General features: G+C 61.4%; 104 protein-coding genes and 3 pseudogenes (2 of these 107 only partly in view). 61 read left to right on the top strand and 46 right to left on the bottom strand.

What is annotated here, in order from left to right; genetic code table 11:
- Both V2B23_RS14500 and V2B23_RS14495 read left to right on the top strand, forming a co-directional pair.
- On the top strand, positions 1-245 hold the final stretch of the coding sequence (locus V2B23_RS14500) for an aldehyde dehydrogenase family protein (RefSeq protein ID WP_430950980.1). The gene continues 1,246 nt to the left of window position 1, outside the view; 245 of the gene's 1,491 nt are visible here — the last part of the coding sequence; its start codon lies off the left edge, out of view; its stop codon occupies positions 243-245.
- The gene (locus V2B23_RS14495; protein ID WP_430950979.1) at positions 242-1,447 is read left to right on the top strand and encodes a CaiB/BaiF CoA transferase family protein; all 1,206 of its coding nucleotides are present in this window, start codon (positions 242-244) and stop codon (positions 1,445-1,447) included. Before V2B23_RS14500 ends, V2B23_RS14495 begins: the two co-directional genes overlap by 4 nt.
- A gap of 68 nt (positions 1,448-1,515) precedes the next feature.
- On the opposite strand, the gene V2B23_RS14490 is transcribed toward V2B23_RS14495, so the two are convergent.
- Positions 1,516-1,875 carry a hypothetical protein gene (locus V2B23_RS14490; RefSeq protein ID WP_430950978.1) on the bottom strand — a complete coding sequence of 120 codons (360 nt, stop codon included), beginning with the start codon at positions 1,873-1,875 and terminating at the stop codon, positions 1,516-1,518.
- A 2-nt stretch (positions 1,876-1,877) separates the two neighbouring features.
- The gene (locus V2B23_RS14485; RefSeq protein WP_430950977.1) at positions 1,878-3,029 is read right to left on the bottom strand and encodes a Rieske 2Fe-2S domain-containing protein; all 1,152 of its coding nucleotides are present in this window, start codon (positions 3,027-3,029) and stop codon (positions 1,878-1,880) included.
- A 195-nt stretch (positions 3,030-3,224) separates the two neighbouring features.
- Here V2B23_RS14485 and hsaA point away from each other — a divergent pair, with 195 nt between their 5' ends.
- The 4 genes from hsaA to hsaB are packed head-to-tail and all read left to right on the top strand — an operon-like array spanning position 3,225 to position 6,749.
- Positions 3,225-4,400, top strand: a complete 1,176-nt coding sequence (gene hsaA / locus V2B23_RS14480; RefSeq protein ID WP_033232672.1) for a 3-hydroxy-9,10-secoandrosta-1,3,5(10)-triene-9,17-dione monooxygenase oxygenase subunit — start codon at positions 3,225-3,227, stop codon at positions 4,398-4,400.
- Between the two features lie 11 nt (positions 4,401-4,411).
- Positions 4,412-5,290, top strand: coding sequence for a 4,5:9,10-diseco-3-hydroxy-5,9,17-trioxoandrosta-1(10),2-diene-4-oate hydrolase (gene hsaD / locus V2B23_RS14475; RefSeq protein WP_430950976.1), 879 nt, complete (start codon positions 4,412-4,414; stop codon positions 5,288-5,290).
- Positions 5,290-6,192, top strand: coding sequence for an iron-dependent extradiol dioxygenase HsaC (gene hsaC / locus V2B23_RS14470; protein ID WP_430950975.1), 903 nt, complete (start codon positions 5,290-5,292; stop codon positions 6,190-6,192). Before hsaD ends, hsaC begins: the two co-directional genes overlap by 1 nt.
- On the top strand, positions 6,189-6,749 hold the full coding sequence (gene hsaB / locus V2B23_RS14465) for a 3-hydroxy-9,10-secoandrosta-1,3,5(10)-triene-9,17-dione monooxygenase reductase subunit (RefSeq protein WP_033232457.1): 561 nt from the start codon (positions 6,189-6,191) through the stop codon (positions 6,747-6,749). The genes hsaC and hsaB overlap by 4 nt, the downstream gene beginning before the upstream one ends.
- A 14-nt stretch (positions 6,750-6,763) precedes the next feature.
- On the opposite strand, the gene V2B23_RS14460 is transcribed toward hsaB, so the two are convergent.
- Positions 6,764-7,570 (bottom strand): Abi-alpha family protein, encoded by an 807-nt coding sequence (locus V2B23_RS14460; protein WP_430950974.1) that lies wholly within the window; start codon positions 7,568-7,570, stop codon positions 6,764-6,766.
- Positions 7,571-7,572: 2 nt separating this feature from the next.
- Positions 7,573-8,847 carry a DUF445 domain-containing protein gene (locus tag V2B23_RS14455; RefSeq protein WP_430950973.1) on the bottom strand — a complete coding sequence of 425 codons (1,275 nt, stop codon included), beginning with the start codon at positions 8,845-8,847 and terminating at the stop codon, positions 7,573-7,575.
- A gap of 330 nt (positions 8,848-9,177) precedes the next feature.
- Between V2B23_RS14455 and thrS the strand changes: the two genes are divergently transcribed.
- On the top strand, positions 9,178-10,398 hold the full coding sequence (gene thrS, locus V2B23_RS14450; RefSeq protein ID WP_430950972.1) for a threonine--tRNA ligase: 1,221 nt from the start codon (positions 9,178-9,180) through the stop codon (positions 10,396-10,398).
- Here thrS and V2B23_RS14445 read toward each other — a convergent pair.
- Complete coding sequence (locus V2B23_RS14445) at positions 10,395-10,841, bottom strand: MarR family winged helix-turn-helix transcriptional regulator (RefSeq protein WP_003945852.1); 447 nt, start codon at positions 10,839-10,841, stop codon at positions 10,395-10,397. The genes thrS and V2B23_RS14445 overlap by 4 nt on opposite strands.
- 144 nt (positions 10,842-10,985) lie before the next feature.
- Between V2B23_RS14445 and V2B23_RS14440 the strand changes: the two genes are divergently transcribed.
- Complete coding sequence (locus V2B23_RS14440; protein ID WP_430950971.1) at positions 10,986-12,167, top strand: MFS transporter; 1,182 nt, start codon at positions 10,986-10,988, stop codon at positions 12,165-12,167.
- 112 nt (positions 12,168-12,279) lie between these two features.
- Here V2B23_RS14440 and V2B23_RS14435 read toward each other — a convergent pair whose 3' ends face one another.
- From V2B23_RS14435 to V2B23_RS14425, 3 genes are all read right to left on the bottom strand, one after another.
- Positions 12,280-13,326, bottom strand: coding sequence for a transglycosylase family protein (locus tag V2B23_RS14435; RefSeq protein WP_430950970.1), 1,047 nt, complete (start codon positions 13,324-13,326; stop codon positions 12,280-12,282).
- A 1,020-nt stretch (positions 13,327-14,346) separates the two neighbouring features.
- Positions 14,347-15,075: an acetoacetate decarboxylase family protein gene (locus V2B23_RS14430; RefSeq protein WP_430950969.1), complete on the bottom strand. Its 729-nt coding sequence runs from the start codon at positions 15,073-15,075 to the stop codon at positions 14,347-14,349.
- Positions 15,072-15,911 (bottom strand): SDR family oxidoreductase, encoded by an 840-nt coding sequence (locus tag V2B23_RS14425; RefSeq protein WP_084702952.1) that lies wholly within the window; start codon positions 15,909-15,911, stop codon positions 15,072-15,074. The genes V2B23_RS14430 and V2B23_RS14425 overlap by 4 nt, the downstream gene beginning before the upstream one ends.
- A gap of 136 nt (positions 15,912-16,047) precedes the next feature.
- On the opposite strand from V2B23_RS14425, the gene V2B23_RS14420 reads away from it, so the two are divergent.
- Positions 16,048-17,253 (top strand): cytochrome P450, encoded by a 1,206-nt coding sequence (locus V2B23_RS14420; RefSeq protein WP_430950968.1) that lies wholly within the window; start codon positions 16,048-16,050, stop codon positions 17,251-17,253.
- Here V2B23_RS14420 and V2B23_RS14415 read toward each other — a convergent pair.
- Together V2B23_RS14415 and V2B23_RS14410 are read right to left on the bottom strand one after the other, a co-directional pair.
- Positions 17,242-17,676, bottom strand: coding sequence for a cupin (locus tag V2B23_RS14415; RefSeq protein ID WP_430950967.1), 435 nt, complete (start codon positions 17,674-17,676; stop codon positions 17,242-17,244). The two genes, V2B23_RS14420 and V2B23_RS14415, sit on opposite strands and share 12 nt — an antisense overlap.
- A gap of 292 nt (positions 17,677-17,968) precedes the next feature.
- On the bottom strand, positions 17,969-18,334 hold the full coding sequence (locus V2B23_RS14410) for a hypothetical protein (RefSeq protein WP_430950966.1): 366 nt from the start codon (positions 18,332-18,334) through the stop codon (positions 17,969-17,971).
- Between the two features lie 471 nt (positions 18,335-18,805).
- Here V2B23_RS14410 and V2B23_RS14405 point away from each other — a divergent pair, with 471 nt between their 5' ends.
- The gene (locus V2B23_RS14405) at positions 18,806-19,432 is read left to right on the top strand and encodes a hypothetical protein (RefSeq protein WP_430950965.1); all 627 of its coding nucleotides are present in this window, start codon (positions 18,806-18,808) and stop codon (positions 19,430-19,432) included.
- A gap of 16 nt (positions 19,433-19,448) precedes the next feature.
- Here the strand turns inward: V2B23_RS14405 and V2B23_RS14400 are convergent.
- A pseudogene (locus V2B23_RS14400) lies at positions 19,449-19,633 on the bottom strand (glutathione-dependent formaldehyde dehydrogenase); the annotation flags it as partial.
- Positions 19,634-19,815: 182 nt separating this feature from the next.
- Between V2B23_RS14400 and V2B23_RS14395 the strand changes: the two are divergent.
- Positions 19,816-20,085: a DUF4235 domain-containing protein gene (locus V2B23_RS14395; RefSeq protein ID WP_430950964.1), complete on the top strand. Its 270-nt coding sequence runs from the start codon at positions 19,816-19,818 to the stop codon at positions 20,083-20,085.
- Between the two features lie 45 nt (positions 20,086-20,130).
- Positions 20,131-20,634 (top strand): TspO/MBR family protein, encoded by a 504-nt coding sequence (locus tag V2B23_RS14390; RefSeq protein WP_430950963.1) that lies wholly within the window; start codon positions 20,131-20,133, stop codon positions 20,632-20,634.
- Positions 20,635-20,967: 333 nt separating this feature from the next.
- Here V2B23_RS14390 and V2B23_RS14385 read toward each other — a convergent pair whose 3' ends face one another.
- The 4 genes and pseudogenes from V2B23_RS14385 to V2B23_RS14370 form a co-directional block, all read right to left on the bottom strand.
- Positions 20,968-22,068 carry a PQQ-dependent sugar dehydrogenase gene (locus V2B23_RS14385; protein WP_430950962.1) on the bottom strand — a complete coding sequence of 367 codons (1,101 nt, stop codon included), beginning with the start codon at positions 22,066-22,068 and terminating at the stop codon, positions 20,968-20,970.
- Positions 22,069-22,274: 206 nt separating this feature from the next.
- Entirely contained in the window at positions 22,275-22,787 is a 513-nt protein-coding gene (locus V2B23_RS14380; protein WP_430950961.1) for a cyclophilin-like fold protein, read from the bottom strand.
- Between the two features lie 108 nt (positions 22,788-22,895).
- A pseudogene (locus tag V2B23_RS14375) lies at positions 22,896-23,938 on the bottom strand (NAD(P)-dependent alcohol dehydrogenase).
- A gap of 46 nt (positions 23,939-23,984) precedes the next feature.
- Positions 23,985-25,169 (bottom strand): MFS transporter, encoded by a 1,185-nt coding sequence (locus V2B23_RS14370; RefSeq protein WP_430950960.1) that lies wholly within the window; start codon positions 25,167-25,169, stop codon positions 23,985-23,987.
- A gap of 250 nt (positions 25,170-25,419) precedes the next feature.
- Between V2B23_RS14370 and V2B23_RS14365 the strand changes: the two genes are divergently transcribed.
- Both V2B23_RS14365 and V2B23_RS14360 read left to right on the top strand, forming a co-directional pair.
- Positions 25,420-26,313 carry a helix-turn-helix transcriptional regulator gene (locus tag V2B23_RS14365; protein ID WP_430950959.1) on the top strand — a complete coding sequence of 298 codons (894 nt, stop codon included), beginning with the start codon at positions 25,420-25,422 and terminating at the stop codon, positions 26,311-26,313.
- A gap of 137 nt (positions 26,314-26,450) precedes the next feature.
- Positions 26,451-26,807 (top strand): hypothetical protein, encoded by a 357-nt coding sequence (locus tag V2B23_RS14360; RefSeq protein ID WP_430950958.1) that lies wholly within the window; start codon positions 26,451-26,453, stop codon positions 26,805-26,807.
- Between the two features lie 2 nt (positions 26,808-26,809).
- Here V2B23_RS14360 and V2B23_RS14355 read toward each other — a convergent pair whose 3' ends face one another.
- From V2B23_RS14355 to V2B23_RS14340, 4 genes are all read right to left on the bottom strand, one after another.
- Entirely contained in the window at positions 26,810-27,892 is a 1,083-nt protein-coding gene (locus V2B23_RS14355) for an ABC transporter substrate-binding protein (protein WP_430950957.1), read from the bottom strand.
- Positions 27,893-27,970: 78 nt separating this feature from the next.
- Positions 27,971-28,768, bottom strand: coding sequence for an ABC transporter permease (locus tag V2B23_RS14350; protein ID WP_430950956.1), 798 nt, complete (start codon positions 28,766-28,768; stop codon positions 27,971-27,973).
- A complete protein-coding gene (locus V2B23_RS14345; protein WP_430950955.1) occupies positions 28,765-29,595 on the bottom strand; it encodes an ABC transporter permease in 831 nt (276 codons plus the stop codon). Before V2B23_RS14345 ends, V2B23_RS14350 begins: the two co-directional genes overlap by 4 nt.
- On the bottom strand, positions 29,592-30,425 hold the full coding sequence (locus V2B23_RS14340; protein ID WP_080711649.1) for an ABC transporter ATP-binding protein: 834 nt from the start codon (positions 30,423-30,425) through the stop codon (positions 29,592-29,594). The genes V2B23_RS14345 and V2B23_RS14340 overlap by 4 nt, the downstream gene beginning before the upstream one ends.
- Before the next feature lie 122 nt (positions 30,426-30,547).
- Here V2B23_RS14340 and recC point away from each other — a divergent pair, with 122 nt between their 5' ends.
- The 4 genes from recC to V2B23_RS14320 all read left to right on the top strand — a co-directional run bounded on the left by recC (position 30,548) and on the right by V2B23_RS14320 (position 40,427).
- Positions 30,548-33,826 carry an exodeoxyribonuclease V subunit gamma gene (recC, locus tag V2B23_RS14335; protein ID WP_430950954.1) on the top strand — a complete coding sequence of 1,093 codons (3,279 nt, stop codon included), beginning with the start codon at positions 30,548-30,550 and terminating at the stop codon, positions 33,824-33,826.
- Positions 33,827-33,828: 2 nt separating this feature from the next.
- Positions 33,829-37,137 carry a UvrD-helicase domain-containing protein gene (locus V2B23_RS14330; RefSeq protein ID WP_430950953.1) on the top strand — a complete coding sequence of 1,103 codons (3,309 nt, stop codon included), beginning with the start codon at positions 33,829-33,831 and terminating at the stop codon, positions 37,135-37,137.
- A complete protein-coding gene (gene recD / locus V2B23_RS14325) occupies positions 37,134-38,999 on the top strand; it encodes an exodeoxyribonuclease V subunit alpha (protein ID WP_430950952.1) in 1,866 nt (621 codons plus the stop codon). Before V2B23_RS14330 ends, recD begins: the two co-directional genes overlap by 4 nt.
- A gap of 123 nt (positions 39,000-39,122) precedes the next feature.
- Complete coding sequence (locus V2B23_RS14320; protein WP_430950951.1) at positions 39,123-40,427, top strand: hypothetical protein; 1,305 nt, start codon at positions 39,123-39,125, stop codon at positions 40,425-40,427.
- Between the two features lie 68 nt (positions 40,428-40,495).
- Here the strand turns inward: V2B23_RS14320 and V2B23_RS14315 are convergent, their stop codons facing one another.
- Positions 40,496-41,797, bottom strand: coding sequence for a TrpB-like pyridoxal phosphate-dependent enzyme (locus tag V2B23_RS14315; RefSeq protein WP_430950950.1), 1,302 nt, complete (start codon positions 41,795-41,797; stop codon positions 40,496-40,498).
- 368 nt (positions 41,798-42,165) lie between these two features.
- Between V2B23_RS14315 and V2B23_RS14310 the strand changes: the two genes are divergently transcribed.
- Complete coding sequence (locus tag V2B23_RS14310) at positions 42,166-42,744, top strand: TetR/AcrR family transcriptional regulator (RefSeq protein ID WP_430950949.1); 579 nt, start codon at positions 42,166-42,168, stop codon at positions 42,742-42,744.
- On the opposite strand, the gene V2B23_RS14305 is transcribed toward V2B23_RS14310, so the two are convergent.
- Complete coding sequence (locus tag V2B23_RS14305; RefSeq protein WP_430950948.1) at positions 42,722-43,597, bottom strand: aldo/keto reductase; 876 nt, start codon at positions 43,595-43,597, stop codon at positions 42,722-42,724. The genes V2B23_RS14310 and V2B23_RS14305 overlap by 23 nt on opposite strands.
- Positions 43,598-43,648: 51 nt before the next feature.
- Here V2B23_RS14305 and V2B23_RS14300 point away from each other — a divergent pair, with 51 nt between their 5' ends.
- A complete protein-coding gene (locus tag V2B23_RS14300; RefSeq protein ID WP_430950947.1) occupies positions 43,649-44,473 on the top strand; it encodes an HAD family hydrolase in 825 nt (274 codons plus the stop codon).
- Here the strand turns inward: V2B23_RS14300 and V2B23_RS14295 are convergent.
- The 9 genes from V2B23_RS14295 to V2B23_RS14255 form a co-directional block, all read right to left on the bottom strand.
- A complete protein-coding gene (locus V2B23_RS14295; RefSeq protein WP_430950946.1) occupies positions 44,470-44,991 on the bottom strand; it encodes a CinA family protein in 522 nt (173 codons plus the stop codon). The two genes, V2B23_RS14300 and V2B23_RS14295, sit on opposite strands and share 4 nt — an antisense overlap.
- A gap of 233 nt (positions 44,992-45,224) precedes the next feature.
- Entirely contained in the window at positions 45,225-46,106 is an 882-nt protein-coding gene (locus V2B23_RS14290) for an alpha/beta fold hydrolase (protein ID WP_430950945.1), read from the bottom strand.
- Between the two features lie 215 nt (positions 46,107-46,321).
- On the bottom strand, positions 46,322-46,987 hold the full coding sequence (locus V2B23_RS14285; protein ID WP_430950944.1) for a hypothetical protein: 666 nt from the start codon (positions 46,985-46,987) through the stop codon (positions 46,322-46,324).
- A 123-nt stretch (positions 46,988-47,110) separates the two neighbouring features.
- A complete protein-coding gene (locus V2B23_RS14280) occupies positions 47,111-47,875 on the bottom strand; it encodes an SDR family NAD(P)-dependent oxidoreductase (RefSeq protein ID WP_430950943.1) in 765 nt (254 codons plus the stop codon).
- A gap of 396 nt (positions 47,876-48,271) precedes the next feature.
- Positions 48,272-49,324: an acyl-CoA dehydrogenase family protein gene (locus V2B23_RS14275; protein ID WP_430950942.1), complete on the bottom strand. Its 1,053-nt coding sequence runs from the start codon at positions 49,322-49,324 to the stop codon at positions 48,272-48,274.
- Positions 49,321-50,286, bottom strand: coding sequence for an acyl-CoA dehydrogenase family protein (locus V2B23_RS14270; RefSeq protein ID WP_430950941.1), 966 nt, complete (start codon positions 50,284-50,286; stop codon positions 49,321-49,323). Before V2B23_RS14270 ends, V2B23_RS14275 begins: the two co-directional genes overlap by 4 nt.
- Positions 50,283-51,443 (bottom strand): acyl-CoA dehydrogenase family protein, encoded by a 1,161-nt coding sequence (locus V2B23_RS14265; RefSeq protein ID WP_430950940.1) that lies wholly within the window; start codon positions 51,441-51,443, stop codon positions 50,283-50,285. Before V2B23_RS14265 ends, V2B23_RS14270 begins: the two co-directional genes overlap by 4 nt.
- Positions 51,443-52,315: an enoyl-CoA hydratase gene (locus V2B23_RS14260; protein WP_430950939.1), complete on the bottom strand. Its 873-nt coding sequence runs from the start codon at positions 52,313-52,315 to the stop codon at positions 51,443-51,445. Before V2B23_RS14260 ends, V2B23_RS14265 begins: the two co-directional genes overlap by 1 nt.
- Positions 52,312-53,853: a FadD3 family acyl-CoA ligase gene (locus V2B23_RS14255; protein ID WP_430950938.1), complete on the bottom strand. Its 1,542-nt coding sequence runs from the start codon at positions 53,851-53,853 to the stop codon at positions 52,312-52,314. Before V2B23_RS14255 ends, V2B23_RS14260 begins: the two co-directional genes overlap by 4 nt.
- Before the next feature lie 55 nt (positions 53,854-53,908).
- On the opposite strand from V2B23_RS14255, the gene V2B23_RS14250 reads away from it, so the two are divergent.
- The 4 genes from V2B23_RS14250 (at position 53,909) to V2B23_RS14235 (ending at position 57,840) form a co-directional block, all read left to right on the top strand.
- Positions 53,909-55,138, top strand: coding sequence for an acyl-CoA dehydrogenase family protein (locus tag V2B23_RS14250; protein ID WP_033232403.1), 1,230 nt, complete (start codon positions 53,909-53,911; stop codon positions 55,136-55,138).
- Entirely contained in the window at positions 55,139-55,951 is an 813-nt protein-coding gene (locus V2B23_RS14245) for an SDR family oxidoreductase (protein WP_430950937.1), read from the top strand.
- Between the two features lie 72 nt (positions 55,952-56,023).
- On the top strand, positions 56,024-56,680 hold the full coding sequence (locus V2B23_RS14240; RefSeq protein ID WP_430950936.1) for a TetR/AcrR family transcriptional regulator: 657 nt from the start codon (positions 56,024-56,026) through the stop codon (positions 56,678-56,680).
- 11 nt (positions 56,681-56,691) lie between these two features.
- Complete coding sequence (locus V2B23_RS14235) at positions 56,692-57,840, top strand: acetyl-CoA C-acetyltransferase (RefSeq protein ID WP_430950935.1); 1,149 nt, start codon at positions 56,692-56,694, stop codon at positions 57,838-57,840.
- 55 nt (positions 57,841-57,895) lie between these two features.
- Here V2B23_RS14235 and V2B23_RS14230 read toward each other — a convergent pair whose 3' ends face one another.
- Both V2B23_RS14230 and V2B23_RS14225 read right to left on the bottom strand, forming a co-directional pair.
- Entirely contained in the window at positions 57,896-58,216 is a 321-nt protein-coding gene (locus tag V2B23_RS14230) for a DUF4333 domain-containing protein (protein WP_430950934.1), read from the bottom strand.
- 98 nt (positions 58,217-58,314) lie between these two features.
- Complete coding sequence (locus V2B23_RS14225; protein ID WP_430950933.1) at positions 58,315-59,712, bottom strand: cytochrome P450; 1,398 nt, start codon at positions 59,710-59,712, stop codon at positions 58,315-58,317.
- Positions 59,713-59,807: 95 nt separating this feature from the next.
- Between V2B23_RS14225 and V2B23_RS14220 the strand changes: the two genes are divergently transcribed.
- Positions 59,808-60,407, top strand: coding sequence for a TetR/AcrR family transcriptional regulator (locus V2B23_RS14220; protein WP_430950932.1), 600 nt, complete (start codon positions 59,808-59,810; stop codon positions 60,405-60,407).
- Positions 60,408-60,423: 16 nt separating this feature from the next.
- On the opposite strand, the gene V2B23_RS14215 is transcribed toward V2B23_RS14220, so the two are convergent.
- On the bottom strand, positions 60,424-61,302 hold the full coding sequence (locus V2B23_RS14215) for a bile acid:sodium symporter family protein (protein ID WP_430950931.1): 879 nt from the start codon (positions 61,300-61,302) through the stop codon (positions 60,424-60,426).
- A 128-nt stretch (positions 61,303-61,430) separates the two neighbouring features.
- On the opposite strand from V2B23_RS14215, the gene V2B23_RS14210 reads away from it, so the two are divergent.
- The 6 genes from V2B23_RS14210 to V2B23_RS14185 all read left to right on the top strand — a co-directional run bounded on the left by V2B23_RS14210 (position 61,431) and on the right by V2B23_RS14185 (position 66,345).
- On the top strand, positions 61,431-61,703 hold the full coding sequence (locus V2B23_RS14210) for a DUF2277 domain-containing protein (protein ID WP_033232393.1): 273 nt from the start codon (positions 61,431-61,433) through the stop codon (positions 61,701-61,703).
- 5 nt (positions 61,704-61,708) lie between these two features.
- Complete coding sequence (locus tag V2B23_RS14205; RefSeq protein WP_430950930.1) at positions 61,709-63,130, top strand: alpha/beta hydrolase; 1,422 nt, start codon at positions 61,709-61,711, stop codon at positions 63,128-63,130.
- 67 nt (positions 63,131-63,197) lie between these two features.
- Complete coding sequence (locus V2B23_RS14200; protein ID WP_430950929.1) at positions 63,198-64,193, top strand: aldo/keto reductase; 996 nt, start codon at positions 63,198-63,200, stop codon at positions 64,191-64,193.
- A 44-nt stretch (positions 64,194-64,237) separates the two neighbouring features.
- On the top strand, positions 64,238-65,512 hold the full coding sequence (locus tag V2B23_RS14195) for an MFS transporter (protein WP_430950928.1): 1,275 nt from the start codon (positions 64,238-64,240) through the stop codon (positions 65,510-65,512).
- A 53-nt stretch (positions 65,513-65,565) separates the two neighbouring features.
- Positions 65,566-65,991: a DUF6325 family protein gene (locus V2B23_RS14190; protein WP_033232388.1), complete on the top strand. Its 426-nt coding sequence runs from the start codon at positions 65,566-65,568 to the stop codon at positions 65,989-65,991.
- Between the two features lie 36 nt (positions 65,992-66,027).
- Entirely contained in the window at positions 66,028-66,345 is a 318-nt protein-coding gene (locus V2B23_RS14185) for an SHOCT domain-containing protein (RefSeq protein WP_430950927.1), read from the top strand.
- Positions 66,346-66,348: 3 nt separating this feature from the next.
- Here V2B23_RS14185 and V2B23_RS14180 read toward each other — a convergent pair whose 3' ends face one another.
- Both V2B23_RS14180 and V2B23_RS14175 read right to left on the bottom strand, forming a co-directional pair.
- A complete protein-coding gene (locus V2B23_RS14180) occupies positions 66,349-67,329 on the bottom strand; it encodes an endonuclease/exonuclease/phosphatase family protein (protein WP_430950926.1) in 981 nt (326 codons plus the stop codon).
- A gap of 250 nt (positions 67,330-67,579) precedes the next feature.
- On the bottom strand, positions 67,580-68,995 hold the full coding sequence (locus tag V2B23_RS14175; RefSeq protein ID WP_430950925.1) for a WS/DGAT/MGAT family O-acyltransferase: 1,416 nt from the start codon (positions 68,993-68,995) through the stop codon (positions 67,580-67,582).
- 428 nt (positions 68,996-69,423) lie between these two features.
- Between V2B23_RS14175 and V2B23_RS14170 the strand changes: the two genes are divergently transcribed.
- The 6 genes from V2B23_RS14170 (at position 69,424) to V2B23_RS14145 (ending at position 78,978) form a co-directional block, all read left to right on the top strand.
- Complete coding sequence (locus tag V2B23_RS14170) at positions 69,424-72,702, top strand: protein kinase domain-containing protein (RefSeq protein ID WP_430950924.1); 3,279 nt, start codon at positions 69,424-69,426, stop codon at positions 72,700-72,702.
- A 127-nt stretch (positions 72,703-72,829) separates the two neighbouring features.
- Positions 72,830-74,758 carry a molecular chaperone HtpG gene (gene htpG, locus V2B23_RS14165; protein WP_430950923.1) on the top strand — a complete coding sequence of 643 codons (1,929 nt, stop codon included), beginning with the start codon at positions 72,830-72,832 and terminating at the stop codon, positions 74,756-74,758.
- A 155-nt stretch (positions 74,759-74,913) separates the two neighbouring features.
- On the top strand, positions 74,914-75,453 hold the full coding sequence (locus V2B23_RS14160) for a DinB family protein (RefSeq protein WP_430950922.1): 540 nt from the start codon (positions 74,914-74,916) through the stop codon (positions 75,451-75,453).
- A gap of 49 nt (positions 75,454-75,502) precedes the next feature.
- Positions 75,503-77,116, top strand: a complete 1,614-nt coding sequence (locus tag V2B23_RS14155; RefSeq protein WP_430950921.1) for an FAD-binding oxidoreductase — start codon at positions 75,503-75,505, stop codon at positions 77,114-77,116.
- Complete coding sequence (locus tag V2B23_RS14150) at positions 77,113-78,030, top strand: diacylglycerol kinase (RefSeq protein WP_430950920.1); 918 nt, start codon at positions 77,113-77,115, stop codon at positions 78,028-78,030. Before V2B23_RS14155 ends, V2B23_RS14150 begins: the two co-directional genes overlap by 4 nt.
- 261 nt (positions 78,031-78,291) lie before the next feature.
- Positions 78,292-78,978, top strand: coding sequence for a TetR family transcriptional regulator (locus V2B23_RS14145; RefSeq protein WP_430950919.1), 687 nt, complete (start codon positions 78,292-78,294; stop codon positions 78,976-78,978).
- 8 nt (positions 78,979-78,986) lie between these two features.
- Here the strand turns inward: V2B23_RS14145 and V2B23_RS14140 are convergent, their stop codons facing one another.
- Positions 78,987-80,171 carry a metallophosphoesterase gene (locus V2B23_RS14140; RefSeq protein WP_430950918.1) on the bottom strand — a complete coding sequence of 395 codons (1,185 nt, stop codon included), beginning with the start codon at positions 80,169-80,171 and terminating at the stop codon, positions 78,987-78,989.
- A gap of 122 nt (positions 80,172-80,293) precedes the next feature.
- Here V2B23_RS14140 and V2B23_RS14135 point away from each other — a divergent pair, with 122 nt between their 5' ends.
- Positions 80,294-80,911 carry a GyrI-like domain-containing protein gene (locus V2B23_RS14135; protein WP_430950917.1) on the top strand — a complete coding sequence of 206 codons (618 nt, stop codon included), beginning with the start codon at positions 80,294-80,296 and terminating at the stop codon, positions 80,909-80,911.
- Here V2B23_RS14135 and V2B23_RS14130 read toward each other — a convergent pair.
- The 3 genes from V2B23_RS14130 to V2B23_RS14120 form a co-directional block, all read right to left on the bottom strand.
- Positions 80,890-81,786, bottom strand: a complete 897-nt coding sequence (locus tag V2B23_RS14130; protein WP_430950916.1) for an oxygenase MpaB family protein — start codon at positions 81,784-81,786, stop codon at positions 80,890-80,892. The two genes, V2B23_RS14135 and V2B23_RS14130, sit on opposite strands and share 22 nt — an antisense overlap.
- A gap of 124 nt (positions 81,787-81,910) precedes the next feature.
- Complete coding sequence (locus V2B23_RS14125; protein WP_378657062.1) at positions 81,911-82,300, bottom strand: RNA-binding S4 domain-containing protein; 390 nt, start codon at positions 82,298-82,300, stop codon at positions 81,911-81,913.
- Positions 82,301-82,337: 37 nt separating this feature from the next.
- Positions 82,338-83,933, bottom strand: a complete 1,596-nt coding sequence (locus tag V2B23_RS14120; protein WP_430950915.1) for an MFS transporter — start codon at positions 83,931-83,933, stop codon at positions 82,338-82,340.
- A 109-nt stretch (positions 83,934-84,042) separates the two neighbouring features.
- On the opposite strand from V2B23_RS14120, the gene V2B23_RS14115 reads away from it, so the two are divergent.
- Entirely contained in the window at positions 84,043-84,492 is a 450-nt protein-coding gene (locus V2B23_RS14115) for a MarR family winged helix-turn-helix transcriptional regulator (protein WP_430950914.1), read from the top strand.
- A gap of 71 nt (positions 84,493-84,563) precedes the next feature.
- Here V2B23_RS14115 and V2B23_RS14110 read toward each other — a convergent pair whose 3' ends face one another.
- From V2B23_RS14110 to V2B23_RS14095, 4 genes are all read right to left on the bottom strand, one after another.
- The gene (locus V2B23_RS14110) at positions 84,564-85,412 is read right to left on the bottom strand and encodes a 3-hydroxybutyryl-CoA dehydrogenase (RefSeq protein WP_430950913.1); all 849 of its coding nucleotides are present in this window, start codon (positions 85,410-85,412) and stop codon (positions 84,564-84,566) included.
- An 86-nt stretch (positions 85,413-85,498) separates the two neighbouring features.
- Complete coding sequence (locus V2B23_RS14105) at positions 85,499-86,656, bottom strand: acyl-CoA dehydrogenase (RefSeq protein WP_430950912.1); 1,158 nt, start codon at positions 86,654-86,656, stop codon at positions 85,499-85,501.
- 149 nt (positions 86,657-86,805) lie between these two features.
- Positions 86,806-87,498 carry a TetR family transcriptional regulator gene (locus tag V2B23_RS14100; RefSeq protein WP_430950911.1) on the bottom strand — a complete coding sequence of 231 codons (693 nt, stop codon included), beginning with the start codon at positions 87,496-87,498 and terminating at the stop codon, positions 86,806-86,808.
- 67 nt (positions 87,499-87,565) lie between these two features.
- Positions 87,566-88,186 carry a TetR/AcrR family transcriptional regulator gene (locus V2B23_RS14095; protein WP_430950910.1) on the bottom strand — a complete coding sequence of 207 codons (621 nt, stop codon included), beginning with the start codon at positions 88,184-88,186 and terminating at the stop codon, positions 87,566-87,568.
- A 90-nt stretch (positions 88,187-88,276) separates the two neighbouring features.
- Between V2B23_RS14095 and V2B23_RS14090 the strand changes: the two genes are divergently transcribed.
- Positions 88,277-89,644: a cytochrome P450 gene (locus V2B23_RS14090; protein WP_430950909.1), complete on the top strand. Its 1,368-nt coding sequence runs from the start codon at positions 88,277-88,279 to the stop codon at positions 89,642-89,644.
- Between the two features lie 15 nt (positions 89,645-89,659).
- On the opposite strand, the gene V2B23_RS14085 is transcribed toward V2B23_RS14090, so the two are convergent.
- Positions 89,660-91,264: an acyl--CoA ligase family protein gene (locus V2B23_RS14085; RefSeq protein WP_430950908.1), complete on the bottom strand. Its 1,605-nt coding sequence runs from the start codon at positions 91,262-91,264 to the stop codon at positions 89,660-89,662.
- A gap of 157 nt (positions 91,265-91,421) precedes the next feature.
- On the opposite strand from V2B23_RS14085, the gene V2B23_RS14080 reads away from it, so the two are divergent.
- The 11 genes and pseudogenes from V2B23_RS14080 (at position 91,422) to V2B23_RS14030 (ending at position 104,571) form a co-directional block, all read left to right on the top strand.
- A complete protein-coding gene (locus V2B23_RS14080; protein WP_430950907.1) occupies positions 91,422-92,273 on the top strand; it encodes a LuxR C-terminal-related transcriptional regulator in 852 nt (283 codons plus the stop codon).
- A 101-nt stretch (positions 92,274-92,374) separates the two neighbouring features.
- Positions 92,375-93,802 (top strand): amidase, encoded by a 1,428-nt coding sequence (locus tag V2B23_RS14075; protein WP_430950906.1) that lies wholly within the window; start codon positions 92,375-92,377, stop codon positions 93,800-93,802.
- Positions 93,803-94,060: 258 nt separating this feature from the next.
- Positions 94,061-95,695: pseudogene (locus V2B23_RS14070) on the top strand (class I adenylate-forming enzyme family protein); the annotation flags it as partial.
- A 15-nt stretch (positions 95,696-95,710) separates the two neighbouring features.
- A complete protein-coding gene (locus V2B23_RS14065; protein WP_430951157.1) occupies positions 95,711-97,231 on the top strand; it encodes an acyl-CoA carboxylase subunit beta in 1,521 nt (506 codons plus the stop codon).
- A complete protein-coding gene (locus V2B23_RS14060; protein WP_430950905.1) occupies positions 97,231-98,238 on the top strand; it encodes an NAD(P)H-dependent flavin oxidoreductase in 1,008 nt (335 codons plus the stop codon). Before V2B23_RS14065 ends, V2B23_RS14060 begins: the two co-directional genes overlap by 1 nt.
- A 196-nt stretch (positions 98,239-98,434) precedes the next feature.
- A complete protein-coding gene (locus tag V2B23_RS14055; RefSeq protein WP_430950904.1) occupies positions 98,435-100,015 on the top strand; it encodes an ABC transporter substrate-binding protein in 1,581 nt (526 codons plus the stop codon).
- 134 nt (positions 100,016-100,149) lie between these two features.
- A complete protein-coding gene (locus tag V2B23_RS14050) occupies positions 100,150-101,091 on the top strand; it encodes an ABC transporter permease (protein ID WP_430950903.1) in 942 nt (313 codons plus the stop codon).
- Positions 101,088-101,981 carry an ABC transporter permease gene (locus V2B23_RS14045; RefSeq protein WP_430950902.1) on the top strand — a complete coding sequence of 298 codons (894 nt, stop codon included), beginning with the start codon at positions 101,088-101,090 and terminating at the stop codon, positions 101,979-101,981. Before V2B23_RS14050 ends, V2B23_RS14045 begins: the two co-directional genes overlap by 4 nt.
- Entirely contained in the window at positions 101,965-103,014 is a 1,050-nt protein-coding gene (locus tag V2B23_RS14040) for an ABC transporter ATP-binding protein (protein ID WP_430950901.1), read from the top strand. Before V2B23_RS14045 ends, V2B23_RS14040 begins: the two co-directional genes overlap by 17 nt.
- Positions 103,011-103,850, top strand: a complete 840-nt coding sequence (locus V2B23_RS14035) for an ATP-binding cassette domain-containing protein (RefSeq protein WP_430950900.1) — start codon at positions 103,011-103,013, stop codon at positions 103,848-103,850. Before V2B23_RS14040 ends, V2B23_RS14035 begins: the two co-directional genes overlap by 4 nt.
- A gap of 10 nt (positions 103,851-103,860) precedes the next feature.
- A complete protein-coding gene (locus V2B23_RS14030; protein ID WP_430950899.1) occupies positions 103,861-104,571 on the top strand; it encodes a hypothetical protein in 711 nt (236 codons plus the stop codon).
- A 6-nt stretch (positions 104,572-104,577) separates the two neighbouring features.
- On the opposite strand, the gene V2B23_RS14025 is transcribed toward V2B23_RS14030, so the two are convergent.
- Entirely contained in the window at positions 104,578-105,306 is a 729-nt protein-coding gene (locus tag V2B23_RS14025) for an IclR family transcriptional regulator (protein ID WP_430950898.1), read from the bottom strand.
- Positions 105,307-105,429: 123 nt separating this feature from the next.
- On the opposite strand from V2B23_RS14025, the gene V2B23_RS14020 reads away from it, so the two are divergent.
- From V2B23_RS14020 to V2B23_RS13980, 9 genes are read left to right on the top strand one after another with little or no spacing between them, the layout of a single operon-like run.
- Positions 105,430-106,185, top strand: a complete 756-nt coding sequence (locus V2B23_RS14020) for a class II aldolase/adducin family protein (RefSeq protein ID WP_430950897.1) — start codon at positions 105,430-105,432, stop codon at positions 106,183-106,185.
- A 45-nt stretch (positions 106,186-106,230) separates the two neighbouring features.
- Complete coding sequence (locus V2B23_RS14015; protein WP_430950896.1) at positions 106,231-107,409, top strand: acyl-CoA dehydrogenase family protein; 1,179 nt, start codon at positions 106,231-106,233, stop codon at positions 107,407-107,409.
- A gap of 38 nt (positions 107,410-107,447) precedes the next feature.
- Positions 107,448-108,587: an acyl-CoA dehydrogenase family protein gene (locus tag V2B23_RS14010; RefSeq protein ID WP_430950895.1), complete on the top strand. Its 1,140-nt coding sequence runs from the start codon at positions 107,448-107,450 to the stop codon at positions 108,585-108,587.
- Positions 108,580-109,791, top strand: a complete 1,212-nt coding sequence (locus V2B23_RS14005; RefSeq protein ID WP_430950894.1) for a CaiB/BaiF CoA transferase family protein — start codon at positions 108,580-108,582, stop codon at positions 109,789-109,791. The genes V2B23_RS14010 and V2B23_RS14005 overlap by 8 nt, the downstream gene beginning before the upstream one ends.
- Entirely contained in the window at positions 109,788-111,059 is a 1,272-nt protein-coding gene (locus tag V2B23_RS14000; RefSeq protein WP_430950893.1) for a CaiB/BaiF CoA transferase family protein, read from the top strand. Before V2B23_RS14005 ends, V2B23_RS14000 begins: the two co-directional genes overlap by 4 nt.
- A 12-nt stretch (positions 111,060-111,071) precedes the next feature.
- On the top strand, positions 111,072-111,596 hold the full coding sequence (locus V2B23_RS13995) for an FAS1-like dehydratase domain-containing protein (protein WP_430950892.1): 525 nt from the start codon (positions 111,072-111,074) through the stop codon (positions 111,594-111,596).
- A gap of 18 nt (positions 111,597-111,614) precedes the next feature.
- Positions 111,615-112,070 (top strand): MaoC/PaaZ C-terminal domain-containing protein, encoded by a 456-nt coding sequence (locus V2B23_RS13990; protein WP_430950891.1) that lies wholly within the window; start codon positions 111,615-111,617, stop codon positions 112,068-112,070.
- Positions 112,070-113,272: a thiolase family protein gene (locus V2B23_RS13985; protein ID WP_430950890.1), complete on the top strand. Its 1,203-nt coding sequence runs from the start codon at positions 112,070-112,072 to the stop codon at positions 113,270-113,272. Before V2B23_RS13990 ends, V2B23_RS13985 begins: the two co-directional genes overlap by 1 nt.
- A gap of 2 nt (positions 113,273-113,274) precedes the next feature.
- Positions 113,275-113,688, top strand: a complete 414-nt coding sequence (locus V2B23_RS13980; protein WP_430950889.1) for a Zn-ribbon domain-containing OB-fold protein — start codon at positions 113,275-113,277, stop codon at positions 113,686-113,688.
- Between the two features lie 28 nt (positions 113,689-113,716).
- Here V2B23_RS13980 and V2B23_RS13975 read toward each other — a convergent pair whose 3' ends face one another.
- Positions 113,717-114,370 carry a PadR family transcriptional regulator gene (locus V2B23_RS13975; RefSeq protein ID WP_430950888.1) on the bottom strand — a complete coding sequence of 218 codons (654 nt, stop codon included), beginning with the start codon at positions 114,368-114,370 and terminating at the stop codon, positions 113,717-113,719.
- 157 nt (positions 114,371-114,527) lie between these two features.
- Between V2B23_RS13975 and V2B23_RS13970 the strand changes: the two genes are divergently transcribed.
- A protein-coding gene (locus tag V2B23_RS13970) for a class I adenylate-forming enzyme family protein (RefSeq protein ID WP_430950887.1) crosses the window boundary here: on the top strand, positions 114,528-115,343 show its 5' portion. Its footprint extends 657 nt past the window's final position; the window shows 816 of its 1,473 coding nt (coding positions 1-816); the start codon lies at positions 114,528-114,530; its stop codon lies off the right edge, out of view.

The following is a 115,343-nucleotide window of genomic DNA, read 5'->3' as shown; positions in this document are numbered from 1 at the left end:
CTGTGGAGATCGCCAACAACTCGAAGTACGGACTCTCCGGTGGCGTGCTCGGCGCCGACGACGATCGTGCGATTGCCATCGGCCGTCGTATCCGCACCGGAACCTTCAGCATCAACGGCGGCAACTACTTCACCCCCGATGTTCCGTTCGGTGGGTACAAGCAGTCGGGCATCGGCCGTGAGATGGGTACCGCCGGACTGGAGGAGTTCCTGCAGACGAAGGCTTTTGCGACGGTGGTCAAGTGAAGCCTCTCGAGGGAATCCGCGTTCTCGAGGTCGCGATGTACGGCTTCGTTCCGTCGGCGGGCGCAGTGCTCGCCGACTGGGGCGCCGAGGTCATCAAGGTGGAACACGCCGTCACCGGTGACCCGCAGCGTGGCCTTCGTCAGGTCGGTGCGATGAAGGTCGAGGGTGACCCGAACCCCAACGTCGAGCACGCCAACCGCGGCAAGCGCAGTATCGGCCTCGACATGGGAACCACCGAGGGCAAAGAGGTGTTGGACGCACTGATCCGTAAAGCGGACGTGTTTCTCACGAGCTTCCTGCCTCAGGCCCGGACCAAGTTCGGAATCGACGTGGACGACGTTCGCGCCGTGAACCCGAAAATCGTCTATGCCCGCGGCAGTGCGCTCGGACCGCGCGGTGTCGAGTCGGACAAGGGTGGGTACGACATGACGGCTTTCTGGGCCAGGGCCGGAATCGCCGCTACCCTCACGCCTCCAGGGGTCGACGGAATGATCACCCCGCCGGGGCCTGCGTTCGGTGACACGATCTCCGGTACGAACCTTGCCGGCGGTGTTGCGGCAGCACTGCTCAAGCGGGAACGTACTGGCGAGCCTTCGGTTGTCGACGTCTCCCTCCTGGGTAGCGGTGTGTGGTCCATGGGACACGGGATTGCGTTGTCGGCGCATCTGAGTCAAGCGATGGCGGCGCCGGTGCCGGGTGGTCATGGCGCACTGACCAATCCGCTGTCAGGGTTGTACAAAACGGCTGACGGGCGCTTCCTGTCCTTCGTGATGCTTCAGCCTGGCAAGTACTGGGCTGATGTGTGTCGCCACATCGATCGCCTCGACCTCATCGACGACCCTCGTTTTGCCGATTCCCAGCAGATTGCCGCCAATACCGAAGCAGCAGTGGCAATTCTGCGTGAGGTACTGGGCAGCCGCACGCTCGCGGAATGGTCGGAGAAGTTTGCCACGCTGGCCGGACCATGGGCGCCTGTGCAGGACTCGTTGCAAGTGTCCAGCGACGCGCAGGTTCTGGCCAACGAATATCTGCTCAAGGCAGGCGAACTCGAACTGGCCGCAAACCCGGTGCAGTTCGACGTCACCGCACCCGAACTGCGCGCCGGACCGGAATTCGCCGCTCACACAGACGAAATCCTCACCGAATTGGGCTTCGACTGGGAACGCGTCATCGCTTTCAAGATCGCGGGAGCAGTTACCTAGGAGGTTGGACCGCACCTGACAAATGAGGGCCGACCCGTTGGGGTCGGCCCTCATTCAGCTTTCGGTGCTCAGCTTTTCTCGGCGTCGCGAACCGTAATCGTGCCGTCCCTGACGGCGTCGGCGATGCTGTCATGAAGCATCGGGCAGCCGTCCTTCAGCGCAGATTTCTGCCCCGACGCGATGGCGTCCTTGAACGTGTGACACCGACGAGTCGGGTCGGACGTCCACTGAATACTGGTGTGCTTGTACGTGTTCTTGCGAACCAGTACGCACGCGCCACATGCCTTGCAATCGACTTCCTGCATCCCCGAGTCGAGGTATTCCTGCTTGTCCTCGACGGTCTGGGCTTCGATTGCGCCCCGCCGTTCCGGTTGCCCGGCAAAGTCCGGAGCCTTGGCCCAACGGAGGTCACGGGTCGAGGCGCTCACGACTAGACCTCTGCTTCCTTCTGTGCAGCGGCTTCCTTCTCGGCCTTCTGGCGGGCGAGGTTTTCCTCGACCTCGAGGTGCCAGGCTTCGTTGGCCTTTGTGGTGTCCACTTCGAATTCGAAGCGCTGCGTCATCTTCTCGGTGACGTCGGCCTTGTCGACGTAGAACTGTTCGTACCAGCGTCGTAGCTGGTAGACGGGGCCGTCCTCCTCGCAGAGGAGTGGATTTTCGATCTTGGTCTTGTTCTTCCAGATCGCGACGTCCTGAAGGAATCCTTCGCTGATGCCCTCGGTGAACTTGCCGGCCAACTTGTCGGCCATTTCGTCGGAGACACCGGTCGGCTTCTTGACCGTCACGCCCCACTGCAGCACAAATGAATCCGGGCTGATCGGGTAGTGGCAGTTGATCAGGACGCTTTCGACCTCGTAGCCGCTGTAGCTGTTCCACAGAGGATTGACCATGTACGACGGTCCGTAATACGCGGCTTCGGAGCGAAGCAGTGTGTCGCCGCCGTACTGGGAGGCCATTCCGATGTCGGGACGTCCGGTGGTGTTGAGGTACTGAGTGGCGATCTCACCTTCGAAGACGTTCTTGAAGTACGTCGGGAAGGCGTAGTGGATGTAGTAGAAATGCGCCATGTCCACGACGTTGTCGATGATCTCGCGGCAGTTGGAACCCTCGATGACCATGGAGTTCCAGGTCCAGTCTGTCCACTCGTCGCTGTACGCGCCCTCGATGCGAGGGATCACGATTTCCTCGGGCGGGGGATTGCCCTCCGGGTCGTTCCAGACGAAGAGCTGAGCGTTCTGCTCGAGTGTGTGCCAGGCCCGGGTGCGGGCGAGCGGGGGCACGCGGCGGGCGTAGGGAATACCGGTGCACTTTCCGTTTCCGCCCCAGCGCCAGTCGTGGAACGGGCACGCGATGGAATCGCCTTTGACCTCGCCTTGGGTGAGGTCACCGCCCATATGTCGGCAGTACCCGTCGAGAACTTTGATATCGCCCTTGCTGTCGGCGAACACGACGAGTTTGGTGCCGAAAGCCTCGATCGCGTGCGGTTTGCCGTCCTTGAAGGTCTTCAGAAGACCAAGGCAATGCCATCCACGCGCGAACCGTGTCTGCACCGTTCCCACGTCGATCTCGCGAATCTGCGCCATAGTGACCTCACATCCCTTCTAGCTGTTAATAGAACACGTTATAGAATGAACTCTGGTTTCGCTAGATTTCAGAAGCACTTGTTACAGCATTGCGGCCGTCAATGACGCGGTTTACGACATCTCGACAGAAAAGAGAACGTGTTCTAGTCTCAAAGGTAAGTGAACTATCCGAGCGAGACAGACGGGAGCGTCGAAGTGGGTAACCATGACAGCCACGAGGTGATGCAGAAGCTCGACGCATTGTTGCCGGCACTACGTGAGCGGGCGCAGGAGACCGAGGATCTTCGTCGTATCCCTGACGAGTCCGTCAAGGCATTGCAGGAGACCGGTTTCTTCCGTCTGCTGCAGCCCAAGCAGTGGGGCGGATACGAAGCCGATCCGGTCCTGTTCTACTCGGCGGTCAAGAAGATCGCGAGCGCCTGCGGATCGACGGGGTGGGTCTCCTCGATCATCGGTGTTCACAACTGGCACCTGGCTCTGTTCTCGCAGCAGGCCCAGGAAGACGTGTGGGGCAAGGACTCTGACGTTCGCATCTCGTCCTCCTACGCGCCCATGGGTATGGGTGAGGTAGTCGAGGGCGGCTACAAGGTGAACGGCGCGTGGGCGTGGTCGTCGGGTTGCGACCATGCAACGTGGGCAGTTCTCGGTGGGCCGGTCTTCAAGGACGGTCGCGCAGTCGATTTCGTCAGCTATCTGATTCCCCGCGAGGACTACCAGATCGACGACGTCTGGAATGTGGTCGGCCTGCGCGGAACGGGCTCCAATACCGTTGTGGTCAAGGATGTATTTGTTCCGTCGCACCGCGTGCTGAGCTTCCGGGCGATGAGTGAACTGACTGCTCCCGGACTCGAGAACAACACTGCTCCGGTCTACCGGATGCCGTGGGGCACCATTCATCCCACTACGATTTCGGCCCCGATCGTCGGAATGGCTTACGGTGCTTACGAAGCGCACGTCGAGCATCAGGGCAAGCGTGTTCGCGCAGCCTTTGCCGGCGAGAAGTCCAAGGACGATCCGTTTGCGAAGGTTCGTATCGCCGAGGCGTCCAGCGACATCGACGCAGCCTGGCGTCAGCTGTCCGGCAATGTCGCCGACGAGTACGCGTTGATCCTTGCGGGCGAAGAGGTTCCGATGGAGCTGCGTCTGCGAGCGCGACGCGATCAGGTCCGGGCAACCGGCCGCGCGATCGCGTCCATCGACAAACTCTTCGAGAATTCCGGAGCAACCGCACTGCAGAACGGCACGCCGATTCAGCGATTCTGGCGTGACGCTCATGCCGGACGCGTCCATGCGGCCAACGATCCAGAGCGCGCATACGTCATGTTCGGAACAGGCGAGTTCGGTCTGCCGATCACCGACACGATGGTCTAGGGGAGACGTCCGTGACAACCACCGAAGAAGTGTTCACCTACGAATCGACGTCACGGTTCGCGCAGGTGCGCCCCGACTTGAAACTGCACTTCCACGAAGCCGGGGTAGGGAACGATCGCACCATCGTGCTGCTGCACGGCGGCGGTCCGGGAGCCTCGTCGTGGTCGAACTTCGCCCGCAACATTCCGGTGCTGGCCCAGAACTTTCACGTCATCGCGGTTGATCAGCCCGGCTACGGACAATCGGACAAGCCGACCGAGCATCCGCAGTACTTCGTGCACAGTGCATCGGCGCTCCACGATCTGCTCGACACGTTGGAGATCTCGGGACGTGTTGACCTTCTGGGCAATTCCCTCGGCGGCGGTGCCGCAGTGCGCTTTGCGCTCGACTACCCGGACCGCGCCGGTCGCCTCGTTCTGATGGGCCCCGGCGGTCTGAGTGTCAACTTGTTTGCACCGGACCCCACCGAGGGCGTCAAGAACCTCGGGAAGTTCAGCTACCAGCCCACCCGCGAGAACCTCGAAGCATTCCTGCGGATCATGGTCTTCGATCAGAAGCTGATCACGCCGGAACTCGTAGACGAACGCTTTGCTGCGGCCAGTACTCCCGAGTCGCTGGCTGCGGCCAAGGCGATGGGTAAGTCCTTCTCCAGCGGCGACTTCGAGCTCGGCATGCTCTGGCGCGAGGCATACAAGCTTCGTCAGCGTGTGTTGCTGATCTGGGGCCGTGAAGACCGTGTCAACCCGCTCGACGGCGCTCTCGTGGCACTCAAGATGATTCCGCGCGCGCAGCTCCATGTCTTCGGCGGTTGCGGGCACTGGGCACAGCTCGAGAAGTTCGACGAATTCAACCGGCTCGCAACCGACTTCTTGCTCGACGGAGGTAAGTGATGGGTATTCGATCTCTGGCGTACATGCGTATCGGAGCCACCGATATGGGCGCGTGGCGCGAGTACGGGCTCAAGGTTCTCGGCATGAGCGAAGGCAAGGGCGTCGACCCCGATTCGCTGTACCTTCGCATGGACGATTTCCCGGCACGTCTGGTCATCGTTCCGAACGAGTCGGATCGTCTGCTCGTCTCCGGGTGGGAGACCGCGAATGCGGCTGAGCTGCAAGATATCCGCGACAGGTTGTCGGCAGCCGGTGTTCCTTTCAAGGAGGGCACGTCGGAGCAGTTGAAGGACCGTCGCGTCGTCGAACTGATCGCGTTCGAGGACACTTCGGGGAACTCGCTCGAGGTGTTCCATGGTGTAGCGCTCGAACATCGACGCGTCGTGAGCCCGTACGGACACAAGTTCGTCACGGGGGAGCAGGGTCTCGGCCACGTCGTGCTCACTACCGATGACGACGACGCGTCGTTGCGTTTCTACCGCGACGTCCTCGGCTTCAAACTGCGGGACTCGATGCGTATGCCACCGCAGATGGTCGGCCGGCCCGCAGACGGCGATCCGGCGTGGCTGAGGTTCCTCGGCTGCAACCCGCGGCACCACAGCCTGGCATTCCTGCCGTTCCCCAACCCGACGGGCATCGTGCACCTGATGCTCGAAGTGGAGAACTCCGACGACGTCGGACTGTGCCTTGACCGTGCGCTGCGTAAGAAGGTCAAGATGTCGGCGACGCTCGGGCGTCACGTCAACGACGAAATGCTCTCGTTCTACATGAAGACACCCGGCGGCTTCGACATCGAATTCGGTTGTGAGGGACGCGAGGTCGAAGACGAAAGTTGGATCGCGCGGGAGAGTACGGCAGTGAGTCTGTGGGGTCACGACTTCACGGTCGGAATGAAGCCGTGAGTGCCCCCGCACTCGACCCGCGGCAGTTCCGTACGGTCCTGGGTCAGTTCTGTACCGGCGTCACCATCATCACGACCGTCGACGACGGTGTTCCGGTGGGCTTTGCATGTCAGTCGTTTGCCGCGCTCTCCCTCGACCCGCCCCTGGTGTTGTTCTGCCCCACCAAGGGTTCTCGGTCCTGGGCGGCAATCGAGAAGACCGGAAAGTTTGCCGTCAACGTGTTGGCGGAGGAACAGCAGTCGGTATGCGCGCGCTTCGGTTCGCGTGAGCCGGACAAGTTTGCCGGTATCGACTGGACACCTTCGCCGTTGGGTTCACCGATCATCGACAAGTCACTCGCGCACATAGATTGCACCGTGGAGACCGTCCACGACGGCGGCGATCACTTCGTGGTCTTCGGGCGGGTCTCGTCGATGAGTGAGGTCAAGACCGAGCGTCCACTGCTGTTCTATCGCGGCCAGTACACCGGAATCGAACCGGACAAGACCGTACCCGCACATTGGCGGGACGATCTCGAGGCGTTCCTGACAACGACGACGGAAGACACCTGGCTGTAAGGGCCTGCTTGCCCCTACAGGGAAAAACACGTCTGGCAGAAGTCCTCACCGAACGGCGTCAGCAGGATGCTACGACGCACTATCTTGTTGGACCGGCCCGCGCGGCGCACAGCGTCGATCACCGCGGGCTGGACTTCGATGACCTGATATCGCTCCGCTTCGACGGGTTCACGCGAGAACGACACCAGCCCGAGTCGGTGCAGGTTGTTGAGGTAGGCATTGGTGCGATCCAGGTGCCGGCACCCGGCGAGATCGCCGATCATCGACAGGCCTTCGTCGATCATTTCCGACCCGACGCCAAAGGGCCGGGCTGTCCGGACGTCGACGGCCGGCTGCGCGCCCGACAATGCGAGCAGGCGGAGGATGCGTGCTTCGTCAGGCGCAATCTCGTCGAGGATTCGGTCGTAGGCGGGGTGGAGATCGTCGCGGTCGGTGACGTCGGCGGAACGGTCGAGCAGATTGTCGCCGCGCTGGCGCAGGGCCGCAAGCAAGGCCTCGGTGCTCTGTTTACCCGTGGGGCGAGAGCGCATGGCCGATCGCAGGTTCTCGGATCGGGAGGGCCCAGCACTTGCCGGTCGCTTTGTCGAAGGTTGAACGTTGGCGGCTTCGGCGGCCTCTGCTGCCGCTTCGGCGGCGGCTGCAACGATCTGCCGCGTCGCCTCGCGCGCCGTGCCCAACGCCCACCCCGTTATCTTCAGGGACGTAAGTGTGGTGGTGGCGGTCAAGCCGACCAGGCTACGAATCAACCGCTTTTCGACGGATTCTTCGGTACCCGTGTCGATATCCCAGTCGTACGTGGGTTCTTCGCGCTGCTCACTCATTCTCATACTCCGAATATCGCGAGGTGCAGGAAACCGGCTAATGAGCCGAGCACCGCTCCGTGGACGAACAACAACCATTCATCTTGTTTGACGGCAGATCTCAGCAGTTCGCTGAAGTCTTCCGGTGACAGTTTGTTCATTTGCGCCGTGACGAATATCCGGATCTTCTCGGACTGACTTTCGGCAAAAGCCGCGTCCTCGAATACTCGTGGAACGAGGTCGAGCACTTCGGTTGTCGCGAGGCTCGGCAGGCGCTCGTAGCTCTGTGAGCCGACCGTCATCTTCACGACGGATCGTGCCCACCCGACGGCGTCGTCGACGGATTCACCCAGTACCTGATCGAGCATCCGACGGGTTCGGTCCGAGCGCGGCCCTTCGAGAAGTTCTGTGCCGATGTTCTCGAGAGTGATGACGCTGTCGGCGAGTGTTTTTGCGTAGCCCTCGATGATCTCGGTGCGTCGTTTGAGGAAAAGACCTTGCCGCCACGGTACCCATCGGCTGGGTGCGATGGGCTCGAAGATCATCGTGATTCCGAGGTAGTTGACGACGTAGCCGATGATGACTCCGCCGATCGGCAGGATCCACCAGAAAGGTAGGAAATGCAGTACGGCTACCAGGACGAACCCCATCGGAAACCCGAAGTAGAAACCGAAGTTCTGCATGAATCGCAGCTCTTTGTTTCCCATGGTCCGGAAAATGTCGTTGAGTAGTTTCGGGTGCGACGACAGGTATCGGATCACCATGAGTTTGGCGTCGATGAATTCGTCGATGTTCTCTTCGATGCGGTCCGTGATGGTGCGGACGCTGGCCGGCAGATCTTCCTCGACCTTCCGGAAAACGGCTTCTTTCACCGGGTTCGGAAGGTTGTGCCAGAGCTGAGGATTCTCTGCGGTCATGATTCTGGTGACAACTCCGCGGACTTCGCTTCGCGAGATGGTGACCAGATGTTCGGCGATGCTGTCCGGGTCGAGTTCACGGTAGAAGTCGGCAATGCTGCCCACTTTTGCCAACGATTTGTCCACTGCGATGGACGCCATCTTCTCGGCGCGGGAGGGCACAATTCCTTGCCAACCGAACCGGCCGTCGCTGGTGATGGCCGGGATTACCTGGACCCGGCGCGGGAGCAGTGGGTACAGGATCTTGAGGCCCGGAATTCTGATTCCGTGGAATTCGAGTGGGGCGAAGAGCATCAGAACGCCAGACCAATTGGTGATGTACCCGATGATTCCCGTGAACAAAGGAATGGTGATCAGCTGTTCGAGCAAGTGGTCCGGCACCGTCGCCCATCCTCCTCATATCCGAGAACCTCACGTTCGGACATGATTGCCGAAACTTCGCTCTTCGTGGGTGTTTCCTTCGTTACTACTGCGCCTTCCCAGTTGCGTCAGCATAGAGGCCCGACAATCCGGGCCGTCGGTGGGTCGGAAGTTGATGTAACCTCGAGTACATGGTCAGTATTGCGCACAACACGACGACGCCGGTTTCCTTCCGGCGCATCGTTTAGCAACAGCTGACCGAACCCTTTCCGCCCCGGGAGTTATCGCCCCGGGGTTTTTCTGTTTCTTCGCTCCGTGCGCGACTCCCCTTGAACGATTTGGAGAGCTCTCATGAGCGTTGACCACCGCGAACTCGGACGCGAGCTGGACTTTTTCACCACCACCCCCATCGTCGGCGCGGGCCTTCCGCTCTGGTTGCCGGACGGCGCGATCATCAGATCGGAGCTCGAGAAGTTTGCGGCCGAGCACGCTGCTCGGTCCGGATGCCGCGGTGTCTACACCCCGGCTATAGCGAAGAAGGAGTTGTACGAGAGATCTGGGCATTGGTCCAAGTTCTCGGACGACATGTTCCCCGAAATGAAGATCGGTGGGGAATCGTTTCTTCTTCGTCCCGCTAACTGTCCTCACCATGCACAGGTATTCGCCGCTCGCGGTCGTAGTTATCGTGAGCTACCTTTCCGCGTTCGTGAACTCGGCTCGATGTTCCGTAGCGAACTCTCCGGAGTTCTCAGCGGATTGAGTCGAGTCAGACAGATCAATCTCGACGACGCACATGTCTTCTGTAGTCGTGAACAAGTGCAAACGGAAGTGATCGTCGCGCTCGACGCGATCGAGCGCTGCTACTCGACTCTCGGGATTACCGAACGGGAATATCGGCTCTCGATCAGAGGGGCAGAGGGGCAGTACCTCGGCACCGACGAGCAGTGGGCTGACGCCGAAGATCAACTTCGCAGCGCGCTGAATGCGCGCTCGATCGAGTACGTGGACGCGAAGGGGGAGGCGGCGTTCTACGGTCCCAAGATCGACGTCCAGGTGCGAGACGCGCACGGCCGCGAAGAAACACTCTCGACCGTCCAACTCGACTTCAATCAACCGGAGCGATTCGGGCTCGAGTACACCGCAGAAGACGGTTCGAAGGCTCGCCCCGTCATGATCCACCGAGGCTTGCTCGGGTCGATGGAACGCATGACCGCGCTCTTGATCGAAAGGTTCGAAGGGCGGATGCCGCCGTGGCTGGCACCCAACCAAGTCTCGATCCTGCCCGTCGGCGACCGGCACCAGGATGAGGCCGAGCGTCTGCGGGCCGATCTCGAGGCTCGCGACGTTCGTGTGGCAGTTACACCTGACGGATCGTTGGGACGTCGCATCCGCGAGGCTCGCACTCATCGGGATTCGTACGTCGCGGTGATCGGGGACAATGAGGTGCAGGGCGGGACTGTCGACGTTTTGGTCCCCGCGCGAGGTGGTCGGGCGGTCGTCGACGCGAGTGTGTTTGTCGCTCAGGTGGTCGCGGACATCAACGAGCGTGCCCTGCTTCCGGCTGGGTTCTAGCCGACAGGCAGTTCGTGGAGCGCCCGTACCAGTGGCGCGAGTTCGGGTGTCTTGCATGCCTCGTCGAGTGCGGCTTCGAGGGTGGCGTCGTGCGTCGGCCGTGCGCTTTCGAGAAGCTCGCGGCCGGCGGGCGTCAGCTCGGTGTAGATGCCTCGACGGTCGTCGGCGCACAGGATTCGGGTCAGTAGTCCACGATCTTCGAGGCGGTTGACCAATCGCGTCGTGGCACTGCTGCTCAGTGCGGCAGCGCGGGCAAGTTGTGCCATCCGCATGTGCCACCCGTCCTGGCGGCTCAGCGCGTCGAGCACGGTGTATTCGACGACGGACAGTTTGTGCTCACGCTGGAGAGCGCGTTCCAGTTCGGTGTCGAGGGCGCCGTGCAGTGCTGCGAGCGTGCGCCATCCTTGCGAACGGATTTCGACGGCGTCGTCGGCGATCCCCATGTGATTCTCCTTGTCCGATTGCTGCCGCTCCAGGTTACCAGCTTGCGCATGTAGCGCGCGCGTGCAACTATTTATAGCGCGCCTGCAACTACTGCACACGCCCGCTAACGGCTTACGCGTAAATCTGTGAAAGGAACTGTCGAGATGCCATTGGGTCTCATTGCCCTCGCTATGGGCGGGTTCGGGATCGGCCTCACCGAATTTGTCATCATGGGCCTGCTGCCCGAGGTCTCCGCCGATTTCGAGGTCACCGAAGCTGTCGCCGGTTACCTGATCTCCGGCTACGCACTCTCCGTCGCGATCGGTGCAATTCTGGTGACCGCGGCCGTCATCCGTTTCGAGCGCAAGACGGTCTTACTCTCGCTGATGGTGCTGTTCATCATCGGCAACCTGATGTCTGCGCTGGCCCCCACGTACGAAGTGATGATGGGTGGGCGCATAGTTGCGGCCCTGTGCCACGGCGCGTTCTTCGGCATCGGATCGGTGGTCGCGGCGGGAATGGTTGCACCGGACAAGCGTGCAGGCGCAATCGCAATGATGTTCTCCGGGTTGACCATTGCCAATGTTCTGGGAGTTCCGTTCGGCACGATGTTGGGCCAACAGTTCGGATGGCGCTCGACCTTCTGGGCGATCACCGTTATCGGTATTGTTGCACTGATCGGGATCGCGGCTCTGGTTCCTACGACGCCGGCACCAACCGCGGGCGGCGGCCTGCGCGGCGAACTCGGAGCCTTCCGCAACAAGCAGGTGTGGCTCTCGATCGCGATCACGATTCTCGGGTACGGCGGAATGTTCGGAGCGTTCACGTACATCGCGTTCACCCTCACCGAGGTGAGTGGCTTTGCGGCGTCCAGTGTTCCGTGGTTGCTGATCCTTTTTGGTTCCGGTCTGTTCGTCGGCAACGTCCTCGGTGGGAAGGCTGCCGACCGATCGCTGACCAAGTCGTTGGTGTGGATTCTGGCAATTCTGACAGTAGTGCTGATCGTGTTCGCCGCGAGCGCCGAGAGCAAGATCATGACCGTGATCTCACTGTTCTTCATGGGCGCCTTCGGTTTTGCGACGGTACCGGGGCTGCAGATGCGGATCATGAACTACGCGTCGGAGGCCCCGACCATGGCTTCGGGCGCTAACATCGCCGCGTTCAATGTCGGAAACGCACTGGGCGCGTGGCTCGGTGGTCTCACCATTGCAGCCGGACTCGGCTTCACGTCGCCGATCTGGATGGGAGCCGTTGTCACTGTGGTCGGTTTGGTGGTGCTGCTCCTCGCGTCGTCGATGGACAGGTCGGAGAAGGCTCCCGAGCGGGACGGCGTACTGGTGGGGTAGTGCCGGTATTGTCTGGGTCTGTACCCCACTTCGGCTGAGCGAACGTACCTTTCGGCGCATCCAAGGCGACGAAAGGTACGTTCGCTCAGTCTGGCAGCAACCGCCTTCCCGCTCAGAACCTGATCAGATCGCCCACGAAGATCTGGTCGGGATCGGTGATCCACGCGTTCACAGCCCACACCTCTTGCCAACTCTTCCCTCTCGTGGAAGCAAGCTCGAACAGCGTGTCGCCTTCGGACACGGTCACCGTGTCGCCGACTGCCGATGTGGCAGGCTCTGGTGTCGGAGCATTCAACGCGGGGGTGAACGTCGATGTGGGAGTGACACTCGCCCCGGTATCGCACGCGCCTGTCGACTTCAGGAATGCGACGGGATCGACGGCGCCGCCGCTGTGAATGCGGAGATGCAGATGCGGGCCGGTCGAGCTACCGGTATTGCCCGTGGCACCGATTTCGTCGCCGACCTCGACGTGAGTGCCTTCGCCGACCCATGTCTCGGAGAGGTGACCCATCTGAATCTGCTCGCCGGTATCGGCTTCGAGCTGGATATAGGTTCCGTATCCGCCAGGATCAAAAGGTCCGGCAACCGAGATCGTGCCCGAGGTCGGGGCATGGAGAACCGTTCCGACGTTGACCGCGAAGTCCGCTCCATCGTGTCCGGCGTGGAAGCCCTGCGAGAGCACCCCATCGACGGGCCATTCCCAGCTGCAGCTGCTACCAGCATGAAGAGGGGCTACGTGGATGGCTTCTTCGGCAGAAGGCAGGAGCGATGAAACCACGTTGGCCGAACCAGGGGTGACTCCACCCCAGCCGAGGTGTGTGCCACACACTGGCCACGCGCCGATTCCCTGAGCGTCGAGTGTTGCCTCTGCTGCTGCAACTTGATCCGCGATCGATGCCATGTCAGCACGGGCCGGTGCACCGGCTGGCTTGTAGGCATACCACGTCGACTGCGTGAACTGCAGTCCGCCGTAGAAGCCGTTGCCCGTGTTGATACTCCAGTTTCCGGAACTCTCACACATGGCCACTTGTGACCAGTCGTGTGCGTTGGCTACACCCGTGTTCGCGAAGGTGCCGATGGCTGTCAGAGCGCCTGCACCCGCAGCGAGTGTGATCAATCGCGTGGCGCGAGAACGATGGTGTTTCTTGTGTTTTCCCATGATCTTTCCTTGATTGGGGTCGGCAATCTCGCCGCAGACAGCAGTGATTGACTGCTGAGCAGCGTGGTGTGCGAGATCGCCCATGCTGGAGAGCGATTCAAGATGAGTTGACAACAAGTGCGCCAACAGTTCTCGCTATCCGTGGACAGTTATTTTGCGATTGGCCGAATCGATCTGGCCAATTTCTTTGTTACAGGGCGCATCTCGTGTGAAGAGAGCGCGTGCTGATAGTTCCTTCCGGTTTCGTGGTCGCGATTTGCGAGTCCCGACAAGGTTGTTGCCTGGCTCACATGCCTACAACGGCCCAATTACCCGGTGGCATACCTATTTTGCCGATCATGCCAATCTCTGGCAGACCGAACCAAGTCGACCGGTACCACGCTTTTTGGGGCAACGGGTCGATGTACTCCATGCCGGCCGAACGAGCGGCGTTTCTGGCAGCGTCAGGTAACACGCTGTACCAGAAGAACTCTGGTTGGAAACTCATGTCCTGGGAAAGTTGACAGCGGGGTTGGCGTCATCGACTCCTGAGAAAACGGACTGACCGAGTTGCCGCTGGTTGATGGCGCAGAAACTATTGATCTCGCACGCGCCACTATTGTCTTCGGACCGGTTCAGGGCAGGTGAGAGATTTCTTTCGTGGTGCGAGCGGCATCGCTTGACAGGTAGATCTACGGCAAAGCCACACGTCAAATGGGTTGGAACTTCGCGAGTGGTTGCGATGGTAGTGATGCGCGACGACCCGAAAACAGGTACTCGAATGGGTCATTCGACCCGTGTGCGCAGAAACGCCGGATGCCAGAGTGGAGCACACGGATTCACCCGAAGCTGTTGTCCACAATAGAAACTTGCGACACGCCTTGCGCTCCCATTGATCGATTGGCGCACCCTTATGAGGGAAATGTGTCGCACCCTGAAGGGGCGCAATCTGCCCCCGGGGATCAGCCCTCCTGCGGAGTCTCGGCAACTGGCGCCGCAGGAGGGCATTCAAATACGTTCACGCAAATGGGGCAGACACCGTCAGATCGATGTCGCCTCTCCGAACGTCATGGCGAGGTTGGTGATCGTGGTTGTCATCAATGCTCGTTTCGGCAGGCCGAGGCGTCGTAGTTCGGCGGCCATCGGGTGGGTGCCAAGCTGGAGTTCTGCACCACCCGGACGAGATTTGACGCCGGTGGGAGCCATATCCCACGACGTACAGCGGGTGACGCCGTCGAGATGTGAGTATGCGGCAAGTGACATGTTTGCTCCCGAGCCGGGAACACTCACGCCCGTTTTCACGCTCAACTGCGCGATGAGCTTGCCGTCGTGAGATACCGAACCCCGCTTGACGGAACCGACATGCTCGGTATCGAACTCCGCCAACACCTTCGGGAATCCCCAGATCTCGCGGCCGGCGGCCTTGGTGAACTCGCCGTCGACGGGCAGCTGATGGATGAGGGCGCCCGCTGAGCCTGACGTGAGCGCACGAAGGTCACCCAGCACCGAAATCTCAGGGGGAGCGGTATGGCTTCGCACCATGTATGTCACGCCGAATTCGTTGTACGGTCCCAGATCTCCATCCACGTAGTCGACGAACACCAGTCCGCACAGTGCGCGTCCCGGGCGAAATTGCAGAACGGTCAGCCCGGTGTGGTTGATGATCGACTGGGCAGTGACACTCGGAACGGAGAACATCGCCATGAACGCGGAGGCGGTACGAACTTCTACGGGCATCTCGACGGTCTTGCCCAGGATGGTGTAGCTCATGCCACCACCCCGCGGAGTCCGTCGGCGCCGTATACGGATTCGAGCATCGAGCGGAAATCCGGTCCGCGACGCAGCATTTGACCGCCGTCGACGTTGATGATCTGTCCGGTGATCCACGTGGAGTCCGGTCCGAGGAGGAATGTTGCGAGTGCTGCAATGTCCTCCACTTCGCCGACACGTGCGAGGGGAGTGTTGGCCATGTAATCGTCGAGAATCGGTCCACCATCGGTGATGAGCGCGACCAGATCGGTCCGGGTGAGGCCGGGGCGAATCGCATTGACTCGGATATTGCTGGCACCCAGTTCATCTGCCGCCAACTGTACGAGATGGTCGACGCCGGATTTCGACACGCCGTACGCTCCGAACCATCGATGTGTGTTGCTGCTCGCGATCGACGAGATCGCCACGATGGAACCACCGCCTCCGGAGACGAGGGCGCGTGCGCCGTGCTTGATCGTCAGCATCGTGCCGGTCACGTTGAGGTCTACCGTGCGGCGCCAAGCATCGACGTCGAGTTGGGTCACCGGGGCGATGGTTTCGTTGCCGCCGGCGCAGGCGACAACGCCGTCCAGTGTTCCCGTCGCCTCCACCGCGGATGCGACCGCGGCGATGACCTCGGCTTCGACGGTTATGTCGGTGGGTACGGCAGTGACGGAGCCGGACCCGTTGCGGGCACGAATCGAGTTGGCCGCAACATCGAGTTTGTCCTTGTTTCGTCCGCAGATCGTGACGTGGGCACCGGCTCCGGCGAGCGCACCGGCAATGCCGAATCCGATGCCGCTTCCGCCGCCGGTCACAAGTACCGATCTGCCTGCAAAGGCGGTGTTGTCGCCCATGTCCATCTCCCGGTTGTCGTATGCGCGGTGATACACGGATCGAGGTGCACCGATGAACTTCGGCAATAACGCCCCGAGGTCTATAGGAACAGGTTCTACTTGTTGAGGCAAGGGTTTCTCGAGAGAGGACGGCGAGATGGCGAATCGACCGAACTTCGACCTGATCGACGGGCGCTTCTATTCCGGTGACCTCGGCGATGTGCGCGACGCATACGCGTGGATGCGTGAGCACGAACCCGTGTATCGAGACGGTGCGAACGGAATCACCGCCGCTGCAAGCTACGCCGCCGTCATCGAGGCAGAGCGAGACCCGAAGTTGTTCTCCAATGCCGGCGGCATCAGACCCGAAACCGGTCCGCTTCCGCAGATGATCGACATGGATGATCCCGAGCACCTCACGCGTCGACGCCTCGTCAATGCCGGTTTCACTCGCCGGAAGGTCGAAGCGAAACGTGATCGGATTCGACAGATCTGTGACCAGTTGATCGACGCTGTTTGTGAGTGCGGGGACGCGGACTTCGTGGCCGATCTTGCAGCGCCTTTGCCGATGGCGGTCATCGGCGACATGCTCGGCGTGCGTCCGGAAGAACGTGAGGTCTTCCTGCGATGGTCGGACGATTTGGTGAAAGCGCTGGGTAGTAACGCTTCCCCGGAGCAACTTCAGGCGATGATGGCGGCATACGTCGATTTCACCGAGTACATGACCCGGATGATCGGGGAGCGTCGGTCAGCCCCAGCAGACGACTTGATCAGCACATTGATCCACAGCGAGATCGACGGAGAGGCACTGTCGGACCAGGAAATTGTCAACGAGTCGTTGTTGATTCTGATCGGTGGCGACGAAACAACGCGCCACGTTCTCAGCGGAGGGATGGAACAACTACTGCGCCACCCCGACCAGTACCGAACGCTGGCCGCCGACCCGGAGACGATTCCGTTGGCGATGGAAGAGATGCTGCGATGGTCGTCGCCGATCAAGAACATGGCGCGCACACTTACCCGCGACACGGATTTTTTCGGAGCGCATCTGAAAGCGGGAGAGAAGATGCTGTTGCTCTTCGAGTCGGCAAACTTCGACGACGCTGTGTTCGTGGACGCGCCGCAGTTCGATATCGGTCGGACGCCGAACCCACACGTCGCGTTCGGGTTCGGCACGCATTTCTGTTTGGGTAATCAGCTGGCGAGGCTGGAAGGAACGATCATGTTCGAGCAGCTTTTCGAGCGTTTACCAGGGATGGAACTGGCGACGGACGCACCACTGCCCCGTCGCGCCGCCAACTTCGTGTCCGGCATCGAAACGATGCCGATACGTTTCCCCGTCGCTGATCCGCTACCGGGGTAGTTGGCAGTTGGGTGCCGCCGCGTCCTCGGACAACGGACTGCCCGTGGGGTTGACGTAGACAACAAGGAGGACCAAGGGAGTGGTCTGCGAATTGTTGCCGATGTGAACGTGATCCGATCCGCTCGGTTCGATGAGGGTGTTGCCGGTCTGATAGATGCCGTCGACCGAGCAATCGGATCGGTAATGGCTCAAGGTGCCGCCGGCAACGGCGGCGTACAGAACGCCGTCGTGGAAGTGCCAGCCGGTGGATCCACCCGGGTCGACGGTGATTTTGCGCAACACATAGTCTTTGTCGCCGAACGTCACCTGCCCGAGGATTTCGCCGTGTACTCCGGTGCTGGGGGTGGCGGATGCCGCGATCGGCGTCAGTGACAACCCGATCGCGGCGGACAAGGCAAGCAGAATCTGGTGACGTTTACGCATGAAGAGCCTCTCGGACGGTTGTGCTCATGAGTGTCCTCCGGCTACGCCTGAATTGTCGGATATTAGGGACTGTGGTTGTAAACAGTCAGGAAATTGCCGGACGGCTACGCATCATGGCCGGGGTCGAGTTCTCGGATGACCGTAAACGTGACAATCGCACCGCCTGCAGAGCCTGAACTCTCCCGTTGATCCCCCGAACAACTCCGTCAAGTCGGTGAGATCGCTCGGAATCGACTGGAGGCTAGGTTATTTCGCGGGGCGGAGCCGTTGGTCCGAGGTGATGTCAGTGGTGTCACCCGTCATCCGTGTGGGAATTTCCTGAACCGGAACGATTGAACGCATCACGGGCGGCACGATGGTGCAGATCCGTCACCGTAGAAATTTGTTTGGATACCAGTGCATTGAGTTCGCGATGTTGGTCTTCGGTCTCACCAGCCGGTATATCGCGCAGCACTTCCCACATTGCACTTTTTCCGCAGAGCGCGGTTCGCATGACTTCCAGGGCAGCTAGTTTGACGAGACGGGACTGCCACAGTGCATCGATGTGAACGAGTTTTCTCAGCCGATTCAATCCCGCATCGATCACCGGATAGCGGGGTAGCGAAATTTCCTGCGTGTCTTCGATCAGTTGCAGTAGCTGTCCGATTTCGTACTCCAACTCGTTCGGCAGCGAATCCAGCCGGCCCTCCGCCCAGGATCCGTACGAGTCGACGAGCGATCTCGCGAGCTGTAGACCCAACATTGCTCCACAGAGGTGTGTGACCAGGTAAGTCGTTGCGATGTGTTCCTCGGATGATCGAGATTGATTTCCGAACATGTTCACCCTTCCTCGATGCTGCATGCAGTGTTCGTGAACGGTGTGTCGGCTCAAAGCGGTGCGTCGTCCGCCTGCCGCGGCGTGACGTCGTTTACCCGCTTTGATACGCCCGGCTGTTGGCAGGTGAGTCCCGCTGTCGCAGCTGGATGCGGATGCTGATTCTTCGTTTGCCGACATCGGCTTCAGGGTATTCCCAGCTTAGTCATCGCGGTAGAGCTGCTGGCCGTTTGTATCCGTGGGTTTACAGTCGCGCGCGACTTGTCGGCACTTGATCGAGCGGCCCCTGGTTCGCGCACGACAAGGAGTGGAATCATGTTTCGTCAGAATGCATCTCGGCATGAGAGGCACGAATCATCCGCGGAGGATGCAGTCCCGGCAAATGACAACGCAGCCCCTGATCGCACGGCGGTACCGGTTCGAGAAACAACGCCTGGTCGGATGTGGGTGCCTCGCACGCGTGGTGCTGTCAGTGGGTTGGCCCTGATTCTGCTTGGACTCTGGGGCGCGTTGATACCGTTTGTGGGTCCGTACTTCTCGTTTTCCTTCACGCCGGACGAGGCATGGACCTGGACTTCCGCCCGGGGTTGGCTCGAGGTTTTGCCGGGCGCCGTGACCGTGGTTGGCGGGATCCTGCTCATGTTCAGCGCCAATCGCGCCGTCGCCGGCTTTGGTGCGTGGCTTGGTGTTGTCGGCGGCGCATGGTTCATCGTCGGACCCGTGCTGGCACCCGTGCTGCACATCGGAGACCCCGGAAGCCCGACAGCAACCCGGCCAGGATTTCAGGCATTGCAACAGTTGGCGTTCTTCGAAGGTCTCGGTGCGGTGATCCTGTTTTTCGGCGCGGTCGCTGTCGGGCGGCTTTCCCTACGAAGCCATCGAGACGTGCGACGTGCCCAGCGACGTGCAGATACGCACGTTGCAGATACACCAGCCCCGTGACGGCGAACGTCGACGGCATGCGTAGCTGAATCTGCTTGTCGAACATAGTCATCAGTGGAAGTGGATCGATCATCCCCGCCATCGAGCCCGCTCAGCGAGATCGTTCCGCCGCGGCAGAACGATCTCGATTGCCGAATACAGTGCGCCCAACCGGTCGATTCCCACAGTGCGCGTGGCAGGCGCTGCAACAGCATCTGGAAGACCGGCGAAATTGTTGTAACTCATTCACTCGGCCGAAACTGGTTGTAACTCATTCACTCGGCCGAAACTGCATGGATGCAAACACACCCAGTCGGGGTTACGGTGAAGGGGACGGGGCCGAGTTGAGAGAACGAAGCTCGGTTTCAGTGAGGCAAACTTCGAACAACGAAGGAGTTCACGTAGTGAGTGCAGCGTCGAAAGCTATGTACAAACCACTTTCGCTCGCAACGAGTGTCCTCGGCGGAATCGCCGCCGGTGCTGTATTTCAACAAGTTTGGAAGCGTGTCGCGCATCAGGACACGGCTCCTGACCCGCACGATCTGACCAGGTCGAGCAAAGAGGTTCTGATTTCCGCAGCACTGCAGGGAGCAATTTTCGCAGTGGTCAAAGCGGCAGTGGACCGCATGGGCGCTAAGAGCTACCGCGCACTCGCACACGAGAGTCCGGTGTGACCTTCGGTTCACCGCAACCACTCCGACGACGGTTGGGATTGATTGATGAGCGAACAGTTGCTGGACCGGATTCCGAGGAATTTGGCGAGGACCGGAGCGTTGACCACCCTTACTGCTCTCGTCGGGTCTGCGGCTAGCCGTAGCCCCGAAAAAACATTATGGTTCAGGAACTTACGCAAGCCGGCATTTCAACCGCCGGCTGTTGTTTTTCCGGTCGTATGGACCGCCTTGTATGCCGATATTGCTGTCACCTCCGCAATTGCATTCGATCGACTCGACGAGACAGGAGACCACGCCAACACACGCAGGTTGGCGCTGGCGCTGCTGGCCAACCTCACCGTCAACGCCGGCTGGAGTTGGGTCTTCTTTCGCTCACATCGACTCGCTGCAGCACCCGTCATCGCGGCGGCCCTTGCTGTCAGTAGTTCTGATCTGGTGATACGAGTTGGCCGCGTCGACCGCTCGGCCGGCGTTGCGCTGGCGCCATATCCATTGTGGTGCTCGTTTGCCACAGTCCTGTCTGCTGCGATCTGGAGAAACAATCGGTAATAGTAGGATTGTGTGATGCACCTAGATGCGAGTCGACGCCGGAGTGGAGCGAAATCGACTGCAACAGTTGTGGAATCGTAATGTGTCTCAGAAACCCGTCTCACCTTCTTCGGTGCCACCAGAGCGCCAGGAACACGTTTTCTACGTTGATCGGGACGGTGACGGCGCAAATGGTTGGGGATGCTTCTGATTCGCGGCGACAGTCGTATGAAACACGAAGTGATTGCGCCGTACGACAGTGCTGATGCTCAAGATTTCAATCCAGATCCGTTGCTACGGAATCATTCTCGAACCGTTTGCGGGTGGGGTCAGGTTGCCGGCTGACGATGCCTCTTACCGCATGCTTGGATGCACACGGAGGATGCGGTCGTCCTCGGAGCCCGGTTCGCCGCGGCCATCGGTGTTGTTGGTGATGAGCCACAGCTCCCCGTCCGGGGACTCGGCGACATCGCGGATGCGGCCGTACTCGCCGCTGAAATAGTCGGTCGAAGTGGCAGGGTGGGCGCTCGGGACAGCTCGCAGGACCTGACCGCGGAGATTGGCGATGAACAGTGTCCCTTCAATGTTGACCATGCCACTGGGGCTGGCCTCGCTGGGCTCCCACTGCTGTACGGGGTCGGTGAAACCGTCGGTGTCGGCGATGCCTTCGACAGTAGGCCACCCGTAGTTGCTGCCGGGGGTGATGATGTTCAGTTCGTCCCAGGTGTCTTGTCCGAATTCGGTGGCGAACATCGTTCCGTCGTCAGACCAGGCCAGACCCTGAGGGTTGCGGTGCCCGTAGCTGTAGGTGAGTGAGTCCGGGAACGGGTTGTCTTCGGGGACATCACCGTCGGGGGTCATCCGTAAAATCTTCCCGGCAAGGGAGGCTGGGTCCTGCGCGGTGCCGCGCTGTCCGGCATCACCTGTTGCGGCGTACAGCATTCCGTCGGGGCCGAACGCGATCCGTCCGCCGTCGTGCCAGCCGGCGGCCGGGATCTGATCGATGATGGTCTGTGGTTCGCCGAGCGAGAGTGATCCGGCTGTTCCGGTCACGGAATACCGCTGGATGCGGTTTCCACTCGATGCTGTGGAATACACGTACAGCCGACTCTGATCGTCGACCGCCATACCCAGGAGACCACCTTCGCCGCTGCCGGTGACGCCTGTGACCGTTCCGATTTCGCGTGCGGTGCCGTCCTCTGCGAGTTCGAGGATTCGCGCGCTGTCGCGTTCGCTGACCAGGGGTGTGCCGTCGAGGAACACCACCGACCACGGGGCTTGCAGGTTTGTCGTGACGTGGGAGGGCATGGATGTCCCGAGAGACGGGTGCGCCGTTGAGTGAGAGGAAGTAGAGGTCGTCGCGGAGGGTATGGGCTGCGCGGTGCACGAGGCCAGGAGAGCGCCCACAGTGAGTCCTGCTGCGATGAACGTGTACCGGGTTGATGTGCGGGTCATAGCTCTCCATGTCTTGCCGCGGATTCGCGGTCGGTGTGGATGGTCGGGATGGGTCTCGCCGTCACGTTGTCGCCTCGAGGCGGGGGCCGATGTGTGCGGCCGAGTTGTTCGGATTCGTTTTCGAAATCAATAGTGGCGAAGTATCTCTCGGGGTTCAGCACATCTGGCAGCCTGTGCCCGTGGGCAGAAGTTTGTTGGCTCGGTATCTACTGCTGGTGGATCACTTCGGCGGTGACGTCTCCGCCCTCGAGGCGGCTCAGCTGCTCGACGGATCCGTCGTAGGTGCCCAGGTGAATGGTCTGATCCGAGTAGCCGATGCCGTCGGTGTCGTAGTAGAAGCCGATATTCCCCCACGGTGCGTAATAGATGAGATCACCGTCCTCCGGGTCGGATCCAGGCGAGCGGTCTGTCTCCAGTTTTCGGGGCAGTTGGCTGATCTTTTCCCTTCCCGCGAATTCTTCGACTGACAATGTGAGTGGAAGCATCGAGAGGAAATCACGGGTTGTGGGATTGTCCGATTCGATCGTGACGTCGACTGCAGTTTCACCCGAGGTGAAGCGCACTACGGTTCCTTCGGCAGAACTGCTCGCAGAAGCGATGCCAGGTGGGAAGGTGGCGGAAATTGCCGACGTCGAGGAGGCGGGCCCCGCAGGGGTCGTGCATCCGGCGGCGGCGAACACGATTGCCGCTGATCCTGTGATGAGGAGCTTTCGTCGCATCGTTTCCTTCTTCTCGGTTGCAGTTCACAGGTTCGGCCCGCAGTGAACGGGACCATCGCCTAGGTGTGGCCGAAGTTCTGCCCTCCGGCCACACCGGAAACGTGGGGTCTAGACGAGGGTCGCAGTATCGATGACGAACCGGTACCGAACATCGGAGGCAAGGACGCGTTCGTAGGCATCGTTGATCTGATCGGCGGCGATGAGTTCGGTTTCGGGAGCGATGCCGTGCTCGGCGCAGAAGTCGAGCATTTCCTGGGTCTCGCGGATGCCGCCGATCGCAGACCCAGCGAAGGAGCGGCGTCCCAGGATCAGCGAAAATACATTCACCGGAAGCGGTTCCGGCGGTGCGCCGACGTTGACAAGGGAACCGTCGAGCGTCAGCAACTGCAGGTAGGAGCTGATATCGATTTGTGCGCTGACGGTGTTCACGATCAGATCGAAGGTGTCTGCGAGATCGAGGAACGTTGCCGGGTCACTGGTGGCGTAGTAATGATCTGCACCTAGACGCAAGCCGTCGTCCTTCTTGCTCAGCGTCTGGGACAGGACGGTGACATCGGCCCCCAGCGCGTGTGCGATCTGGACGGCCATGTGGCCGAGTCCACCCATCCCCACGATCGCAACTTTCTTTCCGGGGCCCGCGCCCCAATGTTTGAGTGGTGAGTAGGTGGTGATGCCGGCGCACAGCAGTGGGGCGGCCGCTGCGAAGTCGATGCTCACCGGAACGCGAAGGACGAAGTCTTCGTCGACGACGACGTGGGTGGAGTACCCGCCCTGGGTGATCGTGCCGTCGCGGTCCACGCTGCCGTAGGTCTGGGTGTTGCCTTCGCGGCAGTACTGCTCCTCGCCGCCACGGCAGTTGACGCATTCGCGGCACGAGTTGACCATGCAGCCGACACCCACACGATCACCGACGGCGTGCTTGGTGACGGCGCAGCCCACTTCGGTGACGATGCCGGCAATTTCGTGGCCGGGGGCGAGGGGGTAGTTCTGGGGCCCCAGTCTCCGCGGACGGTGTGGATGTCCGAGTGGCAGATTCCGGCGTACTTGATTTCGATGAGCACGTCACTCGGGCCGACGTCGCGGCGTTCGATGTGTGTGCGGCGCAAGGGTTCGGTTGCAGACGGGGCGGCGAAGGCGGTGACGGTGTGCATGTTCTGTCTCCTGGTGTGTGGTCAGTCGGATGAGTGTGACGGTGGGCTATCGGGCGGGGAATGCTGTGCGGCGGGCAGTGAATGCGATGGAGACGGCGATTGCGGTGAGCCCGATCATGAGGAAAGGCAGGGCCATTCCGTCGATGGTGCTCACGAGTACGGCACCTAGGACTCCGGCCGCGAAGATGGCGACATTGAACGCGACGCCGAGCATGGAGTTGGCGATGTCTGCGTTCTCGCCGCTTGCTGCGCTGATGGCTGTTTGGAGCTGTGGCGCCGCGCCGCCGAAGGCGACTCCCCAGAGAACAACGGCGACGAGCACCGCGGCGGGCGAGTGGCTTCCGGCAACGAAAACTACTCCCGCGGTGAGGAAGAGGAAGAGGCTGCCCAAAATCAGTGGCCGAGGAACGCGGTCGATGAGGACGCCGGTGATCGCGATGCCGATCAGTGCGGAAACCCCGAACACCATCAGAGCCACGTCTACGGAGATCGGCACATTCGCGGTCCGTAGATAGGACGCGATGTAGGTGTAGAGCGTGTTGTGCGCGAGCATCCATGCAAAAATGACGACGAGGATGACGGTGACGCCGGGAATGGCAAACACCCGCACGAGGGGGACGCGTGATTCCGCAGGTTGCCCTGGGGCGTCGGGAACGATCGTCAGGGCGAGGACGGCGGTGACAATAGTCAATACGGAGATGACTCCGAAAGACCAGCGCCAGTCGAATGTTGTGCCCAGCCACGATCCGAAAGGCGTTCCTATGGCCAGGCCGAGGGGTGTGCCGATCGAGGCAATGGTGAGGGCTCGCCCGGCAAGTTCCGGGGCGGTGATGCGGCGTGCATATCCTGCGAGCATTCCCCACACCAGACCGGAGAAAGCGCCGGCTGCGAACCTCGCGATCAACGTCGCCGCGATATCCGGGGAGAACACGGCGATGGTGTTGGCGATCAGGAATCCCAGGATGCCGACGAGGAACACAGGTTTGCGTCGCATGCCGCGGGTGAATGCTATGGCCGGGATGGTGAGGACCACGGTACCCAGAGCGTAGGCGCTGACCAGCTGTCCCGCGGTCCCTTCGGCGATGTTGAGGCCGCCCGCGATTTGCGGCAGGAGCCCGGCGGGCATCGTTTCGGTGGTGATGAGGATGAACCCCATGAGCGCCATGACGAGCAGTGCTTGCAACGGTAGGCGGCCGTGTGGATACGACGAGTCCACGAGTCTGGCCGGCATCGATGTGGTTGGCTCGACGATACCGTCTTTGGAGGTGGATTGCGTTAGTACGCTTACGGTTTCGATCGACTCGGTGTCTGAATTCAAGGTGGGTTCGTTTCTTCCTTGTGGACGGCCGCTGAAAGTCGCAGGCGAGACCTTCGTCTCTCGATCACCAGCACACCACTCATTGCGCACAGGTGGGAGTCCCGGTTGGTGGGGGTACTACAAGGGACTCCCTCGACACCGGGACCTCGACTAGCGTCGACGCATGGACAATCGAGCGGAAGTCCGGGAATTCCTGACCTCACGTCGCGCCCTGGTCACTCCGGAACAGGTCGGACTCCCAGCGGGAACCAACCGGCGGGTCGAGGGGCTTCGCCGCAGTGAGGTCGCGACCCTGGCCGGGGTGAGCATCGAGTACTACACACGGATAGAACGCGGCGCAATCAGCGGCGCCTCACCCGAGGTGCTCGACAGTCTCGCCAAGGCACTGTGCCTTGATGATGCCGAGCGTGCGCATTTGTTCGATCTCGCCCATGCAGCAAGTCCCGTGGCCAGGCCCCCGCGGCGCCGCAATTCGAAGACATGGCTGCCGCACCGGAGTCTGCAGTGGGCCCTCGACGCGATCACCGCCGGCCCGGCATTTGTCCGCAACGGACGCATGGACATCCTTGCCGGCAACATGCTTGCCCGCGCGTTCTACGGGGACGTCTACGACATGCCGGGCCAGCCGCCGAACATCGCCCGGTACACCTTCCTCGACGAGCGGGCACGAGACTTCTACCCCGACTGGGACCTCTTTGCCGAGGTGACGGTTGCCATCTTGCGCACCGAAGCCGCCCGCGACCCACACAACAAGGAACTTCACGACCTCATCGGCGAGCTCAGCACCCGTTGTGAAGACTTTCGTCGTCGGTGGAGTGCACACAATGTCCGACACCACGGCACCGGGTCAAAGACCTTCCACCACCCCGTCGTCGGTGAACTTACCCTGGCATACGAGGGCCTCGAGATGGCGGCCGAACCCGGCCTGACACTGACCATCTACTCCGCAGAGCCGGGCTCCGGATCCGAACAAGCGCTGCGACTGCTCGCCTCATGGGCTGCCAGCGAATATGGGGCTCCGGTTCCCGCTTCGCCGGCAAAGGAATCCGGCCACTGACTCCGGGATGCACTTGCTACATACCGGATCGCACACCGATAGTCGGTCAAGTCTGGGACAGAGCCGGCGACCTCAGTTCGCGCTGATCCCGAATTGACACGCCTCACGTCGGCTCCGGGCGTCAGTAGGATTGCGTGATGCACTTAGTTGCGAGTCGACGCCGGAGTCAGCCGCCGCCTGCGCGGTTCTTGTTCGAAGCTCTGATCGATCCGCATCGGGAACCGGTTCGGCACTGGTTGGATTTGCGGGACAACGAGATTGAGCCGACAATCGTCGAGGCTGTCGAACCGGAGTTGGTGGTCTGGTCCTCGATCTGGCCTGACCGCCCCGATGCGATTATTCGTTTCGACATCGAGGCGGTCGGCAACAGCACGACACTGTGTTGGACGTTGTTCGTGGACGATCCGGTGCCGACGGAGCCCGATGTAGTCCGTCTGCGAAAACGGATCAACACACTGATCAACGCGAACCTGCGGTTTACCTTCGGTCAGTAGCGTCAGATGAGATCCGGGTTCTCGGCGTACACCTCCTCGAGGATCGACAGGTCGAACAGTTGATCTGCAGAGATCTCCAGTCCGGCTTTGGCCAAGGCGGCGATGTTCTGCTCGATCAATGCCGGGGTCATCGTGAACAATCCGTTTGCCTTGGTGTCGGCCGACACAACAAGGTCGTTCTGCGCGGTCGCTTCCTTAATCTGTTCCTCGAGTTCGAGGTTCTGGTCCTTGCCGTACACCTCGACTGCGAGGCGGGCGGATTCTGCCGGATCGGCGACCGCATCGCGCCAGCCCTGGATTTCGGCCTTCAGGAAGGCCTTGAGCTTGTCTCGCTCGTTGTCGATGGTCGATTGAAGGACGGTGAACGATTCGGCCACGAGTGGCAGGTTGTAGTCCGCGAACAGGAAGTGGGCATTGGGAAAACCTTTTGCCGCCAGAGTGATCGGCTCGTTGGTGACGTAGGAGACCCAACCGTCTACCTCGCCGTTGGCCAGTGGGCTGGGATCGAATTGAGCCGGCACAATGGTCATCTGACTTTCGGTCAGTCCGTTCGCGGCTAGGAGTGCTCCGAAGACGAGCTGATTGGAATCCTGGACGCCGATCTTCTTGCCGATCATGTCCTGCGGCGAGTTGATCGGTGCTGCAGCGGAACTGACTATCGCAAACGGATTCTTCTGGAAGGTTGCGCCGACGATCTTCGCCTCGAGTCCGTCGAGAACAGCGGGAGCGGTGAGCTGCGGAGCTGACATGCCGATCCACACCTTGCCGGTGTCCAATCCGGCTTCGACGCCGGTGCCGGCGGCGCCGCCCGCAACAAGTTCGACGTTCCCGAATCCGGCGTCCTTGTAGTAGCCCTTGTCGAGGGCGAAGTATTCGCCGGCAAATTCGATGTTCTTGATCCAGGACAATTGCACTGCAACAGTTCCGAATTCGGTTCCGTCGTCGGAGGTGCCACCGCTCGAGGCTGTGGAATCGCTACTGCAGGCGAGTAATGACGCGCTGCCTGCCACAGCGATGCCGGTCAGTGCGGAGTAACGGAAGAAAGCTCGGCGGTCCACCTGGCGGACGGGCTTGAAAGGCGTCATGAACCGGAACACTAGGGGCAGTCGATTTCGGCGAGTTTGCTTGGGGGACAGTATTTGTTGAGCTTGTGTTAACACTTCTCACGATTTGCCTGCTGAAGGACCGAAATGAGACAAAGCGAGGTTCTCGAAGATTCCGACAACGGCATAAAGGATGATCGACACGACTGTGATCACCACGATGGACGCCCACAACTCGTTGTACTGATAGCGCGGAATCGCCTTGATCATGCTCGATCCCAGGCCTTGCCCGCTACCGAGCCACTCGCCGATCAGCGCTCCGATGAGTGCTCCGGGCACGGAGACGCGCGCGGCGGCGAACACTGCGGGAAGTGCCGAGGGAACCGACACCATTCGTAGTGCAGTCCAACGACTCCCGCCGTATGCGGCAATGAGGTCCTGGGCTTGCGTTGGCGCGGCCCGCAATCCGACCATGATCATGACCAGCGCAGGGAAGAACACGACGATGGCGACCATTACTGTGACGCCGACGATTCCGCGTCCGAAGATCAACACGATGATCGGGGTCATCGCGACGAGAGGCACGGACCGCAGCAGCATCGCTACCGGCATGAATGTCTGTTCTACGGTGCGTGATACGACAAAGATCGATGCTACGACAATCGCGGCTGTCATTCCGACGGCAAAACCGACGCCCGCATCACGCAAGGTGATGAGCAGATTGTCGAAGATTCCGGCCCTCGCGTCAGCGGATTTCGGTCCGGAGAACAGGTATTCCCACACATCGGCCGGTGTTTTGCCCACTCGCGGTCCGACTTGAGGAAAGGCGTTGAGAAAGACGACCCAGATGACGAGCAACAGTGCAGACGCAATGGCAATCGGAGTGAGGAATCTGAATGTTCCTCGTACCGCGGTCATTTCTGTGCTCCCGGAGCCGACGTCCACGGTGTCACGATCTTTGCGACCGCGGCAACGAGGGCGTATCCCAGCCCGGCGAGCAGGGCTGCGGCTATCGCCATTCCCCACGTCCGGGGGACGTTGTACGACGATTGCGCGGCCGTCAGGGCAACTCCGATTCCGCTGTCGACACCGCCGAGGTACTCACCGAGGATGGCGCCGAGGACAGCCGACGGTGCGGCGATCTTGAGCGCGGCAAATGTGCTCGGAAGTGCGCTCACCAGTTGTACTTTGGTGAACTTCTGCCAGCGTCCACCGCCGTACGCGGCAACCAGGTCGAGGCTCGCTTTGTCGGCGGATCGTAGGCCGGCGAGAGTTCCGACCATGGTGGTGAAGAAGCAGTACATCGCAGCGAGGAAGATCGTCGGAGTCCGTCCACCGAAGACCACGAGGATGATCGGACCGAGTGCGAGAAGTGGCGTGCAGTAGCTGAGGATCGCAAGTTGAGTGGCGAGACTCTCGATCGGTGGGATGAGAACAACCAGGACTGCCAGGGTGATTGCCAGCAGGTTTCCCCACAGGAACCCTTGCAAGGCGCCCGAAGCGGTGACAGTGAAATTGGGGCCGTAGAGCGCCCAACCGTCGTCGAACATCGTCGAGATCACTACCCACGGTGTGGGGATCGTCCCTCCCGCAACGCCGACCGCCGCGAGAATCCACCAGATTGCTATCAGCCCACAGATTCCGACTGCGCCGCCGAGCCAGGTGGGACGCTTGAATCCCCGTCGCCTCGCCGGAATGGGTTCTGCTGCGGCGGTGGCAACATTTTCGATGTCGGTAATTGTCATGCAACGCCTGCTTTTCCGAACAAGAGACCGGACAGGTAGTCGTGGATCGCGTGGAATTCGGGCGTACGCATCATCTCGGGGGTTCGCGGACGAGGGAGATCGATGGGAACAACTTCGAGGACACGACCGGGCCGCGGACTCATGACGGCAACAACATCCGAGAGGAACACCGCCTCCGAGATGCCGTGAGTGACCATCAACGTCGTAGCCGGTTTCTCGGTCCAGATTCGAAGCAGTTCCATGTTGAGACGTTGGCGGGTCATGTCGTCGAGGGCACCGAATGGCTCGTCGAGGAGGAGGACACTCGGCTTGACGACAAGCGAGCGAGCGATCGAGACGCGCTGACGCATACCGCCCGAGAGTTGCGCGGGTTTTGCCTTCTCGAATCCTTCGAGGCCGACAAGAGCGATCAGGTCGGCTATCAACTCCGGATCCGGATCTATGCCGGCAACCTGGAGTGGGAGCTTGATGTTGGAGGTCACCGTCCTCCACGGAAGGAGTGCGGAATCCTGAAAGGCGATTCCGAGTTCCCGGCGTTTTGTCAGCTCGGCGGGCGTTTGCCCGTTGACCAGCGCAGTTCCCGCGCTCGGAGTGTCGAGTCCGGCGAGGATGCGCAGGACAGTGGACTTACCGCAGCCGGACGGCCCGAGCAGGGACAGGAAAGTTCCCTCGCTCGTCTGCAATGAGACATCGGTCAATGCGGTCACCGACCGCCGTCCCATCGTGAAGGTCTTACCGAGGCCCGATATGTCGAGACCTGTTCCAAGCGGACGAGGTGTGGTGATGGGACTGGTCATTTCCGCACAGTACGAAGGTTCGATTGCAGGCATGTTGCCTGCTCGTCACTGCTGTGTGAGGGGGTTGCGGGCGCGGGTGAGACTTCGTGTCGCACTCGCGTGGTGAGATGGACGTATCCGAGTTCAGGACATCGCGGGATCGAAAGGGGCGAGGATTGCTGAAGTTGTATCGTGCCGAGCGTGCCGACACGCTGGTCTGCGCTCTGTCCACACTTCTCCGCTCGCCGTTGTCGGATCCGTTTGCCCGAGAGATAGTCGCGGTTCCGGCAAAAGGCGTGGAGCGCTGGCTCAACCAGCAGCTTTCCTCACGATTGGGTACTACGACGGAGTCTTCGCAGGACGGCATCTCCGCGAACATCAGCTTTCCCTCGCCGGTTCGACTGGTCGACGACGTGCTCGCTACGGTGAGTGGTGTCGGCGCGGACAACGATCCGTGGGCGCCGACGCGCTTGGTGTGGACGGTTCTGGGTGCCATCGATGATTCCGTTTCCGAACCGTGGTGCGGTGTGCTTGCCAAGCATCTCCGTGGGCTCGGGGTGGGGCGACGCTTCGCGTCGGCGTCGCATGTCACTGATCTGTTCTCCAGTTACGCGGCGCAGCGTCCACAGATGCTGATCGAGTGGGCGGCCGGTCGGTTCACCGACGGCCACGGGCTACCTCTCGCCGAGGATCTCGAGTGGCAAGCCAAGTTGTGGACGGTTGTAGCGGAGCGAATCGATGTGGCAGGTCCGGCCGAGCGACTCCTGTCGGTGTGCAGCAGGCTGAGTGATGACGCCGCTGTTGTTTCTCTACCGGAACGTATTTCGGTGTTCGGTCCCACCCGACTGCCGGTTGATCAGAGAATGATTCTCGATGCATTGGCGACCCATCGTGACGTGCACATCTGGCTGCCGCATCCAAGCCCGGCGTTGTGGGAGGAGATGAGTTCCCAGCTGTCGTCGGGGACAGTCGTCACTCGCCGTTCGGACGACAATTCTGCGTTGATTTCGCCGAACCCGCTGTTGTCCAGTCTTGCCCGTGATGTTCGCGAAATGCAATCGACTCTGGCAAGCATCGATCTCACTTCGGAATATCTGCCTGCCACATCAGGCGCGCCGACCCTTCTGGCGGCGATACAGGCGGATATCGTGGCCGATCGTGCCCCCTCGGGTGGGGTGAAACCCGATGGGAGCGTTCAGGTTCACGCGTGTCACGGCGCGGCTCGTCAGGTTGAGGTCCTGCGAGAGTGCCTGTTGCGGTTGTTCGAGGACGATCCGACGCTCGAACCTCGTGATGTTCTGGTGATGTGCCCGGATGTCGAAACATATGCGCCGCTGGTGCGCGGCGCGTTCGGGCAGGGTGTTCAGGGACACCCCGGTCACCGCCTTCGCGTCCGTCTGGCTGATCGTGGTCTGCGTCAGACAAATCCGATGCTGGCTGTGCTGGGTACTCTGCTCGAACTGGCAGACGGCCGCGCCACGGCCAGCCAGGTTCTCGATCTTGCCACCAGCGTGCCGGTACGTACCCGATTCTCGTTCTCCGACGACGAGTTGGAGCGTCTGCGCGAGTGGACCGGAGCTGCGGGGGCGCGATGGGGCATCGACATCAGACAGCGGGCAACGTTCGGTCTGGCCGGATTCAAGCAGAACACTTTCAACACTGCCGTCGACCGCATTCTGTTGGGTGCCAGTGCAGACGAGTCGGAAAATGCATGGCTGGACCTCGCATTGCCTCTCGACGATGTCGAAAGCACAGACATCGACCTCAGTGGCCGCTTTGCCGAGTACATCGACAGACTGGCGGTCTCGTTGCGTGATCTGGCGGGCCCCCAGTCGCCGTCGGAGTGGCTTCGGGTGTTGCTCAGAGCGTTGGACCTTCTCACCGATACGGCACCGGACGACGCCTGGCAGAGTGCGTCGGCCCAGCGCATTCTTGCGAGTGCGGTCGAATTCGGTTCGGACACCACACTTCAACTCTCCGACATCCGTGCGCTTCTTTCGAAGAGTCTGGCGGGGCGGCCGACTCGGGCCAATTTCCGTACTGGTGAACTAACCGTCTGCACTATGGTGCCGATGCGGTCGGTACCGCACCGGGTTGTTGTGCTGCTCGGACTCGACGACGAAGTTTTCCCGCGGTCCGGAGGCGTCGACGGAGACGATATCCTGGCCCGCGATCCTGTTGTCGGGGAACGGGATCTACGTAGCGAGGACAGACAACTGCTGCTCGACGCGGTGATGTCGGCTGGTGAACACCTGCTGCTCCTGTACACAGGTGCAGATCCGGTGACCGGCGCAACCCGCCCACCGGCTATTCCGCTCAGCGGGTTGCTCGATGTCCTGAAGTTGGCGGTAGGGCCAAACGACCTGGACCAGGTTGTGACTCGGCATCCCTTGCAGTCATTCGACAAACGGAATTTCGAGGTGGAAAAACCGTTCAGCTTCGACGCCGCAGCGTTGGCAGGTGCCCGTGCCATCACGGGAACGCCGATCCCACCGCCGTCGATCCGCTCGGCATCGCTGCCGTCGATACCGCCAGGCGACGTCAACCTCGCGGACCTGGTGTCGTTCCTCACTCACCCGGCCCGCGGATTCCTGCGTCAGCGACTCGGTGTGCGGGTACCGGAACTCGGCGACGACATTGCCGATTCACTCGACGCGGAACTCGACGGGCTTGCGACCTGGGAGTTGGGAGATCGAATGCTCCTCTCTCGCTTGGCCGGACGCAGTTCGGCCGACTTCCGGGCCGCCGAATGGCGGCGGGGCACGTTGCCGCCCTACAAACTGGGCAGTGCCGTGTTGGGCAACGTCGAGTGGGTAGTGGATCAGTTGGCGTCACTCGCACTGCCACACATGGCCGGAGATGCTGCTTCCGTCGACGTTGCAGTCGACCTGGGTGGAGGTAGGCGCCTGAGCGGAACCGTGACTGGAGTGTACGGAAATTCGATTGTGCGGGCGCAGTATTCGTCGTTGGCGCCCAAACATCGGGTGAGTGCGTGGGTCAATTTGTTGGCGCTTGCCGCTGCCGGCGATCACGGTCAGGTCAATGCGATCACGGTAGGGCGCGGTGGAAACCAGCGCGCGGCAACACGTTCCGTTCTGTCCGCTCCGGAGAACCCGCTCGGTATCCTTCTTCAGTTGGTCGATCTACTCGATCGGGGTTTGCGCGGCCCGATTCCGATGTGGGTCAATACCACCGCCGAATACGCGAAAAGGCGTTTTGCCGGTCAGTCGATCGACAATGCCATGAGCAGTGCCGAGGCAACGTGGGGCCGGCAATTCAGCGACGGTGACGATCCGAGCAATGTCTACGTCTTCGGTGAATCCAGTTCCTTTGCCGACCTAGCCGCTACGGAGCCACTCGACGACGAATGTGTCTGGGCCGAGGAGCCGACCAGGTTTGGCGTCCTTGCCAACCGGCTGTGGTTGACCTTGTTGCTCAACGAAAGTGCGGAGTAGTCATGGACTTCGACCTGCTTGGTCCCCTTCCTTCCGGCACAATAGTATTGGAAGCAAGCGCGGGCACGGGTAAGACCTACGCCATTGTGGGTCTGGCAACTCGGTGTGTCGCCGAAGGTGTGGCGGATATTTCGCAGGTACTGCTGGTGACGTTCAGTAGGGCTGCAACGCAGGAGCTTCGGGAGCGGACGCGTGAGCGGTTCGCTGGTGTATCGGCTGCGCTGGCACAGCTGGACAGTGCCCGTCACTCGGAAGACGTGTTGGTTCGTCATCTGGCATCTGCAGGTGACGAAGAGGTTGCACGTCGTCGCCGCCGACTTCTGCAGGCCCTCGCCGAGTTCGATTCCGGCACCATGACCACAACTCACAGCTTCTGCCAGCGGATGCTCGACGGTCTGGGTATCGCGGGTGAACGGGAACCGGATGCGACGTTTGTCGAATCGGTCGACGATCTGATCGACGAGGTCGTGTCCGATCTCTACCTCGTCCGCTACAGCTCCCTGGACACATCCCCTCCGTTTTCTGTGAAGGATGCGCTGGCGATCGCGCGGAGCGCGGTCGCAGACGGGCAAGCTGTACTCGAACCCGATGCCGATGAGGACACCATCCCGGGGCAGCGGGTGTTGTTCGCCGCGGCAGCTCGGGACGAAGTCGAACGACGCAAACGTGCCAGGGGGATTCGCGACTTCAACGACCTCCTGACGTTGTTGCACGGCGTGCTCGCTGATCCTGACTACGGCCAGGAAGCTTGCCGCCGCGTGCGCGAGAAGTTTCGTGTGGTCCTGATCGACGAATTCCAGGACACCGACCCGCTGCAATGGGATATCTTGCGCCTCGCGTTTCACGGGCACACCACGCTGGTACTGGTCGGTGACCCCAAACAGGCAATCTACGCATTTCGCGGAGCCGAGGTGCTGAGCTACCTCGACGCCGTTCAGCAGGCCGATTCACATCAGGAACTGACCACCAACTGGCGCAGCGATCCGGGTCTGCTGGCTGCGCTCGAGCATCTGTACGGCGATGCCGCGCTGGGTAACGACAGCATCGTCGCTCATCCGGTTGCGGCGTCGCACGAGGTTTCCCGGCTTCCGGGGCAGCCGCCGATGCGTTTGCGCTATCTGCCGCGCACCGGCGCAGGTCCGCTCAATCGGTCGCAATTTCCCGCGGTCGGCAGATTGCGGAGCCGCATCGCCGACGACCTTGCCGCGGACGTCGTGCGCGTGCTCTCGAGTGGGTCCGAGCTGAGTCTCGACGGTGCGAGCCGGCCTGTTGTACCCGGCGACATTGCAGTCCTGGTGCGTAATCACAAGCAGGCCGAAATGATTCGTGGCACTTTGGAACTCGTCGGTGTTCCATCGGTATTGACCGGCGGATCCAGTGTCTTCGCGACGGCGAGTGCACAGCACTGGCTGTGGCTGTTGCAGGCCGTCGAGCAGCCTCACCGCGCAGATCGCGTACGGCTGGCTGCCCTGTCGCCGATTCTCGGACATACGCCGGAGGCGATGGATTCCGACGGCGACGCAATTGTGGCTGCGGTGTCCGGGCAGCTGCGAGTGTTTGCCGAGCTGTTCCAGCGCATCGGATTTGCTGCGGTATTCGAAAGAATTTCGGGTGAAACAGGTTTGGAGCGAAGAATCCTGTCGTCGCCGTCCGGCGAACGTGATTTCACCGATCTGCGTCACGTGGCGCAAATGCTCGGCCGTGTTGCGGCCGAGGAATCGCTCGGGCTGAGCGCCCTCGTACGGTGGCTGGGGGATCGGATCAAGGACCCGGCGTCGGGAAGCGTGAGTGATCGAAGCAGGCGGCTGGACAGCGACGCAGCGGCAGTGCAAATCGCCACGGTTCACGCCAGTAAGGGCCTCGAGTTCCCGATTGTGTACGTGCCCTTCGGTTGGGACAGCGTCGGCGGATTCGCCGCAGCGACCCAGATGCTCCACGACGGTGACGGACGCCGGATTCTCGACGTCGGTGGAGCTGAAGGTCCGGGATACAACACCCGGAAGCTGACAGCTGAAACAGAGGGGGCAGGCGAGGAGTTGCGTCTGCTGTACGTGGCACTCACCCGGGCGCAGTGTCAGCTTGTTCTCTGGTGGGCGCCGGCATTCGGTACGTCGCGGTCTGCGTTGCACAGGTTGCTGCTCGGACGTACACCCGGAATCGTCGAGCCCGCCCGAGTGGTGAAAGTCCTTGACGACGGCGCAATTGCCGCACGACTGGAATCGTGGCCCGCGGGTCGCTCGGACGTGATTTCCGTCGAATCGGTCGGCCCGCACCCACCGTCGGTTGATCGTTGGTCCGAATCCGCCTCGGAGACCTACGAGTTGGAGGCAGCCCGCTTCGATCGTGACCTGGATACGCTGTGGCGCCGGACGTCGTATTCGGCGTTGACGGCGGGCGCTCATCATGCGCCCACCACCGGCAGTGAGGTCGAGGATCCGGGCAAGGACGACGAACCCGAGGACTTCGTGGACGTCGGCCCAGTTGAATCCTCACCGCTGGAGGCATTGCCGTCGCCGATGAACGGACTACCCGCGGGCGCCGCGTTCGGCACGTTGGTTCACGAAATTCTCGAAGTTGTCGATACCTCCGCTGCGAACTTACGCACCGAACTCGAGGCGCGATGTGCACTGGCGGTTGCTGCCCGGGCTGCGGATCTCGACCCGGTTGCGCTGGCGGGCGCGCTATTTGCAGTAATGCACACGCCGCTGGGCTTCGGAACGCTGGCGACAATCGATCCTTCGGATCGACTGCCGGAGTTGGACTTCGAATTGCCATTGGCAGGCGGTGACGATCCGGTGTCGATTATGGTTACGCTGCGTCAGGTGGCGGAACTTCTCCGAAAGCATCTGCCGCACGACGATATTCTGGTGAGCTATGCCGATCACCTGGGCCGCGTCGACGCCGTACCGATGCGGGGATTCCTGACGGGCAGTATCGATGCCGTGCTGCGGATTCCGGGGCCGTCGTTCGTGATCGTCGACTACAAGACCAACAGGTTAGGCCGCGGCGATCTCACGGCTGCGCATTACACCCGGGACCTGATGGCAGCTGAGATGATTCGCTCGCATTACCCGCTTCAAGCTCTGTTGTACTCGGTTGCATTGCATCGGTATCTGCGGTGGCGACTTGCGGATTACGATCCGGGGCGGCACCTGGGCGGTGCGCAGTATCAGTTTGTCCGCGGGATGCTCGGACCGGAAAGTCCGCCGCAGTGCGGTGTATTCGAGTGGAAACCACCGGCCGCACTCATCGTCGAGTTGTCGGATCTGCTCGCGGGCCGATCTTCGCCTGACGTACTGGAGTTCTCATGACCGAAGCTCAGTTGGCCCAGCGAGCACGAGGGATCGTGCGCACGTTCAACGAGGCCGGGGTCCTTCTGGCCGCTGACGTCCACGTTGCTGTCAGATTGTGCACCCTGGGAGGGGAACCGTCGCCAGGCGTGATGCTGGTGGCGGCGTTGGCGGTTCGCGCGGTGCGCTCGGGATCGGTCTGCCTGGATCTACGACGCATGCAGGATGTCAGCGTCGACGGGGTCACCGAAGCGGAACTTGCCGCGTTACCCTGGCCGGAACCTGAAGCGGTGATCGCCGCGCTACGGTTGAGCCCCTTGGTGATCGGCGGAAATGGCGGGCCGTTGCGACCGCTGCGACTGGTCGATACCGATGACGGAGAGTTGCTGTACCTGGACCGGTATTTCCTGCAGGAGCAGACAATTCGGCGGGTGCTCGATGAGCGAGCCGAGACGCATCCGGTGGTCGACACCGAACTGTCGCGCACCCGATTGCAGACAACTTTTCAAGAGGATTCAGGCCGTACCAGTGGCCCCGACCGTCAGCGCATTGCGGCAGCCCTGTCGCTCACACACTGGACAACGGTTATCGCCGGTGGCCCGGGTACCGGCAAAACCCACACAGTGGCACGTATTCTTGCACTGCTTCTCGAAGAGCACGGCAGCGAGTTACGAATCGGACTGGCTGCACCCACCGGCAAAGCGGCTGCGCGATTGCAGGAGTCGGTGCGCGAGCAGGCAGAGCAGTTGAAACTTCCGGCAGACCTCACGGCGATGACGCTGCACCGTTTGTTGGGGTGGCAACGGGGCAGCGCCAGCCGATTCAAGTACAACGCGTCGAACCGCCTGCCGTTCGATGTGATCGTGGTGGACGAGACGTCGATGGTGTCGTTGACGTTGATGGCTCGATTACTCGAGGCCGTGCGTCCTGACGCGCGCCTGCTGTTGGTCGGCGATCCGGATCAGTTGACGTCGGTGGATGCCGGTGCGGTTCTCGCGGATCTTGTTGCACGACCATCGAATGCGGAGGGCAACACGGCGCTGGCAGACATTGTCGGTGCGGACTTGGAGCCTGGAGGTACGGCCGAATCACTCACCGCTCACGATCGTGAACGTCTACGCGGCGGCATCGTTCAACTTTCGCGTGGCCGACGATTCGACGGAATCATTGCGCAGTTGGCGAGCGCGGTTCGGGAGGGCAAGGCAGAGGAGGTCATCGGCCTTCTTCGTAGCGGTGATCCCGCCGTGTCGTTTCATACGCCCGAGGACCTCGGCGCGCTGCGTTCCGACATCGTCGCGAGCGCTCAGTCCACAACTCGATTCGCGAAACAGGGTGACGCGATGCGAGCGCTGAAAGCGATGGAATCGCACCGCCTTCTGTGCGCACACCGCGACGGCCCGTACGGCGTCAGTCGATGGGCAAAACAGGCCATGGACTGGGTGGGTGCCGCCTCCGGGGAGTTCCTGAATCCCGAGCAGTGGTACCCCGGCCAACCGCTGTTGGTCACAGCCAACGATTACGAGGTGGGCATCTACAACGGAGATACCGGGGTGATTGTCGAGGGTGAGGGCGGAGTGCTCATGGCAGCCTTCCAACGCGGCGACAACACCTTCCAGCTGCACCCGAGCTCATTGTCGTCCGTGCAGACGGTCTATGCGATGACCATCCACCGAAGCCAAGGCAGTCAATACGACACCGTCTCCGTCATGTTGCCGGCCGAAGCGTCGTCGCTGCTGACTCGGGAGTTGTTGTACACCGCGATTACTCGCGCGCGAACTCGTGTTCGGGTGATCGGAACAGAGGAGTCCGTGCGTGCCGGCGTCGAACGCCAGGTGCTCCGGGCCAGTGGCTTGCGTCGTGCCATCCGTCCCTACGACGGTTGACATGGCTGCATAAGGACTTCGGGAAGCCCTCGACCTCCACGTGAGATTGAATGAGTTTGTGTCTGGGTATGCACTGCGTGCACGCTCCGTTGTCGATGCTCCATTGAAACATACGAGACACACATGGACTCCGCTGATGCCGAACCCCTCAGTACATCGGAACGCGCTGAACTCGAGAGATTGCGCGCCCAATTTGCGGCTGAGAAGCCGACTGAGAGGCAACGGGGTGAGCATTCGGCGCTTCGCTGGATCGGCGTCTGGATCTTGCTCATCTTGATTCTCGTGCTGTCGTTCGCAGGTGTACTCGCACGTTATGCACGCAGCGAACTGCTCGATTCCGCCCGCTACGTACAGACCGTCGCGCCTTTGGGGTCGAATCCTGTCATCCAGGGCGAAGTCACCGACCGGATCACCGATGAGATCGATTCACAGCTGGACATCGAGAAGGTGACTGCGGACGCGTTGGCATCACTGACCGAGAATGCGGAGCGGGTGCCGCAAGTGGTGGTCGGTCTCGCGCCGGTCATCGCTGATCAGGCGAAATCATTCATCCACCAGACAGTCGGCTCGGTGGTGTCCTCGGACGCATTCGAAAATCTGTGGGTAGAGGCGAATCGTGAAGCCCACCAGTCCTTGACGGCGGTATTGACCGGCGACACGCGAGCCGCGGTCGATATCAGTGACAAGGGTGAGGTCAGTATCTCGCTGGCTCCATTGATCGAGAAGGCGCGCAGCGCACTCGTCGATCGTGGGTTCGCTTTTGCCGACAGGATTCCCGATGTCAATAAGTCGTTCGTGATCTTCGAATCCCCGAAGTTGGTCAAGGCTCAGCGCCTTGTGTCTGCGTTGGACAAAGCGTCTGCGGTTCTTCCGTGGGTGATCATCATCCTTGCCGCCGGGGCAATTTGGTGCGCCCCCAAGGGATCGCGTCTGCGGACTTTGTCACTGGTCGGAATCACGGTTGCTGTGGCGATGGCGCTCCTCGCCGTCGCGCTCAGCATCGGGCGCGCGGTGTATCTGGACGACATTCCCGCCGACGTGCTGTCGCCCGCGTCGGCCGGAGTTATCGTCGATACCCTTCTCCTGCCGCTCAAGACGAGCTTGCGCGCCGTCTTCGTTCTCGGTGTTGTGATCGCGATCGTCGGCTATCTGACCGGTGGATCGTCGTCGGCGCTTGCCGTGCGCCGCGGATTCAGCAAGGCGGTTGACTCGGTCAGGTCGCCGAGTACGGATCGTGAACCACGTGCGATCGAGACTGTGTGCGCAAAATATATTGTGGCGCTTCGGGTCTTGGTCGTTGTCATCGCGGTGGCCGTATTGGTTTTCTGGCGCTACCCGTCGGGTGTTGTCGTAGCGGTGACGGTGCTCGTGGCAGTGCTCGCGTTGGTTGCCCTGGAGGTAATTGCGCGGCCGGCTCGGGTGCATTAGAGCCTTCGGCCCCGTGCGCCTTTCCGGTAGTCGGCACTACCGGAAAGGCGCACAGGGCCCGCAGGGCCTTAGACGTACGGCGAGTACGCAGGCAGATCCAACTGACCGTTGCCGGACAGACCGATCACGATCACCTCGGGTTCGGTGACGGAACGCGCGTGAGCGATCGCACCCGCAACTGCGTGGGTGGATTCCGGAGCCGGGATGATGCCCTCAGCGCGGGCGAAGATGAGGCCGGCGTTCAGTGCGTCGTCCTGATCGATGGCAATGGCATCCATCAGTCCCAGGTTGACAGCATGGGAGACCATCGGCGACATACCGTGGTAGCGCAGACCACCGGCGTGGATGGCCGGCGGAACAAAATCCTTGCCCAGCGTGTGCATCTTGAGCAGCGGGGTCAGGCCGGCAACGTCACCGAAGTCGTAGCGGTACTCGCCCTCGGTGAGGGACGGGCAGGCCGACGGCTCGCAGGCAACGAGACGAGTCTTGGTGCCCTCACGCAGATTCCGTCCCAGGAACGGGAAGGTCAGGCCAGCCAGGTTGGAACCGCCACCGGCGCAACCGAATACGGTGTCCGGGACGGCGTCGCCAGCTTCTTCGAGCTGAACCATGGCTTCCTGGCCGATGACGGTCTGGTGCAGCATGACGTGGTTCAGGACGCTACCGAGCGAGTAGTGCGTGTTCGGATCCTGCGCGGCAACCTCGACTGCTTCGCTGATCGCCATGCCCAGTGAACCCGTGGTGTCAGGGTGCGATTTCAGCAGTGCGCGACCGGCTTCCGTCAGATCCGACGGCGACGGGTGGCAGATTCCGCCGTAAGCCTCCATCTGGATGCGGCGGTACGGCTTGGAGTCGAAGGACGAACGAACCTGCCACACCTCCACGTCGAGTCCGAGCAGCGCTCCGGCAAAGGACAGCGACGCGCCCCACTGGCCGGCGCCGGTTTCGGTGGTGAGCTTGGTGGTTCCCTCGATGGCGTTGTAGTACGCCTGAGCCACAGCGGTATTCGGCTTGTGCGAACCGACGGGGCTTACGCCTTCGTACTTGTAGTAGATGCGGGCCGGCGTTCCCAGCGCGCGCTCGAGGCGGTGTGCGCGGAAGAGAGGGGAGGGCCTCCACATGCCGTAGATCTCGCGGACGGTCTCGGGGATCTCGATGTACCGTTCCGTCGACACTTCCTGCGCGATGAGATTCATCGGAAACAGCGGTGCCAGGTCCTCAGGACCGAGCGGCTCGCGGGTGCCCGGGTGCAGGTGCGGGGGAACGGGTTCGGGGAGGTCGGCCGCCAGGTTGTACCAGTGCGTCGGAACCTTCGACGGGATGGAAACGCCCAATGGTTCGAGCGAACGGTTGAGTGGGGTGGTGGTCAACTAACTCTCCTTCATGGATTTCGGTACCTGGTTCGCGGTATCGGGTGATCCAATGCTGGAGCGTTGCGGACCACCCGATCTCGTCTGGGCAGCACACAGTTGCGGCTGACCGTCAGCGGTCAGGCCACCAGCTGTGCAGGGCGGGGAAGGTCACGAGCCGATGGTACATCGAGTGCCCGCGTGGTTGCTGAACCGTCTCGGTCTGTGGACTGGGCGGGAATCGAGTGAGCATGGTTTGTCTCGAGTGAGCATGGACATCAACGGGCAGGAAACCGTGCTCACTCTGCAGAAAAGGTGCTAGCTCCGGCACGTACCATGAACCCGACGCACGAAGACGCACGAACGAGAGGAACGGAGGCGCGGTTGCGATGGCAGACCTGAGCTCGCGCGAGCGGATGATCCGCAGCGCCGTCGAGTTGATCAGCCGCAACGGCGTCGACGCGACCTCGTTCAACGACGTGATCAAGCACAGCAGCGCCCCGCGCGGGTCCATCTACCACCACTTTCCGGGCGGCAAAACCCAGCTGATGGTCGAGGCCGTGCAGGCTGCAGGCGCCGTCATCACGCGTCGGATCAGTGCGGCGTCGGCCACTGGATCGCCGGCCGACATCATCGATGCCGTCGGCGATATCTGGCGCCGTAACCTCGCGAACTCCGATTTTGCGATCGGCTGTCCGATCATTGCCGGCGGGCTCGCCCGGGCGAGCGAACCCGAAGTTGCGCAGGCCGCTGCTGAGGTTCTCGCCGGTTGGCAGAGGCTGGTCGAGACTGCACTGGGCGAGGCAGGCTCACCGCCGGATCAGGCCCGGTCGATGGCAAACCTGACCATCGCCTCGATCGAGGGGGCGGTTGCGCTCTGTCAGACGACGCGCAGTATCGAGCCCCTCGAGCGAGTGATGGAAGCTCTGCAAGATCTATCGAAAATTACTGTGGCGCACCGATATTAAGTTCGTCGGGATGAGCGCCGACGCGAGTGCCGTCGTCAAGCGTGGCGATTTCGCTGAGGTCGAGTTCGGTCAGTTCGAAGTCGAAGACGTCGATGTTCTCGGCGATGCGGGCATCGTGCACGGACTTCGGAATGACGATGAGGCCATTCTGCAGATGCCAGCGGATCAGCACCTGCGCGGCTGACTTGCTGTGCCGATCTCCGATGCGGGTGATGATCGGGTCCGTCAAAAGTGTGTTCGGTTTCGAGGCCGGGCCCCATCCCGCGTTGCTGGTTCCGCCTAGTGGGCTCCACGATTCGACCGCGATTCCATGCTCGGCAGCCTTGTCGCGAATGGCGTGCTGAGGGAGATGGGGATGCAATTCCACCTGATCCACAGCGGGGAGCAGCCCACCTCGGTCGACAAGAAGCTGCAGGTGGTGGGGTTCGAAGTTGCAGACGCCGACCGCTTTCGCGCGACCTGATTCGGCGATCTTCTCCATCGCGTCCCACGTGCGGAGCAGTCGTTCCTTGTCCTGGAGCGGCCAGTGGACGAGGTACAGGTCGACGTAGTCCACGCCCAATTTCTTGATGCTGGTGTCGAACGCTGCCAATGCCGGTTCGTAGCCCTGATCGGAGTTCCACAGCTTTGTGGTCAGGAAAACGTCCTCACGGGCAACCGATGACGAAGCGATGCCGCGTCCGACGCCCTCTTCGTTGCCGTAGGCGGCCGCCGTGTCGATGTGGCGATAACCGGCGTCGTCGAGCGCAAAGCGCACGCCATGTTCGGTTTCGTCGTTGGTGGCCTGCCAGACGCCGAGGCCGAGTTGCGGGATCGTGGTTCCGGAATTCAGGCTGATGTCGGGGATGCTCATGTATTCAGGCTAGCGAGGGTGCCGACGGATTGCCTGGCATCATGTATTCACGTGACCCGAATCCGAATGTTTGCCACCGACCTCGACGGCACCCTGCTGCGCTCCGATCGAACGATTTCGGAGCGGACGGCGCAGGCGATGGAGAGTGCACGCCTCGCGGGAATCGAAGTGGTGTGGGCTACGGCTCGCGCTCGGCATTCGGTGCATACGTTGGCAAGCTCGTGCGGGTTCCGGGGTAAGGCGGTGTGCGCCAACGGCGCTGTGATTCTCGATCTTGCCGACGGTACCCCGGTGATCGTCGACACTGTCTCGATCGAAACATCCTTGGCGGCAACGGCAATGGAACAGATTCGCACCCTCGTTCCCGGCGTCGTATTCGCGAATGTCGGGCCGACACAGTTCTTCGCGGAACCCGAATACGCTGCGCTGTGCGACTTCACGGATCACCACAGACACGTCCACGAGATGGTTCTTGCTGATGCATTGCCGCTGGAGATCGAACCGATGGTGAAGATTGTTGCCCGGCATCCGGACGTGTCGAGTTCCGATCTCTACCGGACCGCCGCTGCAGCCGGAATTGCCGGTGTCGAACTCACTCATTCAGGTGCCCCGTACATGGAAATGGCGGCTTCCGGGGTGTCCAAAGCCAGTGCACTTGCACAGTTGTGCGCCGCTGAAGGCATTGACCCGTCGGAGGTCGCTGCGGCAGGTGACGCCGTCAACGACCTGCCGATGCTGATGTGGGCAGGTACGGCGTTGGCGCCGTCGAACGCGTTACCGGAAATTCTCGAACTCGCAGACCGAGTGCTGCCGAGCAACGACGAGGACGGCGTCGCGAGCCACCTGGAGGAATTGGCGATGCTGAATCGCAGCTAACTCGCCAGTCTGGTGTGATCTCCACCGGCGGCATGCCGCGCTAGTAGTTTTATCGCATGCTCGACTGTCGCGGCGAGAATATCCTCCGGCTCGCCGCTGAAGACCTGTTTCTCGGTCTCGGCGACACCATGATCGACAACCCCGAACCACACCGTTCCAGGCTCTTGGTCCTCCTGGGGTTCGGGGCCGGCCTCCCCGGTGACGGCCAGAGTCAGCGTGGCACCCATCAGGGTTGCAGTGCTGTGGGCCATGACTCGTACCGCGTCTTCACAGACGACGGGACCGTCCGGAACGTGGAGCACGGAATGCTTGACCGCGGGACTGTACGCGACAATCCCACCACTGAACCAAGACCCGGCATCGGGCGCCTTTCCCAGGTGCGCGGCGATATTTCCGGAGGTCAGTGATTCCGCTGTTGCGACGGTCAAACCGCGTCTTGTTGCTGCGGTTGCCAATTGCTCGCACACATCGTCGAGGCCGCGTTCAGTGGGGAGTGCGGGTTGGGGATCGGTGCTCACCTTGTTGTCCTTTCAGTTCGCAGAAGGCGCGCGAAAGCGTTCCCACACCCGGTGCGTCTTCAAGAGTTCTGTCAGGGCGTTGACCGCTTCCTCCGGGTCGGGCGCAACTAGAATTCCTCTGCCAAAGCCCTACCCCACACATGATTCGACAAACATCGTGCTGGTAGCCCCACTCGAACGGGTCGTGTTGTTATTCGACCATCGGGTAGTGGACGCGAGGCGCCGCGGCAATTTCAGCCCGTGACGGCTTTCGGTCCGAAGCCCACACCACAATCCGTCATGAACTCCGTGAATACGCGATCGAATCGGTCCGGGTAGTCCAGGTGCGGGAAATGTCCTGCGCGGGGGAAGATTTCGACACGACCCAGGGGGAGTTCGGCGCGGGCGTTCTCGGTGTGCGCGTTGGGAATGATGGTGTCTTCCGCGCCCCAGACCAAAAGTGCCTGCAAGTTCTGGAACTTCGCGAAATGTGGTGTAGCGGCGACGGTTTGGCCCTGGTAGTTGATTACCGAACGGGCGGTGGCAAGAAATGCCTGCCGGGTTGCGGCGTCGGATACCGTCGCAAGGCTCTTGCGAGCTTCACTGGCGCTGGCACCCAATCTGAACAGGCCGACCTTGTTGAACAGTCCGAGAGCTTTGTCAGTGACGTCGGTCAGCGTCTTGGACGCGAGGACGGGAAGAACCAGTTCGCTGCCAGGCAAGGTTGCGGCCCGAAGGAGCGGACTGACTTCGGGGCCGAGGCCACCGCTGGCCACCAGACACAGGCGCTCGACGCGGTCGGGGAACAGGTACATGGCTTGCATGGCAACACCGCCGCCGAGGGAGTGGCCGACCAACGTCGCGGAGGGTATGTCGAGTGCTTCCAGGAGGTCGCGCACCGTCGCGGCGTGGGCACTGAGAGAGTAGTCGCCGGTAGGCTTGTCGGAGGCTCCGTGCCCGAACAGATCGGGTGCGATGACGCGGTAGCGCCGCGACAGCGTCTCGATCTGCGGTTCCCAATTGGTATGTGCGCCGAGAAGGCCGTGAATCATGACGACAACGGGGCCTTCGCCCTGATCGACGTATTTCAGCTGGTCACCGTGCAGTACAACGGTCTGCAATTGATCGGTTGCCATGGTTGAGCCTTTCGGAGCGACCGGGTTGTCCAGCGCTCGCGTGTTGTGAGGGCCGCATCTCCGCCCCGACGCGGATTCACGGTGTTTGTGACTGGGAGTTACCCCAGTTCCCTCAGTATGCCCATTGCAGGTCGTCCTGTCGTGGTCGTGCCGGGTGTTGTGACGAACCGTGATTGCTGCCTCGACGGGAGACATAGAACTCAGTTGGGTGCGGATCAGGTGAAATCCTCGAGCTTTCCGAAGGTCAGAGCGATATCCCAGGGATGGACGTTCCACGTCTGGATGGCTGTTGTGGCGAAGATGCCTGCCGCTTCGATGGTCTCCTGCGACGCCGGTGCTGCGACGGAAACTCCTGGTTGATCGCTGGGAACCTCGGGCCAGACACCGGTATCGGTGGGGGCCGGTGCTGCTTCCATGACGGCATTTGCTGCGCCGTCCTCGCTGATCACGGCAAACAGGCAATGCGGCTGCGGCGGAGCGTCCCAACCACCCTGTTCTACCAGCCAGAATTCGCTGCGCCCGGCAGCGGAGAGGGCAACGTGTGCGAGTGCCAGTTCGAGTTCGTCCCACGGATCTCCGTCGACGGGGATGGGTTCGCCGAGTTGGAACGATCCGGCGGCTTCGGCGTTGTCGGCAGAGGCGAAGCGCGGTTGCACCGACAGGGTGCCAGACTGTGCGTCCAGGAAGGCAATCTCTCGAGATCGGTTGTCCGGCATCATGGTACGGGCGATTCGTCCACGGCCGAGGAGTTCGGCAAGGCCTTCGGGATCGTCGATGCTCCACAGGCGGGTCTCGTCCTCGGACCAGGTGCGGATCATTCCACTGACGACGGGACTGATCAGTACAGGTTCGAGATTCGTAGTGTCGCTCTGTTCACTCATCGCGCGCTCCCACCGAAGTTCGTACCGCCGGACGGGTTCCAGGGGACTCTCGGACAAGTATGCCGCCTCGCGCTGTGCGCCTTTACTAACCGCGGGCGGTTGGTAAGGGCGCACAGTAGGCGATCACATATGCGTTCCACCGTCGATGCGGATTTCGGTTCCGGTCACGAATGAGCCGTCCTCGGATGCGAGCATCGCGATCACGCCTGCCACCGCGGACGGGGGCGCAAACCCGTCGCCGATGGCTGGTAGCAGCTTGCCGAGCAACGTGTAGTCGATATCGGCGGGGAATCCGGGGTCGGAGGTCATTCCCGACGCGATGCTGCCGGGTGCCACGGCAACAGCACGCAGGCCTTGCTTGCTGTATTCGAGAGCGAGTGCATGGGTGAAGGATTGGATGCCGCCCTTGGACGCCGCATAGGCCGCCATGTACGGGTGGGCAAACGTGGCGGAGGTGGAACTGAAGTTGACGACAACACCGTTGCCGCTTTCCAGCAGAGCGGGTAGCGCTTCACGGGTCATGAGGAACGTGCCGGTGAGGTTGACGCCGATGACGGTGTTCCAGAAGTCGAGCGACATCTCGTGTGTACGTTCGGAGCGCAGGATTCCAGCGGCGTTGACGAGGACATCCAATCCGCCGAGTGCGGTGATCGCAGAACCGATCTGCTGCCGAACGGAGTCCTCTTTCGAGATGTCGACGGTGACGACGGTGAGGCGGTCCCCGTGACAAGCCGCAGCTGCCGCGGCTTGGGTGAGTTCGAGTCCTGCTTCGGAAATATCCGCGGCAACGACGGTGCCGCCCTCCTCCAGGATTCGAGCCACCGTGGCTTGCCCGATGCCGGACCCGGCACCGCTGATGAGGACACGCTTGTTGTCGAATCGGTTCATGAAAACTCTCCGGTCTGTGGAAGAAACGACGCTGCTACTTTTGATTCTCCGGAGAAAAAAGCCCGAAACCAGGGGTTATCCCATTGAGCGAACACGTGGCTTTTGACGCACTACTACGGCCGGAATTACGTACAGCGCAAGGCTGTACGTAGCGCGGCGCTGGTCGGGTCACCGCGAGATGAAAGGAGGAATCCTGCTCGCCGACCATGCATTCTCCAACCGCCATGAGCTACGGGTGGAGCGAGTTTGACGCCTAAGCTCTTCGACCGTATTCCTGCCGCGACGGGTGAAGCGAGGGTTTGGGCGAAAGATGCAACTTCGTAACGTGATTGTGCTGTGTGCTCGACACAAAAGCCCCCTCGGCCTGTCGGCTGAGGGGGCTTTCGGATGTGGTTGTTACAGCCCTGCGGCAGTTGCCAACTCGGGCAGGTACGCACTCGGCTGGCCGAACAACTGCGCGCTACTGTGCGCACGCTTGAAGTACAGCTGGGCGTCGTGCTCCCAGGTGATGGCGATTCCGCCGTGCAACTGAACGGCTTCGGAGGTGATCTGCTGGAAAGCCTCCGAGCAGTACACCTTGGCGACAGCTGCGTCACCGGCGGACTGTGTGGCAACGGCCGCGTAGGTCATGGACCGTGCCGTCTCGACCAGCGTGTACATGTCGGCCATCCGGTGCTTGAGGGCCTGGAAGGACCCGATTGCGCGACCGAACTGCTTGCGAGACTTCGTGTATTCCACGGTCTGTTCGACGATGGCTGCGGCAGCACCCACCTGCTCGGCGGACAGTGCGATCAAGGCAACCGTTCGGATGCGCTCGACCAAGTTTGCAGACCACGCAAGAGGCCGCCCGCGAACACCGGAGAACGTGACCTCCGAGAGCGTGCGCGTCGGGTCCATGGTGGGGACGCGTCGGCGGGAAACACCCTCGGCTTCGGGATCGACTTCGTAGAAACCGTCGCTCGTCAGCACCAGCAACGTATCGGCGATGTGTCCGTCGAGTACGTAGGCAGCGGTGCCGTTCAATGCGTCCTCGGTGGCGGAGATTCCGAAGGAACCCCAACCGCTCGCACCCGCCCAGCACAGCGCGAGTGTGCTTTCGCCGGCAGCAACGCCGGGCAGCAGACGAGAGCAGGCGTCGGTATCGCCTGAGAGCAACAGGGCTTGCGCAGCGAGAATCGCGGAACCCAGCATCGGTGACGGAGTCAGTGTGCGCCCGAGTTCTTCCTGGACCACGTGAACTTCCGCCAAGCTCGCTCCGACGCCGTCGAACTCCTCGGGAATCGCCAGTGCGGCGACGCCGATCTGCTCGCACAGCTTGCTCCACAGCGCGGCGTCGTAGCCGTTGTCCGTGGTGATGGCGGCGCGGACGGCAGCGGAGTCGGAATGCTTGCTCAGGAGATCGCGTACCGACGCGCGCAATGCTGCCTGGTCTTCGGTGTCGATGCTCATGACGCCACCAGCGATGCGACTACTCGGGCGCGGTGCTCGGACGGAGCGCCCCACGCGGTGAGCAATGCCCGTACCTTGGTGAGCCACAGTGAGAGGTCGTGTTCCATCGTGTAGCCGATGGCGCCGTGAACCTGCAGTCCGACGCGAGCGGCCTTGTAGGCAGCATCGCCACACGCGACCTTGGCGGCGGAGATGTCACGCGACGCGTCGGCCGACTGATCGCGTACCGACAGTGCGGCACCGTGCAGGAGCGGGCGAGCCATTTCGAGAGAAACGGCAACCTCGGCCAGGTGGTGCTTCATGGCCTGGAACTGTCCGATGACCTTGCCGAACTGCTTGCGCTGCTTTGCGTATTCGGTGGTGACCTCGAGGAGAGTCTGGCCGAGGCCCTGAAGCTGAGCAGCAGTAGCGAGAGCGCCCATGTCGAAGGCTGCCGAGAAGTCGGCGGAGCCGAGCGACTCGCCGGCGGATACCTCGAAGAGCTTGCGCGAGAGATCAACCGACGCCTTGGCTTCACCGGGAACACCGAGGCTGACTGCGCCGTCCTGTGCAAGCAGAACCAGATCAACAGAGTTGGCATCGAGTGCAAACGGCGTGTGCGGGGGCGCTGCGACCGTGGCCAGCGAACCTTCGGCAAGAGCAGAGAGTCGCTCCGGTGCAACAGAAGCCAGCAGTGTCGGTGCTACCGCGATGGTCTCGACGACCGGACCAGGTACCGCATGGCGACCGAGCTGCTCGAGAGCGACAACCAGGTCGACGGCGTCAGCACCCAAACCGTCGTGTTCTTCGGCGATGACAAGTCCGTTGACGCCGGTCTCGGCGAGGCGCTGCCACAGCTTCTTGCCTGGTGCGGTGTCACCGTCGTTCCAGGAGCGGATGACGGCGGGCATGTCGGACTTGGTGAGCAACGCATCGATGCTCGCAGCGAAGTCCTGGTGGGAGGAGTCGAGCGCGAATCTCATCGGTCCGCCTTAGGTAGGCCGAGCAGACGCTCAGCGATGACATTTTTCTGAATCTCGTTGGTGCCTGCGTAGATCGGGCCGGACAGGGAGAACAGGTATCCGTCCATCCAGTTGTCGGCCAGTTCGGCTTCGGGGCCCTGCAGTTCTAGGGCGGTCTCGTGGGTCGCTATGTCCCACTCGGACCAGAAGACCTTGTTGATCGAGGATTCGGCACCGAGTTGTCCACCGTCGGCGAGACGGGTGACGGTCCCGAACGTGTTGAGCTGGTAGGCGCGAGCGCCGATCCAGGCGTCGGCGACCTGGTTGCGCAGAGCGCTGTCGTCCGTGCGTCCGCTGGTCTTGTACAGCTCGAGAAGGCGGTCGACGGTGGCGAGGAAGCGGCCGGGGCTACGCAGCGAGAGGCCACGCTCGTTGCTGGCGGTGCTCATCGCGACGCGCCATCCTTCGTTGACGCTGCCGATCACACCGGACTCACCCGGGTTGGCCGGGTCGTCGGGAACAAAGACGTCCTCGAGGAAGATCTCCGCGAACCCGGGCTCACCGTCGAGCTGATCGATCGGACGGACGGTGACGCCGGGCGAACGGAGGTCGAACATGAAGTAGGTAATGCCCTTGTGGCGCTGCGCATCCGGGTCGGAGCGGAACAGGCCGAAGCCCCAGTCCGCATAGCTGGCGCGTGAGCTCCACGTCTTCTGGCCGTTGAGCAGCCAGCCGCCGTCGACCTTCTTGGCGCTCGAACGCAGGCTGGCGAGGTCGGAACCGGATTCGGGTTCGGACCAGGCCTGGGCCCAGATGTCGTCGGCGCGTGCCATGCGAGGCATGATGCGTGCGAGCTGTTCGGCGTTTGCATGTTCGAAGAGTGTGGGAGCCAGGAGGAAGATGCCGTTCTGGCTCACGCGTCCGGGTGCGCCCGAGCGGTAGTACTCCTCCTCGAAGATGACCCACTCGAGCAGCGACGCGTCGCGTCCGCCGAGTTCCTTGGGCCACGAAACAACGGCGTAGCCGGCGTCGGCGAGGGTGTGCTCCCACTGACGGTGCTCTTCGAAGCCCTCGGCGGTATCCATCGACTTCAGGGGAGTGGCGGGCACATTCGCCTCCAGGAACGAGCGGACCTCGTCACGGAATGCGGTTGTGGCGTCGTCGAATACGAGATCCACTAGTTTGTTCCTTCCTGCGGTGTGCGAGCACTGGCAGCCATGGCTTTGGCGTCGAGACCGCCAAGCGAGTCTTTGCCTACCTCGGCGTTGTGAGCGTGAGCGAAGTGATGCAGACCGAAGACGGAATCGATGCCGTTGCGCATCCCCATCTGATCCTCACACTGGTTGACGGCTTTCTTCGTGAGAGCCAGTCCGAAGCGCGGCATCTCGGAGATGCGTTCGGCAAGTGCAAACGTCTCCTGCTCGAGATCGTCGCGGGCAACAACGCGGTTGACCATGCCGATTTCGTAGGCGCGTTGCGCGGTGAATCGGTCGCCGGTGAACAGCATTTCCTTGGCGAATCTCGAGCCCACCATCCACGGATGTGCAAAGTACTCCACGCCGGGGATACCCATGCGGACAACGGGATCGGAGAAGAAGGCGTCGTCGGCGGCGACGATCATGTCGCAGACCCACGCGAGCATCAGGCCGCCGGCGATGCAGGCACCCTGCACCATGGCGATGGTGGGCTTGGGGATCTCCCGCCAACGGCGGCACATTCCCAGGTACACCTCCATCTCGCGAGCGAAACGTTGGTCACCACCGGGCTTGTCGACGTGATCCCACCACATGGCGGCTTTGTTCTCGTACTCGACGTGATGGTCGCGGCCAGGAGTCCCCAGGTCGTGTCCGGCACTGAAGTGCGGTCCGTTGCCTGCCAGGACAATGACTTTGACGTCGTCGTCGTCGACAGCGCGCTGGAAAGCGGCGTCGAGTGCGTACGTCACGACCGAGTTCTGGGCGTTGCGGTAATCGGGACGGTTGAGGGTCACGACGGCCACCGTGCCGCGGACCTCGTAGGTCACGACATCCGCTTCGAAAGGTACGGTCATGACTTTTCCTCACGCAGAACAGTTTTGAGGATCTTGCCGGAGGGATTGCGGGGGAGGTGATCGACGAAGCGCACTTCGCGAGGGACCTTGAATCCGGCGATCTTTTCCTTGAGGAATGCGATGACGGATTCTTCGGTCAGTCCGGCACCGTCGAGCTGAGCGATGTAAACACGGCCCACCTCACCCATCCGGTGATCGGGAACGCCGATGGCAGCCGATTCGTGGACACCGGGCAGTCGAGCCAGCATTCCTTCGATCTCGGCGGGGTAGACGTTGAATCCGCCGCTGACGTACATGTCCTTGAGGCGGTCGGTGATATCGAGATATCCACGCTCGTCGAGGGTTCCGACGTCGCCGGTGTGCAGCCAACCGTCGGCGTCGATGGCCTTGGCGGTGGACTCGGGGTCATCGAGGTATCCGAGCATGACGTTCGGTCCGCGCAGCAGGATCTCGCCCTGGTCGCCGATCTTGACCTCGAAATCAGCCGTCGCGCGGCCCGAGCTCGTGGACACCGTGACCGGGTCGTCGTCGGTGCGGCACATGGTCGCCACCACAGCCTCGGTCAGACCGTAGGCGGTGAGAACGGCGTCGAACAGTTCGCTTTGCATGCGCTCGACCAGAGCGACGGGAACCGGAGCGGCGCCCGTGATGGCGATACGCAGCGACGAGAGGTCGTACTCGCCGCGGCGGGGGTGATCGAGGATCGTCTGGTAGATCGTCGGCGCGCCCGGGAGGATGCTGACCTTCTCACGGTTGATCAGTGACAGGGTCTCGTCGATGTTGAAGACGGACACCGGCACGATGGTCGCACCGTTGAGGAGGCAGACCAGAATTCCGGCCTTGTATCCGAAGGTATGGAAGAAGGGGCTGATGATCAGGAAGTTGTCATCGGCAGTGACCTCGGCATTGTCTCCCCAAGCCTGTGCGACGCCGATCGACTGGCGATGAGCGCTGATCGCGCCCTTGCTGCGTCCCGTCGTACCGGAGGTGAAGAGGATGTCGCTGACATCGTCAGGCGTCACCGCTGCAGCCCGCGCGTCGGCTTCGATGCGGGTGTCGTCCGTCGAGAGGGCGAGGAAGTCCTCGAACTCGATGACGCCGTCGCGAGCGTCGTCGCCGTCTACCGGTACGCGGATCACCGTCGGTATCGACAGGTCGGGATTGGCGTCGAGCAACTGCTGGTATCGATCGGCCTTGAGGAACTTGCCGACGACTACCAGGGCGGCTGCGTCGACGCGCTCGACGATGTCGAGTGCCTCGGTGCCCGTGTATCTGGTGTTGATCGGGATAATTGCTGCTCCGGCGTACTGCGCGCCCAGCAGTGCAATCACCCAGTCGTGGGTGTTGGGCGCCCAGATGACAACACGGTCGCCTGCCTTCACTCCACGTGTGATCAGTGCGCCCGCAAAATCACGAACACGCTGGTGCAACTGTGCAAAGGTCAGTCGGGTGTCGCCATCGGCAATTGCCGCGAGCTCACCGAACTCCTCGGCGGCCCTGATAAGGGCTGATGGGATGGTTCTCGGTTGATCGGTCACTGGACTCCTACCTGACACGCTACCTAGCAAGTGCTTGGTAGGTTATCTTACATATGTGGACCAGAGCGAGAGCCCGGACGGGCAGATGACCGACGACGAGTTTGCGGCAGAAGTTTCGCAGTGGCTGGCAGAGAACCTGACCGGCAAATTTGCCCAGCTCAAGGGCAAGGGCGGACCGGGCAGTGAGCATGAGTTCTTCGAGCAACGCCTCGAGTGGGACAAGCATCTCGCGGCCGCGGGCTGGACGTGCCTTGGATGGCCGAAGGAGTTCGGTGGCCGCGGAGCCACCATCTCCCAGCAGGTTGTCTTTCATCAGGAGTACGCGAAGTCGGGTGCCCCGGCACGTGTCAGTCACATCGGCGAGGAACTTCTCGGTCCGACCCTGATCGCCTACGGAACCGACGAGCAGAAGCGTCGCTTCCTGCCGGGCATCAACACGGTCAGCGAGCTGTGGGCGCAGGGGTACTCCGAGCCCGGAGCCGGCTCCGACCTCGCCAACGTCTCGACGACGGCCCGTCTCGAAGACGGCAAGTGGATCATCAACGGCCAGAAAGTATGGACGTCGCTCGCACACGTTGCGCAGTGGTGCTTTGTCGTGTGCCGCACCGAGGTCGGATCCAAGCGTCATCAGGGCCTGAGCTTCCTGCTGGTGCCGCTCGATCAGCCTGGTGTGACCGTACGTCCCATCCAGCAGCTCACCGGCACCTCCGAATTCAACGAGGTCTTCTTCGACGACGCCGTCACGGACGCAGACCTCGTGGTCGGTGAACCGGGTGAAGGCTGGAAGATCGCCATGGGCCTGCTCACCTTCGAGCGTGGTGTGTCCACACTCGGTCAGCAGATCGGGTTCGCCCGCGAACTCCAAGGCGTCGTAAACCTGGCGAAAGCCAATGGCAGTGACCAGGATCCGCACATCCGCGAGAAGATCGCCCGTGCCTGGGTCGGGCTCCGCGTCATGCGCGCCCACGCTATGCGTACTCTCGATGCGGTCGACGCCGGAACCGGTGGCGGCGAAGCGTCCGTCGCAAAACTGTTGTGGGCCAACTGGCATCGTGACCTCGGGCAGCTCTCGATGGACGTGCAGGGTGCGTCGTCGCTGGTTGCACCGTGGGAGAACTCCGAGGGCCAGCCCTCCGACATCACCGATCCCGAGCACCTCGAGTTGGACGAGTGGCAGCGACTGTTCCTCTTCACTCGCGCCGACACGATCTACGGCGGCTCCAACGAAATTCAGCGCAACATCATTTCCGAGCGTGTGCTCGGTCTTCCCCGAGAGGCTCGCTAAATGTCTGACTCCACCGTGGTTTCGCCCTTGTCCGTCGCGCCGGAGGAAACTCCGGGCCACGCTTTGCTGAAGGGCAAGAAGGCCGTCATCACCGCCGCCGCGGGAACGGGCATCGGTTTCTCGACCGCGCGTCGTGTCCTGATGGAAGGCGGTGACGTCCTCGTCTCCGACTTCCACGAGCGTCGTCTCGGTGAGACCGTCGAGAAGCTGAAAGCCGAATTCCCCGGCCAGCAGGTCGAATCGATCATCTGCGACGTCTCCAGTACCGCACAGGTCGACGCACTCTTCGACGGCGCAGCCGAGAAGCTGGGTCGCATCGACATCGTGGTGAACAACGCCGGTCTCGGCGGCGAGACACCGGTCGTCGACATGACCGACGATCAGTGGGATCGTGTCATCGACATCACGCTCAACAGCACGTTCCGCGCGACGCGCGCGGCGCTGCGGTACTTCAAGAACGTCGAACATGGCGGTGTTCTCGTCAACAACGCATCGGTTCTCGGCTGGCGCGCACAGCATTCGCAGGCCCACTACGCAGCGGCCAAGGCCGGCGTCATGGCTCTGACGCGTTGCAGCGCGATCGAGGCCGCCGAGTACGGCGTCCGTATCAACGCCGTCTCGCCGTCCATCGCCCGCCACGCCTTCCTGGCGAAGGTCACCAGCGAAGAACTGCTGGACCAGTTGGCGTCCGGAGAGGCCTACGGCCGCGCAGCCGAGGTGTGGGAAATCGCTTCGGTGATCGCGATGCTGGCGAGCGACTACACGACATACATGACCGGCGAGATCGTTTCTGTTTCTTCGCAGAGGGCGTAGGCCTACTGTGCGCCTTTTGGCAGTGCCGACTACCAAAAGGCGCACAGTGAAGCCCTGGATAGGATTGAAATCATGACGCCATCCCGAAATTCCGACGACACCACAGGAAAATCCGGTCGCCGCGACGAACTTCTCGCGATCGCCGCCGGCCTGTTTGCCGACCGCGGAGTACGGGCGACGACGGTACGCGATATCGCCGATGCAGCTGGGATACTGTCCGGCAGTCTCTATCACCATTTCGATTCCAAGGAGTCGATGGTCGACGAGATTCTGCACCAGTTCCTCGACGACTTGTTCGGCAAGTACCGCGAGATCGTGGCTGCAGGTCTTGGCAGTCGGGCAACGCTCGAGGCGCTGATCGTCACGTCGTACGAAGCGATCGACGCGTCGCATTCGGCCGTCGCCATCTATCAGGACGAGGTTAAACACCTGGTCGCGAACGAGCGATTCTCGTACTTGGTCGAACGCAACACCGAGTTCCGGGACCTGTGGGTGAGTGTGCTCGAGGCTGGGGTGGCCGACGGAAGTTTCCGCTCCGATCTCAATATCGAACTGGTCTTCCGCTTCATGCGCGACACCGTCTGGGTTGCCGTGCGCTGGTACCGGCCGGGTGGCACGCTGACCGCGCACACCGTCGCAGCCCAGTACCTCGCAATTGTTCTCGACGGGCTCTCTGATCCGTCTGCGGCAGCTGCCGCACCCAAAACTACTGCTGCACTATCGAACTAGGAGTAAAGATCATGTCCGAGGTTTACATCGTCGATGCCATCCGCACCCCGATCGGTAAGCGCGGCGGCGCACTGTCGGGTGTGCACCCCATCGACTTGGGCGCACACGTCATCAAGGCTGTCGTCGAGCGCACCGGTATCGATCCGGCAGAGGTCGACGACGTCATCTTCGGTTGCGTCGACGCCATCGGTGGCCAGGCCGGCAACATCGCCCGCATGTCCTGGCTCGCAGCAGGATTGCCGCAGCACGTTCCCGGTGTGACTGTGGACCGTCAGTGCGGTTCCAGCCAGCAGGCAGTGCACTTCGGCGCGCAGGCAATTCTCTCCGGCACCGCAGACCTGATCATCGCCGGCGGCGTGCAGAACATGAGCCAGATCCCGATCTCGGCAGCCATGATCGTCGGCCAGCAGTACGGATTCGACACTCCCTCTTCCGGTTCCGTCGGCTGGACCGAGCGCTACGGCGATCAGGAAGTGTCGCAGTTCAAGGGCGCAGAGATGATCGCCGAGAAGTGGGACGTCAGCCGCGAAGAGCTCGAGAAGTGGGCACTGCAGAGCCATGAGCGCGCCAAGGCCGCCATCGCAGCAGGCCGATTCGACAACGAGATCGTCACGATGGGTGACGCCACCGTCGACGAAGGCCCCCGTGAGACCAGCCTCGAGAAGATGGCGTCGCTCAACGTCCTCGTCGAAGACGGCCGGATGACAGCTGCTGTCGCAAGCCAGATCTCGGATGGCGCGAGCGCACTGCTCCTGGCGTCGGAAGAAGCAGTCAAGAAGCACGGTCTCAAGCCCCGCGCCCGGATTCATCACCTCAGCGCCCGCGGCGACGACCCCATCTTCATGCTCAGCGCACCCATCCCGGCAACGCAGCACGCGCTGGAGAAGACGGGCCTGACCATCGAGGACATCGACATCGTCGAGATCAACGAGGCTTTTGCTCCCGTCGTCCTCGCGTGGATCAAGGAAATCGGTGCGGATCCGGCCAAGGTCAACGTCAACGGTGGCGCAATTGCCCTCGGTCACCCGCTCGGCGCTACCGGCACCAAGCTGATGGCAACGCTTCTCAACGAGCTCGAGCGCACCGGCGGACGCTACGGCCTGCTCACCATCTGCGAGGGTGGCGGCACCGCAAACGTGACGATTATCGAGCGCCTCTGACAAATCTGCTGTGCGCCTTCGGTAACCGCGGGCGGTTACTCGAGGCGCACAGCAGTTAGTTCGGAGTATCCGCCACCTGCACGTCGAACTTGACGTTGTCGCCGTCGACGCTGGTCACAGTTCCTGTCACGTCGTATTCGGTGCCCTGGTCGGTCAAGGTGCACACGACGGTTGCACCGACCTCCGCGTCGAGGCCCTCGGGACAGGTGACGTCATCGGGCGCCCTGCCGACGGTCGCTGCGAGCTGGCTGGACATCTGGGCTGCGACCTCGTCCGCAGGTACCTGCTTGTCGCCGACGCTGACGGATGCCGAGCACGCACCGGTAGCCAGTGCGGCAGCTACGCACATTGCCGCAACAAGGTAATTTTTCTTCATGCGTTCTCCCAGGTGAGCGCGGTTCCAGCCTCGGACCGGCAGGCCCTCGCTGATAGTAGACCTGGAATCAGCTCTTTGGACGATTCGGGCACGCTGGGTCAGCGTCGTCTAACCGACAGCGTGAACCCCTCCGGCATCAGGGTCAGACGCTCGACAACTTTCAATCGGTACTCGGGATCCGGTTCGACGGTGTACTTCTGCAGGATCGTTCCCAGAACGAGAACTGCCTCGTGGATGGCGAATTGCCTTCCGATGCACGCGCGTTCGCCGGTACCGAAGGGCTTGTACGTGTGGGCGGGGCGCGCCTTGATATTTGCCGGCAAGAATCTGTCCGGATCGAAAGCTTCCGGATTGTTGCCCCACACGGGATCTCGGTGCAGTGACGGGATGAGGACAAGCATCCAGTCACCCTTCTTCATCGGGTATTTGCCGATCAGCGTGGTGTCCTGCCGAGCGGCGCGGGCATAGGCCGGGGCCGTCGGCCACAACCGCAATGATTCGTCGAGGACGCGTCGGACGTACCGCAATTTTGCGATCTTCTCGAAGGCCGGTTCGTCCGTGCCCCACACGGCATCAACTTCTGCCTGCGCTTTGGCCAATACCTCCGGATTCTGCGACAGGTAGTACAGCGCGAACGACAAAGCGCCGGAAGTTGTTTCATGCCCGGCAACCAGGAATGTGACTACCTGGTGCCGGATGTTCAGCTCATCGATCCGATTCGGATCGTTCTCGCGGGCAGCACGCAGCATCAGTTCCAGAAGGTCTTCGTGTGCGCTACCGGGGTTCTCTCGCCGTGTGCGGATCACCTCGTCCACCACTTCGGCCATATACGCCTTGCGCACGTCGTCGCGTTGGTCTGCGCGCCGTGCGAGTCGTCGGCCGAGGGCTGTGGATTTGAGGAAGGTAGTCCGCTGTGAATGGGACAGAGTGCCGATCATTGCCTTGACAAAGGGATGCTGTTCTTCGCGTTCGAACGAGTCGAAGGAGTAGCTGAACCCTGTGCGGCCGATCGTCTCGAGGGTCAATTTGGTCATGTCGGCAGAGACGTCGATGGGGGAGTCAGTGCCATGACGGTCCCAGTACGTAACCAGTTCGCCGGCCACGTCGAGCATCGTGCGGTGGTACGAGCGCATGGCCGTCTGGCTGAACGCCGGAGCCAGAAGATTGTGGGCCTTGGCCCAGTTGGGTTCGCTGTTGTAGGCGGTGAAGAGTCCGTCGCCGCCGATCCCGCGTAGTGCTTTGACGCCGGGTGCCAGGTGTTTTGCAAACCTGGACTCATCGGAAAGGTCGGCAACCATGTCCGCGCCGGAGACGAAGACAAAGCGATTTCCGACTACGTTGCGTTCGAAGATCGGACCGAGTTCGCGGCCGATACTCACGGAGTTCTGCAGTGGTGTCGAGACGTTGACACCCAGAATGTCGCCGAGGAGGGGGAGGCGCCAGGCCGGATGCGGAATAGCAGGCGCGCCCGTGTTCGGCGTTGCGTCGACGCTCATCGTTGTCCCCCGAGAAGAGTTCGCTTACTGAATTGGTGTCTAGTACGCAAAGTACGCCTTACTGAATCGGTGTCAAGTAGTAATCTGGGTTCGCCATGGTCACCCCACGTAAGCGTCTCGATCGCGAGCAGCGACGCACGCAACTCCTCGACATCGGTGCGCAACTCTTTGCCGACCGGTCGTACGAGGATGTCTGGATCGAAGAGGTCGCCGAAATCGCGGGTGTCTCGCGCGGGCTGATGTACCACTACTTTCCGACCAAGCGGGACTTCTTCGCGGCGATAGTCGAGCGAGAGTCCCAGCATCTCCTCGAAGTGACGGCGCCGGATTCGACGCTACCCATCCAGGAGCAGATCGCTGCTGGGCTGGATGCCTACTTTGCGTACGTGAAGTCGCACAGTAAGGGAGTGCGTGCAATCAATGTCGGGACGTTATCGGCTGAAGCCGGTATCCGGGCAATCGTCGAGCGCGAGTTGGAGCAGCAACAGATCCGGATCCTCGACGCGCTGGGATTCGATGGCGAGCGCAGGCAGATTGCCGCTGTCGCGGTGCGCGGCTGGATCGCCTTCGTTCGTGCGGTGTGCCTGAACTGGCTCGATCAACCGTCGATTCCGCAGGAAGAATTGCGCGTGATCTGTCTGCGCACGCTTGCCGGGGCGCTCGGAACAGAACTGAGCAGTACGCAAGAGAACTGACGAAAATGCTCTGATCTCAGTCGATCTCGGCCATGTTTCGAGATTTTCGCGTGATGACCGCACCGAATGCCGCTGCCAACGGGAACATGACGACGCCGTAGACCGCGGCCGGAACTGCCAGAGCCACGTTGTCCATCAAGCTGACGGCAATGGTGATGGCCAATGTGCTGTTGTGGATCCCGATTTCCATCGAACTGGCGATGGCTTGGCGGTCCTCGATGCCGAAAATCTTGGGAACGACGTACCCGATCGACAGGCTCAGGAGGCAGAACAATGCCGCGACAACTCCGATGTCGACGAGGTAGTCCGCAATGTTCTCGCGCTCCGATACGACGGTGCCGACAATAACCAGCGCCAGCACGACGGCCGACCCGATGCGTACCGGCTTGTCCATTCGCTGCGCAAAAGCGCTACTGCGCAGGCGAACCCACATCCCGATTGCTACCGGGATCAGCACGACGGCAAAAACTTGCACAACCTTCGTGAACTGGAGCCCGAGGGTGCCGTCGGCGTCGGTAGGTTCGAAATAGCCGAGGGCGAAGTTGGTGATCACCGGCAGGGTAACCATGGCGATCACTGAATTTACTGCTGTGAGTGTCACATTGAGCGCGACATCGCCGCGAAAGAGGTGGCTGAACAAGTTGGCTGTGGTGCCGCCAGGCGATGCGGCCAGGAGCATCATGCCGACAGCGAGCAGGGGATCGAGATCGAAGGCGGTGACAAGCCCGAATGCGGCGGCCGGCAGCAGTATCAACTGGCAGACGAGGGCGATCGAGACTGCTTTGGGTGCTTTTGCGACACGGGCAAAGTCCTCGACGGTCAGTGAGAGTCCGAGGCCGAACATGATGATCGCGAGTGCAATCGGAAGACCGACCGATGTGAGAGCTGAGTCCATGTGGCCACTTCCAGTCACTTGGGGAGAATTTTACTGAAACTACCGTGATGCTTGGGTTTGCGTGGCCATTTGGATGCATTCGTGTATCGGCCCGTGACGAGGTGGCTGAGCACGGTTATCGTCGAACTATGTGCCGAAACATCACCGAACTCCGAGGACTCGAACCGGCTGCCACAGCGGAGGAGATCGAGGCGGCCTCTCGCCAATACATACGTAAGGTGAGTGGAATTGCCAAGGTGTCCGATGCCAACCGTGATGCCTTCGAACAGGCAGTTCGGGAGGTAACCGAAACCACGACGCGATTGCTCAGCGCGCTACCGCCACGCAAGCAGCCGCCCCAAACCGTCCCGCCGCTGCGTCGGCCCGAGGTTCAGGCTCGAATCGCCGCTCGTTCGTCCTGACCCGAGTGGACCTCACCGACATCGACGTGTGGGACGTCGAACCACTCGAACAACTTGCCGGAGGTCTCGAGGGTGTCCTCGTTGCGCACCGCGTCCGAGACATGCGACGACGGTTGGACTTGTTGCGCAGAGAGGCGGCCTCCGACGAATTGCAGATCCGTGAAGACGGTTCGGTGACGGCAGTCGCTCCCATCGCCGAAGGGCATCCCCTTCACGTTCACGCCGAGCTGCTCTCGGCTGCGGCACGTGAGTTGATCGGGGAAGCTCTGCTGTTATCCGCGGATCTGCACCATGCGCTGTCCGTCCGGGCGCAGGTGGGCACGGATCTGCGGGACAAGGCTTTTCGTGTCAACGAGGAATGGCGTGGTTTCAGTGCGGCGCGCCGACGGGAGATAGTCCAGCGCGCACCGGATCTGATCGCGAATCTCGACGGTATCCCGACAAGTGTGCGCAGTCCGGTGAATCTGCGACGCGTGCAGGGCGAACGGGCACGGCTACAGGATGATTCGGTGCGCATCTCTCAAGAACTCCACCGCGAATACTTCGGGGGAAGATTGAGCAATACCGGTGCGGGCCTGTGGTATGCCCAGCGTAAACTCGAGGATCTGAACGCGCTGGACGAGCTCCTTCACGAACAAACCGACCGCAAGCTGGTCCTGATGGATATGCGTTCCGGCGAGCGTGGGTTTGCCGCGATAGCGATCGGTGATCCGGATACGGCTGATCACATTGCCGTGACCGTCCCTGGGCTCAACACCAACGTCAAGGACTCGCTGCGCGGAATGGTCGGGGAGGCAACACGATTGCGCGACGAGGCGCAGCGTCAGCTCCACAGCGCCGGACGTGCGGAAACCGTTGCCACGATCGCGTGGATCGGGTACGACGCTCCTCAAGTCATCGGCCCGGGGAAATTCGACCTCGGCCGGGCAAGTTTCGACGTGAGCCGTTCCGCGAAAGCGGGTATCGCGGCCGATGCGCTGGGGAGCTTCTTTCACGGCCTACGGGCGGGCGCTGCGAAGCCGGACGTGCACATCACCGCGCTCGGCCATTCCTACGGATCCCTCGCGACTTCTCTTGCGCTGCAACGGGGTGCCAGTGCGTCGGTCGACGACGTGGTGTTCTACGGATCTCCGGGTGTGCGGGCAAAAGTGGAGGCAGATCTCGGAATCGCGGATCGGCACGTCTACGTCATGAAAGCCGAAGGGGACAGTATCGCGGGCTTCGGACGCTTCGGTGGGGATCCGACGCGAACGGAGTTCCAGCGCTTGTCCACAGCCGAGGGAATCACTCCGGACGGTGTGAAACATGAACGGGCATTCGGACATGCGGAGTACGCAAGAACCGGAGACAACGGTGAACTGAGGATGACAGGCTACAACCTCGCCGTGGTTGTAGCGGGATTGCCGGAGCTTGCCGTACTGGCCTGAATGCGCCGTAGGCCGTTTCGGTACACACTGTGAGGGTTGTTCCCTTTTTCGATCTCGAGGAGTGCTCATGCCTGTTTCCACCGTCACCCTGGCCGAAGGTCTGACCGTCAGCGCGCAGGGCTACGGCGCTATGTCGGTAGCCCCCGTGTACGGCCCGGTGGATCCGGCGGAAGCACTCGCGACGCTTCATCATGCGGTCGATATCGGGATCACCTTCATCGACACCGCAAACATCTACGGAGACGGTGCGAGCGAGCGGGCCGTGGGCAAATTGCTCGAAGGTCGGCGCGATGAGGTCCAATTGGCCACCAAGTTCGGATTGGTGGGCGGCTTGTCGGCAGGTCAGCGGGGGATCAACGGCGATCCGGCCTATGTGTCGCAGGCGCTCGAGGAATCGCTCGGTCGACTTGGCGTCGACCACGTCGATCTCTACTACCTCCATCGCGTTGATCCGAGCGTTCCGATCGAGGACACTGTGGGCGCGATGGCAGAGCAGGTGAAGGCGGGCAAGATCCGACACATCGGGCTTTCGGAAGCAACGGGAGACGAACTGCGCCGCGCGTATGCGGTCCACCCCATCTCCGCTATTCAATCCGAGTGGAACATCTCGAGTCGCGACGTCGAGAACAAGGTGGTGCCGGCCGCCGCTGAACTCGGCGTGGGATTTGTGCCGTTCTCTCCCGTAGGCCGAGGGTTCCTAGCGGGGTCGTTCGATCCCAGCGAGTGGGGCGAGAACGATCTGCGTCGACGCTTCCCGCGTTTCACGGACTCGGCGCTTGTCACAAACCAGAAGGTGCTCGACGTCGTGCGTGACGTGGGCGTCGAATCTGGAGCCACTCCGGCGCAGGTGTCACTTGCGTGGCTCGACGCCAAGGGGCGCCATTACGGTCTGCCGTCGGTGTCCATTCCGGGCACTCGTTTCGCGGCGCGCGTGAGTGAGAACGCCGGCGCACTGGACATCGTGCTGACCGAAGATCAGATCGCCCGACTCGACGCGCTTGCAGCCATCACCGAAGGGGAGCGTTCGGCAGATCTGAACTGGATCTCGCAAGGCCGCGAGTAGTCAAAGTCGTAAGCCTGGCGAACTACTAGTAACATAACTACGCGATGAAAAAAGTGTGGCTGGTCTGGGGTATCGGTGTATTCGCGTATGTGATCGCCGTGCTTCACCGCACCTCATTCGGGGTTTCGGGTCTGGCTGCAGCAGAACGTTTCTCGATTACTCCCAGTGTGCTGTCCAGTTTTGTGGTGCTGCAGATCGTGGTGTACGCGGGAATGCAGATCCCGGCGGGAGTGCTGCTCGATCGGTACGGCTCGCGCATCATGATCGGCGTCGGCGCGTTCATTCTGACGTGCGCGCAGCTGACGTTGGCGTTCACGGAATCGCTGCCCGTCGCGATTGGCGCACGTATCGCAGTCGGGGCCGGCGACGCTCTCACCTTTATCTCGGTGCTTCGCTTGGTTCCGCAGTGGTTCCCACCGCGGCAGGTGCCACTGGTGTCGCAGTTCACGGGAATTCTCGGTCAACTGGGACAAGTACTTTCGGCGTTGCCGTTCATGTTGCTGCTGACCGGGACCGGTTGGACGCTCGCCTACGGCAGCGCGGCCGGCCTGGGGCTACTCGCTTTTGCATTGGCGCTCAGCCTGATTCGCGATTCTCCGCCCGGTACCGAAATAGTCGCGGTTCCCGCCGGGGCAAAGGAGATCGGACGCCAGATCAAGACGGTCTGGATGCGTCCGGGTACACGCCTCGGGTTCTTCAGTCACATGGGTACACAGTTCTCGATCACGACATTTGCGTTGTTGTGGGGAGTCCCGTACCTGTCATCGGCGCAAGGCCTCGACGCTGCAACAGTCGGTTCCCTGCTCACGCTGTCGGTGATCTCTGCCATCGTCGCGGGCCCCATCCTCGGCATCCTCACCGGCCGGTATCCGATGCGTCGATCCTGGCTGGTTCTATCCATCATGGTGAGCAGTGCGGTGATGTGGACGATCGTGCTGGCCCGCAGCGAACCGTCACCGCTGTGGTTGCTGACGATATTGATCATCGTGATTTCAATCGGCGGTCCGGGTTCGGTGATCGGCTTCGACTACGCCCGTACCTCCAATCCCAGTTCGTCGATGGGCACCGCTCAGGGAATGGTGAATATCGGTGGGTTCCTGGCCTCGTTGATCGTGATCCAGGTGATGGGTGTGATTCTCGGCCACATGGGCGGCTATACCTTCGACGGCTTCCGGGTGGCCTGGTTGGTTCAGTACCCGGTGTGGATTCTCGGCATCATCGGTGTGCTCGTCACCCGGGGCAAAGCGCGGCGTCAACTCGAGGCAGACGGAGTTCGGGTACGTCCGATGCGTGAGGTTCTCCGAGGCCGTCGGCGGTAATTCATCCGCGACGGGTGAGGCGAGCACACGTTCGCTCGTACCACCCTTGATGGATGAACGATCCATTGGACATCGGCCCGGTTGAATTGGTGGTGCTGGGGTTCCCAGGTTCGAGAGTGGACCCGGATACCGTCGCCGCATTGCAGAACATCGTCGAGCGTGGGTTCGTGACCCTGCTCGATCTCGTATACATCGCCAAAGATCTCGACGGCAACATCAGGCAGGTCGACGTCGACGAAGACCTCACCGACATCGGCCTGGCAATTTTGTCGATCGAGGCAAAAGCTCTGATCAGCGACGAGGATCTCGACGTGGTTCGTGAGTCCCTGGAACCAGGCACCTCCGCGGCAGTCATCGTCTACGAGCAGACGTGGGCGCGAGACTTCACCACCAAGGCCCGAGCAGGCGGTGGCGAGGTGGTTCTCCATGTTCAGATCCCACATGACGTCGTTGTGGCCGCAGTCGCTGCGGCGCTCTAGGTAGCTCAGGCATCGTCTCAAGCAGAGGAGATCAGCATGGTTTTTCGAGGTGGACGCAGAGGACGGCCAGGACTGCTCGGCACCGTCGCGCGCACAGCAGTGGTGGCCGGAACGGCAAAGGCGACGTCCAATGCCATGGATCGGCGCAGCCAACGGAAGGCGAGCGAGCAGCAGGCGCAGTACGAGCAGTACGAGCAGCAACAGCCGCCGCCCCCACCGCAGCAGGCTGCCCCGGCAGCGCCGCCGGCCGGTGACGACCTGGTCTCGAAGCTTCAGGAATTGGGACGGTTGCATCAATCGGGAGTCTTGTCCGACGAAGAATTTGCGGCGGCAAAAGCCCGGTTGCTCAGCTAGCTTTCACGCCAACGTGATGTCGGCAATCAGACCGTGATGGTCGGATCCCAGGACGTCGATGCGCTCGAGCGACGTCGCCACCGCGCCTCTGGTGAGGATGTGGTCGATGCCGACTATCGCGGGATACGGCTTGTCGGTCGGGTAGGTCGGGATCAGACCCGCACCTACCTGATCGGCCGCGCTGGCGTACCCGTCCGTGAGGAGATCACGAAACTCCTTGTGTGAGTAAGTTGCATTGAAATCCCCACTCGCTATCACGTTGTCGCGACCGTCGACGTCGGTCAGGTAGCTGCCGAGCTTGCGCTGTTCCGCTGCCCATACCGAGGCCGGCGAGATGTACGGCGGTGCGGTGTGGACGGCAAACAGCGTGACCGGTTGCGCCAGACCGACATTCAACTCGGCCGCCAGAGTTTCGGGGGAGAAACCGTCCAAACTTCGTGTGGCGGATAGAGGGAAGCGGCTGTAAATTCCCGCTCCACCGCCGCCGCCACCATAGGGAACCACGAACTGATGGGGCAGAACATCCTCGAGCCCAGCAGTTTTCAGCGCTTCGGCCGCACCTGACGTCAACTCCTGCACCGTCAGCACATCCACGTCTCGATCGCGGACGGTCGCAACCAGAGATTCCGGGTCTGCTTCCCCGACCATCAAATTGGCCTGCATGATTCGTATCGACGGGCCGTGCGCGGTGCCGGTCGGCCCACCCACGTACAGCGGTCCCACCGACCACGCGAACAGGCCAAGCACTACCGCCGATCCTGCGCACAGGATCCAGCGTCGGCCGACGCCTGCGACCACCCCACCGATCAGGGGTGCAAACATCGCCACCGGGGCGAAGGACGCCAGAACAATCACCACATTGCGCTCTACCGCCAGCCGCGTTGCGATCAAGGCAACAAGCCCGACGACGATTCCCGCCACCCCGACAGTCGTCGTGAGCCGAAGTAGAGTTCGTCGTCGGGTTGTTGTCGTATCGGTGCGCATGTTCTCCATAGAAGCAGAACATCAAGATTCAGAGTCCGTGTCAGATGGTATTTCTTTCCCTGCGGTCACGATCGCGGTCGGCGAACATGACCTCCATCCGAGCTTTGATCTCTGCGGTACTGATTGCTCCACTGCGCGGGGCAGAGTGCGTGGCGGTTACCGGGGATGTCGAGGATTGAGGAATCTGGAAGCCCATGGTGAATGTCCCTGTCCTGGTTGCGGAAGTGGTGATCGGTGCAGGAGTGGTGGATTACAGGCCGGCGCCGGTTTCGAGGAGTTCGAGTTCGGTACCTAGGTGATCGAGCAGGGGGTTGAGGTCAGGAACGGCTCTCCGGCAGCTGGTAAGACCGAATGAGATCTGATCGTCGCTGCTGGTGCAGGTGATGTTGAGAGCTTGCCCGGTTGTCGGGATCGACAGTGGGTGGAGGGTATCGAGACGGAATCCGTTCCAGTACAACGGCGTACGCGGACCGGCAATATTGGAGATGATGATGTTGAACGGAGGCCGCTGCGGTCCCCGCTGCCCGACAAGCATTTCCATACCGAGGGGAGCGATACCGAGGGCGCTCATGGCCAGTACCTGGGCGGGACTCATCGCGCGGAATGCATCTTTTCCCTCATTCATGCAATTGCGTATCACGTCGAGTCGGTCTGTGGGGTTGTCGAGGTGAGTTGCCAAGTTGCACATGAGCAGTCCCACGCGATTACCACCGGGGGTGCGATCGTCGGCTTTGTCGTCGGCGCGCAATGACACGGGAACCATGGCAACCAACGGGGCGGACGGTAGCGCGTCTCGCTCGTGGAGGTAGTGGCGGAGAGTTCCGGCGGACATTGCCAGGATGATGTCGTTGATGGTGGCGTCGGAGTGCTTGGCCAGCAATCGGATCCGTTCGAGGGGGAAGGACCGGGCGCCGATGTGGCGGCTTCCGCCGATCGGAACGTTGAACAACGTGTGGGGCGCGGTCACGGAGACGGCGCTGCCCTTGCCGCGTACGGCGCGGTCCATGGTGCGGACCGTCGTCGGTATCAGTCCGGCCACCTCACCGGCGGCAGTCCGAGATGCCCCCCACAACGTTGCTGGCAGGGACGATCCATGCGGGCTTGGCTTTGTCTCGACTGGTGTCGGCACCGACCGCAGTGAGTGCGGAACCTGCCAGGGCGCGGACATGTTTCGACGATGGGGATCTTCACTCATGCTCTCGCGGAGCAGCCTCATCGCACTGGCTCCGTCGGCGAGGGCGTGATGGATCTTGGTGTACACGGCGTAACGGCCGTCGGCGAGTCCTTCGATCAAGTGCATTTCCCACAGTGGGCGGCTGCGATCGAGCAGAGTGCCGTGCAACCTCGAGATCAATGCGGTGAGCTCGGTTATGCCGCCTGGGGTGGGAAGTGCGTCGCGGCGTACATGGTGCTCGATGTCGATCTCGTTGTCGGCGAGGGTTTCCCATCCCCACTGGCCGAGCGACGTGATGGATCGGCGCGCCCGCTTACGGAAGACTTCGGTGACTTTGCCGCCGGTGAGGGCGATATCGAACATCGCGCGCATGTCGGTTGCGGACGCTCCGTCGGGTGGGGTGAAGATCGCCAGGCCACCGACGTGCATCGGGTTCTCGCGGGACTCTCCGAGAAGAAATAGTGAATCGGTGGGTGCCATCGGTAACAGCATGCGTGTCCTTCACTCATGAAGCCGGGGTTGGTGCGCGTGGTTCTTCCCGAGAACTGGTATTCGAGTGGGTGTTATCGATCGGTCGTGAACTTTCGGCGTGCTAGAAGTCACATGGAAGTAGCTCGCTATTGGTTCTACAGCCACGGCACGGTCGGCGCTATTTGACATGTCAGGGCACTGACCTGGACGTTTGCATAGGTGGCAGGTAGAGCATTGTGGGTTGAAACTAATCATCAAATCAAAGTGATATGTCTCACATTTTGGGGAGTGGCGGTACCTGTGACCGTTCCGACCGCACTCCTTTTTCGGAGCGGGCTGAGCCAGGGTCGCGGAAGTGCGCTGCGTTGACGACCAGGCCCGTGTGGGCACATTATCGAGAGGTAACGCGACGGTGCATCATCGACGATGCCGCGGAATCGAAGTAGCAGATGGACGAGAACGATCCACTCCAAACGCGTCGTGACGTGCTTCCGTTCATTTCGGATGAGCTGAGAGAGGCGGGATTCGACGATGCCCGAGAGATCGGGCGCGGCGGCTTCGGGGTGGTGTACCGCTGCACGCAGGCCGGGCTCGACCGCACGGTGGCAGTGAAGGTCCTCACCGCGGACCTCGACGAGGAGAATCGGGCACGTTTCTTTCGGGAACAGCGAGCAATGGGGCGACTGACCGGGCACCCGAATATCGTGGGTGTCCTGCAGGTTGGAACCACCGATACCGGTCGCCCCTACTTGGTGATGCCGTATCACCGTCAAGGGTCCGTCGAGGCCAAGATTCGCGAGAACGGGCCGCTGGAGCTGGAGGAAGTCCTGCGACTCGGGGTGAAGATGGCGGGGGCGCTCGAGACCGCGCACCGACTCGGCATTCTGCATCGCGACGTCAAGCCTGCCAATATTCTGCTCACCGACTACGGTGAACCGGCGCTGGCGGACTTCGGAATCGCACACATTGCAGACGGATTCAAGACCGCAACCGGCACTGTCACGGGTTCGCCCGCGTTCACTGCTCCGGAGGTTCTCGGTGGTGAACCGCCAAGTCCGGCCTCGGATGTGTACGGGCTCGGGGCCACTCTGTTCAGCGCCCTCACCGGGCACGCGGCATTCGAGCGTCGCAGCGGTGAGCAGGTTGTTGCCCAGTTCCTGCGGATCACCGCGCAACCGGTGCCCGACATGCGCGAGCACGGCTTCCCCGACGACGTATGTGCCGTCATAGAGAAGGCAATGTCCCGCGATCCACGGGACCGCCCTTCTACGTCGGTGCTGGGCGAGAACCTCCGGGAGTTGCAGGTCAGCCGTGGGTTGTCCGTCGATGAGATGGCGCTACGCGCCGAGCCGGGGGCGGACCCCCGGGATCCGCAGCCGCCGTCGACGCGATGGCGTCAACCCGCATCGCCCGCGGTTCGGAGAGCCGACAGGAATCTGCCGCTGGAGTTGACGAGCTTCGTCGGTCGTCGCACCGAGTTGGCCGAGGTGAAGAATCTGCTGTCGGTGTCCCGCTTGGTGACTTTGACCGGAATCGGTGGTGTCGGCAAGACGCGTCTCGCGTTGCGGGTCGCGAGCAATGTTCAGCGGGATTTCGCCGATGGCGTGTGGCTGGTCGAGCTGGGCGAGTTGCACGACGATTCGCTTGTGGTCGGCGCGGTGGCCGCAGAACTCGGCGTACGCGACCAGTCGTCGCGGCCGTTGTCGGAGATTTTGGTGGAGTTCCTGGCTAGTCGGACATTGCTTCTGGTCCTCGACAACTGCGAGCAGGTGATCGATGCGGTGGCAGGTTTGGCCGAAGTGCTGTTGCGTGCGTGCCCGCAGCTGCGGATTCTGACAACCTCGCGCGAGCCTCTCGGTATCGGTGGGGAATCGGTACTGCGTGTGTCCCCGCTAGCGGTGCCCGACCCGGGTCGGGAGCCGTCGCTGCGGGGGTTGCCCCGGTACGACGCGTTGACGTTGTTCGCCGAACGGGCAGCGGCTGCGGTACGCGGCTTCGAAATCACGGAGGAGAACAAGGCAACGGTGTCCCGGATCTGCCAGCGTCTGGAAGGGCTGCCATTGGCGATCGAGCTGGCGGCTGCCAGACTTCGGGCGATGTCGCCCGAGCAGATCCTGCAGAGGCTGGACGACCGTTACGCGCTCCTGACCAGCGGCAGCCGGGGCGCGCCGACGCGTCAGCAGACCTTGCGATGGAGCATCGACTGGAGCTACGACTTGTGTGCGCCCCGTGAGCAGCAGCTGTGGGGGAGGCTGTCGGTGTTTGCGGGAAGTTTCGAACTCGACGCGGCGGAGGAGATATGTGGTGGCGACCTGACTCCGGAAGAACTGCTCGACACGTTGGGGTCACTGGTGGACAAGTCGATCCTGATCAGGGAGGAATCGGACACGGCGGTCCACTTCCGATTGCTCGAGACACTCCGTGATTACGGCCGGGAGAAGATTGTCGAGACCGGCGAGTACGAGGTGCTGCGTCGTCGGCATCGGGACTGGTATCAGCAGTTGGCAATCGACGCGGCAGCCGGATGGGTCAGCCCACGGCAACTCGAATTGATCGATCGGCTCGACCGGGAAGTTCCGAACTTGCGGGAAGCACTCGAGTATTGCCTCTCCGACAACGACGGGGGCGCTGTCGCCGGATTGCGTATGGCTACTGCGCTGTATCACTTTTCGCTGACTCGTGGCCTGTATACCGAGTCTCGGCATTGGCTCGACATTTTCCTTGCCCGCGACGCAGGAAAGCCGACAGCCGAACGCATTCGGGCGATACACGCCGACAGTCTCCTGGCGGTGGTCCAGGGTGATCTGCTGGCAGCGACTGCGTTGGTGGAGGAGGGGCACGCTCTCGCGGAGCAGATCACCGACCCCCTCGTTCACGCTCTGCTCGACCAGGCAAACGCTATGTTGGCCCTTTACCGAAACGACCTGCCCCGCGCGATTTCAGGACTCGAGAGCGCACTGGCGGTGTTCGACACCCGTGGTGATCTCACACTTCAAGTGGGCGTGCTGCAGATACTCGGGTTGGGGTACGAGATGCTCGGCGAAACGAAGCGATCGGTTGGCTGTTACGAGAAGGCTCTCGAGATCAGTGAATCTCACGGGGAATCGGTGTATCAGTCGTACACCCTGTGGGCCATGGGCGTTGCTGTGTGGCGACAGGGCGATCAGCGTCGAGCGGAGGGGCTGATCGGGCAGGCGTTGCAGCTCACCGAGCAGGTGAACGATCCACTCACCTGCGCGGCGTGTCTGGAGGTGTTGGCCTGGATTGCCGCCGCGGAACCGAACCCTCGACGCGCCGCCGTGCTGATGGGAGCCGCAGAGGAGTTGGGTCGCTCCGTTGGCAGCATCACGATCGTATTTCCCGCACTGCAGCCGTACCATGAGGAAACTGCAGCGACGACGCGGCGTGCATTGGGAGAGAAGGTATTCGGGACGTCACTTCGTCAGGGCCGACTCATGAGCATGGATGATGCAGTCGCATTTGCGCTCGGCCGGCAACCTCCGGATACGTCGCCCACCGGGCCCTCGGTGGTGCTGACCAAGCGTGAGCGTGAAGTCGCCGACCTGGTCGCCCAGGGGCTGACGAACAAGCAGATCGCTGCCAAATTGGTGATCTCGCTCCGCACCGCCCAAGGTCATGTGGAGCACATTCTCACCAAACTCGGATTCACCTCGCGGGCGCAGATCGCAGCCTGGGTGGTCGAGAGTTCCAGCAACGGGCAGGCCTGAATGTGCTGTGCGCACAGCAAAAGGGGCTGCAACCCTTCTCGGACCTGTGATTCGCATGGCCTGATCCCGGGCATTCGAGGTCAAGTAAAATCCCTGTGACCAGTAACGAGAAGAGAAGGGGATCGAAGTGACCGCGCATACCGAGCAGCTCGAGTTCCAAGCAGAAACACGTCAGCTGCTGGATTTGATGGTTCATTCAATCTATTCGAACAAGGACAGTTTCCTTCGGGAGTTGGTCTCCAACGCTTCGGACGCGCTGGACAAACTCCGTCTCGAGGCATACCAGGACAAAGACCTCAACGTCGATGTCTCCGATCTTCACATCGAGATCGACATCGACAAGGACGCACGCACGCTCACGATCCGCGACAACGGCATTGGCATGTCGCGTGACGAGGTCGTCGACTTGATCGGCACGCTCGCGAAGTCCGGCACTGCCGAGGTGCGTCGCAAGCTCAAGGAAGCAAAGGACGCCGCGGCTTCCGAGGAGCTGATCGGTCAGTTCGGCATCGGTTTCTACTCCACGTTCATGGTCGCGGACAAGGTGACACTGCTGACCCGTCGCGCCGGTGAAGATCACGCAACGCGCTGGGAGTCGACCGGCGAAGGCACGTACACGCTCGAGCACGTGAACGAGGCGCCGCAGGGTAGCTCCGTGACACTGCACCTTATGCCGGAAGATTCCGAGAACGGCCTGCACGACTACACGTCGGAATGGAAGATCAAGGAACTGGTCAAGAAGTACTCCGACTTCATCGCGTGGCCCATCCGCATGGATGTTGCGCGCACGTCGACGCCGGCCGAGGGTGAAGAACCCGAGGTGACCATCGAGACCGAGACCATCAACTCGATGAAGGCTTTGTGGACTCGCTCCAAGGACGAGGTGTCCGAAGAGGAGTACAAGGAGTTTTACAAGCATGTGAGCCATGCGTGGGACGAACCGCTCGAGGTTATCCCGATGAAGGCCGAAGGTACTTTCGAATACCAAGCGCTGCTGTTCATTCCGTCGACGGCACCCTTCGACCTGTTCATGCGTGAGCGCAAGGCCGGCATTCACCTGTACGTCAAGCGCGTCTTCATCATGGACGACTGCGAGGAGTTGGTGCCCGACTACCTGCGATTCGTCAAGGGTGTTGTTGACGCACAAGATCTTTCGCTCAATGTCTCTCGTGAAATTCTGCAGCAGGACCGTCAGATTACGGCGATCCGTCGTCGACTGACCAAGAAGGTTCTCTCGACCATCAAGGACATGAAGGCAAACGAGCCCGAGAAGTACTCGACCTTCTGGACCGAGTTCGGCCGCGCACTCAAGGAAGGCCTGATGGCCGATGCCGACAACCGAAAGACGTTGCTCGACATCTCATCCTTCGCCTCGACCAACAGTGAAGAGGGCGTGACCACCCTCGCCGAGTACGTCGAGCGCATGAAGGACGGTCAGGAACAGATCTACTTCATGACCGGTGAATCTCGCCACCTCATCGAAAGCTCCCCGCACATGGAGGCTTTCAAGGCCAAGGGCCTCGAGGTTCTGGTTCTCACCGATCCGGTCGACGAGATGTGGGTCGACGCTGTTTCGGACTTCGACGGCAAGACCTTCCAGTCGATCGCCAAGGGTGAGGTCGACCTCGACACCGAGGACGAGAAGAAGGCAGCCGAGGCGGAACGTGAGGAGAAGGAAAAGGAATTCGGTGCGCTCCTGACGTGGCTGACCGAAACCTTGTCCGACGACATCAAGGAGACGCGACTTTCGACGCGACTCACCACGTCGGCTGCCTGCATCGTCGGCGACGCGTTCAGCATGTCGCCGACGCTCGAGAAGATGTACCGGGCATCGGGCCAGCCGGTTCCGCACACCAAGCGGATCCTCGAACTCAACCCGTCGCATCCTCTGGTGACGGGTCTGCGCGATGCGCAGGCGGCAGATGGTTCTGCTGAAAACCTTACGGAGACAGCGCAATTGTTGTACGGGATGGCACTGCTCGCCGAGGGCGGCGAGTTGAGCGATCCGGCGCACTTCACGCGCCTGCTGGCTGACCGTTTGGCTCGCACCGTCTGATCTTCGTACCAGTTCGGTTGAACTCCCGGCATCTGCCTTCATCGGCGGATGCCGGGAGTTTTTTGTGGAGAAGTTTCTAATGAGGACCGTTTCTGTCCGCAATGGGTTCTACCGTTGTTTTCACAGGCAAGATCCCACAAACAAAGGACGAACCGATGAACGCATCGACCAGCACCCTCACCGGCGAGCGCGCGGACCTTATCCAGACCTTGCGCGAGCATCGCGGATTTCTTCTTGTCACTGTTCGGGGCTTGACCGACGAGCAGGCAGCGTCGCGGCCCACTGTGAGTGAGCTGTGCCTCGGCGGGTTGATCAAGCATGTGGCCCACACCGAGCGAGGATGTGTGGATTTCATCCTGGAAGGCCCGTCCGGTATGGGTGGGGATGTCGATCCGGCGAAATTTACGCCGGAGATGCTGCAGAAGCGCATGGACGAGTTTGCCATGGTGGGTGACGAGACCTTGGCCGGAATCGTGGCCGAATACGAGCAGATCGCAGCCAGGACGGATGAGTTGGTGGCATCCTTGGACAGTCTCGACATCTCGCATCCGCTGCCGTCTGCGCCGTGGTTCGAGCCTGGTGCGCGCTGGTCGGCCCGGCGTACGCTGCTGCACATCATTGCCGAGACTGCCCAGCATGCGGGCCATGCGGACATACTTCGCGAAGCTATCGACGGTTCCAAGACAATGGGATGATTGACCCACCTATGTTTACACATCGAACCGATGTGTAACACTGGTACGCATGAGCACCGAGAAATCTGCCTTGCAACCGCCGATGCAATGGGACGCGTGGGGCGATCCGGCGAAGAAGCGTGAGCTGTCGGACGCGGTCGTAGCTTTGCTGACCGGATTTCTTGGTGTATCGGCCCCGAAGCAATCCAGACTGGCCATTGGGGACGTGCGTGTGACGCCGTCCGCTCTGTCTCAGGCACACGTCGACGCACTGGCCGACGTGGTCGGTGCGGAGTACATAACTACCGAGGATTCGGATCGGATTCTTCGAGCCGGTGGCAAGAGCACCCCGGACCTGTTGCGTCGCCGTAGCACCGAACCCCAGGACGCGCCGGATGCCGTAGTCACGCCCGGCACGGACGCCGAGGTAGAGCAAGTCTTGCAGTACTGCGGGGCCAACAAGATTGCCGTAGTGCCGTTCGGTGGCGGTACCAGCGTCGTCGGCGGATTGGATCCCATCCGGGACGGTTTCGACGCGGTTCTTTCTCTTGATCTTCGACGGTTCGATCAGCTTGTCTCACTAGACGAGGAATCCGGCATCGCCACGTTCGGCGGCGGAACAACGGGACCGCGCGCCGAGGAATTACTGCAAGAGCACGGCTTCTCCGTCGGGCACTTCCCGCAGAGTTTCCTCTTTGCCACGCTCGGTGGTTTCGCGGCGACGCGTTCTTCGGGACAGGCGTCGGCCGGTTACGGGCGTTTCGAGGACATGGTCCAGGGTCTCACCGTGGTCACTCCGAGTGGTGTGCTCGAGACCGGTAGAGCACCGGCATCGGCCGCGGGTCCTGATCTCGGGGAACTGTTTGTCGGCTCCGAGGGCACTTTCGGCGTCATCACGCATGTGCGTGTGCGGGTTCACCGACTTCCCGAGACTACGGTTCGGGAAGGGTGGAGTTTTCCTGACTTCTCAACCGGTGCAGCAGCATTGCGCGAGCTTGTCCAGGAAGGGTCAGCGCCCACAGTGCTGCGGTTGTCCGATGAAGCCGAGAGCGGCGTGAACCTGGCCACCACCGACAAGATCGGCGAAAATGCCTTCACGGGTGGCTGCCTCGGCATCACCACCTATGAAGGCACGGCCTCGCACACCGCAGAGCGAATGGCAGAAGCCCGCGCAATTCTTACCGCGCACGGCGGAACGTCGCTCGGCGCTGAGCCTGGAAACAGTTGGGAACACGGACGGTTCGATGCGCCGTATCTGCGCGACGCACTGCTCGACGTCGGCGCACTGTGCGAAACCCTCGAGACGGCAACAACGTGGGGCAACCTTGCGAACCTGCGCTCGTCGGTCACAGAGGCATTGACCAAGGCATTGGTCGAGCAGGGCACCCAACCGCTCGTGATGTGCCACATCTCCCACACCTACAAGACCGGTGCATCCCTGTACTTCACCGTGGTGTGCGCTCAGACCGAAGATCCGATTGCTCAGTGGCATAAGGCCAAGACAGCAGCCGGTGACGCCATCATCGCTGCCGGTGGCACGATCACACATCATCACGCGGTCGGCGCGGACCATCGGCCGTGGATGAAAGACGAAATCGGTGAATTGGGCGCGAATATTCTTCGCGCAGTAAAGAATGCAGTGGACCCCGCCGGCATCCTCAATCCTGGAAAGCTGATTCCTTGAGCCAAACCCGCAGTCAGATCGAGAAGGTAACCGTCCTGATCAATCCGATGGCGGGACATGGACATGCGCCCGCTGCCGGTCGCAAAGGTGTTGCGCGCCTGCGTGAACGTGGAGTTGCCGTCACCGAGATCATCGGCACCGATGCTGACGACGCCAAGAAATTGGCGCGCCGGGCGATCGCCGAAGGTACCGACGCTCTCGTGGTGGTCGGTGGAGACGGTGCCATCAGTATCGGACTGCAAGCGGCCGCGCTGACCGACACGCCGATCGGCCTCATTCCGGCGGGCACGGGAAATGACCATGCCCGTGAATTCGGTATTCCCACAGGTGATCCCGAAGCCGCTGCCGACGTCATTGCCAACGGGATCGTGCAGCAGTCCGACCTCGCGAAGATCACGCTGGCCGACGGGTCCGTGGTGTGGTCCGGCACGATCATCGCCAGTGGCTTCGACTCGTTGGTCAGCGAGCGTGCGAACAAGATGACCTGGCCCAAGGGGCGAATGCGCTACAACCTGGCGATGCTTGCCGAGTTGGCGAAGATGCGTCCGTTGCCGTACCGGATCGAACTCGACGACGAGGTGATCACCATGGACGCGACGCTCGTCGCGGTCGGTAACGGGCGCTCGTACGGCGGCGGCATGCTCATTACGCCTGGTGCGTCCAAGACCGACGGTTTGCTGGATCTGACTGTTGTCGGGCATGGTTCGCGGCTGCGTCTGGTGCGCCTCTTTCCGCGGGTCTACAAGGGAACACACATCCATCTGGACGCGGTGCAGACCTACCGATCCAAGAAGGTCCGACTCATCTCCGAGGGCATCATCGCTTATGCCGACGGTGACCGAGTAGGGCCGCTGCCGATCACAATCGAAGCAGTGCCCGCGGCGTTGAAAATTCTGAGCGCTGAACCTGTGTAACCGAAAGGGGTTCTGCCGTCCAGGCACAGACGGTGGTGTCAGACTGCTCCGATGAGCGAATCGTCGAAGTCGGTTTGCTTCGACTGGTCACGCTTCTCGCAATAGTCCATCGCTCGAGTGGGGAGAGTCTGCGCGGTCGTGTAGTCGTCTATGCCACCGGCGCGAATTGGCGTCGAGGGGTGCTCTGCCGCTGCGCTCGCCGTCGGAGAACTGATTCGCGAGGCAGATAACAATAGACTGGTGGTCTGATATTCTGACCAGATGGTGGCGACTCACGGATTTCAGCGCGCGCGCAAACCGGAACAGATCGAGGCACGGCGATGCGCCATTCTCGACACCGCCCGCGCTCTACTCGGATCCAGGCCAGTTGCCGACATCAGTCTGCGTGAACTCAGCGAAACCGTCGGACTGGCAAAGTCGAATGTGCTGCGATACTTCGACAGTCGTGAGGCCATTTTCCTGGAAGTCTTGGACGAGAACTGGGTGGCATGGCTCGACGAGCTGGAAGCGTCGGTGAGCCCGACTGGCGACAAGTCGCCGTTTGCCGCCGAGATTCATCTGGCGTCGACCATCGCGGAATCGCTTGTCCCTCAGCGTTTGCTGTGTGAACTGCTGAGCGTGATGGGGAGTGTTCTCGAGAAGAACATTTCGGAGGACTTCGCCCGCGACTTCAAGAAGCGCGCATCGAAAAACGCGACTCGGCTTGCATCACTTGTTCATTCGCAGATTCCTGATCTCGCGGAAGAGGACGCGGCACATTTTGCCAAAGCAACTCTGGTGATCGTCGCAGGAATGTGGCCATATGCCGAACCGGCAAAATCCATGGCTGTTGTCCTAGGCGAGATGCATGCACCACCCGCCGCGGAAATGTTTGCCACGGAACTCCGGGAAGGTCTGGTCAATCAACTCGTCGGGTTGTCGGCACGGGCGGCAACCCGAACGAGCTGACTGACGTCTCAGGAGCTGTGCAAGGTCAGTACGGTGATCTCGCTGGGCGCGAAGACCCGGAACGGTGGGCCCCAGAATCCCGTGCCGCGGCTCGTGTACAGCTGGGTGCGTTCGCCGTGACGGCTGAGCCCGGACACTGACGGTTGATCGAGTTTTACCAGAAAGTTGAATGGCCAGATCTGGCCGCCATGCGTGTGTCCGGCCAGCTGCAGATCAACTCCGGCAGAGGCGGATTGGGGAACCTGTTTGGGTTGATGGGCGAGCATCAGGATAGGCAGTTCGGGATCGGCACCGGTCAATGCGTCGTCGAAGTTCGCGCCGTGCCCTTCCAGTCGCGACCCCAATGCGGTGGCGTCGTCGACGCCGGCGATCACCAGGCTGTCGCCGCCCTTGCTGACAACGATGTGGCGGTTGTGGAGCGAGTCCCAGCCGATCGACGTCATGTAGTCGAGCCACTCCTGTGCTTCGTGGAAGTATTCGTGATTGCCGGTCACGTAGACGCGGGCAAGCGCGGCGTCCGCCGAAGCGAGCGGCGATGCCTGGTTGCGTCGCTGCTCGACTGTTCCGTCGGCGATGTCTCCGACATGGGCCACGATGTCCGCGTCGAGTTCGTTGACGGCGGCCACAACCCTCGACGACCACTTCGCCCGGTTGATCGGACCGAAATGGGTGTCGGTGATTGCGACGACACGAAGCTTGTCCATCCCGGCGCCGAGTCGTGGAATCGTGATGTCCACGTGCTTGATCCGCGGCAATCGCATCGCTTCGCGATAACCCCAGACCAGTAGAACTGCCGAGATGATCAGTGCCGCAACGGCAACAACGCGTGCACGAAGTGGGTTCTCCAGACCGCCGACAAGTAGGCCGAGTCGCAAGATCTCGCCGAGCAATGTCCAGACGAACACGACCCAGATGACTCCGAGGAGTGCATCGCCGATCAGTCGAAGTCGATCACGATCGGTGTGTCCGTTGCTGAGCACCATGGTGGCGGGCAGGGCGATCAGGAGGGCGGCAAACAGGGCGGTGCCGATAATCGTCACGGCGCCCGGCCAGTCCGGCCGAATGACCAAGCTCCACCAGGGATAGGCGAACAGCAACGCCAAGATCGAGGCGACGGTCGCACTGATGGCGACGATCCTCAGTGGCTTGCGGCGCGGAACGGGGGCAACTTCGGTCGCCGGTGGTGTAGTCACCCCGTCCAGAGTAAAGGTCCACTGGTCTATTAACAAGGGGACGGCGGTCCGCTATTTGGACGTCGGTACCTTCGGATAGGTTTCGCGGTGTTGGAGCTCGACCCGAGACCAGGTGGGTGGACATGGAAAAGTTCGACGTCAAAAAGGCATACAAGGAACTGTATGCGCCGAGTCGGCGCGATTTTTCGCTGGTGACCGTGCCGTGTTTCAGTTACTTTGCCGTGGACGGTCACGGTGATCCCAATACCGCCACCGAGTACTCCGAGGCGCTCGAAGCACTCTATGCGGTGTCCTACGCGACCAAATTTGCGAGCAAGAAGGAACTGGGCCGGGATTATGTGGTTGGCCCGCTCGAAGGGTTGTGGCGGGCCGACGACCTCGAGGTGTTCGTAACGCGAGACAAAGCGTCGTGGGACTGGACGATGATGATCTCACAGCCCGAGTGGATCACGTCAGCTGAACTCACTGCCTCGATTGCCGCAGTCGGAGCAAAGAAGAGCCTCGCAGCCCTCGACAAGGTGCGGTTCCTCGAGCTGGAGGAGGGCTTGTCTGTGCAGATCCTCCACATCGGGTCGTACGACGACGAAGCTCCGACGTTGGAGCGCCTGCACAATACCTTCATTCCGGCGAACAATCTGAGGTTCAACGGCGATCATCACGAGATCTACCTCAGTGATGCGCGCCGGACGCAGCCCGAGAAGCTCAAGACGGTTCTGCGTCAGCCTGTTTCGAGGCCGTGATTGCGGATTCCGGCGTACGCGCGTGGCGCATATCGCACGCGTAGCGGCAGAAGATGCCAGAAACGATCCGACAACGTCAGAAAGCGTGCGAACCAGGCGTAGATGCGCTCATCTCGCGCAGTCCATTCCCATTCGAGGGTCTGACGTGCCTTGTCGGGCATCAGTGCCTTGCAGATCCAGTTCGAAGCAGCAACCGTCGGGCGCGAGACAATCGTCCATGCCCAACTTGGCACTTTGGGTGGTGGGGCGATTCGGTGTTCGGCGACGCGCGTCGACCACTTGGTGGTGTGGGTATTGATCAACTGATTGTCGAGCATGTCTTCCCAGTACGCGCGAAAGCTCGCGTAGTTGTCGAAAGCCGGCCGGTCGGTGAGACCGTAACAGCGCCACCATGTTACGGCTTCGCGGACAAGTAGGTCCTTTTGTTCTTCGGTGAATTTCTTGTACGCAAACCGCTCGTTGAAATCGAGGATTACCTCGAAGAACGTGACATGTGTCCACCAGAAAGTGTCCGGAGCGAGTGCGTGATACCGCCGGCCCGTTTCATCGGTTCCCTTGAGTTCGGTGTGAAAGTTGCGGACGAGCGTTCCAGTGCCGTGATCGTTCCGGTCGTATACAACGCCGTAAATGGGGGGAAGTGAGCGGAACAGTCGATCGAGGGGATCGGTGAAGAAGTTCGAATGATCTTGCAGCGCACCGCTGACTGCTGGATGCATGTTCTGAAGGGTTCCGGCACGTGCGAGGTACAGCAAACCGCGAATGTCGCCGAAGTGCAACCACGTCAGGGAGCCTGGACCGATAGGAGCACCTTGAAGTGTTCGCGGCTCAGGATGACTGACCGCCTTCTCGGAAACCGTATCTGCATCGTTGGTCATTCCGGTGACCTCTGCCTCTCGCGTGCCTCTCGCGCGGACATGACAACGCATGTTGTCATGTTTCGACTTTCGCGTCACCGAGCGCAAATGTCAATGGTTATGCGGAGATCGGCGCCATCGAAGTTCAGAGATCGATGCCCCGCAGTTTCTCGAGATCGCGTCGTTCACGCTTGGTGGGGCGACCCGCTCCGCGATCGCGCATCGGTATCGACGCCAACAATTCCGGGGGTGGGGGCGGCGGTGAAATGTCCTTCAAGCAGTCGTCGACCAGTACTGCGCCAACCCGTTTGGTGATGGGCTTGACCACGACAACGATGCGCTCGACACCTGAAACGCGTACCCGAACCTCGTCGCCGACCTTCACTTGCTGAGCAGCTTTTGCCGAAGTTCCGTTCACTCGCACATGGCCGGATCGGCACGACGCCGCAGCCTGGGACCGGGTCTTGAAGAGGCGGACAGCCCACGTCCAACTGTCCACGCGGACACTGATCGCGTCGGGAGGTAGTTGGGCCATGGCCATGACGATACCGGCCGTGCGAGTGGTGATGCGACTACGGAACCTTGAGAGTAGGGGAGGCGTCCGCCGGCTCGTCTTGTTCGATGTCGGCTAGTTGCTCGATACCCGTCTTGGTGCCGAGCACAGCATTCGGGAGGAAGATGACGCAGATCAGGGCGATGACGGCAAACGGAATCGAAATAAGGAATACCTCCCCGACTCCCTGACCGTATGCCGATTCGACGATGTCTCGTACGGGATCTGACAACGTGTCGATGTTCGGGAGTGAACCCTCCGTGAGGCCGCTCGCCGATCTCTCGATGCCGGATTCTTGTAGCCCGTTCTCGATTTCGGTATCGACTCGCGCAGAGAGGGCTGCGCCGAGCATGGTCACGCCCAGGACGCCGCCCAGGCTGCGGAAGAATGCGGCGGCTGAGCTGGCCGCGCCGATCTCGCGTACGTCCGTGGCATTTTGTACAACAAGGACAAGGTTTTGCAACAGCATGCCGAGGGCGAGACCGACGAGCGGTAGAGCAAGAAAGAGCACAACGATATTGGTGTCGACTCGCAAGGTCGACAGCAGGATACTTGCGACGGTAAGTAAGGATGCTCCCGTGATCAGCCACGGTTTCCAGTGCCCGGTGCGAGAGATGAGCCCACCCACGACAGTGGATGCGATGAGGTTTCCGGCGACCTGTGGGAGTGTGATCAGGCCCGCTCCGGTGGCCGATGCGCCGCGGCTGAGCTGCATGTACTGGCTGATGAAAATGGCAACGCTGTAGAGGACTATTCCGACGCACACGCTTGCCACGATCGACAGGGTGAAGGTTTTTCCGCGGAACATGTGTAGCGGGAGCACGGGGTACTTCACCTTGCTCTCTACAATCAGCGTCACGGCAATCAGCACCGCTGTGCCGACGCCCATGCACCAGGACACCGCGGAGTTCCACTCGAAGACCTTGCCGCCGAGCGAGAGCCAGATGAGGAGGGTCGAGATCGCGGCAGTGAGAAGGACGGACCCGATGTAGTCGATCCGTCCGATGCCTTTCCGTCTCGGCAGGATGAGTTTCAACTGGATGACGATCATCGCCACTACCGCAAAGGGAATGACGATGTAGAAGTTCCAACGCCAGCCGATGGTGTCGGTGACGAGCCCGCCCACGAGAGGTCCGCCGGCGGTGCCTGCCACGACGACGGCCCCGAGGACGCCCATGTACTTACCGCGTTCGCGAGGGCTGATGATGTCCGAGATGGCGATCTGAGAGAGGGTGATGAGCCCGCCGGTTCCGATTCCCTGCACCAACCGCGCCGCGATCATCAGTGTGGGTTCACTCGCGAAACCGGCGGCAAGTGAGCCGATCATGAAGATCAGGAGCGCGATGTGCAGAAGAAGTCGCCGGCTGAAGAGGTCGGCCAGCTTGCCCCAGATCGGTGTGCAGACGGTGACTGCGAGCAGTGATCCGGTGACGATCCAGGTGAGGGTCGTCTGATCGCCATGGAGATCGGTGACGATGCGTGGGAGAGACGTGTTGATCACCGACGTCGACAACACGGCAACAAGCATTCCGATGAGGATTCCGCCGAATGCTTCGTTCACTTGGCGTCGAGACATTGTCGGCGCTGGTCCGCTTTCGGCGGTCGATTCCGTCATGGGGTTCCTCGCCTGGCCGTCAAAGTATGTGACCGAAGTCAATCACATTTAGTTGATTTCAGCAACTATTTTGCGGAACAGATGACGAGACAGGTCCTATGCTGACCACGTGAGGTCGACAAAACCTGAAGCTGATATCCACGCGATTCAATGGGCAATCCGGCAGTTGGTGCAAGGTTCCCGGAAGACGCTGATCGCAGACGCGGGTGCGGCTGTACCGGAGATGACTCCCGCTGCATTTGTCATCATGACGCGCGTCGTCGACATGTTTCCGGTGTCGCCCGCGGCCATCATCGCGGTTACAGGTTTGGACCGAAGTGTCGTGAGTCGAAATCTGACTGCTCTGACAAAGAAGGGCTACGTGGTGTCCGAATCCGATCCGGATGACGGCCGGGTTTCGCTGTTCTCTCCGACGCCGGACGCTGCGGCAAAGTTCGGTGAGGCGAGCCGGGTGAATCGTGATCGGATCGCCGCCGCGATCGGCGACTGGTCCCCAGCGGATGTCTCGACGTTTGTCACATTATTGGAGAGATTCAACAAGTCCGCCTACGAGAGCTGAAGGGTTACCGAGAGACTTTCGGCCCCACACCTTTCGAAAAGGTATGGGGCCGAAAGTAAATACTGAAGCGGTTACGCGTAGTCGTAGAAACCGCGACCGGTCTTCTTGCCGAGGCGGCCGGCGTCGACCATGCGGCGCAGCAGTGCCGGGGGAGCGTAGTGCGGCTCGGCAAATTCTGCATACAGCGACTCTGACGCTGCGAGAGCAACATCGAGGCCGACGGTGTCGAGGAGCGTCAGCGGGCCCATCGGGTAGCCGCAGCCGCCCTTCATTGCCTCGTCGATGTCTTCGGCGGTGGCGTAGCCGGAATCGAGCATCCGGATTGCCTGGCACAGGTACGGGATGAGCAGTGCGTTGACGATGAAGCCCGAACGGTCGCCCGCGCGAACTGTCTTCTTGCGCAACGTGTTCTTTGCGTAATCCGTGACCGCGAGGACAGTCTCTTCGGACGTGGTCAGGCTGACCACGATCTCGACGAGCGGCATGACCGGCACGGGGTTGAAGAAGTGAACGCCGACAACCTGACCGGGGCGCGAGGTGGCCTTGGCGATCTTGATGACGGGGATCGACGACGTGTTGGTCGCCAGGATTCCCGCAGGCTTCACGATCTTGTCGAGCTTGCCGAAGATCTCGTACTTGAGGGCTTCGATCTCGGGAGCAGCCTCGATCACCAGATCACGATCGGCGAACTCTTCCATGTCCAGGGTGACGCGGACGCGAGCAATTGCGGCGTCTGCTTCTTCCTGGGTGATCTTGCCCTTGGCTACGCCGCGGTTGATCGACTTGGCGATCCGCTCGCGTGCGGAAGCGGCAAATTCTTCCTTGGTTTCGAGCACCAGCACCGAGCTACCGGCTTTTGCACATACTTCGGCGATGCCGGCACCCATGGTGCCGCCGCCGATTACGCCTACAAGTTCCACAATTCTCCTCAAAAATTAGGGGCAAGCCCCTGTGCGCCGTTCCGGTAGTCAGAACTACCAGAAAGGCGCACGGGACGCGAAGCGCCTTACTTCAACAGCGCACGCGACATCACGACGCGCTGGATCTGGTTCGTGCCTTCGTAGATCTGCGTGATCTTGGCGTCGCGCATCATGCGCTCGACGGGGAAGTCGGTGGTGTAGCCGGCGCCGCCGAACAGCTGAACGGCGTCGGTGGTGACCTCCATGGCAACGTCGGATGCAAAGCACTTCGCCGCAGCGGAGATGAAGCCGAGGTTCTTCTCGCCACGCTCGGCGCGAGCAGCGGAGGTGTAGACCATCAGACGTGCGGCTTCGACCTTCATTGCCATGTCGGCGAGCATGAACTGAACAGCCTGGAAGTCACTGATGGACTTGCCGAACTGCTTGCGGTCCTTGGTGTATGCCAGTGCCGCGTCGAGTGCACCCTGAGCAAGGCCGACGGCCTGTGCGCCGATGGTGGGACGCGTGTGGTCGAGGGTTTCGAGTGCCGTCTTGAAGCCGGTACCCGGTGCGCCGATGATGCGGTCGCCGGGGATGCGGCAATTCTCGAAGTACAGCTCAGCGGTGGGGGAGCCCTTGATGCCGAGCTTCTTTTCCTTCGGCCCGACGACAAAGCCCTCGTCGTCCTTGTGGACCATGAAGGAGGAGATGCCGTTTGCGCCCTTGTCGGGGTCGGTGACAGCCATGACGGTGTACCAGGTGGACTTGCCGCCGTTGGTGATCCAGCACTTCGAGCCGTTGAGGATCCAGTCGTCGCCGTCGGCCTTCGCGCGGGTACGCATCGAGGCTGCGTCGGATCCGGCTTCACGCTCGGACAATGCGTACGACGCCATTCCGCCGTTCACGAGGTCCGGGAGAACCTTGGCCTTGAGCTCTTCGGAGCCCTTGAGGATCAGGCCCATGGTGCCGAGCTTGTTGACGGCGGGGATCAGTGAGGAGGAGCCACAGACGCGGGCAACTTCTTCGATGACGATGCAGGTGGCAACGGAATCGGCGCCCTGGCCGTCGTAGGCCTCGGGGACGTGGATGGCGTTGAAGCCCGACGCGTTTAGTGCGGTGAGTGCTTCCTCAGGGAACCGGGCGTTCTCGTCGACGTCCTTGGCGTGCGGCGCGATTTCCTTCTCGGAGAGTCCGCGGATAGCGGCCCGCAGTTCGTCGTGCTCTTCGTTCAGTGAGAAGAGATTGAAGTCTGGGTTTCCGGCCATGGGAACACTCCTTGATGGAAGGTGGATCGAACGGCGCCGACAGAACCAGCATGGCTCGTCGACGGACTGGTGCCAATGACGTCAGTCAAACACGGCACTCAGTGCCAGGTCAAGGGAACGGAGTGTGACGTTGTGGTGCACGATGCGTGTCAGCCGAGTTGTTCGTGAATCTTTCTGCTGATCTCTTCGGCCGAAGTGCCCGGAGGGAATGCCACTACCAGCACAGACCTTTCTTCGGGGGTGCTGGTCGTGGATCCAGGGGCCACGCCGTACGTTCGACGCACATTCAGTAGCGCTAGGCGTAAGGCCTCGGCGGTGGCGTCGGAATCGCCCTTGATCATGCTGCGCAAAAGATAGTTGTGGCACGCGGTGACAGCGGCGGCGAAGCCGACAACCTCGAGCACCGGTTCGCGGGGGACAGCGCTCCGCAGATAGTCGACAAAAAGTCGCTCGTACCGGAACCCGGTGACCAGTTCGCGGTCGCGGAGAGCGGGAACATGCTGCACGACGCGATATCGCCGCATCGACAGATCGCGGTTCTGCTGGAAGAAGTCGAAGACCAATCCGGCAGCTTCACAGACTGATGCCCAGGGGTCTGTGGATTCGGTGGACAGGAACTGTGCGACATGCGTGAGAAGTGACTCGTGATCGGCGAAGATCACGTCTTCCTTGGACCGGAACTGCCGGAAGAACGTGCGACGCGATACCCCGGCGGCAATGGCAATCTGTTCGACGGTGGTGGCTTCGTAGCCGTTCTCGGAGAACAGCCGAATTGCTTGGGACGCGACATGAACGCGGAACTCTGTCGGATCGGTTCCGGGTACGTCTGCGCGTTCACTCATGGAGACAAGTATCGCGCCTGTGGCCACATGCCCGGTGTGACGGGGCGGTAGCCGGATCGACTGTCACTCATCGGTGTGCGGTGGACGTGAATTGGTATGTTGCCGCCTCGACGATCTCTTCGGGCGTAATGGCGATCTCCTCGTTCAGCCATGCGGTGACCAGTTCGGCAAAGCCGCCCACAAACAGCAGTCCGTTGATCGCACCCTGGTGTGGTGGCCACGCTCGATCGCCATACATCCGTGTCGCCTCGTCCGCCACGATCTGAGCAAAGCCTCGCAGTACAGCGCGTCGGTGAGTGCGCAGGGGTTCGAACGCGGCGGATTCGATCATCGCGACACGTCCCTTGCGTGGATCGTCCGTGAGGATCGTGACGAACGACGCGATCGCATTTCGTACGCGTTGCTCGAGCGTCCCGGTGCTCGCTCGAAGCGCGGCCAGTCCCGCGTCGCGGACCTCGTCGGCGATTTTGTCCAAGACCTTTTGCAGGAGTTCGTCTCTGCTGGTGAAGCTTTCGTAGAAGTATCGCTCCGTCAACTTGGCCTGGGCGCAGATTGCGGTCATCGTGGTGCCGCGATTGCCTGCGGCAGCAAATACTTCCAGCCCTGCCTCGAGCAAGCTTTCGCGCCGCAGCGCCGAGCGCTGGTCGCCGCTCAGGCCCGCGTATCGACGCGGCATCGGTGGAGTCATAGGTCGATATTGACAGACGCAGCAGATGTGACGCAGACTACATGCATCTGACAGGACGCACTGTCAGATTGAACGGGAGTAGAGGTCATAGTGTCCAAGATCCTGGCTCGCCCACCCGCACGCTCGCAGTTGCACCCCGTTTCGGGCCGGTCAGGGCTGCCCTTCGTCGGGCACGCGCTCGAATACATCCGTGATCCACTCGCTTTGATGCAAGAGAACTGGGATCGCTACGGCGAGGTTTCCTGGTTTTCGATGGTCGGTCGGCGTTGGATCGCTGTTCTCGGACCTGACGCGTGCCAAGAAGTGCTGCAGAACAAAGATCGAGCATTCGTCAACAGTGACGGCTGGTCGGTCCTGATCGGCCCCTTCTTTCACGGTGGGCTGATGCTTCTCGATTCGGACGAACACCTACGACATCGTCGAATCATGCAGCAGGCGTTCACCCGGTCACGGCTCGAGAAGACCGTCGACGTTCTCAACCCGGCGATCGACTCGGCACTCGACGCATGGACGCCCACCGACGGATTTCGTGCTTACACGGCACTGAAAACGCTCACTCTCGATCTCGCCACCGACATCTTCATGGGCGGGGCGGAAGGAAGTACCGAAAGCGAAATATCGGCGGTGAAAAAGGCTTTCGTCGATTGCGTTCAGGCGGCAACCTCGTTGGTCCGATATCCCGTACCTGGGACTCGATGGAAGCGTGGGCTGGACGGCCGCCGAGTCCTGGAAGCCTTCTTTCGTCGCTACCTACCGGCGCGTCGAGATCGCGAAACCGACGATCTGTTTTCCGTGCTTTGTCACATCGAATCCGAAGCGGGACAACGCTTCAGTGACGACGAGGTGATCGACCACATGATTTTCCTCCTGATGGCCGCACACGACACCTCTACGATCACCATCTCCACGATGATGCAATACCTGGGCCAACACCCACAGTGGCAGGACAGGTGCCGGGCGGAGTCGCTCGCGTTGGGAACGTCGACGCCGAGTTATGCAGATCTCGACGGACTAGGCAGCCTTGATCTGGTCATGAAGGAATGTCTCCGAATCGTCTCTCCGGTACCGGTTATGGCGCGCCGAGCGATACGCGATACCCAAGTGCAGGGGCACTTCGTGCCTGCGGGAACGTATACCGCGGTCGCTCCTCATTTCACCCACCACATGTCGCAGTACTGGCCTGATCCCGAGCGTTTCGATCCTGATCGCTTCGCGGAGCATAGACGCGAAGACAAGGTGCATCGATTCGCGTGGGAGCCCTTCGGCGGTGGTGTGCACAAATGCCTCGGAATGCATTTCGCCGGTGCCGAGATCAAGGCAATCATGCATCACCTTCTCCTACGCTTCGACTGGCACGTCGACGCCGACTACGTCGCCCCGCTCAACTTCACATCCTTGCCGTTCCCCTCCGACGGACAACCTGTCGATCTGCGTCGGCGTTCCACTCCGGCGCCCTGACCCCCTACGGCCGAGTTACTTCGGCGCCCGCAGTTCGAACTTGAGGACCTTGCCGGTCGGGGTGCGGGGAAGGTCGAGGGGGAAGACGATGTCACGAGGCACCTTGTATCCGGCCAGCAAGGTTCGGGTGTGCTCGACGATGTCTTCCGCGGATGCCTGTAATCCCTTGCCCAGGACCACGAATGCCTTCGGGCGCTCGCCCCACTTCTCGTCCGGAACGCCGACGACGGCCACGTCGATCACGGCGGGATGGCTCATGATCGCCTGCTCCACCTCGACGGTGGAGATATTCTCGCCGCCGGAGATGATGATGTCCTTCGCGCGGTCCTTGAGCTGAATGTATCCGTCGGGATGCATGACGCCGAGGTCGCCGGAATGGAACCACCCGCCGGCAAAGGCTTCGGCCGTTGCAGCCTCGTCGCGGTAGTACCCGAGCATGACGTTGTTGCCGCGAAGCACGATCTCTCCCATGGTCTGGCCGTCGGCGGGAACGTCGTTCATGTCTAGGTCGACGACCCGTGCGTTTTCCGCCTGGACCATGCCGACGCCCTGCCGGGAGAGCAGCGCGGCACGCTCGGACTGCGGCTTCTCGTCCCAGGCCTCCTGGTATTCGCAGATCGTGTACGGCCCGTACACCTCGGTGAGTCCGTAGACGTGGACGACGGTGACGCCGATGTCCTCGAGCTTTCCGATGATCGTCGGTGACGGGGGAGCCCCGGCGGTGGTGATGCGCAGGTGCTCGACCTTGTGGGCCTGATCCGCGTCGGCGATGGTGGAGCAGACAGTTGGTGCACCGCACAGATGGGTCACGCCCAAGTTGTCGATCGCGTCCCAGATCGAGTCGGCGCGGACGGCGCGTAGGCAGATGTGGGTGCCGGCGGCCTGGGTGACTGCCCACGGTGTGCACCAACCGTTGCAGTGGAACATCGGGAGCGTCCACAGGTATTTGGTGGAACCGGTGAACCCGTTGTGGAAGGTTTCACCGAGGGAGTTCAAGTACGCGCCGCGGTGGGAGTACATGACGCCCTTGGGTTTTCCGGTGGTACCCGACGTGTAGTTGATGGCGATGCACTGTTGCTCGTCGTCGACACCCCAGCGCAGTGGCTGATCGGCGAGCGCTTCACCTTCGGCCAGCAGATCGGCGTACTGCCCGGTGACGATTCCGGCGGGAACCTCTGGGTACGGGACGGTGGAGTCGGGGATCTCGATGATCTCGCGCAGGCTCGATACGTTTGTTTTCGACGACGCGACGGAACCGACGAACTCGGAGTCGACAAACAGGATCGTGGTTCCCGAGTGATCGAGGATGTACTCGAGTTCGGGACCGGCGAGGCGCGAGTTGAGGGCGATCAGGATTCCGCCGGCCAGAGGCACGGCAAAATGTGCGAACAGCATTTCGGGAATGTTCGGCGTCAGGTAAGCGATGCGATCGCCGGGTTGGATCCGCTCACGCAGAACACGTGCCAGTGCGGCGACCTCGTCGCCGAACTCGCGGTAGGTGTACGTCCGGTCGCCGTGAATGACGGCGGTGCGATCTGGGAACACCGAAGCGCTGCGTTCGAGAAAGCGCAGCGGGCTGAGCGGGGTGTTGTTGGCTGTGAGTGCGGCGGGTGCAGACACGGGTTCCTCCGAGGTTCGCGTGATCGGACGCTGCAGCTCACCCGTCACGGTGAATGTGATCGGCGCTACAAACGCTCGTGTTGGACGATATTGGGCCAGCGCACCGGCCGCTACCCTACGAAGTGGGTATCTACGTTTCCTCTCACCAGGAGTGCACGTGAACAGGGTTTTAAGGCCGAGCGACGACGACGCGCTGCGGGCGGCACTGCGCCGACTGCAGCCGCAGACGGAACTGCCGGTCCTGTTCGGTGGGGGCGTGAGCGGCAACTCGTTGACCATCACCAGCTACGTCGGGACGCACAGCACTCTGTTGCGCAACCTCGAGATCAACGCCGAATGCGGACTCGGTGGGCGGGCGATCGCCGAGCAGCGGACAGCTGTTGTGCAGGACTACGCCAATTCGTCGCAGATCACTCACGACTACGACTACGAGGTCGGCACCGAGCGAATCGAATCGTTGATGGCGGTTCCCGTGGTTGTGCGTGGGAAAACCCGCGGCGCGCTCTATGGCGGACTGCGCGCCAACCTGCCGATCGGAGATGTTGTTGCAGACAAGATGATGCGCGCGTCGTACTCGTTGGCCCGCGAAATCGAGATCCGGGACGAGGTTGATCGTCGTGTCGCGATGATCGACACTGCTGCGGTGGAACAGGTTTCGAGCCGTGAGGCAAAAATATCGGAGACGTTGACGGAGAGCTTCCTCGCGTTGGGTGAGATCGCGGCGGGTATGCAGGACGAGAAACTCAGTGCCCAGGTTCAAGCCGTCGAAGCAAAACTGCGGGCCTTGACGGCGCCTGCCGACATCGCGAGTGCGGTAGTCCTGTCGCCGCGTGAAACCGACGTGATGAGGTATGTCGCGTTGGGTCTGCGTAACGCCGAAATTGCGGAGCGACTCTCCTTGAGCGTCGAAACCATCAAGACGTACATGCGCAATCTCATGGCCAAACTCGATGTGCGGAGTCGCCATGAGGCGGTTGTCGAGGCTCGCCGTCGAGGTCTGATTCTGTGAGTCAGTCCCGGTAAGCGGAATCCTTAAGACCCGCGGCCGTTGTGGTTGATATGACGGACCTCACAATCGCACAAAGAAGCACACGAGTGATGAGGGCATCGATGCAGGATTTGTTCGACAACAGTGACATGACGGGCCTGGCCGGAGCGATTCGCAAGGGGGACGTATCCGCCAAGGAAGTCCTGGAGTTCAGCCTTGACCGGCTCGACGAGCGGAACCCGGCCGTCAATGCAGTGATCAGCGAACGCCGCGACGAAGCTCGGAACGAGGTTGCTGCCGGTCTTCCCGAAGGCCCACTGCAGGGTGTGCCGTTCGTGATCAAGGACCTCGGGCTTGATGTCGCGGGTCTGCCGAGTACCAACGGATCTCGTTTGTTCGCCGATGCTGTGGCGCAGGAGGATTCGACGCTCGTCGAGCGATACCGTCGTGCGGGACTGGTGATTGTCGGTAAGACCAATACTCCGGAGTTCGGCAAGAACGCGAGCACCGAACCCGCACTGTTCGGTCCCACCCGCAACCCGTATGCCCTCGATCGCTCACCCGGTGGGTCATCGGGAGGAACGGCAGTGGCTGTTGCCGTGGGAATCGTGCCCGCGGGCCATGCCAGTGACGGCGGCGGCTCGATCCGCATCCCGGCGTCTGCATGCGGCCTGGTTGGTCTCAAGCCGAGCCGCGGTCGTACCCCGACTGCACCGGCACGAACTCTCTTCGCGTCGCCGATGGGTGTTCACCACGCGCTTACTCGAAGTGTGCGGGACACCGCACTGCTCCTCGATCTTTCCGCCGGACCCACAGTGGGCGATCCGTACGTGATCCTGGCGCCGAAGCGCCCGTACGTCGAGGAAGTGGGCGCGGATCCCGGACGGTTGCGGATTGCTCTGAGTAACGCGCTGCCGGACGGCACGCCGGTGGACCCGGAATGCGCGGCCGTCACCACGGGCGTAGCCGGTCTGCTCGAAGAACTCGGTCACCATGTCACCGAAGGGGCCCCGGACTTCCCGCTTGATGCACTCACTGCCGGGCTTTCCGTGCTGATGGGCATTCCCATGACCATTGAGGTCGATGCACGACTCGAGGCCGTGAACCGCGCAATCCGCGACGACGACCTCGAACCGATGGCTCGGATGATCTACGACCGCGCGAAGTCCGAAAGTGCGACCAACGTCGTCAAGGCACTGCAGGAACTCGAGCGGGCAGCTCAAGTCATCGGTGCGTTCTTTGTCGATCACGACCTGCTGCTGACCCCGACGATGGCTCGCCCGGCTGCTCCGCTTGGTCTCCTCGATACGGCAAATCCCATGTCGATCTGGGAGCACTCGGCCGGATACAGCGGTTTGACCAGTCCGTTCAACAGTTCCGGTCAACCGGCAATTTCCTTGCCGATGGGTCATGACTCTGCCGGTGTGCCTATCGGCGTGCAGTTGGTTGCGGCCTTCGGGCGCGAAGATTTGCTGATTCAGGTTGCGTCGCAACTTGAAACGGCGCGCCCGTGGTCCATCGCTCCGGTGTGGCCGCCGACCCAGGGATAAGCGCGACAGTAGCGGTCCGGCGGTGGTTTCATGCCCGCTGCCGGGCCGCTTTGTCGTGTGTGGAGGCGTTCGACAAGCCCGCGGAAATTCAAAAAAGTATTTCTAATCGAAATATCGCATATCGAACGACTTTTCTGCGTAGTATCCACAATGAGCGGTGGTGAGTAGTTGCGTCGGTGTGGAGCGAACAGGCTCCGATCCACACGGACGGGGCCGCCCAGCGCGATCGAACTGCGTTGTCACAGAAATGGATCAAGGATGGTCGTTCAACCGGACATGGCATATCGGCGCTCTCTGGCCGTGGCAGAACTGACAGGCCCGGGGCAGTTGTTCGAGGTGGCTGAAGAACCCGTGCGCGGGCACGTCATGCCGGTGTTCAAGAATCGCACGCACACGCTCCGTGAGCTCCTGGCGGCGTCGGTCGAGTACGGCGACACCGAGTATCTGGTGTGTGACGAACTGCGGATTACCTTCACCGATCACTTTGCTCGCGTGGCGTCACTTGCGGAGGAGTTGCGACGCACGTACTCGATCGGCAAGGGCGACCGCGTGGCAATTCTGTCTGCGAACAATGCTCAGTGGATCATCACGTTCTGGGCGGCGACGTCGCTCGGGGCGATAGTGGTCGGGATGAACTCGATGTGGTCTGCCCCCGAGATCGACTACGGTATGAAGCATTGCACGCCGAAACTTGTTGTCGCCGATGCAAAACGGCGAGAACTACTCGGTGATCCCGAACTGCCGGTGTTGTCCACCGAAGTCGACGTACCTCGATTGTCCACACTGCACGCCGATGCAGCACTGTCGACCTGCCCCATCCACGAGGACGACCCCGCCGTCATCCTGTACACCAGTGGCACAACCGGCCGGCCGAAAGGTGCGACGCACTCGCACCGGAACATCATCACGGCAAACGACTTTCACCGATTCAACGACGCGTTGGCAACGCATCTCGGAAGCCCACCCGCGAACCGGCGGTTTCTCCTGTCGAATCCTCTCTTCCACATCGCGTCACTGCACAACCTTGCCGTGCCACGGTTGTCGATCGGCGACACCGCAGTCATCTACAGCGGCCGATTCGAGATCGAACGTGTGCTGCGTTTGATCGAGCGCGAGCGGGTCACCAACTGGGGTGCTGTGCCAACCATGGCGAATCGTCTTGTTTCACATGGTGATCTGTCCCGATACGATCTGTCCTCGCTCAAGACGATGTCACTGGGATCAGCGCCGTCGTCACTCGCGCTGAAGGAGAAGGTTCGCGAACTGTTGCCGGTGGCAGGGCGTTCGTTGGGGACGACGTACGGGCTCACCGAGTCGTCGACAGGAGCCACCTTGGCGACAGCCGCCGATCTGGAGGAGTACCCCGATTCCGTGGGTCGCCCCGTCGTCACAATGAGCGTCGAGATCCGGGACGACAACGGTCATCGACTCCCGGACGGTTACGAGGGTGAGATCTGCCTACGTGGACCGCACGTGATGGTGGGCTACTGGAACAACGACGCCGCGACAGCCGCAGCGCTCGACGATGAAGGATGGCTACGTACCGGCGATTTGGGGTTCATGGCCGACGGTCACCTCCGCGTCAGCAGTCGTAGATCAGACTTGATTCTGCGTGGTGGGGAGAACGTCTACCCCGTCGAGGTCGAGAACGCCCTGAGCGAGCACCCGTCGGTGCAGGAATGCGCGGTGATCGGAATTCCCCACGCAGATTACGGCGAAGAAGTGGCCGCAATTGTTGTGGTCGAGGAGCCGGGATCCGTGACGGAAGCGGAGCTGCTCGGGTACGTGCGGGAGCGTCTCGCGAAGTACAAGGTTCCGTCGCGATGGCGACTGACAACAGAACCGTTGCCGCGCAATGCAACCGGAAAAGTTGTGCGTAAACAGCTCGATGTTGATGCTGAACCGGCGATGGTGTCGGAGAATCGCCACGCGTGGACTTCGCTGCTGACGGCACTGGACGAGCGTCGCCGGGCCGCACGGGAGATGGGTGGCCCCGACAAACTACGGCGGTATCGGCGGTTCGGGCGGGTTGATGCGCGCGATCGAGTAGCAAGGTTCCTGGATGAAGATACATTTCAGGAAATCGGTGTGCTGGCCGGTGATGCGTCGATTCCGTCCGACGCCTTCGTTGCGGGGTCCGGGCTTGTCGACGGTCGGCCGGTGCTTGTCGGTTCGGAGGACTTCACGGTTGCCGGCGGATCCATCGGAACGGCAGCGGCCACCAAACGCGCCCGGATCGCAGAACTCGCCAAACGCGAGCGGACTCCACTGGTGATGATGCTCGAAGGTGCCGGGCATCGGGCCACCAATGCACTGCATCCGCACCGTCCGGCACCCAACGATCTGCAGGCGATGGCAGACCTTGCCGGATTGGTCCCGACGGTTTCGATCGTGTGTGGACCCTCGGCTGGCCACGGTGCTCTTGCCGCACCGATGTCGGATTTTGTCATCATGGTCAAAGATCACGGCGCGATGTTCACAGCCGGCCCGCCGCTCGTGGAGGCGTCGCTCGCCGAGAAGGTGACAAAGGAAGACCTCGGCGGTAGTGCCGTTCATGCCGAGGCGAGTGGAATCGCCGACAATGTTGCGGCGGACGTAGACTCGGCGCTCGAGTTGACGCGTCGATACCTGTCCTATTTCCCGTCGAACGCGTGGAGTCGCGCGCCACTGGCGGATCCTGACACTCCGGGTGCCGCGCCGCGCTCGCTCGACGCTCTTCTCGACATAGTTCCGCCGAATCCTCGTATCCCGTACGACATGCACGATGTGTTATCCGTGATGGTGGACGAGGGCACCCTGTTCGAGTTGCAACCGCAGCACGGTTCTTCTGTCATCACAGTGCTGGCACGGATGGGCGGCAGGGTTGTCGCCGTAGTCGCCAATCAGCCATTGGTGCTTGCCGGTGCGTTGGATGTTGCTGCGGCGGAAAAGGCATGCCGGTTCATCGAGATGACCGGTGCTTTCCATATCCCGTTGATCTTCCTGGCAGACAACCCTGGAGTTCTTGCGGGAAGTAAGTCCGAACGGGACGGGATACTGCGGGCGAGTGCTCGGATGTTTGCGGCGCAGCATCGGTCCACCGTGCCGAAAATGCATGTGACAGTGCGCAAAGCCTTCGGATTCGGGGGCTCGGTCATGGGTCAGAATGCTTTCGACAATCAGACCGTGTCGTTGTCGTTCCCGGGTGGGATGCTGGGAGGAATTCCCGCTGCCGTGGGTGGGAGCACTTCCAAGGCAGATGAGCGGACACAGCGTGCATTGATCGAGAACGAGGCTGCAGGTCCGTGGCGTCTGGCAAGTTCGGTGACGTACGACGACGTCATCGATCCACGCGAACTACGCAACGCGCTGCTCGGTGCGATCCGACTCTCGGCGGGGCGAGATGCGGAACCCGTTGCACCGGTTATGCACACCGGGTACCTTCCCTAGTGAAATCCGACGTTCCACCGGGCATTCGGACCAGATTCGGCGCTCGACTGCGGATTCCGCTGATCGCCGCACCCATGCTGAGAGTGAGCGGGCCGGAAGTCGTCTCGGCAGCCTGCGCGGCGGGCGTCGTCGGCGCTTTTCCGACGGCAAACGCGCGCACGGCAGAGGAACTCGATTCGTGGCTGGCGACATTCGATCGTGCCCATGAGGAGAGCGGCGGAGAACTGGCACCGTACTGCCCCAATCTGATCATGAGAGCGCCGCGACTGGCAGACGACGTTGCGTGCTTGGTTCGCCGCCGAGTGGAAATGGTCATCGCGAGCGTAGGCTCACCGGCCCCGATCATCGGACCGCTCCACGACATCGGTGCCGCAGTCTTTGCCGACGTCGGCACACTTCGTCATGCAGAAAAGGCTGTTGAAGCCGGTGCGGACGGACTCGTGCTGCTCTCGGCCGGAGCGGGTGGGCAGACGGGGTGGATGAACCCGTTTGCCTTCATCCGTGGTGTCCGTGAGTTCTTCGACGGCACAGTCATTCTCGCAGGTGGAATCTCCGACGGGCAGGCGTTGTGGGCTGCCGAGGTGGCAGGCTTCGACGCGGCGTACATGGGCACACGTTTCATCGCGAGCGACGAGAGTTCGGCGTCGGCGCCGTACAAGGACATGTTGGTCGAGAGCACGATGGACGACGTGGTGCTGACCAACGCTTTCACCGGACTGCGGACGAACATGCTTGCCCCGTCCATCAGAGCGCAGGGGCTTGATCCCGACACACTGAACGAGCAGATCTCCGTGAAAGAATCGGCCGAGCTGTTCGGACCGGGGTCATCAGAACCGGGGCCGAGAAGGTGGACCGACGTCTGGAGTGCGGGCCATTCGGTGTCGGGGGTGAAACGACGCAGCCCCCTTTCGGAAGTAGTTCGCGAAACAGTCGCAGAGTACGAGGACGCCCGAGCGAGAACACGTTCGGTGCTGGAGCAACGACGAGCAGCGAACGCAGACTCCTGAGCAGACGTTTTTCGCTAGGTACCTTCCCAGTGATCGGGACAAGGATGGATAACTTCTGTGGCGGTAGCCATTCTGAAAACTAGTTCCGAAAAAACGTATACCTAATAGACATATCCGGGCTAGTCTGCCTGTGAGCCGAAGAGACCGTGTGCGCGGGGTTTCTCGCCGACTTTGATCTATCTCGAGAGGGAATTCGATGAGCGGAAAATGGAACGGCAAAGGCAGAATTGCCGCAGTGTCGCTGGTGACTGCTTTGGCGGTCGCGGGATGTGGCGGGGGTGGCGGCACCAGCACTACAGGCGGCTCCACTGCATCGGCCGCAGATATCGACCGCGCGGCGGTCCTTCGCGTCACCGCGTCGGCGCCGACCCGAAACCTCGATCCGTACCTCCAGACAAGTTACGGCGGTTGGGGATATCTGACTCCGATGTTCGATCGCTTGACCATGGTGGACAAGGAGGGAAATCTTGTTCCGGGACTTGCGGAGTCGTGGGAGTTTTCCTCTGACGGTGGTTATCTCGAGCTGAAGTTGCGCGACGACGTCTCGTTCCACGACGGCACCAAGTTCGACGCCGCCGCCCTCGCCGCGAACGTCCAGCGTGGAAAGACGATGGCAGGCAGCACTGTTGTCGCCGCGCTCGACGACATTACGTCCGTCGATGTTGTCGACCCGACCACCGCTCGGCTGAACCTGACCAAGGGTTCCGGTGTGGAGCTACCCGGGCTGTTCAGCACGAATGTCGGCATGATGGTCAGCCCCAAGACCATTGAAGCCGGTACGGACATCCGAAATGATCCGGGCCAGAGCGGATCCGGACCCTACACCGTCACCAACTACGTACCCGAGGAATCTCTCGAGGTCACCCGCGCAGAGGGCGACTACTGGGATTCGGCGGCCGGACTGCTCGGTGGAATCAGCTTCAAGACCATGCCGGACGCGACAACGCGTTTGAACGGAATGCAGACCGCCGCCACCGACATCAGCTGGGTGAGCTCGGCCAACGAGATCGTTCAGGCGCAGTCGCTCGCAGACCGCGATGTGCTGGGTATCGACAAGGTGAAGTTCCGCAACGTGCTTGGTGTCTTCATGCGAGCACGTGACGATCTCGCGAAACCTGAAGTGCGCCAGGCTGTTGCACACGCTATCGATCCCGAGGCCATCAGCGCGCTCTTCTCGGGAACCTGCACCCCGTACCGACAGATGTATCCGGAGTCGAGCTGGGCGGCGGACCCGTCGTACCAGTACCCGTACACCTTCGACGTGGACAAGGCCAAGAGCCTGGTCGAGAGTGCCGGCGGAGCCAAGATCACACTGACATTCGGTGCCGGAACAAATACGGAAAAGCCGGCCAACGTTATCCAGTCCTCCCTGGCAGCAGCAGGATTCGACGCGGAGCTCAACCCCGTTCCGAATACCCAGAACGAGCCCGGCTACATCGCCGGCACCTTCCAGTCGATGGTGTCGAACAGCTTCAGCCCGAAGGTGGACCCCGCCGAGACCGTCAATACCTTTGTCGTGGGTCCCTACGACTTCGGCAACGGCAACCCCGAGATCGCCGCACTGGCAACAAAGGCTGCCAACCCGACGTTGTCGCAGGATGAGCGGGCCGGGCTGTACCACGACATCTGGTCGAAGACACTGGCCGAGGCCATGTTCGTCCCGATCTGCAATCAGACGAACGCGACGATCTTCAGCGACAAGGTAGTCAACGCCGACAACATCCCGTGGGTTGACACCGGAATCTTCGATCTGCGCTACGTCGGAATGACCAAGTAGCACTGCAGATTCAGCAATCTTGCTGATAGACCGATCCGCTTCGCAGGTGATGCGACAAAGAATTCACGGAGTCGCATCACCTGCGAAGGGGAACCGCCGACAAGACCGGCTGTAAGCGCCGGTGAGGGGTGCTTATGTTGCGTTACGCGGGGCGACGGTTGCTGGCGGCGGTGCCGCTGTTGTTGATTGTGCCTTTGATGATTTTTCTGTTGATCGATTTGGCGCCGGGGGATCCGGCTGCGATTCTTGCCGGGGATGATCCGACTCCGGAGCGGTTGGCGGAGATCCGGTCGACACTTCACCTGGACGACAACATCTTTCTGCGGTACGTCCGGTGGGTGGGCGGTGTTCTGCAGGGTGATCTGGGCACGTCGTTTCTGTCGAATCAGTCGGTGACGGAGCTGATCTTCCGCCGGATGGCGACGACGTTGTCGCTGGTGATCTTCGCGATGGTGCTCGCGGTGACGATCGGGCTGATCTTGGGTGTTGTTGCCTCGCTTCGTCCCGGCGGATTTGTTGATCGTCTGGTGAATGTGGTGGCGTCGATTGCGATCGCGATTCCCGCGTTCTGGTTCGGTTTGGTGCTGGTGTCGGTGTTCGCGGTGACCAATCAGATCTTCCCGGCCTTCGGGTATGCGCCGCTGTCGGAGGGGTTTGTGCCGTGGATTCAGCACCTCATTTTGCCCGGTACGGCGTTGGCGTTGTTGCCGGCGGCGGAGGTGACGTTGCAGCTGCGGTCGTCGCTGGGGCAGGTACTCAAGAGTGACTACATCCTCAACGCGGAAGCGAAGGGGCTCGGCCGCGGAAGTGTCGTCTTCAAACACGGACTCAAGAACGCGTGCATCCCGGTGGTCACGGTGCTCGGATTCCGCGTCGCCGAAGTGTTGGGCGGTGCAGTGACTATCGAAATCATCTACAGCATGCCGGGGTTGGGCTCGCTGGCCGTGAACAGCGTCCAGAACCACGATATTCCGGTGTTGCTCGGGTTTGTCCTGTTCACCACCGTGGTGGTGGTGCTGGTGAATCTGCTTGTCGACATTTCCTACGGCTACTTCAACCCTAAGGTTCGCGCATGACTGATCCGAAGGTAGTGACCACCAAATCCGAGACAGCGGAGCGGCCCGCGAGGGGCCAAGGCTTGAAAGCTGTTCTGCGTAAGCCGGTGACGATGGTGGCGGGTATTTTCATCCTGCTTCTGGTGATCATGGCGGTGTTTGCTCCGATTCTGGCACCGCACGATCCGTATGTGCAGGACCTGGTCAACCGATTGCAGCCGCCAAGTGCAAATCATCTGCTCGGCACCGATGATTACGGCCGAGATGTGTTGAGCCGGTTGATCTACGGCGCGCGGATCTCGTTGACGGCGTCGTTGCAGGCGGTGAGTGTGGCGTTGATCCTGGGACTTCCCCTTGGTGTCATCGCCGGTTATCGCGGCGGCTGGGTCGATTCGCTGATCACCCGGGTGATGGATGCGTTGATGTCGGCTCCGTCGCTGGTGCTGGCGATCACGATTGTCGCAGTCCTCGGTTCGGGAATCACCAACGCGATGCTCGCCATCGGTTTGGTCATGGCGCCCAGGTTTTTCCGGGTTGCGAGGGCGTCGACGATGGATGTGCGGCACGAGACGTACATCGAGGCCGCAATCGCCTTGGGCTGCCGTCCGGGCAGAACAATTATCCGCCATATTCTTCCGAATGTGATGCCGCCGGTGGTGCTGGTCATCTCCGTCTCTCTCGGTGCTGCGGTTGCGGCGGAGGCGAGTTTGAGTTTCCTCGGTTTGGGGGCGAAGGCTCCGGCGGCGAGTTGGGGTTCGATGCTCAGTACTGCGGCGTCGAATATGCAGCTGGCGCCGTACCTGGTGTGGCCTCCCGGTGTGATGATCTTCTTGACGGTCCTGTCCTTCACCTACCTGGGCGACGGTGTTCGCCGATCCCTGCTACGGAGTCGTAATGGTGACAATGACTGATCTGATGCGTAAAGAGCAGCTCGAAGCGAGCACTCAACCACTGTTGCGGGTTCGGGATCTGACCATCGAATTCCCCAGCGGCGGAAGCGGTTGGCAGACGACAGTCGAAGGTGTTTCGTTCGACGTCGGTGCCGGCGAGTCGGTGGCGTTGGTCGGTGAGTCCGGATCAGGCAAGACGGTGTCCTCGCTTGCGGTGATGGGGTTGACCCAGGCCACCGGCGGCCGGATTTCGCGGGGTTCCATCGAATTCGACGGTCGTGATCTGACGAAGGTTCCGGAGCGGGAGTGGCGCAAGCTCCGCGGTACCGGGATGGGCATGATTTTTCAGCAGCCGATTCGCAGCCTCAATCCGGCCTATACGGTCGGTGATCAGATCGCTGAATCCGTCCGCAAGCACTTGGGTTTGAGCCGCAAGGAAGCGATGGCCCGGGCGGTGGAGATGCTCGAGTTGGTGCAGATTCCCCGGGCGAAGGAGCGGGTGGGTGACTATCCGCACGCGTTCAGTGGTGGTATGTGTCAGCGCGTGATGATCGCGATGGTGATGGCGTGTAATCCGCGGTTGCTGATCGCGGACGAGCCGACCACGGCGCTCGATGTGACAGTGCAGGAGAAGATCCTCGATCTGTTGCGGGATCTGCAGGAGCAGACCGGTGTGGCGTTGCTGTTCGTCAGTCACGATCTTGCGGTGGTGGCGGAACTGTGTCAGCGGGTGGTGGTGATGTATGCCGGTGAGATCGCGGAAAACGCTGCGGCAGAGGAAGTGTTCTTCCGCCCACAGCATCCGTACACGTCGGGGTTGCTTGCCTCGATCCCGCAGCCGGGACTGAATGCGGATCGTCGGCTGCATGCGATCCCGGGCGGAATTCCCGCGGCGGCCGATTGGCCGACAGGATGCCGGTTCTCGCCGCGGTGCCCACACGTGGCGCCGGGGGTATGCGATGTGGAGCATCCGGCGATGGCGAGTGTTCCCACCGGTGAGGCGCGATGCCTGCGCGTGCAGGACCTTGATCTGCAGGGAGTGAGTGTGCGATGAGCCTTCTCGAAGTGTCGAACGTGTCGAAGTCGTTTGCATCGGGCCGCGATTTTCTCGGGCGCCGCACCAAGTGGTCACATGCGGTCAAGGATGTCAGCTTCAGTCTCGAAGCCGGTGAATGTCTTGCCGTGGTGGGGGAGTCAGGTGCGGGTAAGTCGACGGTGGGCCGGATTGCGTTGCGGTTGATCGAGCCCGATACCGGTTCGATCACATTCGACGGTGTTGATGTGCGGGCCGCGAAACCTGCTGAGTTACGTACGATGCGTCGCGGTATGCAGATGATTTTCCAGGATCCGCACAGTTCCCTCAATCCGCGGATGACCGTCGTGGATGCCGTGGTGGAACCGTTGATCGTTCATACCGACATGGGTCGGGGTGAGCGTGAGAAGTTGGCGACGGCGATGTTGGACAAGGTGGGTATCGGTTCGCGTTATTTCGGCCGGTATCCGGCGGAGCTTTCGGGTGGTCAGCTGCAGCGTGTGGCTATTGCGCGGGCGTTGACGTTGAACCCGAAGATGATCGTCTGTGATGAACCTGTTGCTGCGCTCGATGTTTCGGTGCGGGCTCAGGTGCTCAACTTGTTGCGGGATCTGCAGGAGGAGTTGGGTCTTGCGTATCTGTTCGTGTGTCATGATTTGGCGTTGATCGAAGTGATCGCCGATCGTGTGCTGGTGATGGCGCGCGGTGAGGTCGTTGAAAGCGGGACTGTCGAGGACATCTTCCGTCGCCCGCAGCAGGAGTACACCCGAACATTGCTCGACGCGATACCGGTACCTGTTCCGCGTTCCGTCCGGGGGCAGGATCTCGAGAGCGCCCGAGCCGAACCTGTGAGTTGAGGAGAATTCGATGACATCGGCACCGACAGCAGTGACACCTGCGCAGTCTCGAACCATACTGCGTACCACGGAGTCCGGCGACTTCCTGATGAGTGACTACCTAGGTGAGCACTCCGACGGTTCGGCAACCGGGGGCTTCCAGGCCTATCTTGTCGGCCAGAAGGCAGAGAAGCTTCGGCCGCACTATCACGAGGTGGATCAGTTTCAGGTAGTTCTCGATGGCGCCGGACGCCTCGGCAGGCACGCCATCGGCGCGGGCACTGTGCATTACAGCGATGCGTACACTGTGTACGGGCCGATCTTCGCCGACGCTCCAGAGGGGCTGTCGTACTTCACGCTTCGGCTCGATCCTGCCGCTGGATTGAACTACATGCCGGAATCACGCGTCAAAGGCGAGACGCGAGCCGGCGAACATTTCACCTGTGCGATCGACGCTGCAGGAGAGACGGGAAAGCTGAATCTACTGGCGCGTACGCGTCGCGGTGCCTCAGCATTCGGTGTTGCGCTCGACTTCGGTGGGGCATTGACCGCCGACGCGCTGGCTGAATGTGTAGGCCGCGGATACGCAGTGGTGTTGGGCGGCAGTGTTGCGTTCGGCGACCGTACATTGCCGTCGGGAAGTCTCATTCCGTTCGAGTCTGCTGTTGCGTTGGAGGGGCTTTCGGGGCAGTCCGATCACACGAACCTAGCCCTGGTCGTCTTTGCGACACTGAGTGGGTGAATTCGCTCAATACGAGCCGCCGAGCTGATCGGCCGCCGATCGGAGCAGTTCGCCGTACTGCGTGAAGTATTCCTCGGTGAGTCGTGTCGCCGGCCCACTGATCACGATTGCAGCGAGCGGCGCTCCCGACGCATCCAATATCGCTGCGGCGAGGCTGGTTGATCCTTGCTGGACGGCTTCCTCGCTGGCGGCCCATCCGCGACTGCGAATCTCCTGGTACTCGGCATCCGTGAGGAGGAGATCAGGCTGACCCGAGCTGTTCACGCGTTCTTCCTGTGACTGGTACGCGTGGATGACCCGACCCGCTGCACTTGTCTCGGGTACGTGTATCTGGCCAGGCTTCAGACCTGTCCGGACCATGTGGGTACCTTCAACCACCCCGAGGACGATCATGTGTTCTTCCTCGGCGACTGCGAGATGTACTGTCTCGCCGGTTGTATCCCTGATCGTGGTCATGACGGGTTGTGCTCGGGCGGCCAGCGACGAGCCGTTGTAGACCTGTCCGGCTACGACAACACAACGGGTGGAGAGCTCCCAGCGGGGTGGAGCCTCGCCAACGGGGTGGATCCATTGCGCTTCATGGAGGGTTGCCAGCGTGCGTTGCATGGCGCTTTTGTCGACCTCGAGTAGCCGTGAAAGCGCGGTCAAGCCGATTGGCTGATGGGCGGCAATGGCTTCGATGACGCGGAGTCCGCGCGTGAGACCACTGATTGTCTTGACTGCGATCTGAATCACCCCTACTCTGATTGAAGAATTGATACACAGTATCACATAGAGATACTTACTGCGACGACGATCTTCCTGAAAGTTCGCACTTTCCTTCCCGCTGGCGGTCCAGTGCACTACCGAGAGGTTGCTGTGAAGAAGTTCAAACCCACTGTTGATCAATTGATCCCGAACCTGACGCCGGCGGAGGAGATCGTCCTGCTTGCGCGCGCTCTGTGGGCTGAGGGGTACCGGGATCATCTCGCCGGGCACATCACGTACAACCTCGGTGACGGCACCATGCTGTGCAACCCGTGGCTTCTCACCTGGGAGGAGATTCTCCCCTCCGACATCATTCGAATCGACATCGACGGCAATGTCCTACAGGGTGATTGGCCTGTCCCGCTGGGAATTCCCCTGCACCTCGCGCTTCACCGAGCACGTCCCGATGTCGGCATCGCGCTACACAACCATTCGGAGTTCGGAACTGTCTGGGCTGATCTGGGCGAGGTACCACCCGCCTACGATCAGAGTTCCAGTCTGGGCGGCGGCGAGGTAGTGCTGGTCGACGAGTACGACGGTGGCGTCGACAACATGGAGGCGGCCGTGGCTGCGATCCGGTCGATCGGTCCAGCTGATCGCGCCCTCTTGGCAGGCCATGGTGTTTTTGTCACCGGAAGTACCGCCGCAGCAGTTTATTTGCGGGCGGTCGCGCTCGAACAACGTTGTAAAAACGCCTGGATGATCCGGGTGGCCGGAGGACCGGAGAAGACAGCACTGCCCGACTGGTGGCTCGATCGAATGGCCGGTAGCGACGGAAACAGCTACCACGGCTTCTGGGAGGCTGCGGTGCGCGCTGCGTTGCGCTCGGATCCCGAACTGCTCGAGAGCCTCCAGGCTTCCCAATGATCGACCAAGGCTCTCAGACCATCCGCTACTCCGGAACGGATACTCATGGATTTTGAACTAGACGATGATCAGCGAGCGTGGCGCGAGGAGATACGCGCGTTTCTTCGCGACAATGTCACGCCGGAATTGCGCGCGGAGATGGCCGAGCACGACCTCGAGTTCATCGGCGGCGAACTCACTGCCTTTCGTCGGAAGATCGGGGCAAAAGGGTGGTTCGGGCTCAATTGGCCCAAGGAGTTCGGTGGGCTCGGTCTCGGCGCTGTGTATCAGCACCTCCTGGTCAGCGAATTCGAGTACTGGGGTGTGCCTGGCCCGGACTTGACGGTCACGTCGGTGGCCCCGATGATCATGCGCCACGGCACGCAGCAGAACCGAGAAGAGTTCCTGCCGCATATCGCACGCGGTGAACTGACCTGCGCCGTCGGCTATTCCGAACCGAATGCCGGAACCGACCTGGCAAGTTTGAAGACCCGGGCGGTACGGGAGGGTGACGAGTGGGTGATCAACGGCTCCAAGATCTGGAACAGTATGGCGCAGCGCGTCACGCACGAATGGCTGTGTGTCCGTACCAACACCGAGGTGCCCAAACACAAGGGAATCTCGGTGATCATCGTGCCGATCGACGCTCCCGGCGTCGTGATTCGCCCGATCACCGCGTGGTCCGGGTATCGAACCAACGAAACGTTCTTCGACAACGTCCGTGTCCCGGTGACCAACCTGATCGGTGAAGTCGACAAGGGGTGGAAGTACATCACCGGCGCACTGGATCTCGAACGCGGTGCGCTCACGAATGCCGGCGATCTGCGCAGAGCCGTCGACGATCTGTTGATTCTTGCGCGTGAGATCCGCGAAGACGGAACACGGCCGCTCGACAACGCGGATGTTCGACGCAAGCTTGCTCAGTTGGATGCGGATGTCGAACTCGCGCAACTCATGGGTTTCGAGGCGTCGTCGCTGCTCGAGAGCGGAACCATTCCGTCTGTGCTTGTCAGCGTCGAGAAGGTCTTCTCCAGTGAACTCAGACAACGGATTGCCGACGTTGGAACCTCGATGCTCGGTCCTGCGGGTTTGATCGCGGGATCGGACTCCCACGCAGTGATGGCGGGAAAATTCGAGCGACTGTACCGTGCCGCGCCGCTGCTGCGATTCGGTGCCGGAGCTAACGAAGTTCTCCGAGATGTCATTGCGCAGCGTGGTCACTCTCTACCGAGCTACGGACGCTGAATGATTCCGACCTTCCTTGACAGCGTAGGAGTTCGCTGATGAAACTTGTTGCTACCCAAGACCAACTCGATCTACAGGCAATGTCGGCTGCCGTTCTGGCCAAACAATGCCCGATCAGTATGGTGCGTGAACTGGCAGAACCGATGTCCGAAAGCGGTCCGGACAAACTGATGACGGCGCTCGCCGAGGTTGGTGTACTGGGCCTGGCGATCGATGAAGAATACGGCGGTAGTGGAGCGAGCCTGTACGAACTCGGAGTGTTCTTTCGGGAGGCCGGCCGGGTTCTCTGCCCGTCGATTGTCTACAGCACACTGCAATTCGGTATTGCCGTCGGGCGACTGGCTACGTCGGAACAACGCAGCCGGTATCTGCCCGCACTGGCCGAAGGTCGACTCCGCGCCGGCGTCGCCGCCTGGAATCCCGGGGACGCCGGCGATATTCGACCCACGCTGACGGCAACACCGGCGCCTGGTGGGTGGCTGCTCAACGGAACCCTGCCATTTGCCGCGAACGCCTCGATGTCCGACGTGGTTCTCGTGACTGCTCGTACATCTGTGTTTGCCGAACCGGAACGGTTGATCTGTGCGTTCGTCGAGCCGACAGCCGAAGGGTGGAACGGCGTCCCATTGTCGAACATGTCCGGAGAGAGGCTCTCTCGCGTCGAACTTGTCGACGTGTTTGCGTCGGACGCGGCCGTTTCTCTCGGGGCCGGCGGAAATGGGCTGAGCGCCGCCGATATTCGCTGGGTCGCCAATGCGGCAGTGGCGCTTCAATGCATGGAGATGGTAGGTGGCGGCGCCGCAGTTCTGGAACGGACTGTCGACTACATTGCACAGCGCGAGCAGTTCGGGCGTCCGATCGGCAGCTTCCAAGCTGCGCAACACATTGTCGCCGATATGCACATCGCACTCGAAGGTGCCCGCTTGGCTGCCGCGCACGCGGTGTGGTGGGTGGCTCGCGGCGAATCCGCCACTCGTGCAGTCGCGATTGCAAAAATGCAGTGCAACGAGGCCTACAAGCGCGCGACTCTCGACGCGCATCAATTGCACGGCGGCATGGGATACGTTCTCGAGACTGATTTGCACCTGTGGTCGGAGAGGGCAAAGGTCACCGAAATCCGATATGGCACAGCAGATATTGCCGCGGGTTGGCTGCAGAAGGAGCTTAATCTTGCCTAGCGAAGCGAATCCCGGACCGCGGCAGGCACTTCAGGATCTCCGGATCGTGGATTTGTCGAGGTGGGTGGCAGGAGAATACGCAACAAAGATGTTCGCAGATTTTGGTGCGGACGTCGTCAAGGTCGAAAAGCCGGAGACAGGCAGCCTGACGCGGTTATGGGGACCGTTCCCCGATGACGTCCCGGACATCGAGCGAAGCGCTCTGTTCCTGCATCTGAATACCAACAAGAAATCGCTTGTCGTTGACTTGACCTCGGAGTCCGGACGTGAGGTTCTCCTGACCCTCGTGGACACGGCAGACGGGGTGGTGGAGTCCTTCCGGCCAGGGCAACTGGAGAAATTGGGCCTGGGGCCGGACGTGCTCCATGCGCGTAACCCCTCACTGGTGATCACTCGGATCAGTGCCTTCGGGCAGACCGGGCCGTACCGGGATCGTGAAGCGAGCGGCCTGGTCCTTCAGGCTGCCGGTGGACCGATGAACGCAACCGGCGCGGCTGATCGTGCGCCGTTGCGTAAACCGGGCCTGCTCGAGCATTACACGATCGGCCGCACCGCCGGCGAAGCCACGATGGCGGGAATCTTCAGTGCCAAGCGCACGGGAGAAGGTTCGGTGATCGATGTGTCCGGGCAGGAGGTTCTGCTCGCGGGCGCCGACCGGCGAGCGTCGTACCTGGTGTCGGCGGCCTATTCCGGCATGAATGCTCCACGCGGAGTGCGAAGCCCGCATCGCCATGGCGTGACGTTCACGGGACCGTTCCGGGCGAAAGACGGATTTGTGATGCTGTACGTGACCAATCAAGCATTCTGGAATCGATTGGTCGACATAGTCGGCGAGCACGACGACGAGTTTCATACGCGGTACCACGGACGCGAGACGATCATGGGAACGGACCGCGACGAGTTCATGGCCTATGTGACGGAGTGGTTCGCGCAGCGGCCCAAAGTAGCGATCATGGAACAGTGCGAGGCGGCACGTATTCCCGTCACCGCGTACCTCGACGTCTCGGAATTGCTGAGTCACGATCACTTTCGTAACCGAGGCGCTTTTGTCCGTGGTACGCATCCGGTTGCGGGCACGTTGGAGTACACCGGCGCGCCGTGGCGGATGGTCAACGGGTACCAGTTGCGTCATACCGCACCAACTCTTGACCAGCACGGCCAACAGATCCGCGAGTCACTGACACAGGCAGGGGAGCGAGCATGAGTTATCCGCTCGAAGGGATTCGTGTTGTCGACCTGACGGTTGTGTGGTCCGGACCTGGTGCGACAGCGATGTTGGGGGACTTGGGCGCCGAAGTGATTCGTGTGGAAGGGAACAACCGCGTCAGCCGACAAGTATCTGCAAAGACCACGAAGGAATCGATCGCGCAGACCGGGTATCACGGCGGCACATATCCGGAGAAGGATCCCGGCGAGCGACCGTACGACCGCACAGCTCTCTTCAACTGGCATTCCCGGAACAAACTCTCGGCGTGTATGAATCTCAATACCGCTGAGGGATACGCAGCTGCGATCGAATTGATCAAGGTCAGTGATGTTCTGGTGGAGAACAATTCCAACGGAACTCTCGAAAAGTTGGGGCTCGGGCACGAGCGTTTGCTCGAACTCAACCCTCGATTGATCGTCGCCCGCATGCCTCCCCTCGGGATGACTGGACCGATGAGTGACTATCTCGGTTACGGCCCCAATTTCAACTCGCTGGTGGGGATTGCCGCGATGGACGGTTACGAGGGTGAGGAAGCCGACTCGGCCGGCGAGAACTACCACATGGACGAGGCAGCTCCGGCAGGATTGGCCTTTGCGGTGATGGCCGCCCTGTGGGACCGCGAGCGCACCGGTGTTGGGGGACTCGTCGAGTTTGCGCAGGCGGAGAACGTCATGGCGGAGATCGGTGAGTTCGTGCTCGACGCTCAGATGAACGGGAGAAATCCGGAAATCCTCGGCAACTCCGATCCTCATGTGCTGCAAGATGTTTACCTCAGCTCAGACGAGGATCGGTGGGTTGCGATATCTGTGCGCAGCGATCACGAGTGGACGGCATTGGCCGCGGTAATCGGCGGGGACGACCTCGCCGAACTGGGCGCCGATGCAATCGCCAGACGGAACAACTCCGCACCGATCAGGGATCGAATCGCGAAGTGGGCACGTTCGACATCGGCGTCCGAGATCGTTTCGGTGTTGCAGGAGTCTGCCGTTCCCGCGGGTGAAGTGATGAGCGAAACCGGATTGCTCGAAGACGGCCATCTGCGCGAGCGTAACTGGTTCCAGGAGCGGTCACATCCGTCGGTAGGAACCTATCGATATCCTGGACATCCCTGGCGGGTGGAGGGATTCGATCTGGCATTCGGGCGGGTACTCCCGGGGTTCGGTGAGGACAACGAGTACGTCTACAAGAAGATCCTCGGCTACTCCGATGAGAAGTATGCCGAACTCGAGAATTCCGGACTGGTCACCGATCATCAAATAGCGTGAGAGAGAAAGAACATGACTGAAAATGTAGCCGTGATTCCGGATTCGGAATCTCTGATCCCCGACAATGTTGCCGGGCGGGTCGGGGAGGTGGTTTCCCAGGCGAGCGGAGCTGTGGTCGCACGAGACTGGCAACGGTGGGCTGTGTCGGTCGGCGAAACCAACCCCCTGTACTTCGACAGCGAGTATGCCCGTGAGCACGGCTATCGCGATATTGTCGCTCCGCCGCTGTATCTGCAGTACGCGATCCTCGGGGTGACGCCGATACCGGAACTTCGGGTAGACGGCTCATCCGGTGCTGCCTCCGGGAATCTGGTTTTCCCGTTGTGTCCCAAGCGAATGGCCGGTGGCGAGAACACCACGTTCCTCGGGTCAGCCTACGACGGAGACATGATCACCAGTGTGCGCGTTGTGGATTCGGTGGTCGAGAAGCGCGGTCGGTCCGGCCGATTCGTCCTGGTGACGTGGAAGACCACGTACACCAATCAGAACGACGAGGTTGTTGCCGAAGCGACCACGTCGATGATCGCCCGACCGTAGCGCGAGGAGATGAAAATTATGTCACCGCAAGTATATTTCGACGATATCAACACCGGCGACACGATTCCGGTGTTGGCTGTCAGTGTCACTCAACTGCAGATGTTCCTCTTCAGTGCGGCGACGTACAACGGGCATCGCATTCACTACGACCGGAGTTGGGCTGTCGACGTCGAGGGCTATCAAGACGTCGTTGTGCAGGGACCGCTTCAAGCGGCGCTTCTGGCGCGCGTTGTCACCGACTGGATCGGTGGCGGGGGATCGTTGGTGAACTTCTCGGCCTCGAACCGGGCTGTGGCCTTTCCCGGCGAGTCATTGGAATTCACGGGGACGGTGACCGGTAAGCGCGACGAGAACGGTAGAGCACTAGTCGATTTGGACCTTGCCGGAGTACGGGGTGGTGAGGTGCTGATGCCGGGAACGGCCACCGTGCTGCTGCCGCGCCGCGATAGCGCCACCTCCGCCGGAGGGTCCTGATGGCGGGACTGCGCGGAGAGGCCGCCATCGTCGGCTTCTGTGAATTGCCCGCCCAACGTAAGCAAACCCGACCTGAGTTGTTCACCATCGAGCAGTGGGCAATACTCTCGAAGCTGGCAATCGACGATGCGGGGCTGGAGGCGTCACAGATCAATGGTCTTGTCACGCATGGTATTGCGGAATCCGATATGTTTGCCCCGGCCACGCTGTCCGAGTATCTGGGGATCCCCCTGAACTTCGGTGAGCGAGTAGACCTCGGCGGCGCAACGGCAGCAGGGATGGTGTGGCGCGCTGCCGCAGCGGTCGAACTCGGTATCTGCGACGCGGTTCTGGTCATTGTTCCTGGGTCGTTCATGACACCGAAATCGCAGATTCAGCCCGCTGTGGATCCTGGGTATCTCGGCGCCTCGAGTGGCAAGTTCGGTTCTCCTCAAGCCGAATTCGAGATTCCGTACGGCAATCTCGGCCAGAACGCGCCGTACGCCCAGATCGCTCGGCGGTATGCGTCGGAGTTCGGGTACGACGACCGTGCCACGGCCAAGATCGCGGTGGACCAGCGAACCAACGCCTGCAGTACTCCCGGTGCGGTGTTTCACGGAAAGCCGATCACGATCGACGACGTTCTGGCGAGTCCGATGATCGCCGATCCCATTCGGATGCTCGAGGTTGTGATGCGGGTGCAAGGCGGGGCGGGGATCGTCGTGGCGAATGCTGATATCGCGCGTCGCGGTCGTAACCGTCCGGTCTGGGTCAAGGGGTTTGGCGAGCACCTGTCGTTCAAAACGCCGACCTATGCCGAGGACATGGTGCGCACGCCGATTGCGAAGGCCGCGGACACGGCATTCGACATGGCTGGAATTTCACGCTCGGCAATCGATGTCGCGTCGATCTACGACTGCTACACGATCACGGTGGTGATGAGCCTCGAAGACGCGGGCTTCTGCGAGAAGGGAAAGGGTATGGAGTTCGTGTCGTCGAAAGACCTGACCTTCCGAGGGGACTTCCCGTTGAATACCGCCGGCGGCCAATTGTCCTACGGGCAAGCCGGAATGGCGGGCGGGATGCACCACGTATGCGACGGCGTGCGTCAGGTGATGGGCCGATCCGGGACGGCGCAGGTCGACGACTGCAATACCGCTTTCGTGACCGGGAACGGCGGCATCATGAGTGAGCAAGTTGCACTGATACTCCAGGGAGATTAGGGATGTCGAACGAAAAGCCGTTTCCGGAACCGACGCCGGTGTCCGCACCGTTCTGGAATGCTTTGCGAGAAAAGAAGATAAAGATCCAGTACTCGCCGTCGTCGGACGAATTTGTCTTCTATCCGCGATTGCTGGCTCCGCGCACGTTGGCCGACGACCTCGAGTGGCGTGAGATCAGTGGACTGGGCACGCTCTACACCTATACGGTGGCTGACCGTCCCACAGCACCACCGTGGTCGGACGCGTTGCCGCAGACGTTGGCGGTGGTGCAGTGGGACGAGGGGCCGCGGTTGAGTACCGAATTGGTTGATATCGGTGATCTGGAACTCAGTGTCGGTATGCGCGTGGAACCCGTGTTCTGCGACTATCCGGATCGAGACATCACGCTACTGCGATACCGGCCTGTATCGCTCTGACACCGCAGTGTCAGAGCGACCCGAGCACTTAGTCTTCGTGTTTGCGGAGCTCGTCCGGCGTGCGGGGTTCGGGTTTCTTCCGGCGTGCTTTTCCGGCGCTGGATTTGTCTGATCCGAGGCGAGAAATGTTCTCCAACATCCAGTTTGCGCGGTCACGCTCAGATTCGTAGTACATCTCCGACCATCGCAGCACCAGTTCGGGGTATGCCCATCCAGCTTCTTCGGATGCGCCTTCGGCGTCGGCAATTGCGCGGATGCGCATCTTCTCGGACTGGTCGCGATGTTCGGTGAGTACCGATTGCAGTTTGTCCGGGTCGGCCAGATGGCCGAGCCACATCCTGAGCATCACGCCGTGTTTGAGCACTGCAGGTTCGACGGGGGATTCGTTTGCCCACGTCGCTACCGCGTCGGTTCCGGCCGGAGTGATCGCGTACAGGCGCTTACTCTTGACGTCGTTTGTGCTCACCACGCGGGACGTGGCGAAGCCGTGCGCCTCGAGATTGCGGAGTTCGCTGTAGATCTGACTGTACGACGGTGCCCAGTAGAAGAATCGCAGGCTCCAGTCGGCCCATTTCTTGAGGTCGTAACCGGATAGTTCGGATCCGAAGGACAGCAGACCCAGGACGGCCCAACTTGTCGGTCGCAGAGTGGGCGCGTCTGCAGATGTTTTGTCCTTTGCCATAGTCGAAAGATTACCTGGCAGTAGACTTAAAGAGAGTATTTCGGTTAGAAATATGCTGAAAAAGACTGGTAGATACCTTGAAGACTGTCCCGCTCTCGTAGGACCACTGAGCGGGAGAGGCGTCAAGTCTACGTCGGCCGAGTGTTTCAATGCAGATATGCCGCGTGATCCTTTTGTATCGACGCTCGACGCGCTCTGTGTGGACTTGGCGCGCCGGTGCGGAGACCGGGTGGCATTGCTCGACGGCGTCCATGAGGTCACCTACGCCGAATTGACGGACCAGGCTCTGAGAGTGGCCGCTGTTCTCGCGGATTCCGGCGTGCGGCCACGATCGCGGGTGGTCCTCAGCGGCCGGAACACCACCGACTGGGTCTGTATCGCCCTCGGGATCCTGTGCGCTGGGGCAACCGTTGTTCCGGTGGGCCACGGAGTCAGTGGCCCCGAGTATTCGCGGATCCTGGATGTCACCGAACCAGCACTCGTAGTCGACGAACCACGGATCGCCGCCATCATGGAAGCTGCCGCAGCCACCGTCCCTAACCCGGACAGGCCGGCAGCGGGGCCCGACGACATTGCGGTGATTCTCTCCACCTCCGGCTCGACTGGGGTATCCAAGCAAGTTCCCATGACTCACGGACAGCTGTCGCGGTTGTACTCGGCAGTGGCAGACCGGCTCGAGCTGACCGGTGCGGATCGAGTGATCGGCGCCGTCCCGTTTGCGCATTCGTTCGGGTTCAACGGTGTGCTGCTGACCGCAATGTGCGCCGGAGCCTCGGTGCGCGTCGTCGAACACTACGACAGAGCTGATCTTGCCGACGTGATAGTCCGTGACCGCGTCACTGTGGTGATGGGGCCACCGACCATTCTCTTCGATTTGGTCGGCAGCGGCCGTGACGACATCGGGCTGGTATGCAGGATGGCGGTGAGCGGCGGTTCCGAGGTGCCACTCGACCGGATGCGCGGAGCCTGTCGC

Source organism: Rhodococcus sp. 24CO, from assembly GCF_050586165.1.
Classification (GTDB): Bacteria; Actinomycetota; Actinomycetes; order Mycobacteriales; family Mycobacteriaceae; genus Rhodococcus_F.
This window is presented reverse-complemented; position numbering and strand designations above follow the sequence as displayed.

Bases quoted from the DNA above. Each gene is read 5' to 3' on its own strand.
- V2B23_RS14485 (WP_430950977.1), bottom strand. From the start codon at position 3,029: ATGGCGCAGATTCGCGAGATCGACGTGGGAACGGTGCAGACACGGTTC.
- hsaC (WP_430950975.1), top strand. From the start codon at position 5,290: ATGGGTATTCGATCTCTGGCGTACATGCGTATCGGAGCCACCGATATG.
- V2B23_RS14460 (WP_430950974.1), bottom strand. From the start codon at position 7,570: ATGAGTGAGCAGCGCGAAGAACCCACGTACGACTGGGATATCGACACG.
- thrS (WP_430950972.1), top strand. From the start codon at position 9,178: ATGAGCGTTGACCACCGCGAACTCGGACGCGAGCTGGACTTTTTCACC.
- V2B23_RS14445 (WP_003945852.1), bottom strand. From the start codon at position 10,841: ATGGGGATCGCCGACGACGCCGTCGAAATCCGTTCGCAAGGATGGCGC.
- V2B23_RS14440 (WP_430950971.1), top strand. From the start codon at position 10,986: ATGCCATTGGGTCTCATTGCCCTCGCTATGGGCGGGTTCGGGATCGGC.
- V2B23_RS14435 (WP_430950970.1), bottom strand. From the start codon at position 13,326: ATGGGAAAACACAAGAAACACCATCGTTCTCGCGCCACGCGATTGATC.
- V2B23_RS14430 (WP_430950969.1), bottom strand. From the start codon at position 15,075: ATGAGCTACACCATCCTGGGCAAGACCGTCGAGATGCCCGTAGAAGTT.
- V2B23_RS14425 (WP_084702952.1), bottom strand. From the start codon at position 15,911: ATGGGCGACAACACCGCCTTTGCAGGCAGATCGGTACTTGTGACCGGC.
- V2B23_RS14420 (WP_430950968.1), top strand. From the start codon at position 16,048: ATGGCGAATCGACCGAACTTCGACCTGATCGACGGGCGCTTCTATTCC.
- V2B23_RS14415 (WP_430950967.1), bottom strand. From the start codon at position 17,676: ATGCGTAAACGTCACCAGATTCTGCTTGCCTTGTCCGCCGCGATCGGG.
- V2B23_RS14405 (WP_430950965.1), top strand. From the start codon at position 18,806: ATGTTTCGTCAGAATGCATCTCGGCATGAGAGGCACGAATCATCCGCG.
- V2B23_RS14390 (WP_430950963.1), top strand. From the start codon at position 20,131: ATGAGCGAACAGTTGCTGGACCGGATTCCGAGGAATTTGGCGAGGACC.
- V2B23_RS14385 (WP_430950962.1), bottom strand. From the start codon at position 22,068: ATGACCCGCACATCAACCCGGTACACGTTCATCGCAGCAGGACTCACT.
- V2B23_RS14380 (WP_430950961.1), bottom strand. From the start codon at position 22,787: ATGCGACGAAAGCTCCTCATCACAGGATCAGCGGCAATCGTGTTCGCC.
- V2B23_RS14370 (WP_430950960.1), bottom strand. From the start codon at position 25,169: ATGCCGGCCAGACTCGTGGACTCGTCGTATCCACACGGCCGCCTACCG.
- V2B23_RS14365 (WP_430950959.1), top strand. From the start codon at position 25,420: ATGGACAATCGAGCGGAAGTCCGGGAATTCCTGACCTCACGTCGCGCC.
- V2B23_RS14360 (WP_430950958.1), top strand. From the start codon at position 26,451: ATGCACTTAGTTGCGAGTCGACGCCGGAGTCAGCCGCCGCCTGCGCGG.
- V2B23_RS14355 (WP_430950957.1), bottom strand. From the start codon at position 27,892: ATGACGCCTTTCAAGCCCGTCCGCCAGGTGGACCGCCGAGCTTTCTTC.
- V2B23_RS14350 (WP_430950956.1), bottom strand. From the start codon at position 28,768: ATGACCGCGGTACGAGGAACATTCAGATTCCTCACTCCGATTGCCATT.
- V2B23_RS14345 (WP_430950955.1), bottom strand. From the start codon at position 29,595: ATGACAATTACCGACATCGAAAATGTTGCCACCGCCGCAGCAGAACCC.
- V2B23_RS14340 (WP_080711649.1), bottom strand. From the start codon at position 30,425: ATGCCTGCAATCGAACCTTCGTACTGTGCGGAAATGACCAGTCCCATC.
- V2B23_RS14330 (WP_430950953.1), top strand. From the start codon at position 33,829: ATGGACTTCGACCTGCTTGGTCCCCTTCCTTCCGGCACAATAGTATTG.
- recD (WP_430950952.1), top strand. From the start codon at position 37,134: ATGACCGAAGCTCAGTTGGCCCAGCGAGCACGAGGGATCGTGCGCACG.
- V2B23_RS14320 (WP_430950951.1), top strand. From the start codon at position 39,123: ATGGACTCCGCTGATGCCGAACCCCTCAGTACATCGGAACGCGCTGAA.
- V2B23_RS14310 (WP_430950949.1), top strand. From the start codon at position 42,166: ATGGCAGACCTGAGCTCGCGCGAGCGGATGATCCGCAGCGCCGTCGAG.
- V2B23_RS14305 (WP_430950948.1), bottom strand. From the start codon at position 43,597: ATGAGCATCCCCGACATCAGCCTGAATTCCGGAACCACGATCCCGCAA.
- V2B23_RS14290 (WP_430950945.1), bottom strand. From the start codon at position 46,106: ATGGCAACCGATCAATTGCAGACCGTTGTACTGCACGGTGACCAGCTG.
- V2B23_RS14285 (WP_430950944.1), bottom strand. From the start codon at position 46,987: ATGAGTGAACAGAGCGACACTACGAATCTCGAACCTGTACTGATCAGT.
- V2B23_RS14280 (WP_430950943.1), bottom strand. From the start codon at position 47,875: ATGAACCGATTCGACAACAAGCGTGTCCTCATCAGCGGTGCCGGGTCC.
- V2B23_RS14275 (WP_430950942.1), bottom strand. From the start codon at position 49,324: ATGAGCATCGACACCGAAGACCAGGCAGCATTGCGCGCGTCGGTACGC.
- V2B23_RS14270 (WP_430950941.1), bottom strand. From the start codon at position 50,286: ATGAGATTCGCGCTCGACTCCTCCCACCAGGACTTCGCTGCGAGCATC.
- V2B23_RS14260 (WP_430950939.1), bottom strand. From the start codon at position 52,315: ATGACCGTACCTTTCGAAGCGGATGTCGTGACCTACGAGGTCCGCGGC.
- V2B23_RS14245 (WP_430950937.1), top strand. From the start codon at position 55,139: ATGTCTGACTCCACCGTGGTTTCGCCCTTGTCCGTCGCGCCGGAGGAA.
- V2B23_RS14240 (WP_430950936.1), top strand. From the start codon at position 56,024: ATGACGCCATCCCGAAATTCCGACGACACCACAGGAAAATCCGGTCGC.
- V2B23_RS14235 (WP_430950935.1), top strand. From the start codon at position 56,692: ATGTCCGAGGTTTACATCGTCGATGCCATCCGCACCCCGATCGGTAAG.
- V2B23_RS14230 (WP_430950934.1), bottom strand. From the start codon at position 58,216: ATGAAGAAAAATTACCTTGTTGCGGCAATGTGCGTAGCTGCCGCACTG.
- V2B23_RS14225 (WP_430950933.1), bottom strand. From the start codon at position 59,712: ATGAGCGTCGACGCAACGCCGAACACGGGCGCGCCTGCTATTCCGCAT.
- V2B23_RS14220 (WP_430950932.1), top strand. From the start codon at position 59,808: ATGGTCACCCCACGTAAGCGTCTCGATCGCGAGCAGCGACGCACGCAA.
- V2B23_RS14215 (WP_430950931.1), bottom strand. From the start codon at position 61,302: ATGGACTCAGCTCTCACATCGGTCGGTCTTCCGATTGCACTCGCGATC.
- V2B23_RS14210 (WP_033232393.1), top strand. From the start codon at position 61,431: ATGTGCCGAAACATCACCGAACTCCGAGGACTCGAACCGGCTGCCACA.
- V2B23_RS14200 (WP_430950929.1), top strand. From the start codon at position 63,198: ATGCCTGTTTCCACCGTCACCCTGGCCGAAGGTCTGACCGTCAGCGCG.
- V2B23_RS14195 (WP_430950928.1), top strand. From the start codon at position 64,238: ATGAAAAAAGTGTGGCTGGTCTGGGGTATCGGTGTATTCGCGTATGTG.
- V2B23_RS14190 (WP_033232388.1), top strand. From the start codon at position 65,566: ATGAACGATCCATTGGACATCGGCCCGGTTGAATTGGTGGTGCTGGGG.
- V2B23_RS14185 (WP_430950927.1), top strand. From the start codon at position 66,028: ATGGTTTTTCGAGGTGGACGCAGAGGACGGCCAGGACTGCTCGGCACC.
- V2B23_RS14180 (WP_430950926.1), bottom strand. From the start codon at position 67,329: ATGCGCACCGATACGACAACAACCCGACGACGAACTCTACTTCGGCTC.
- V2B23_RS14175 (WP_430950925.1), bottom strand. From the start codon at position 68,995: ATGCTGTTACCGATGGCACCCACCGATTCACTATTTCTTCTCGGAGAG.
- V2B23_RS14170 (WP_430950924.1), top strand. From the start codon at position 69,424: ATGGACGAGAACGATCCACTCCAAACGCGTCGTGACGTGCTTCCGTTC.
- V2B23_RS14160 (WP_430950922.1), top strand. From the start codon at position 74,914: ATGAACGCATCGACCAGCACCCTCACCGGCGAGCGCGCGGACCTTATC.
- V2B23_RS14155 (WP_430950921.1), top strand. From the start codon at position 75,503: ATGAGCACCGAGAAATCTGCCTTGCAACCGCCGATGCAATGGGACGCG.
- V2B23_RS14145 (WP_430950919.1), top strand. From the start codon at position 78,292: ATGGTGGCGACTCACGGATTTCAGCGCGCGCGCAAACCGGAACAGATC.
- V2B23_RS14135 (WP_430950917.1), top strand. From the start codon at position 80,294: ATGGAAAAGTTCGACGTCAAAAAGGCATACAAGGAACTGTATGCGCCG.
- V2B23_RS14130 (WP_430950916.1), bottom strand. From the start codon at position 81,786: ATGACCAACGATGCAGATACGGTTTCCGAGAAGGCGGTCAGTCATCCT.
- V2B23_RS14125 (WP_378657062.1), bottom strand. From the start codon at position 82,300: ATGGCCCAACTACCTCCCGACGCGATCAGTGTCCGCGTGGACAGTTGG.
- V2B23_RS14120 (WP_430950915.1), bottom strand. From the start codon at position 83,933: ATGACGGAATCGACCGCCGAAAGCGGACCAGCGCCGACAATGTCTCGA.
- V2B23_RS14105 (WP_430950912.1), bottom strand. From the start codon at position 86,656: ATGGCCGGAAACCCAGACTTCAATCTCTTCTCACTGAACGAAGAGCAC.
- V2B23_RS14100 (WP_430950911.1), bottom strand. From the start codon at position 87,498: ATGAGTGAACGCGCAGACGTACCCGGAACCGATCCGACAGAGTTCCGC.
- V2B23_RS14095 (WP_430950910.1), bottom strand. From the start codon at position 88,186: ATGACTCCACCGATGCCGCGTCGATACGCGGGCCTGAGCGGCGACCAG.
- V2B23_RS14075 (WP_430950906.1), top strand. From the start codon at position 92,375: ATGCAGGATTTGTTCGACAACAGTGACATGACGGGCCTGGCCGGAGCG.
- V2B23_RS14065 (WP_430951157.1), top strand. From the start codon at position 95,711: ATGGTGTCGGAGAATCGCCACGCGTGGACTTCGCTGCTGACGGCACTG.
- V2B23_RS14055 (WP_430950904.1), top strand. From the start codon at position 98,435: ATGAGCGGAAAATGGAACGGCAAAGGCAGAATTGCCGCAGTGTCGCTG.
- V2B23_RS14050 (WP_430950903.1), top strand. From the start codon at position 100,150: ATGTTGCGTTACGCGGGGCGACGGTTGCTGGCGGCGGTGCCGCTGTTG.
- V2B23_RS14045 (WP_430950902.1), top strand. From the start codon at position 101,088: ATGACTGATCCGAAGGTAGTGACCACCAAATCCGAGACAGCGGAGCGG.
- V2B23_RS14040 (WP_430950901.1), top strand. From the start codon at position 101,965: ATGGTGACAATGACTGATCTGATGCGTAAAGAGCAGCTCGAAGCGAGC.
- V2B23_RS14035 (WP_430950900.1), top strand. From the start codon at position 103,011: ATGAGCCTTCTCGAAGTGTCGAACGTGTCGAAGTCGTTTGCATCGGGC.
- V2B23_RS14030 (WP_430950899.1), top strand. From the start codon at position 103,861: ATGACATCGGCACCGACAGCAGTGACACCTGCGCAGTCTCGAACCATA.
- V2B23_RS14015 (WP_430950896.1), top strand. From the start codon at position 106,231: ATGGATTTTGAACTAGACGATGATCAGCGAGCGTGGCGCGAGGAGATA.
- V2B23_RS14010 (WP_430950895.1), top strand. From the start codon at position 107,448: ATGAAACTTGTTGCTACCCAAGACCAACTCGATCTACAGGCAATGTCG.
- V2B23_RS14000 (WP_430950893.1), top strand. From the start codon at position 109,788: ATGAGTTATCCGCTCGAAGGGATTCGTGTTGTCGACCTGACGGTTGTG.
- V2B23_RS13995 (WP_430950892.1), top strand. From the start codon at position 111,072: ATGACTGAAAATGTAGCCGTGATTCCGGATTCGGAATCTCTGATCCCC.
- V2B23_RS13990 (WP_430950891.1), top strand. From the start codon at position 111,615: ATGTCACCGCAAGTATATTTCGACGATATCAACACCGGCGACACGATT.
- V2B23_RS13985 (WP_430950890.1), top strand. From the start codon at position 112,070: ATGGCGGGACTGCGCGGAGAGGCCGCCATCGTCGGCTTCTGTGAATTG.
- V2B23_RS13980 (WP_430950889.1), top strand. From the start codon at position 113,275: ATGTCGAACGAAAAGCCGTTTCCGGAACCGACGCCGGTGTCCGCACCG.
- V2B23_RS13975 (WP_430950888.1), bottom strand. From the start codon at position 114,370: ATGGCAAAGGACAAAACATCTGCAGACGCGCCCACTCTGCGACCGACA.